The following is a 115343-nucleotide window of genomic DNA, read 5'->3' on the forward strand; positions in this document are numbered from 1 at the left end:
CGCCTATGATCTGATCCTCGGTAAAACGGCCTCGCCGCATCGCTCGTCTCCATCTGACGAGCTAACTTACCAGTGGCATGATTCCCGGGGAGCACGTCACAGTCACCGTCGCAGAAGGCCCTGGATATTGTCACGGCAGTGTTCGTCCTGCCAACAGGTGAGCAGACGAAGCCACTATGATGCCACTTGTCATTCCATAGCAGCTGGTATCTATGTCGCCCATGACCGAACCCGCACTTCCCGACCTCGGCATGATCGAGGGCCGCTTCGGCCGCCTCTGGACCCCGGACGAACGCGGCTATGTCGTCGAAACGCTCGCTGCCGCCGGTTACAGCTTCTACCATTATGGTCCAAAGGCGGATGCGGCGCTCCGCCGGTCCTGGCGCACCGCGCACGACGCGGCGCAAACCGCAGCCTTGGCGCAGCTTTCGGCACAGGTTCGCGCAGCCGGTATGCGCTTCGGCATGGCGCTGACCCCGATCGGCTCGACCCATCCCTTCGACGATGCGGTGCGCGCCGACCTCACGCGGCGCATCGCCGATCTCGATGCGATCGGCATCGACGACCTCGCCATCCTGTTCGACGACCTGCGCGGGGACCTGCCCGAACTGGCGGCGTGGCAGGCGGATGTCGTCAATTTCTGTGCCGGGATTACCCGGGCGACGCGGGTCTATATGTGCCCGACCTATTATTCCGACGATCCCGTGCTCGACCGCGTGTTCGGCGCGCGGCCGGTGGACTATCTCGGCGATCTCGGGCGGATGCTCGACCCTGCCGTGCAGGTCTACTGGACCGGGGAAGAGGTGTGTTCGAAGGAGATCGGGGTCGGCCATCTCCGCCGCGTCGCCGATGCGCTCGGGCGGCGGGTGTGTCTGTGGGACAATTATCCGGTCAACGACGGCGCGCGCATGTCGCGCCACCTCCACCTGCGCGCCTTTACCGGGCGCAGCGCGGCGATCGCGCCATGGCTGACGGGCCATGCGATCAACCCCGCGATCCAGGCGCGCCTGACCTGCATCCCCGCGCTGACCCTGCCGATGCTCTACCGCCTCGGCGAAGACTATCGCTACGCCGCCGCCTTCACCGAAGCCGCCACCACGCTGCTGGGCAGCGAACTGGCCGACCTGCTCCAGCGCGACCTGCTGAAATTTCAGGATGCGGGCCAGGACCGCTTGAATATCCCCATCCCAAACTACCCCCACACACACCGCCACCGAGGAGGTGGTGCGATGGTTGGAGGGCTGTGATTTGATGTCGGATGCCGAAGTGCTGACGCAATAGGTGGGCAGGGTGGCGCTTCTGGTCGTCAAACTCGGCGCAGGGATGGCTGAGGTAGGCGCATGTTCCTGCGCAACACCTCTATGGTCGTCGTCAATTTGCTTGGCGGATGGTTCCGGCTAATACTGGTGGTGCTTTAGATGAATTGGCTTAGTTTTCCTGTCATTCTATCGCAAATGGTTCTGTATGGTACCATTTAACGTAGGATTTTCTAGTTTTTATTGAAATTTCAGGCAGAAAGGCATTAGCGAAATACTGGGGTGGCTGGTCCCGCGTTTCCCAATGCTCGCGTTCTCAATGGCATAATTAATGTTTTAGGCAAGCGTATTTGATCGCAAAGAATGTCGCATGCTTAGGCAGCATTTGACAGGGAATTTAGTGTAGCCGTATTCGGCGTCATGTTGACGGATTTGCCAAATTTGGGCATGAAATTACTTAATATTTTCAAGTGCTCATTCGTCGCTGGTTGGTTCGAAGAATTTTGTGTAGTGCCGGTGGGCGTCGTGTGGGCACGGTTTTATACGGCGGCTGCCAAATGTCGCAGGTGATTTTGGCGCCGCAGAGTTGATCCCCGCGGGTGCGGGGGAGACTCGATCGGGCCGGTTCCCATCGGATCGCCACCGGGTTGATCCCCGCGGGTGCGGGGGAGACGCAATCCCCCTCTTCGCTCCCGGTCCGGGTGAGGGTTGATCCCCGCGGGTGCGGGGGAGACCCGGGCGCGCAGCGGGGGATTACCGTACCCGGGGGTTGATCCCCGCGGGTGCGGGGGAGACCGGTCCCATCGGCGATGGCGATCGTCACCGCGGGGTTGATCCCCGCGGGTGCGGGGGAGACTGCTCGCCGCTGAAGGTGACCTCGCACAACCCGGGTTGATCCCCGCGGGTGCGGGGGAGACTAGCAAGCGCCACCAGTCCGTCAATCCGGCCCGGGTTGATCCCCGCGGGTGCGGGGGAGACAGGCCGGGGATGTACTCCCGCTCGGCCATCAGGGGTTGATCCCCGCGGGTGCGGGGGAGACCACCGGCGCGTCGTTCGTGGGGGTCATACGGGGGGTTGATCCCCGCGGGTGCGGGGGAGACTGCCTGCTTTGCTGCTGTACGCATTTTGTCACGGGTTGATCCCCGCGGGTGCGGGGGAGACGTCGGCAAAGGTGCGGATCGCGCGGCGGTTCAGGGTTGATCCCCGCGGGTGCGGGGGAGACATCGAATGGGCGATCTTCACCGACGAAGGTGAGGGTTGATCCCCGCGGGTGCGGGGGAGACGTCCTGCTCTCGCTTCTTGGCGGCGGCATCGAGGGTTGATCCCCGCGGGTGCGGGGGAGACTCGTGAAGGGACGGTTTGCCATGTCGACCGAGGGGTTGATCCCCGCGGGTGCGGGGGAGACCAGATCACAGCCCTCGCTCCGCTGAACCGCCCGGGTTGATCCCCGCGGGTGCGGGGGAGACGTCGCGTCGGTGTCTGCCAGCAGGTAGGTGAAGGGTTGATCCCCGCGGGTGCGGGGGAGACTCTAGGCGTTAAGTTACGGAAGTTGTTTACTATGTCAAAGACTGTTGGGATGATGATGTTAAACCTGGCGGGAGGCCAGGGCGCGGCGGACCAATAATATGCCGTCGTGGGAGATTACGTCTTTCGGGGGTTCGCCCAGCACCGACAGGCCGAGGCCGCCGGCGGATGCGGGTTCGGCCCAGCACATCACGATGCTGCCGCGCCGCAGCCGGCCGTGCCATTCCTCCACCACGGTCCAGATACGGCCGCGGACGCCGGCGCTCATGCGCGGTTGGGCATAGACGCCGGGCGCCAGTTCGAGCATCGCCGAGCCGAGGAACCCGCGATAGCGGTCCTCCACGTCGCGGGTGATGACGACCGTCAGCGGCATCAGGTCGCCGCCCCCGCCGCCTCGCCGGGCATCACCAGCGCCTTGATCCGGTCGATCATGCCGGGGATCACGCTGCGCTGGCGGAACAGGAGCGCCGCGCGCTTGCGCACCAGCCGTTCGATCGGCGGCGCGCCGTGCGCCCGCGCCTCCCGCACCGCGCCGAACGCGATGTCGAGCAGCACGTCGTGGCGATAGAGGTCGGCGATATCCAGCACGAAGCTCTGCCCCGAATCCTCATGCACGAAGCCCAGTTGCGGGATCGCGCCGGTCGAGGCGACCGCGACTGCCGCTGCGGCGGTCATCGCCGATCCGGCATGGTTGATCGCCTGGTTCGCAAGGTCGCCGCCCTCCGGGTTCTCGCGGTCGTAGCGGCGGCCGTTCCATGCGATGCCGTGGCGTTCGGCGGCCATCACATAGGCGCGCTTGATCCGTGCCCCCTCCTGTCCGCGCAACACGGTGATGTCGCGGGTGCGGACGATCTCGCCAAAGCGCATCGCGTACATCGCCCGCGCGGTTTCCATGCGGAGCTTCGGATCGGCCCAGCGGCGCACCTGCGCGCGGGCCAGTGCCGAACTGTCGGGCATCAGCGGTGGCGCGGTATAGAAGCGGACCGCCCCGTCGCCGATCGCCGCCAGCGCACAGCCATGCCGCGCCAGCAGCCGGAGCGCGTCGTGCGTGACGCTGGACCCCGGCCCCAGCAGCACGATCGAGATGGCGTGATAGGGAATCTGGTAATCGCCCGCGACAAGCGCGCCGCCACCCGCCGTCACGAAGCGCAGGCACCCGTCCTCCACCTCCAGCCGCCCGCGATCCAGCCACACCAGCCCCTGCCGATCGGCATGGGGGATGCGCGCCTTTTCCAGCCCGAGGCGACCCGACAGCATCTATCCGGCCCGCCCCGGCGGTGCGAGCAGCACCATGCCATAGCCGAACCCGGCATGGCGCCCGATCCCCTTGGCCAGCAGTGCGGCAAAGGCGGTCGGATCGGCGATGGTCAGCGTACCGCCGATCAGCGCGTCCGGCCCCTCGACCCGGTGGGTGCGCCGCCCTTCGCTGCGATGGGTGTTGCGCAGGGTGCGGGTGCGGCGGAAATGGCGCAGGTCGGCATGGTCGAGCGTCGCGGCACCGCTGAGACGACCCGCCAGCCAGTCGATATAAACCGCCGCCCGGTCGACCAGATCGGGGTCGTCACCGGCGCGTTCGGCGCGTTCGCGTGCGGCGGTATGGGCGTCGATCTCGCCCGCGCCGGCCAGCCAGCCGCCGGCGCGGTCGGTGCGGGCGGCGCGGACGCTCTTGCCGAAGCGGACGACGGGACGCACCCGAACTTCGAAGCCGTAGCGCGCCCCTTCGCGCCATGCCTCCGGCATTGGCCGCAGCCGGGGGGCGTCGAACAGCGCGTCCAGCGCCGCATCGGCGGGGGGCAGCGCGGCGGCGTCGTCGAACGCGGCGCGGTCCTGGACATAGCCAAGCAGATGCGGCCCCGTTTCATGGTCGGGCAGGAAGCGGAACGGACGCGGCGCGGCATCGCCGAACCGGGCAGTGAGCGCGGCGTGGAGCGCATAGCCGAAATCGTCATCGCCCAGCCGGCGCGCGACCGCGAAGCCGGCCAGCGCGGGCACATTGACGGAGATGCGGACGAGGTGCAGCGTCATGGCGTCACCTGTGGCCAGTCGAGCCGGCCCTGCACCACCCGGCGCAAGCCCGCATGGACCCCGGCGGGCCAGTGGCGTTCGTCGGTCAGCTCCTCGACCTGCGCGTCGTGGGTCACGACGCCACCGGTCGGTTCGCCATGGGGCCATTGCGCGCGGATCGACGGGGGAAGGGGCGTATCCACAAGGGCACATCCCTGCGCCAGCGCGTCGAGGATCGTGTCGGCATCGACGACCGCCAGCAGCAGCGGGCGCGAGGGCAGGAAGGGTTTGCGACCGAGGAACAGCGGGCGTTCGGGGCGTTGCAGGGCGTGGGCCAGCGTGTCGAGGTCGGGTGCCGTGTCGGCGGGGTCCAGCCGGCAGGCGATCAGGACGCGGGCATCGGCGTCCATGTCGCGATAGCGGATATGCGGCGATTTATAGGTGTCGGCACCGCCCGCGCGCCCCTCCACCCGGCCGCGCGTGGTCCAGCCGCGATCGTTCGCGCCCAATTGCGCGGTCTGGAACTCGCGGTCGCGCTGCCCTTCGCCGACGCGCGCCGATCCGATCACCAGCCGCGCCTGCAACGCGGCATGGGCATCGACGTCATGGCGTTCCCAGCCGAGCGCGTTGGCGAACAGCCCCGCCACCATCGACTTCGCCGGAAAATCGCGCACCACGCCATAGGCATCGACCAGATCGCCGCCGAAGCTCATCAGCGGCGCGTCGCAATCGAGCAGCAGGTGTTTCACGCAGCCGCGTCCCGCACGATCGATCCGGCCCAAGCGGCGAGCTCCCGCAGGGGGCCGTTGGCGATGCCGTCAATGGTAAGGTCCGGCATTGCCGTAAGGCGACGCGCCTCGCCGGTTTCGTACAGCCTGTCATAATCGGCGAGGTGCTTTGCCATCGCCTGCGCCGTGCGATGGCCAAGCGACCCTTCGGGATCGTGATCGGTCGCGATCGCATCGCGAAAGGCGTTGGCGAGCGTGCGCGGTTGGCGGTCGCCCGCCTCCACCAGCACCAGTTCGGCACGGCTGTACGGTGCGGTCGACCCCTTCTTGGCGCCCGGCGAGATTTCGGCGACGAGGTGGACCAGATGCTCGACCACCTGCGCGGCCAGCGCGCGGTCGTGGTCGCCGGTCCAGTCCTTCCGGTCGCAACCGGTCAGGTTGGAGACGAGCAGCGGTACGTCGACCACGACATAGCCGTAGTAGAGGCCCGAGGTCAGTTCGGTGTCGAACACGCCCGCCGCGCCGGCATCGTCGCCCTGTTCGCGGTCGCTCAGGTCGTCGACGACGGTGAAATAGTCGGTCTCGGTCTGCATCGCGTGCACCGTAAAGGCATGGGCGACATGGATCGCCGCGTCGCGGTTCGCCCGGGTATCGCTGGTCACCATGCGGCCGAACAGCGCGGCCTCCAGCGAGGCGGCGAGCAAATTCTGGTCGCGCAACTGGTTCAGATTGTTCTTCTGTTCCTTCACCCAGATTTCCGCCGCCGCCTTCACGCCGGCTGCGCTGGCGCTTTCGGCGAGCAGGCGTTCGGCCTCCGACGCCAGCCATGCCAGTTCGGGGCGGCCGAACAGCAGGGCCTGTCGCTGCTGCTTGTCCTTCGCGTTCTTCCCATAGAATTTGGTGATGAAGGCTTCCTCGACCGCATCCACCATGTCCTTGTCGAACCGGGTGCGTAAGGGGCCGGTGACGTCGCGCTCGATCGCCTGTTTGGAGCGGACGCCCTCCACGCCGTTCTGCTTCGCCAGTTCGTGCAGCGCGCGGGGGTCGTCGGCCATGCGCCAGTGGCGCTTCAGGCATTGCGACGACACGCGGGTGCGGGTGGCGGTGCCGAACGGCAGGCGCTTGGCAAGGCCAGCATCGTCGCGGTTGAGCAACGCGCCGGGCCATGCCGCTAGGAAATGGATCTGGATGAATTTCGGCACGATGCGGTCGGTTGCGGTGGTCGTCATGCGAAATCCCCTCAGTTCGATTTGGCCTGCGCGGCGTAGTAATGCCGTGCCATGCGCAGCCGGGCGGCGTCGGATTTGACCGGATCGCCGCCCAGCAGATGATAGATGTCCCACAGGTTCACCGGCTGCCGTTCGCGCGACAGGATGCGGACGGCGAGTGCCAGCTGGTCGCCCAGCGCCTCCCCCCGGCTGGCGAGCAGGCGCAGCAGGCGCTTTTCGGAAAAATTCGCCTCGAACAGCGCCGCGCCGACGCCGCGCCGTTCGTCATGCGGATACAGGGCGGCGGTGCCCGACAGCAGGCCGGCGAAATGGCCGATCAGGCGCAGCCGGGTCCAGTCGTCCTTGATCCGCGCTTCGGGCACCTGCGCGCGGAGCAGCGTCTTGATCGCGACGGCATCGGCGGCGGGCGATCTGGTCAGTTCCATGCGGCGCAGCGCCGCGCGGTCGCCGCTCGACATGCCATGCACGTGGCGGGAAACCAGCGTCATCCAGTCGTCGGGCTTCGGTGCGCTCGCGGCGGCGGGGTTACTCGCCATGTTCGGCCTCCTTGACCCATTTCTTCATTTCATGGTGCAGCAGCGATCCGGCGCGGGCGCGGGCCGGGACACGGCGGACTTCGGTGCCGGGCGCGGCTTCGGCGGCGATGGCGAACTGGTCGGTCGCGAGGTCGCGCAGCGTTTCGCGCCATGCCATGCGGTGGTTCTCCTCGCTCGCGGCGACTTCCGCCCAGAAGGGGGACGCGAAGAAGATGCCGTCGACCGCTTCGTTGAAGCGGGTCATCCAGCGTTCGATCTTTTTCTTGGCGGAATCATCGTCCAGCCGGGCGCGTTCGGGGCCGCCCTGTACCAGCGAGATCAGCGCGCGGCTGAGGCGGCGGCTGGCTTCATAGCCTTCCTCGGCGCGCTGTTTCGCGACCACGCCGATCCGGTCGAGGGGCAGGCGATTGCCGTCGGCGTCGCGTAGCGCGCCGGGGGCGCGGATGGCGCGGCGGTGCAGCCCTTCGGTCTTGCCCTGTCCGCGGACCAGCGCGGCGGCGACGATCGACAGGCCGTCGCGGTCGTCGTCGGGATGGGGCTCGGCAAGGGGGGGCCGGGTGATCTTTGCCTTGTCGAGCAGGGTCGCCATCTGGCGATAACCGAAGCCCGCGCCGGTGGGGGTATGGCTGGTCGAGCCGTCGGCCTTCATCGGTGCCCAGGGGTCGCGCGTCTTGCCCTTCAGTTCCGACGCGGCGACGCGGGCGCATTTCGACCCGGCGGTGCAGGCTTCGATCGCGTCGCCGCTGCGCCGCAGCCGGATGCGGCGGCAGATTTCGACATAGAGTTCGTCGAGCTTGTTGTAGTCGAGCGAGGTCGTGCCGTCCCAGGGCAGGGTCCACAGCAGCGTCGTGCCGGTGCGGCGATCGGGGCGGGCGCGGGCGTCGGCGACGAGGCGTTCGACATCGCGGCGGAACGCTCGGCCTGCGCCACCCGCCGGGCGGATGCCGAGGCTCATGCGGCTCGCGAAGCCGCCGTTCATGCGGGAAATGCCGTAGTTGCCGGCGCCGAGAAAGCCTTCGGTCGTTTGCAGCGTGACGAGGGCGAACAGCCAGTGTTCGTCATCGGCGGCGATCATGCGCTCCTGCTTCAGGTCGTGATTCTTGGCGGTCACGAGCATGTCGAGCGCGTCGGGGGTGGGGACGCGGTTCTTGTAGGCGGCGCGGTCGGCGGGTTGTGTGGTCGGCGGCTGGAGCAGGGCGGGCTTCGACCAGTCGTCGACGACCAGTTCCCAAGCCTCGGGCTGGTCTGGGGTCAGGGCGAGGAGCAGGTCGCGCCATGCGGCTTCGGTCGTGGGCAGCGTGTCGGTGCCGGCGTGGATCAGTGCGAGGGCGGCGACCTGCACGGTGAAGGCGTGCCACGGCTCGCGCTGGTGCGGGCGGAGCGCGGGGAAGCTCCATGCCTGCCCGCTCGCCAGCGCTGCGAATGCCGCGAACAGGCTGCCGCGATGCGTGTCGCCCCGTTCGTCCTGCCAACCGATCATGCACCCCTCCGCCGGGGGCATGGGAGCCGGATCGTCGGGCGGCGTCAAGCCTTTAGGCTCAGCCATGGAACAGCGCCGTCGCATCGGTGAGGACGGTCGGGGCGGTGAGCGCGCGGTCGAGATAGAGGTTGCGGGCCTCGCACGAGGTTTCGGCGACGAGCAGACAGCTGTGGCAGGCGGCACCGCTCAGCGCGCGTTCGTCGCTGTGATGGTCGGGGTCGTGTTCGGCGCAGATCGGGTCGCCCGAACACAGCGCCAGCCGGTCGAGCGCGCGCTCGGCGATGGCGCCCAGACGGGGGAGGACGGCGACGAGGCCGCCCAACGTCCCCTGTGCGCCGGTCGAGGCGGTGTAGAGCAGCAGGCCGTAGCGCGGGCCGTCCTCCTCGAGGATCGCGTAGAGCCGTTCCTTGAGCGCGGTGGCGGGATAGCCGCAGTCGAGGGCGATCTCGTTCATCAGCGCGTGGGAAAAGCCGTGCATCGCGTAATAGGCGAGGTTGGGGAAGCGCAGCTTGTCGCCGTACGCCTGTCCCTGGCGCCAGCGTTCCCAGCCGCTCCAGAGTGCTTCGTGGCGGGCCATGACGGCGGGCTTGCCCAGCCAGTCGGCGATGGCTTCGGCGTCGAAGCGCAGAAAGATGCCTTCGCCGCGCTGTTCGACCGCGGGCAGCCAGTCGAGGTCGGTGGCGAGGGCGGCGCCTTCGACGGCGATGTGCAGTTCCTCCAGATCGCCGTCGATGGCGGTAGGGGCGGCTTCGAAGCGGGTGAAGCCGTAGAGGCAGGCGACCTCGCGCAGGCGGTGGACCGCGACGACCGAGGCGATCGGCGACAGGCGGGGGCGGTCGCCGTCCCACTGGTCGCGGGTCAGGGTGCGGGCGTGGAGGCGGGCGTCAGGGGTGTCCGCGCCGATTTCGGGCAGGCCGGAGGCGAGGAGGTCGAATTCGGCGACCTTGGGGGCCTTTGCCAGGTTCTGGTGGCCGGTGGCGCGCAGTTGCGCCACGCGGGCGACGATGTCGGCGTCGCTCCACCCCTCCAGTGCCGCCCGCAGCGACGGGTTGGCGCGGCGGGCGAGGGCCATTTCGGCTTCGGTGGTTACCCAGTCGATCGCGTCCATCTGCCCCTCCACCAGTCGCGTCAGTTCGTCTTCGGCGGCGGGCAGCGAGATGACGGTCAGCACCTGCGGGAAATAGGCGTTGGTCGCGGTGCGGGTGAGGAAGCGCAGGTTTTCGCTGCAATCGGCTTCGTCCTTGTTCAGCCAGGGGCGGCGGCCGCGGCATTTGCCGAAGCGGCCATCGGCCTGCGCATCGCGCAGCGACAGCGCCGCGCCGCAGCCGCAGGTGATGCGGGTCGAGGCGGGGTCGCCCGAGGTGCCGCGTTCCTCCAGCCACAAAGGCTGCACGCAGCGGCCGGGCTGGTCGACATGGACGGCGTAGGACCAGTCGATGTCCTGCAGATGCCCCTTGTGACAGCCCGCGACGAAGCGGATCGGGGTGACGGCCACGCGCCGGCCGTCATCGTCGATGAAGTCGGCCCGTCCCTTGGGGTTCAAATCCTGCCAGCGGACGAGGCGGCGGCGGCGGGTGTCGCCCACCGTTTCCGCATCGCGCGCGACGAACCATGCGGGGAAGATGCGCGCCTCGATCCCCGGCGGTTCGCCATTGCCGGCGCGCGCCTCGTCATCGGCGGGCGGGGTGCGCAGGGTGAGTTGCACATCGTCGGCCAGCCGCCCGGTCGCGCGCAGCAGCGTTTCGAGCACGGCGACCGCGCGCGGTTCGTGGACCGGACGCCAGCTGCCGCGTTCGCGCATGTGCCACAGGTCCAGCCCGCCGATCACGACCGACCGCGTCGGCAGGTCGACCATCGCGCCGGGCCCGAAGCCGAAGACCAGCTGCGACTGGCGGAGCGTAATGCGCTTGCCGTTCATGCCATGTCGCCCGCGCCGCTGACGCGTTCGCCATTGGGGCCGCGTGGTTTCACCAGCACGCCGGGTTCGACATCGCGCATACTATAGCCTGCCTGAAACCGCGCATGGGCGGGGGAGAGATTGGCGAGCGCCGGGTCGAGCGGCGGATGGAGCAGCCGGTGGGGCCGGTCGTCATAGCTGAACCGCCCACCGGCCATCGTGCCCTGATCGGCGAGCATCATCCAGTCGTCGAGCAGGCCGGAGATGGTCGCCGCCAGCCGGTCGCGCCCGCCGTCGATGGTTTCCGGCGCACGGTCGACCAGATGCGCGATCACCGCCGCGCGGGTGTCGGGCGCGTTGGCGAGTGCGGCGACGGCGCTGGACGGCGTGAGGCTCGGGTCGAGATGGCGGGCGATCGCCACCACCACCGCCGCCAGCGACCGGTCGAGCGCGCGCGCCGACCATGGCGTCACGCTGGTCGCCTCCACCGCGCGGTAGAAGGTGTCGTGGAAATGGCCGAATTGTTCGAAATGCATCCGATCGCGCGGGCGGTGGACGTTGAGCACGACCGCGACGAGGCCCGGGCGCGCCGGGTTGCGACCGACGCGGCTGGTCGCCTGGATATATTCCGCCGCGGTCTTGGGCTGGCCCTGCACCAGCATCAGCCCCAACCGATCGATGTCGAGGCCGACCGAGATCATGTTGGTCGCCAGCGCCACGTCGACCGGTTCGCCGGTGCCGTCGAAGCGGGTTTCCAGCCGCGCCTTGGCCGCCGCGACCTGATCGGTCGAGACGCGCGAGGTGAGTTCGACCGGTTCGCCAAGCGCGCGATTGCCGAAGGGGTGATCGACCGGTTCGACCCGGCGGCGGCGGTCGCCATAATCGGTCAGACGGGCGGCGACTTCATCCTCGACGATGCGCCGTGCACCGCCCAGTTCGCGCAATGCGTTGAAGTAGCAGAGCGCGGTGCGATAGGCGTCGGCCCCATTCCCTTCATCGGCGCCATCCGCATCGGCCAGCCCCTGCGCCGCGCCGAGCAGCGTCACCAGCGTTTGCAGGAACACCAGTTTCGGCCCGCGTCCAGCCGCCGCGATGCCGACATACCAGCGTGCCGGATCGTCGGGGCTTTCCGGCTTCGTCAGCGCGAAAAAGCTGTCGCGGCGGTCGATGCCGGGCGGGGGGAAGATGCGGGTGTCGTGGCGGTCGAACAGCGCGCGGATCTGGTCGCGGGCGCGGCGGACGGTGGCGGTCGAGGCGACGATCTTTGGCCGGATGCGCTGTCCGTCGATGGTGCGCGAGGCGAGGCGGTCGATCGCCGCTTCGTACAGGCCCGCCACCGTGCCCAGTGGGCCGGAGATCAGGTGCAGTTCGTCCTGTACCACCAAATCGGGGGGCATGAGGTTGTGGCCGTTGTCGAGCGCGCGGCCCTTGCCGGGTTCGGCCGCGCCGTAGAAGCCGCTGTCGTCGGCGCGGTCGACATGGCCGAAGAACGCGCCCGCCGCGCCATTCCATGGCAGCGCCGCGAATTTGTCGACCGTGGCGATCAGGAAGGCGGGGAGGCGGCGGTAGATCGCCTGATCGACCGTCACCACCGGCAGCGCGCGGTCGCCGGTGAAGGCGCAGGCGTGGTTGACGCAGCGCAGTTCGAGGTTCGTCGGCGCGTCGCTGTTCGGCACGCAGCGGAAACTGTGCGGGGTGAAGGGGGTGTTGCACCACGGGCAGGCCTTGATCGGGGCGGGGGCGCGGCTGTCGCGGCCGGTGGTGTAGGCGCGGACGCGCTTGACGGCGGTGCCGTCGCGCTTGTCGCCTTTGCCGCCCAGCCAGTTGGGGCTGGCGTCCGACCCGACCCACAGGCCGATTTCGATCGGCCAGTCGCCGAGCAAGGGCCGGCCGGCATCGTCGCGATAGTCCGGCCCGGTGCGCAGCAGTTCGAGCGCGCAGACCAGCCCCGCCGCCCGGCCGAGCTGGTCGAGCGTCAGCAGACGCAGGGTATAGCGCATGATGACCGCGACCCCGGCGCCGAGCAGGCCGCTGGCCCCCAGGCGTCGCAGTGCGATGGTGCAGGCGGCGAGGCCCAGATACGCCTCGGTCTTGCCGCCGCCGGTCGGAAAGAACAGCAGGTCGGCGGTATCGCGGTCGCCATGGCGCGGATCGGCCATGCCCGACAGGTTGAGGAGGATGAAGGCGAGCTGGAACGGCCGCCATGCGGGGTGCGTGTCGGTTGGGCGGCGGGCGCGGGTTGCATCGGCGACGGCGCGGTTGGCGATGGCGAAGGCGCGGCGGACGGTGGCGTCCCGCGCCAGCAGCGCGATGCCGGCGGCCATCCGGTCGCAGGCCGTCGCCTGATCGACGATCAGTTGGCTGGCGGTGCGGACGCGTTGCGGGGCGGTGGCGATGTCGGCGGCGGTCGCCGCGACATGCTGCTCGGCGGACCATGTGCGATAGGCGGTGACGAGCGGTTGCAGGGCGTCAGCAAGGGTCGCGCCGTCGCCCGTTGCCAGTGTGGCCAAATGGTCCATGCCGAACGCCACGTCGGCGACGCTGGCGGCTACGGTGCGCTCGACCGCCGCACGGGGCAGGTGGGTGGTGTGGACCCGGCGGACGATATCATCGGCATCGGCAGCATGGCCGGTCGCGCAGCCGAGGCCGACGGCATAGGCGGCGCTGTCGCGATATTGCAGGTCGGCGAGCTGGTCGTCCCAATCGTCGCGGGTGATGCGCGACAGGTCGTGCTGCGCGACGAAGCCGGTGGCGCAGTCGAGCGTCAGGCGCACCTGATAGGCATAGGCGAGGTCGCGGTAGCGCGAGGGTGGCTCCAGCCGTTTGTTGACAAGGAACACCGTCACGACCTGCACGTCGCGGGTGGTGCCATCGGCGTGGGCCAGCGCGAACGGGCGGGCGCGGATGGCGAGTTCCAGCGCGCCACCGGGCCGGGCGGTGGCGGCCGATCCGATAAGGGGCACGCGGGTGATTCCGTCCGCCTCGCGTGGGACGCGCAGCGTTTCGGTGGCGTGGCGGGGCACGCGCCGCCAGCCAATAGAGGTGCCGTGCGGCTCCGCGCCGCTTTCCAGCATGTCGGGCGGCAACGGCGGTTCGGGGGCATAGTCGCCCCAGTCGATCGTGACCGCCAGCGTATCGACGGACGCGTCGACCATGGTCGACAGGCCGATGGTGCTGGGGAGGAAGCGGCGACGTGCCGGGGGTGCCTCCGGCTCGTCATGGTCACCCGCCGCACCGCCCGCGCCGAAACCTTCGTCGGGGAGCAGCGCGTCGATTTCATCCCATTCGGCATCGGGGGTGTCGTCGGTCCCGGCGGTCAGTTCGCCCGAGGGCGCGATATAGCCCGACAGGTACCAGCGCGACGGACTTTCACCCGGCGGCAGGCGTTCGGTGACGAGATCGGCGTCATCCGCCTCGCCGGGGCCGATCAGGTTGCGCCGGAGGCGGGCGACCAGCTCGCTGCGTATTTCGGCTGCGTTCATGCCATCCGCTCCATGTTCGCGCGTTCCTCGTTCAGCCGCAGCAGCCGTGCCAGCACCGCGTCGCGCAGCGGCGCGCGCCAGAACAGGCGGCCGCGATAGCGGTGGTCGTCTTCGGTTTCGGGATCGAGGAACACCGGCGATGCCTCGACGGCGAGGTCGTCCCAGCCATAGGCGGCGAGCACCGCGCGATCCATTTGGGCGTGCAGGTCGCGCAGGGTCGCGATGTCGGCATCGGTGTCGGTCGCGCGGTGGAAGCGGTTGTAGGTGGGCGTCATGCCCTGTTCGCGGGCGATCATCAGTTGCGCGCGGTGGTCGTGATAGGCCTGGCCGGCGGCGTCGAGGGTGGGGTCGGTGGCGAAGGCCGGGGGCAGGGGGAAGGTTTCGAAACAGTCGGACGGGGTGTAGCGCAGGTCGTCCTTCATCGAGGACGCGAAGGCGCGCGCCCAGACCTCGTGCACGCGGGATTGGAGCGTGGCGAAGGCGGCCATCGTATCGAGGGCAAAGACGGCCGTCGTGTGCGAATACACTGATCCGTTTGGCAGCCGAGCAAAAGCCATATGCGGCGTCGCCCCACAATTCACGACCAGAACCACCGGCAACCCGGCGATCGCGGCATAGAGTCCAGGACGTTTCTCCGCGTACTGCCACCATCGCTGTCGGAGCGCTGGTCGATCCTGTCGGTCCCTGTCCGGCTTTACCCGCGTGCGCACGATCCCGAGCAAGTCGGGCCAGTCCGCTGCGACGGATAGCGGATAGTCGGTGGCGACAATTCCAAGGCGGAGCTGATCCTGTTGCACGATAGCGCTCAGTTCCGACCAGCGGGAATCGTCTTCTGCGCGACGCAACGGCCGGTCAAAGAAATCAACGACATAGCGATGATGCGCCAAGGTTGGAGAGTTGTTGACTTCCTCTCCGCCCAGATAGGGTTTGATGACGATGGCGTTTTTCGGATCACTGGCGATCAGCCGGTGCATTTCGTGCAGCGGCGTCGCCTTGCCCTTCGCCGCGTTCACATCGTCGAAGGTAAATCCCATGCCGAGCAGGAACGAGCCGATGAACGATTTCCCGGCATTGGCCTTGAGCGCTGCCGGCGAGCCGTCCAGATCGCCCTCCATCAGATAGGCCGAGATGCGGCGCACCGGGCGGCCGTCCAGCACCGGCATGCCATCGTCCGGCCCGCGCAGGACGAAGACCTGTGCGACGACGACGGCCGCTTCGCCTTCCCAGACGTGGCGGCTGACCGCGCGGGTGATGGTGCCGCCGTCTTCCAGGATGCGGGTCAGGCCGCTGTCGCGGGTGTCGCCCTGGCGGATGGTGTTGGTCGCGATCAGGCCGAAGGTGCCGCCGGTGCGCAACAGGCTGAAGGCGCGGCGGAAGAAATGGGCGGCGAGGTCGGCATTGCCGTGGGTGCCGTCGTGCAGCGTCTTCAGCCAGTCGGGATAGGCGGCGGCATGGCCGGCGGCGATGGTGTTCTTGCCGGCGAACGGCGGGTTGCCGATGATCGCGTCGAACCCCGGATTGGGGCGGCTGAACACATCGTCGAACGCCAGTTCCCAGTGAAAGCCCTCGATCCCGATCGGATCGGCGTGCAGTGCCTGCTGCAGCGTGGCGAGGCGGTCCCAGCCGATGTCGTCGGGGGCCAGCACCGCCTGTTGCACCTCCGCCAGCCGGGCGAGGCGGTCGCGCGCGTTGCTGCCGGAAAAGAACGACCAGAGGACCGCATCGGCGATCCGGTGTGCGCGCCGCAGTGCCTCCGTCGCGGCGAGGTTGCGGCGTTCCTGCGTCGCATAGGGGGCGATCTCCGCCTCCTGCCGCATCAGCCGGCGCAGTTCGGCGGCAGCGGCGATGCCGCCCTGCACGATCGCCTCGACGAAGCCGTGCTGGCGCGACACCTTGCCCCAGGTTACCGCGACGATGTTCGGGTTGGGCAGGCCGACCAGGCTGTCGCCCGAACGGAGCACCGCGTCGAGGAAGGTGAATTCGTGGGCACTCGCCAGCGTCTCCAGCCAGAGCGAGAGCTTGGCGAGGTCGATGGCGAGGGGGTTGCGGTCGACGCCGCGCAGGCAGTGTTGCGCCACCAGCCGTTTGGCGTGGAGCAGTTCATGTTCGTCGGCCGGGATCGTCGGGCGCTGCGCGGGCCAGCGGGTCCACGCGGCGACCAGCCGTTCGCCCAGTTGGCGGCATGCTTCGACCAGGAACGCGCCCGATCCGGCGGCGGGGTCGCAGACTTTCAGGTCGAGCACGTCGGCCGGGCCGGCGTCGGGGCCGATCCGGGCAAAGGCGGGGGCGAGCGCGTGGGCAACGATCGGGCCGGTCAGGCTGGGCGGGGTGTAATGGCTGCCGGTGCGGCGGCGTTCGTCGGTGGGTTGCAGGATCGGGGTGCCCGCCGCGACCGGCGCGCCGCCGGGTGACGCGCGGGTGTCGGCGACCGGGGCGAGCGCGGCGGCGAGGGCCGCGGTGTCGGTGCCGGTTTTCAGTGCGCGCGACACCTGGGTCGGCCATGCGCCGCGTCCGGTGGTGGTCTTCAGCCATTTCTCCCGCTCGCCGCCGGGCAGCGCGGCCAGCGCGGACAGGTCGACCCAGACCGGCACGCGGTTCGCCTTGCCCGCGCGGATCGCCAGCATCGGGGCGGGCGCGCACTGTGCGGTGAAGCCCATCACCGTTTCATAGACCGAGCCGATCTGTTCGACGCTGAGCGCGCGGTAGGCGATGCGTTCGCCCCGGTCGATCAGCAGCGCGTCGAGGATGCGCAGGACGCAGCCGTCGCCGACCGGCAGTACTGCCTCCGCATCGCCCGGCGCGTCGCGGCCGAGCAGGAAGGGGAAGGCGTCCTCGTCGAACAATTTGCCGCCGCGTGCCTGCATGAAGCCCGACGGATCGCCGCGCCCGACCAGCCGGAACAGCGCGACCAGCCGCCCCCAGCTGCCACGCCGTTCGTCCATCACGTCGGGATAGAGCGCGGCATCGTCGCGCAGCCGCAGGTGGAGTGCGCCCAGCGCATAACCCTGTTCATACAGGGTCGCCGCCGCCCCGCCGGGCTGCGAGGGCATCAGCGCGCGATCCTCGGCATAGAGGATGAAGACCAGCCGCAGCAGGACGGTCAGCAGCCCTTCGTAGAGATGCTGCGGCCGGTCCTGCGCCAAGGTCCGCACGCGCGCGGGGTCGGCGGCGTCCAGTCCGCGCAGCAGTTCGTGGAGCGACGCCAGCACCTGTCCGGCAAGGCGGGTCGACACATCGGCTTGCGCCGCGCGGCTTTCGGCGAGGAGGGCGGGGAGGCGGTGCGAGGGCGGGCCGGTGAACAGCGCGTGGCCGTCGAGCAGCAGCTTCAGCCCGCCCAGCATCCCGCGCCCGGCAACGTCGGACAAGGGGGTGAGCGGCCAGCTCATATGCCCCGACACCTCGCCGCGCGGGGTGACGACGAGACGGAGGATGGCTTCGGTGGTCGCGCCCTCCCGCCGGCCGGTTTCGCGCGCGCCGATAAGGATGCCCGCACCGATGCCGGTTTCGCGGAGCAGCCGTTCGAAACGCTGCTGCGCGGTCGCCTCCCACCCGTCGAGCGTGCCGCGCCGGTCGAGCAACAGGTCCGGTGCCTCGATCCGCACCAGCAGTTGCGGGGCCCCGTCCGCCGCCAGCACCGCCCAATGCGGTTCGAGCAAGACGTCGAGTTCGGGGAAGGTCACCCGCAGCGTGTCGGGCAACGGCGGGCCATCGGGCGCGCCCGCGACCCGCACCGCCGGCCAGCCGAGGATGTCGCGGAAGAATGGCCACGGGTCGTGGTCGAACCCGGCAAGGACGGTCGTCACGGCGGCGCCGTCGGCGGCATCCTGCGGCGTGACCCATGCGCCGATCCGGGTGAGCGCGGCGGGGGCGACGACCAGCCCGACCGGCTGGAGATAGCCGATCCAGTCGTGCGGGCCGCTGGCCGGGTTCATGCCGCCGGCCACAGATAGACCAGCCCGATCGGTTCCAGCCGGGTGGCGTGGATGCGGGCGGCGGCGCGCAGCCGTTCGGGTTCGCGGACCAGTTCGTCGTCCAGCCGGGTGGCGGCGCGATCCCACGAGCGGCGGTCGGCGGCGCGCTGCCGCGCTTCGGCGGGGTCCAGCAGCAGGTCGAGCTGGCCGCTATCGCTGCCCCGTTCGCGCAGGATGCGGGCGATGCGTTGTTTGAGCAGCGTTTCCAGCCCCTGCGCCTCGGCAGCGGCACGACGGGTGAGGTCGTGCGCGACCCGTGCCGCACGGGCCTCGGCGCGTTCGGTCAGCACCGGGCGGAGGTCGGCGACGTCGCGGGCCGCGTTGGCGGTCGCGAGACGCACCGTATCAGGGTCGGCATCGTTCGCATCGCGCAGCGCGGCGAGCAGTTCGTCCAGCACCCGCGCCTCGGCCTCGCGCCCCTCGGCCAGTGCGCGCAGGGGCGCATCGTCGCGCCAGTCGGCGGCGACGCTCAGCACCTCTTCATGTAGCCGCGCCGCCTGTTCGCCGTAGAGGGCGAGGCGGCCTAGCAGGACGACACGGGGGGAGGCGGTGGTTGCGGTGCGGATGACGCAGCACCGCTCCAGCCCCTGCCGGAACCCCGCCGACAGGAACCGGCCGAGCAGCCGGCGGACGAGGCGGTGTTCGAGGTGCAACTGCACCACATCGCCCGCATCGCGCCCGTCGTGGAGGATCGCGGGCGCGAAACTCAACCGGCGGACGGCGGCGTCGGGGCTGGCGCGCCATTCGCCGGGGCGCTCGCCGGGCCTGGCCGGGCGGGCGCGCAGTTCGTCGATCAGCGGGGTCCAGCTGGGGTCGCCGGCCAGACGCGGTTCGTCGAGCGCGAAGACCGGGGTGGTGCCGATCGCGCCGGGCATGGTCCAGTCGCCGCCCGACCGGTGGAGCGCCAGTTTGACCACCGACTGCAATTCGGCGGGGTCCACGCCGACCCGCGTCCGTGCCCTTTCCAATGCGACGGCAAGGTCGGCCTGTTCGCGCCGGAGCCGGGCGAGGCGGGCATCGGCACCGTCGTCCAGATCGCGGACGGCGGCGGCGACGCGGGCGTCGGCCTCTGCATCGCGGATGCGGGTGGCGAGGTCGCGCGCCCCGTCGCGGTCGATGCCGCTGCGGAAGCTTTCGGCGATGCGGTCGCCCAGCACCTGTCCGGCGGACCCCAGCTGGCGGCGGATCGCCTCGGTCTTGCGCACCAGCGCGTCGAGCACGACGTCCTCGGGCCGCTGGGCATAGGTGAAGTAGCGGCAGGTGACGGTATCGCTGGGTTGCAGCTTGCGGTCGATCCGGCCGTTGCGCTGTTCCAGCCGCGACGGGTTCCACGGCAGGTCGACATGGATCAGGTCGTGGCACCCCGATTGCAGGTTGATGCCTTCGCGTGCGGCATCGGTGCAGATCAGGATGCGCAAGGGGCTGGCGGGATCATTGAACGCGCGCTTGATATCCTCGCGCCGTTCGGTCGAGGTGATGCCGGTGAAGCTGTCGATCCGTGCAGCCTGATCCGGGTCGGCGGGGTTGGTCAGCACCGACAACTGGCGCTGGAGCCAGCGGCGCGTATCCTCATATTCGGTGAACAGGATCAGCCGCCGGTCACGCCAGGCGCCTGACGTGTCGAGCAGGTGATCGCGCGCCCAGTCGAGCAGCCAGCGGACGCGGGCATCGGTGCCGGTGCGGTGGGCATCGGCCAGCGCCAGCATCGCGGCGGCATGGGCGCGTTCGGCGGCGAGGGTGGCGGGCGCAGCGTCCTGCGCCCCGGCCAGCGCTTCGGCCTGGGCGCGGGCGTCTTCGCTGTTGGCGAGCAGGTCGAGCGCGGCATCCTCCTGGCCTGCGAGGTCGGGGGCGTCGGGTTCGACGTCCTCAGCCACTATCGCCGCCGCCGCGCCCGCGATGGCGCGGTCGAGGCCGTCGATATGGACCTTCAGCGTGCGGGCAAAGGCCGGGATCGAGGAGAGCAGCCGTTGTTGCAGCCCGACGAAGCTGAGGCGCGCCTGTGCCCGCCGCGCCGGGGGCAGGGTGGCGATCCGAGCCTCCCGCAGCCGGCGATAGTCGGCGAGCATGGCGGCGAGCACCAGTTCAGGGGCGTCGTCGGGCAGGCCGTCGATCACGATCGGTTCGACGATCCGTTCGGGGAAACGCTCGCCCAGCGCGCGCAGGTCGCTCTTCAACCGCCGGACCATGACGGGTTCGAGGTCGGCGGGCCGGACCTGCACACCTCGCGTGAACCGCTGCGGATCGAGCAGTTCGAGCAGGGTCGCGAAGCTGTTGGGATGGCCGTTATGCGGCGTGGCGGACAGGAACAGGCGATGTTCGAACCGGTCGGAAAGGTCGCGCAGCGAACGCGTAAACTGGCTTTCGATCGCATAGCGCCCGCCGCCGGCCGGCGCGGCGTGGTGCGCTTCGTCGAGGATCAGCAGCGATCGCGCGCGGAAATCCTCCAGCACGTCGCGCAAGGGCGCGACATAGGCTTCGTCGCCCAGCAGCCGGTGCGACAGGATGAAACGCGATCCCGCGGCCCATGGGTTCGCGCCATAGCCGCGACGGCGGCGCAGCGCCTCCAGATGGCGGGCGTCGATGATCTCGAAGGCGAGGCCGAACTTGCTTTGCAATTCGTCGCGCCACTGGGTGGTCATCGCGGCGGGCGCGAGGACGACGGTGAAGTCGACCCGGCGGCGCAGCAGCAGCTCGCGCAGGACCAACCCCGCCTCGACCGTCTTGCCGAGGCCCACATCGTCGGCGATCAGCAGGTTGACGCGCGGCAGGCGCAGCGCCTTGCGCAAGGGGAGCAGCTGATAGGGATCGAGCCGGATGCCGGCGCGGAACGGTGCCTGGAACAGATCGCGCTCCGCCGCCGTCGCGGTGCGCCAGCGGACGGTGCGCAGATAGGCCGAGAAGCTGGCGGCATCGCCGCCGCCGACGGCGCCTTCGCGCCCGAGCGAAGCCCATGCCTCTTCATCATGCAGCCGGGCGTCGACCTCCGCGCTCCACAGCACGCGGGCATCCTCGCCGCTGGCATCGTCGTCGATACAGGCGAGACGGTGGCCGTCATACGGGCCGTCGGGCTGCCCCTCGACCATCCACAACCGTCCGCGCAGCGACACGAACTGGCCGATCCCCGGCTGGACCGGGCGGATGCCGCTGTGGCTGGCCATGGTGGTTCCCCTCTCCCTGATGAGGGTGGGGGAGGGGGTGGGGGCTGCCAATTCGGGATGGGTCCGGTTTCGCGGCGATCGGGATGCCGTCGTCGATGACGATCGATGGGTCCTGCCCCGGAAACATCCATTCCGGATCATTTGCCTTGCCGCCCCTACCGCCAGCGTGGACGGTGCGGGGAGGGAGATAGGAATGACGCCGGACCTGCAGCGCCCGTGGGCGAAGACGATCACCGATGACGACGACATTGCCATCGCGGCGCTGCCGCTGGTCGATCATTGCCTCGATGTCGGCGAAGTCGCGGAAATCGTGGTGCGGGCGTGGGCGGCTCCGTTGGCGGCGGCGGCGGGGCGGGGGCTGACCGAACAGGATATTGCGCGGCTGGCGGTGCTGGCCGCGCTGCACGATCTGGGCAAGGCGAACCGGGGGTTTCAGGCGCGGATCGATCCGACGGTTCGGGCGAGGGTCGGCCATACCGGGCAGGTCGCGGCACTGCTGGAGCATTCGAAGCTGAAGCGGCATCCGGCGGCGGTGGCGATCCAGGCGATGTGCGACGAATGGGGCGCGGAACAGCATTTCGCGGCGGTAATGGCGCATCATGGCAAGCCGCTTGCCGAATTTGAGGAGGGGGCCAACTCGAACGTCTGGGGCAAGCATAACGAGCATTGGTGGCCCGGCTCTGATGGCGATCCCGCCGCCGCCGTCCTGCCGCTGATCGATGCGGTGCGGGCGCGTTGGCCGCTGGCTTGGGGAGCGGGAGCGGCGTTGCCGGCGGCGTCGCGCTTCGTGGCGCTGTTCGCGGGGCTGGCGACGCTGGCCGACTGGCTGGGGTCGGACTCGCGCTGCTTTCCGATCGAGGGGCCGCATGGGGCGGAGCGGGTCGTGTTGCGGGCGCAGGCGGCGCTGGCGGCGGCGGGGGCGCGGGGGTTGCTGTCGCTCGATACGCCGCCGGGGGATTTCTTCGACGCTTTCAAGAACCCGCCGTTCGACTTTCAGCGGGGGGCGGCGGGCGAGCTGGGGGCGGTCGCACTGATCGAGGCGGAGACGGGATCGGGCAAGACCGAGGCGGCACTGTGGCGCTGGCTGGAATTGCGAAGGCGCAAGCTTGTTGATGGGCTGTTCTTTGCCCTCCCCACCCGGTCGGCGGCGGTGCAGTTGCACGCGCGGGTCGACAAGATGCTGACGGACGTCTGGGGCGCAGATGGACCGCGCGCGGTGCTGGCGGTGCCGGGATATCTGCGGGCCGGCGACGTGGAGGGGCAGGCGCTGCCCGGTTACGCGGTGCGCTGGGACGATGGCGACAAGGGCGAGGCGCGCTGGGCGGCGGAGCGGGTGAACCGGTTCCTCGCGGCGCGGGTTGCGGTGGGGACGATCGATCAGGCATTGCTGGGGGCGTTGCCGGTCAAACATGCGCTGTTCCGCTCCAGCGTGCTGGCGCGCAGCCTGTTGGTGGTCGATGAGGTGCATGCGTCGGACGCGTATATGACCGGGCTGCTCGAGCGGCTGATCGACCAGCATGTCGCGGCGGGTGGGCAGGCGTTGCTGCTGTCGGCGACGCTGGGTGCGGCGGCGCGGGCGACGCTGTTGCGGCAACCCTGTCCGTCATCCGAGGAAGCGGAGGCGGTGCCGTATCCGGCGCTGTCGGGGCGCGGGGTGCCGCCGCGCGCGGCGGGCGGGGCGGCGGGGCGCGGGAAAGCGGTGTCGGTCGAAGTCGCGCCGATCCTCGACGATGCGCGGGCGATCGCGACGCGGGCGGTGGAAGCGGCGCGGGCCGGGGCGGCGGTGCTGGTGGTGCGCAACAGCGTGGCCGGCGCGGTGGCCGTCGCGCAGGCGGTGGCTGAAATGGCCGACGACCTTGCGTTCACGGTCGATGGGGTGGCGACGGTCCATCACGGGCGGTTCGCGGCGGCGGATCGGGAGAAGCTGGACGATGCGGTGACGCTGACGTTCGGCAAGGGGCGGGCCGGTGGTGGGCGGGTGCTGGTGGGTACGCAGACGCTGGAACAGTCGCTCGACATCGATGCCGACCTGCTCGTCACCGATCTCGCGCCGATCGACGTGCTGTTGCAGCGGATCGGGCGATTGCACCGGCATGCCGGGCGCGAGCGGGGGGCGTTCGCGCGGGCCCGCGTCGTCGTGCTGCGGCCGGCGGCGCGTGACCTGACGCCGCTGCTGCGCGGGCGGTCGTTGCATGGGCTGGGGGGCACGAAGCGGGTCGTGCCCTATCCCGACCTGCTGCCGATCGAGGCGACGTTGCGCCTGCTGGAGACCATGCAGGAGATCGTCATCCCGCGCGACAACCGGATGCTGGTCGAGCGTGCGCTGCACCCCGATCTGCTCGACGACCTGGCCGACGGGTTGGGCAGCGAGTGGCAGAATCACCGGCGGCAGCGCAATGGCGGGACGGCGGGCGATGCGCAGACGGCGCACACCGTCGCGCTGGACCTTGGCAAGCGATTTACCGAACTGCGCTTTCCGATCGGGGGCGAGGATGTCGCGACCCGGCTGGGTGCGCGCGACCTGTTGATCGACCTGCCCGCGCCGCTGGACGGGGCGTTCGGCGGGACGATCGATCGGATCGCCATCCCGGCGTGGATGGCCGAAGGCGTCGGCGCGGCCGAGGTCGAGCGGATCGACGGGCAACGGTTTGCGCTGGGCGGGCAGCGCTATCGCTATGACCAGTGGGGACTGGCGCGCGACTGAGCCGAAAAGCGTCGCGGGGTATAACCGGCGGCCATGGGCCGGTTGACGGCGGGGGCGGATCGATTGAGGTTCGCGCTTTACCCGTGCCCGGAGTAGCCATGTCCGCATCCGCCGCCGCTGCGGTCCCGCCCGCCGCCGACGCCGCCCCGCATCCGGGGCGCAGCTCGATGCTGCTCTACGGGTTGCTGGGCTTTGCCGCCGGGCTGCCGTTCTACATGTTCTCGACCGTGCTGGCGCTCAGGCTGCAGGCGCATGGCGTCGCGCTGACGGTGCTGGGGTTCTTTGCGTGGGTGCAGCTGCTGCCGACGCTGAAGTTCGTGTGGGCGCCGCTGCTCGACAAATATGACGTGCCGGGGTTCAGCCGCTTCTGGGGCAAGCGACGCGGGTGGATCATGCTGGCGCAGCTGGGCATCGTCAGCGCGATGGGGGCGATGGCGCGGACGGCGGACGATGCGTCGCTACCGGTCACCGCGCTGTTCGCGGTGCTGCTGGCGTTCTGGACCACCACGCTGGAGGTTGCGGCGGACGCGTGGCGGATCGAGTTGTTTCCGACGCAGGACCAGCAGGGGCCAATCGTCGCGGCGAACCTGTGGGGGTATCGCACCGCGATGGTCGCGGCGGGGAGCGGGGCGTTGCTGCTGGCCGACAATGGCGGCTGGACGCTTGCCTATCTGTTGGTCGCGGTGGCGGCGTTCCTGCCGTTCCCGATCCTTGCCGCCATGCGGCCGGAGGCGGGGCGCGGCGGTGGGCGGATCGTCGCGCTGCTGACCGGGATCGGTGGCGGGGCGGTGATCCTGGCCGCGGCGTGCGCGGTGACGGCGGGGGTCGGCTATGTCCTGCTGGGTGCGGCCGCCGCGATCGGGATCGATGCGAAGAGCAACGTCACGCCGTGGGTGCTGGGGCTGTGCATGGTGCCGTTCCTCGGCATGGCCGCCGCGCTGCCGTGGATCCGGAAGGCACCACCGACCGCACCGATCCGCACCTCGACCGCGATCGGGCCATATGTCGATTTCTTCTGGCGGTTTCAGTATGCCGCGATCCTGCTGATGGTCTTCGTCTCGCTGTACCGCATGGGCGATGTGCTGGCGCTGAACCTGTCCAAGCCGATGATAAAGGGGCTGGGCTATTCGCTCAGCCAGATCGGGCGGGCGGACGGCGTGGTCGCGCTGGCGGCGAGCATGATCGGGGTGGGGCTTGGCGGATGGATGGTCACGCGGCGGCCGATGCTGTGGGCGCTGGCGGTCGGCGCGGTCGTCGCAGCGATCGGCAATTTCGGGTTCGTGTGGCTGGCGCATCAGCCGGTCAGCGAGGTCACGCTGTATGTCGCGACCGCGCTCGACCAGTTCGGCAATGGCTTCGCGGGTGCGGTGTTCGTCGTCTATCTCTCGCTGCTGGTGAACCCGCGTTATCCGGGGGCGCAATATGCGTTCCTGACCGGTTTTGCGTTCCTGTTGCCGCGGATGCTGGCCGGGGCGGGCGGGTCGATGGTGGGTGTCATCGGCTATGACGGGTTCTTCCTGTTGTCGGGCGCGGTCAGCCTTGCCGCCATTCCGCTGCTGCCGGCGCTGTCGAAGATTCGGGCGCGGGAGGAGGATGCGTGATCGACCGGGCGTTCAGCGAAGCGGCGCGCTATGTCGCGGAGGGGCGGATACCGGGGGCGACGCTGGGCATCGTGACCGCCGATGGCACGCGGGAGGTGCGGGTGGCGGGGCTGGCGCAGCGGGTGCCGGAGGCGCGGCCGCTGACTCGCGAGCATTGGTTCGATCTGGCGTCGGTCAGCAAGGTCATTGCGACCACGCGGTTCGTGCTGCGACTGGCCGATGAGGGGCGGATCGATCTCGACCGGCCGCTGATCGATGCGATCCCCGATCTGCGGCAATATGACGTGGCCGGCGCGGCGGAGCGGCGGCTGACGTTTCGCGATTGCCTGGTCCATCGCACCTTCCTGCCCGCCGTCGAGCCGATCTATACCTATGGCGACGATCCGGCGCGGTTGCGGGCGTTCGTGTTGCAGCGGGAGTGGCGGCACGGGCCGGCGGTCTATTCGGACATCAACTTCATCCTGCTGGGCATCGCGGTCGAGCGGATCATCGGTGCCGGGCTGGACGCGCTGCCGCTGGGGCCAGGACTGAGTTGGGGGCCGCCGCCGGGGCCTGCCGTCGCGACCGAGCATTGCCAGTGGCGCGGGCGGGTGCTGGTCGGCGAGGTGCATGACGAGAATTGTTCGGCGATGGGCGGGCGGACGGGCCATGCCGGGCTGTTCGGGACGGTCGATGGCGTGCTGGATTTCGCGGCCGGGCTGCTCGACGGGAGCGGGGCGTCGGCGGCGGTGCTGGATGCGATCCGCACGCCGGTCGAGGGGCATCGCACGGCGGGGTGGGAAATCCGCTTTCCGGGGTGGTCCGGGGGGCAGGCGTGTTCGGCAGGGACCATCGGGCATACCGGCTTTACCGGGACCGGGCTGTGGGTCGATTTCGAGCGTGGGGTGGCGTGGACGCTGCTGACCAATCGGGTGCATCCGACGCGGCATTTCGACAGCGGGATTTTCGAGCTGCGGCCGGCGACCGGGGATGCGGTGGTGGCGGAGTTCGATGCGTTATCAGTGTGTTAGCTCTTAGGGGCGATTTCAAAGTTCACTAAGTTCACACTTGCCACGTTTTCGTGTGGCGTTTGGTTCGGAGCGGGGTGCGGCGATTTGAAAGAGCCTGCGTAGGGTAGCCGGGCGGTGGTTTGTAGGAAAGCTAGGCGCGCGTTTCCGGCTTTCGGAGACGAAGAAGCGGGACCCCGGGTCAAGCCCGGGGTGACGATGGGCGACCGTACCCCCGCGGAGGCGGGGGTCCAGAGCCGCAGGCGGTATCGTTCGTAATCCTGGACCCCCGCCTCCGCGGGGGTACGGCAATGTCAGGGGCGTTTATGGCGCTTCGATGACTTCGCGCAGGACGCCGAGGAATTCGCTGGCCAGCGCACTTGGCGGGCGGTCGAGCAGGTGCATCGCGTGGACGTCGAAGGTCAGCGAGGGTTTGAGCGGGCGCATCGCGAGGCCGTCGGCGAGCGAGGCTTCGGCGGTGAAATTGTCGACGACGCTCAGCCCCACGCCCGCGCGGACCAGCGCGGCGGCAATGTAGAAGGTGCGGGCGGAGGCGACTTCCTGAAGCTCGATGCCGAGCCGTTCCTGTTCCTGCGCGAAGAGCTGGCCGATGGGGCCGCTGGCGGCCAGCGTGATGAAGGGGTGGCCGACCAGCTGCGGCAGTTCGATGCGTTGGGCGGCGCCCGGCAGATCGGCGTCGCGGTAGAGGACGACCAGTTCGCCTTCGCCGAGCCAGACTTTGCCCAGCGGCGCGCCGCGCGGGACTTCGGCGGCGATGGCGATGTCGGTCTCGCGCTCGTACAGCTTGCGCAGCAGGTCGTCGTGATGGACGGTTTGCAGGTCGAAGCGGACGTCGGGGCGCTTCGCCATGAAGCGCGCGACGGCGGTGGGCAGCGCGCCGAGGGCGAGGCTGGGGAGGGCGGAGATGCGCAGCGTCGCGCCGCCGCCGCTGCGCAGGTTGCGACCGGCTTCGCGCAGCGCCCGGACGCGTTCCTGAATATCGGCAACGTCGCCGAACAGGGCATGGGCGTCTTCGGTCGGGACCAGGCGGCTGTTGGTACGCTGGAACAGTTCGAAGCCGAGCAATGTCTCGGCATGGCGCAGCGTTTTGGAGACCGAGGGCTGCGAGATGTTGAGCGCGCGGGCGGCGGCGCTGACCGATCCGTTGACGTAGACGGCGTGAAAAATCTCGATATGGCGCAGGTTCATGGTCTCGTGTGGCCCCGATAGCGGCCCTCGTCCAGCCCGTCTTCGGCGCGGGCGACCAGCGTCGCGACGGTCAGGTTGGCGCTGGCCGAGGCGACGGTGCGGGTCATGTCGAGCAGCCGGTCGAACGGCAGGACGAGGCCGACGACCAGCGCGGTCTGCTCCGCGCCGACCCCGACCGCGCCCAGCATCGCCGCGAGCATGAACAGCGAGGCGGACGGGACCGGCGCGGTGCCGAACGCGGCGAGCGCGCCGGTGGCGAGCATGACGCAGAGCATCCAGCCATCGGGCGCGATACCCAGCGCCTGCAACGCAAACTGGCCGAGCAGGCCGACATACATCGCCGTCCCGTCCTTGCCGATGCTGGCCCCCAAAGGCAGCACGGTCGACGCGATAGGGCGGGCGATGCCGAGATTGTCCTGCGACACACGCAGCGCCACCGGCAGCGTGGCGGAGGAGGAGGCGGTGGAGAAGGCGACGATCAGCGCATCGACGATCCCGCGAAAGAAGCGGACCACCGGGAGCCGTGCGACGAAGCGCAGCAGCCCGGCATGGAACGCCATCTGGGCCAGCGTGCCGAGGATGACGCACAGCGCCAGCCAGCCGACATGAACGAACACCGCCAGCCCGCTGCCCGCAACCGCGTTGGCGATCAGGGCGAGGACGCCGAACGGGGTCACCTCCATGACGATGCGGACGAGATGGAGCAGGACGGCGGACAGACCCTGGAGCAGCGCCACGACCGGCTTGCCGGCCTCGCCCGACACCACGCTGGCGATGCCGAGCAGGACCGCGACGAAGATGATGGCGAGCATGTCGCCCTTCGCCAGCGCGTCGATGATGTTCACGGGCACGATGCCGAGCAACTGGTCGGCGGGGGTGACCGGCGGCCCCAGCACATGCGGCGCGACGCCGGCCAGCGCGATGCCGCTGCCCGGTTGGAGGAGCAGGCCGAACCCCATGCCGACCGATACCGCGACCAGCGTGGTGAAGGCGAACAGCGCGACCGTCCGCCCGCCGATCCCGCCCAACCGGCGCGGATCGCCCAGCGACGCGATGCCGGCGGCGATGGTGATGAGAACGACCGGCACGACCAGCATCTTGATGAGCCGCACGAACAGGTCGCCGATGATTTTGATCGCCGCTGCGCCGTCCGGCCACAACAGCCCGATCGCGACGCCGAGGAACAGCGCAGCCACGACCCGCTGCCACAGGGGAATCGCGAACCAGCGGCGCATCAATTGCCCCAGAAGCCGGGGGCGGGGGGCGACAACATGCCGTTATCGTCGGTGACGCCGCCGGGGCGGTCTTCGGAAAGCCAGAGCGGGCCGTCGAGATCGACGAACTCGGCCTCGGCCCCCAGCAGCATGGCCGGTGCGATGCCCAGCGACGAACAGACCATGCACCCGACCATCAACCCGAATCCCTTTTCGCGCGCCCTGCGGGCCAGCACGAGTGCTTCGGTCAGCCCGCCGGTCTTGTCGAGCTTGATGTTCACCACGTCATAGCGGCCGGCGAGGCGGTCGAGATCGGCGGCGGTGTGGAGCGCTTCGTCGGCGGCGATGGGTACCGGGCTGTCGAACTGCACCAGCGCGCCGTCTTCGCCGGCGGGCAGTGGTTGTTCGAGCAGGTCGACGCGCCAGTCGAGGAGGTGGGGTTTCAGCGCCTGCAACGTGTCGATCGTCCAGCTTTCGTTGGGGTCGACGATCAGGCGGGGGGAGGGCGCGGCGGCGCGGACGGCGGCGATCTGCGCGGCGGGGTCGCTGCGGTCGACCTTGATCTTGAGCAGCGGGACGCTCGCTACCTTGGCCGCCGCGCAGGCCATGGCGTCGGGGATGTCGAGGCCGATGGTGATGGCGGAGGGCAGCGCGATCGGTTCGGGCAAGCCGGCGAGCGCGGCGACGCTTCGGCCGGCGAGGCGGGATTCGAGGTCCCACAGCGCGCAGTCGATGGCGTTGCGCGCGGCACCCGCCGGGAGGAGGGTCGCGAGGTCCCTGCGGCAGGCGCCATCGGCCAGCGCGGGGGCGATGGCGCGGATCGCGGCGATCGTGTCCTCGATACCCTCGCCATAGCGGGCATAGGGTACCGCCTCGCCGCGACCGATGACGTGCCCTTCCGCGATCGTCACCGTGACGACATCGGCCGCCGTCTTGACCCCCCGCGAGATGCGGAAGGGGGTGCTCAGGCCGAAACGGTCATGGGCGACGTCGAGATGTCGAAGCATGTCTGCATCCAGTCGATGATCGGGTCCGCGCCGAAGCGATAGGGATCGGTGCAGGGCAGGCCGTGCGCGTTGGCGGTTTCGGCGCACAGGCGGCGGGCCGCGTCCTCGGGCAGCTTTACCGTGTTGAGCGCGATGCCGACCGCCTGCACATCGGGGCTGGTGAGGCGTGCGACCGACAGGTTCGCGGCGAGGCATTCGGCGATGCCGGGCACGGCGTAGTGCGGCAGGCCGCGCATATGGTCGCGCGCCGGATCGTGGCACATGACGATCGCGCGGGGTTGCGCGCCGTGGAGCAGGCCGGTCGACACCCCGGCGAAGGACGGGTGGAACAGCGATCCCTGCCCCTCGATCAGGTCCCAGCCATCGTCGGTGCGCGCCGGGGTGATCGTTTCGATCGCGCCCGAGATGAAGTCGGCGACCACCGCGTCGACCGGCACGCCCGAGCCCGCGATCAGGATGCCGGTCTGTCCGGTGGCGCGGAAATCGGCCCTTATCCCGCGCGCGACCATCGTGCGGTGCAGGGCGAGGGTAGAATACATCTTGCCGACCGAACAGTCGGTGCCGACGGTCAGCAGGCGGTTGCCGGCGCGACGCTTGCCATTGCCGACGGGGAGGTTTTCCGGCGGATCGCGGACGTCGAACAGCTGGACGCCGGCTTGCTTTGCCGCTGCCGCGATCTGCGGCACGTCGCGCAGCCGCTGGTGCAGGCCGGATGCGACATGCATGCCCTGGGCGATCGCGGCGAGGGCATCGTGGATCAGTGCATCGCCCATGCGGCCGCCGGCATTGGCGATGCCGAGGATCAGGGTATTGGCCCCGGCGGCGCGGCCTTGCGCGGCATCCATGCGTGGCAGGCCCAGCGTCAGCGGGCAGTCGTCGTGCCGCCATTCGCCGACGCATTCGTCGGGGCGGAAGGTGGCGACCCCGCGCGAGGTCTTGATACCGACCGCGTCGTCGGAATGGCCGAGATAAAGGAGGAAGGGACCGGGGATCATCGCGCACCCTGCTGGCTGTATGGACCATTGGGATAGGGCGGGGTGGTCGCGCACGTCATATCGTGCTGTCGGGGGGAGGTATAGCGCTGGGTTATGGGGTGGTCTAACGGTTCGTCACCCCGGACTTGATCCGGGGTCCCGCTTCATTTTTGGCGTTGGAGGAAGGAGAAGCGGGACCCCGGGTCAAGCCCGGGGTGACGGGATGGGTCAGGTGGCCGGGCAGTTCTTCGGAGTCATGCGCAGCAGGGCGCGGCCGGGGGCGGCGCCGGTGGTGGCGCCGTCCTTGAGCGCTAGTTTGCCGTTTACGAACAGCGCCTTCACCCCGACGCTGGGCACGCGCGGGTTTACGTAAGTGGCGCGGGGCGCATAGCCGACGGGATCGAACACGACGACATCGGCATAATAGCCGGGCTTGAGGTAACCACGGTGGTCCATGCGGTACATGTCGGCGGTCGCGCCGGTCGAGCGGTGGATGAAGTCCTTGAGCGAGATCACCTTCCGTTCGCGGACATAGACCTGATATTTGCGCGGGAAGGTCGCGTATTGGCGCGGGTGGCCGTTCGATCCGTCGGAGCTGGTCACGACCCAGGGTTGTTGCATGATGAGGTCGGCATCGGCGTCGATCATGTTGAAGCTGGCGACCGAGACGCCGGCCGGTTCCTTGCCCGTCGCATCGGCGACGCGCAGGATTTTGATCGCGGCGTCGATGGGGTCGATACCCCATTGGGCGGCCATCTGGCCCAGCGTCTTGCCGGTCCATGGCATTCCGGCGCTGGTCAGCAGCAGCGATTCCTTGCCGCCGCGCCGGCGCAGATTCTCGGCCATTTCGGTCTTGATCCTGGCCAGCGTCGCGGGGTCGTCGAACCGCTGGATCAGGCGCGGATAGCCGCCGTCATTCGCCCAGCGGGGAACGAGCGAGGCATCGACGCTGGAGCCGGAGGCGAGCCACGGATATTGGTCGGCGGTGACGTTCTGCCCCGCCTTGCGTGCGGCGTCGATCGTGGCGATCAGTTCGGGGGCCTTGCCCTGTACGTCGACGCCCAGCGCCTTGAGATGGGCGATGTGGACCGGCATCTTCGCTTCCCGCCCGATCTCGATCACTTCCTTCGTCGAGTTGATGAGGCCGATCGAGTAGTTGGATTCGTCGCGCTGGTGCGTGTCGTACATGCCGCCGCGGATCGCGGCCTCGCGGGCGATGGCGACCACTTCGTCGGTCCTGGCGAAACTCTGCGGAGCGTAGAACAGGCCGGTGGAGAAGCCATAGGCGCCTTCGCACATCGCCTTGGCCACCAGCGCCTTTTCGCGGGCGAGTTCGGCCGGGGTGGGGGCGCGGTCGTCCTGTCCCAGCACGCGGCCGCGCACCGCGCCGAAGCCGACGAAGGGCGCGACATTGGTGCCGATGCCGCCGGCCATCAGCTTGCGCGCATCGTCGGCCACGTCGGGCGTGCCGTATCCGTCGACGCCGATGACGATAGTCGACACGCCCTGCGCCAGCCAGGGGAGGTTGAGGCGCGCCGTACGATCGTCGGAGCGGATATAGCTGTCGGGATGGGTGTGGGCGTCGATGAAACCGGGGGCGACGATCTGGCCCTTCGCGTTGATCACCTGCGCGGCCCGGGTCCGGCGGGTGGGGCCGACATAGACGATACGGTCGCCGGCGATTTCGACGTCGCCGGTGATGGGTTCGGCATTGGCTCCGCTGTAGACGGTGCCGCCCCGGATCACGATGTCGACCTTTGGCGCAGGCGCGGCTCCGGCCAGCGCGACGAACAGGGCGATCAGGGGCAGGCGGGTCATCGGCGAGTTCCTTGCAACGTCATGCGGCGGGCGAGCTTAGCGTCGATCGCCGTCCGGCTGAACAGCAGCGGCAAGGGTTGTCCTGCGATCCATGACGCAACCTGATCGCGGTAATGCGGTGAACGCGGGTCGTTCGACTGGCCGGGCAGGTTCAGGAACACCGAATTGTCCCATGCGCCGACGTCGATGACCTGCAGATAGCTCGCCCCGCCGCCGACGCGCCAGCCCGGACCATCGCCCAGCCAGCGGGCCATGACGGTGTAGCTGTCGCCGCCCGATCCGCTGCCCGAGCCAATACTCTCGATCGCCGGGAAGGCGGCGGCGATGGCGGGGATGCGCGACAGGGGGTGGGCGATGCGGACCTGATGCAGATTGCCCCAGCGCCATTTGGCGGGGTCGGGGCCGAGCAGCAACTGCGCGGTGGCCCATGCCGATACCAGCGCCGGGGCGAGGATCGTTTCGCGCAGCGTGGCGTGGGGATTGGTGAGCATGGTCAGCAGCACCGACGGATCGATCTCGGTAATCAGCGCCTTGCCTCGCGCCGGGACGACATCCGCCAGCACGCGTTTCGACACGTCGCGCCACAGGATTTCGAACAGCGCCGCCGCCCCGCTGTCGGCACTCAGCCGGCCGTCCCAGCGGCGCAGCATGTCGCCCGCCGGTGATGGGGTGGTGGGCAGGACGGCCAGCAACTGGCGTGCGGGGGTCGATAGCGTGTCGAACTGCAACGCCACGCTGTCGGCGACGCTGTGCTTCGGCTGGGCGGCCAACACGTCGGCGATCCGCTCGTAGCGATAGGGTGCACGGAACGAAAAGGCCGGGATGCGGTCGCGTGGCCAGTCGGCGGGCAGGTTGTTCTGATTGGCTGACGCGAACCAGCCTTTCTTCGGGTTGTACTCATTGGGCAGCGAGGCGAAGTCGCGCATGCCGGTCCAGTCGTAGCGGCCGTCGCCCGGCACCGGCAGCAGCCCGTCGCCGCGCTTGCGCACCGGCGCGAAGCCGATCACCTGCCACCCGGTATTCCCGGCCGTATCGGCATAGTGGAAGTTGGTGGGCGAGGGGTGGAGGCGGAACGCCTTGCGCAACGACGCCCAGTCGCGCGCCAGATTGATCGCGACCATCGCGAACGCGCCACCGCCACCGGGCTGCATCGCGATTGACGCCAGCACGCTGGCGCGGCGCTTCGCCGGATCGTGCGACACGACCGGCCCCTGCACCGAATAGCGTAGCGTCGCGACATAGGGGGCGGTGCCCTTCACGGGAATCGCGATGTCGATCTTCGTGAAGCGCTTCCACCCGCCATTGTGGCGGTAGCGTTCGGGATCGGCGGGGTCGAGGTCGAGGATGAACAGGTCCTGCTGGTCGATATGGAAGTTTGTGCGGCCGAAGGCGAAGCGGTCGGTATGGCCCTGCATGATGCCGGGCAGGCCGGGTGCGCCGCCGCCGATCACGTCGAGGCCGGGGGCGCTCAGGTGCGCGACATGGCGCGGGCCGAAACCGCCGATGCCGAGATGCGGGTCGTTCGCCAGGATCGGGCGGCCGGTCGCGGTGCGGTTGCCCGCGACGGTCCATGCGTTGCTACCGGCATTGGCGCGCTCCATCGGGCCTTCGGCGGGATCGCGGGTCGGGGTGTCGGGACCGAAGGGCAGGCCGCCCTGCCGCAATACGCCGAGGTCGGCGGGCGAGACGGCGGCGGTGTCGAGGCCGTCGGGCACGGTCATCTGCCAGGTCGGGCGCAAGGGCGCGACGATCGCATCGAGGTCCAGCAGGCCGATCGCCGCCAATTGGGCGCGGCGGATTTCGTCGTCGGCATTGCCGATCGCACCGCCGCGCGCGAGGACGAAATCCTCGATCGCCCATTTGATCGGCTGCACGCCCAATATCGCATATTCCTGCGGCAGCAGTGTCGGGTCGGCCAGCACTTCGTCGATGCGGGCGTTGATCCCGGCGATATAGGCGCGGGTGCAGGCCAGCACGTCGGCGGGCACCTTGCGCAGTTCGGCGTTCAGGTCGCCGCGATAGTGGAACAGGCGGGCGGCGGCGTCGTGCTTCGCGAAGTCCGGCCCGAACGCCTCGGCCAGCCGGCCCAGTTCCCGCCTGTGGCCGAGGTCGATCTGGAACAGCCGGTCGCGGGCGACGACGTATCCTTGCCCGTAAAAGGCGTCGGGGATGGTCGCGGCGCGGATATGGGGCACGCCGTACACGTCGTCGACGATCTCGATGGGTGCGGACAGCGTGTCGGGCGCGGCACCCGCAGCCATCGGCACCAGCGCGAACGCGGCGGCCGATCCCTGTAAAAAGGCGCGGCGGTTCATCATCGGCGGCATCCCTTGCTGGTCATGCGATGCGGCGCTCGACATCGCACAAAAGGTACACGTTCGTCCTGAGTAGCTGTTGAGCGTAGTCGAAACAGCGTATCGAAGGACCGCCGAGGGTGCTTCGATACGAGGCTTCGACAAGCTCAGCCTCTACTCAGCGCGAACGGGTGGGGCTGAGGTTGCCGCACTCTACGGACAGCGTGCCCGCGACAGGTATGACAACCGCGCCCCGGCCCATAGGGCGCGTTTATGGCCGGCCGCCCATAATCTGCGGCTATGGTTTGGCGAAGCGATAGAAGCCGTGGGTCGCTTGACGCTGGTCCCTCCCACCGCGCAGCTTTCGGGTTCGACACGGGCGACATTTGATCGATCCGGCGATGCCGCAGGAACCAACACGGTAACAGATGCAGCCCGACCTACGGGCGATGGGGAGCATTCCATGACGACGACCATGCCCTTCCGGCGGACCATCCCGGCACTGGCGCGCGCGACCAGCCTTGCCGCCCTGTGCATCGCGACGTGCATCGCTACCCCGGTGTTCGCGCAAGAGGCGGTGCCGCAGACCGAGCAGGCCGCCGACCCCGCGACGCAGGCGGAGGGCGAAATTCTCGTCACCGGATCGCGCGTGGTGCGCGACGGGTTCCAGTCGCCGACGCCGCTGACCGTGCTGACCGCGCAGGATATCCAGAACAGCGCGCCGACCAACAATCTGGCCGATTTCGTCAACCAGATCCCGGCGGTCGCGGGCAGCCTGCGCCCGGCCAATTCGCGCCTCGCGATCAGTTCGGGGCTGGCGGGGATCAACGCGCTGAACCTGCGCGCGCTGGGCGAGATCCGCACGCTGGTGCTGCTCGACGGGCGGCGCTCGGTCGGGTCGAGCGTCACGGGGCTGGTCGACATCAACACCTTTCCGCAGGCATTGGTGAAGAGCGTCGAGATCGTGACCGGCGGTGCATCGGCGGCATACGGGTCGGATGCGGTCGCGGGCGTGGTCAACTTTGCGCTCGACAAGACCTATGAAGGGCTGAAGGTCACCGCCGACAGCGGCATCACCGAATATGGCGACGGGTTCAATTATTCGTTCAGCGTGGCGGGCGGTGCCAGCTTTGCCGACGGACGCGGCCATGTGCTGCTGAGCGGGGAGGTCGCGCATCGCGACGGCATCTTCCAAGTCGACCGGGAATGGAACGCGCGCGGGCGGGTGGTGGTGAACAACCCGGCCTATACCAATACCAACGGGGTGCCGCAGTTCCTGACGCTGAACCAGATCGGGGTCGCCAATGCGACGCCGGGCGGGATCATCCTCAATTCGACGGGCGGGACCGCCAACCGGCTGCGCGGGATTTATTTCGGTCCCGGCGGGTCGGTGAACCAGTTCAATTACGGCAGCTTCAATTCGCCCGCACTGGGCGGCAGCACCGCGCCCAGTCGAACGCAGGGTGGCGATTGGCAGCTGAACGACCAGGGGCGCAATATCGGCCTCGACGCCGATGACGACCGGCATGGCGTGTTCGGGCGGGTCAGCTATCAGCTGGCCGACTGGATCACGGTGTTCGGCGAGGCGTCGTACAATTGGCAGAAGACGCTGTTCAATGCCGGGCCGCAGCTGACGACCAGCACGGTGCTGCGCGCCGATAACGCCTACCTCATCAACACGCTGGGCGCGGCGCGGCTGGCGGGAATCCAGACCGTCACGCTCGGCACCACCGCCGTCGACCTGCCGTATCGCAAGAACAACAGCAGCCGCGACGTGCAGCGCTATGCGATGGGCGCGGAGGGCGATTTCCAGCTGTTCGGCAACAAGGCGGTGTGGAGCGCGTACGGCCAATATGGCGAGACGAACGCGCGCGAGCAGCTGCGCGACATCATGAACGTCACGCGGATGGCGAATGCTACCGATGCGGTATTCGCGCCCGCCGGAAATGCGCTGGGCGTCGCGGCGGGTACGATCGTGTGCCGCTCCAGCCTGAGCGCGCCGACCAATGGCTGCGTGCCGATGAACCGGCTGGGCATCGGCGTGACCAGCCAGGGCGCGATCGATTATGCGCTGGGCGATCCGTATCGCGACCAGAAGCTCAAGCAGACGGTGGCGGGCATCAACCTGTCGGTCGTGCCGTTCGCCACCTGGGCCGGGGATGTCAGCGTCGCGGTGGGCGGCGAATATCGCAAGGAAGAGGTGTCGGGTGCCGTCCCGACCGAGTTCCAGACCGGATGGTCGGTCGGCAATTTCCTGCCGACCTTCGGCAGCTACAACGTCAAGGAAGCGTATCTCGAAACCGTGGTCCCGCTGGGGTCCGGGGTCGAGTTCAACGGCGCGGTGCGCGCGACCGATTATTCGACCTCGGGCTATGTCACGACGTGGAAGGTCGGCACGACCTGGGCGCCGATCGACGATATTCGGTTCCGCGTCACCCGGTCGCGCGATATCCGCGCGCCGAACCTGAACGAGCTGTTCCAGGCGGGCACGTCGCGCACCAACACGCTGACCGATCCGTTCACGAACCGCACCGGCGTCACCTTCCGTGAAACGACGACCGGCAATACCAACCTGAAGCCCGAGATCGCCGATTCGACCAGCGTCGGCGTGGTGCTGCAGCCGCGCTTCATCCCCGGCTTCTCCTTTTCGGCCGACGGGTTCCTCATCAAGCTGCAGGATGCGATCGGGCAGTTTTTCGCGCAGGATATCATCAACCGCTGCTTCGAGGGGCGGGCGGAGTTCTGCGCCGCGTACGGCCCCGATCCGTTGGGCGACCGCGAATTCTTCTTCCGCGCCAGCCCGTTCAACTTCGCGCGGCAGACGGTGCGCGGGGTCGATTTCGATGCGACCTACCGTGTGCCGCTGGCCGATGTGTTCGACAGTGCGCCGGGCAACGTCACGCTGAAGGCGCTGGCGACGCGCTATATCGACAATATCACCGACAGCGGCGTGCCGAACGTCGTGCCGGTCGACATCGTCGGGCAGCTGGGCGGGGCCAGCCTGCCGAGCTGGATATATCGCTTCAACGCGACCTACGACACCGAAAGCTTCGCGATCACCGGTACCGCGCGGGGCGTTGCCGGGGGCACCTATTCGAACAACTATGTCGTGTGCTCGACCGATTGCCCGGTCGGGCGGCCGGCGGGGATCGTGTCGCAATTCCCGACGATCGACAGCAACAAGATCGACGGCGCGACCTATTTCGACCTGAACCTGACCGGCAAGGTCGACATGGGCGCGGGGGCGAAGGCCGAGCTGTTCCTGAACGTCACCAACCTGTTCAATCGCGAACCGATCCTGTTGCCGGAGACGGGGCTGGCGGCGAACAGCACCTATTCGGATTTGCTGGGGCGGTCGTTCCGGGTGGGGATTCGGATGCAGACGCGGTAAGGGGCGGGGCGAACGCGAAGGTTGCGCTGCTCGGCGCTGGACCCCCGCCTGCGCGGGGGTACGGTGGGAGCAGGTAAAGGGCCGGAGTGGCAGGTGTGACGACGGACTCTTCGAAAACCGGGCAACTGATCGCGACCCTGCGCGCAGTGGTCGGGCGGCGGCAGGTGCTGACCGATCCGCGGCGCACCGCGCGGTTCCGGCAGGGATATCGCACCGGCGGCGGCGCGGCGATCGCGGTGGTGCGGCCGGCCACGCTGGTCGAATTGTGGCGGGTGGCGCAGGCGTGCGTCGCCGCCGATGTGTCGATCTTGATGCAGGCGTCGAATACCGGGCTGACCGGCGGGTCGACCCCGGATGGCGACGACTATCCCGGCGGGCTGGTCATCATCAGTACGACGCGGCTCGACCGCCTGCACCTGCTGGGTGGGGGCGAGCAGGTCGTGTGCCTGCCGGGGACCACGCTGTACGCCCTGGAGGCGGCGCTGAAGCCGCTGGGGCGCGAGCCGCATTCGGTGATCGGGTCGTCGTGTCTGGGCGCGTCGGTGGTCGGAGGGGTCTGCAACAATTCGGGCGGGTCGCTGATCCGGCGGGGGCCGGCCTATACCGAACTGGCGCTGTTCGGCAGCGTCGGCGCGGACGGCACGCTGCGGCTGGTCAATCATCTGGGCATTGCGCTGGGCGATGATCCCGAAGTGGTGCTGGGGCGGCTGGACCGGGGCGACTTCACGGCGGCCGATGTCGATCCGGCGGCGGACAAGCCGGCGCACGACCATCGCTATGTCACCCATGTCCGCGATATCGACAGCGACGTACCGGCGCGGTTCAACGCCGACCCGCGTTGCCTGTTCGAAGCGGCGGGGAGCGCGGGCAAGCTGATCGTGTTCGCGGTGCGGCTGGATAGTTTCGTGCGTGAGGACGATACGGTCACCTTCTATATCGGCACCGACGATCCCGACCGGCTGACCGAATTGCGCCGGACGATGCTGCATGATTTCGCCGAGCTGCCGATCGCGGGCGAATATATGCACCGCGGGGCGTTCGATATTGCCGACCGCTATGGTCGCGACACGTTCCGCGCGATCGAGCGGCTGGGCACCGACCGGTTGCCGCGGCTGTTCGCGGCGAAGGCGTGGGTCGATGGCGTGACCGGGCGGTTCATGCGCCATTTCAGCGACCGGGTGCTGCAACGGGTCGGTGCGCTGCTGGGCGATCACCTGCCGGCCCGGATGCGCGCGTTTCGCGACCGGTTCGAACATCACCTGCTGCTGAAGATGCCGGGCAAGGACCGCGCTGCGACTGCCGCGTTGCTCGACACGCTGCTGCCCGGCGGCTGGTTCGAATGTTCGGCGGAGGAAGCGGCCAAGGCGTTCCTGCACCGCTTCGTCGCGGCGGGGGCGGCGGTGCGGTACCGCGCGGTGCATGCCGACAGCGTGGAGGATATCGTCGCGCTGGACGTGGCATTGCCGCGCAACTCCCGCGACTGGGCAGAGGTGCTGCCCGACGAGCTGGGCGGGCAGGTGGTCGACACCCTCTATTACGGGCATTTCTTCTGCCACGTGTTTCACCGCGACTATATCGTGCGGAAGGGCGTCGATCCGCTGGCGTTCGAACATGCGCTGTGGGCGCGGCTGGATGCGGTCGGCGCGCAATATCCGGCCGAGCATAATGTCGGGCATCTGTACCATGCCAGGCCGGCGTTGGCGGAATTCTATCGCACGCTCGACCCGCGCAACCAGCTGAACCCGGGGATCGGCCATATGCCGCGCGAACGGGGGTGGGGCGCATGAGCCTGACGCTGGGCATCGATGCCGGCGGCAGCAACTGCCGCGCGCGGCTGGTCGATGCGGCGGGCCGGGTGATCGGCAGCGGACAGGGCGGCGCGGCCAATGCCGGGATCGGGGTAGAGGCGCTGCGCAACGTATTGCGCGACGTGATCGCGCAGGCGACCGCCGGCCTGTCGCCGGCGGAGCGTGCGCAGCTGCGGGTCGGCATGGGCATCGCCGGTATCCGCCGGCCGGGCGTTCGCGCCGCGCTGGAGACGACCAATTTCGGGGTCGCATCGGTCATGCTGGCGAGCGATGCGCAGATCGCGCATCTGGGCGCGCATGGCGGCGGTGACGGCGCGATCCTGATCCTGGGCACCGGCAGCGCGGCGTTGCTGCGGATCGACGGGCAGGAGGTCGCGCTGGGCGGTTATGGCTTTCCGGTGTCGGACGAGGGGAGCGGCGCGGCATTGGGGTTGAGCGCGGTGCGCCACGCGCTGCGCGCGCTCGACGGGCGGACGCAGTGGACACCGCTCGCCGATGCGATCTCGGCACGGTTCTTCCATGACACGATCCGGGCGGTGGCGTGGATGGCGCAGGCTGCCCCACGCGATTACGGCGCGCTGGCCCCGATCGTGATGGACCATGCCGACGCGGACGATCCGATCGCGCGGTCGATCGTCGAGGACGCGGCGGGCCATGTCGAGCGCTTCATCGAGACGATCGTGGCACGCGGCGTCACGCGCTGTACGCTGGTCGGCGGATTGGCGCCCCGGTTGCAGCCGTGGCTGCGCGTGCGGACGGTGGCGCATCTGTGCCCGGCGCTGGGCGATCCGGTGGACGGGGCGGTGCGGCTGGCGGGTGGTACCGTTCTGAATCATAACCAGCGTTAAGGCTGTTTAAACCACCTTCTGCGAGGTTTGACGCCGGAATTGGCAATGCGACGTCTGGTCCTCTTGATCCTGCTGATGGCGGGAATGCTTCCGGGCATGGCTTCGGCATCGGCGATGCCCGATGCATGGGCGGCATGGCGCACGCCGTGGTTCCAGACGCTGGACAGCGATGCCGGGCTGAACCACGCGACGACGACGGCGATCGTCCAGAGCAGCGACGGGCTGATGTGGATCGGCACGCGCGGCGGGCTGGCGCGCTATGACGGACAGCGGTTGCGGGTGTTCCGCCAGACCATCGGCACGCCGGGCGGGTTGCCCGACAATTACATCCGGTCGCTGCTGGAACTGTCGCGCGGCGGGGTGCTGGTCGGGACCAATGTCGGCGGACTGGTGCGGTTCGATCCGTCGTCCAACCGCTTTGTCAGCGTACCCGGTGCCAAAGGGGTGGGGCCGGGTACGCGCATCATGGCGCTGGAGAGCGACGGGCAGGGCGGGGCGTATATCGCGTCGGACCAGGGGGTGTTCCGCTATGACGCGGCGCGCGACCGGGCGGTGCCGGTGGCCGGGCCGGGCAATGCGCTGTCCGAGGGGGCGTTCGCGGTGCATCGCGATGCCGACGGGACGCTGTATGCCGGCGGCGACAACGGCCTGTTCGTTCTGCGCCGGGGGGCGCGGGATTTCGCCGCCATCGCGACACCCGATATCGGCGATGTGTGGGCGATCACCCGCGACACGGCGGGACGATTATGGGTCGGGACCGGATCGCACGGCATCTTCGTGCAGTTGCGCAACGGCCGCTTTGTCCAGCCCGCGGCACTGGCGGGGGCCGCGCCGCAGATCGCGCATCGCACGATCCGCGCCTTTGCGGTCGGGCCGGACGGCGTGGTGTGGGTCGGCACGGACGGGGTGGGCGTGCTGCGCATCGCGACGCACGGCACCTTTTCGGTACGACCGATCCGCAACATCCAGGCCAATCCCGGTTCGCTGGCCGGCGATACCGTGCGCGACGTGACGATCGACCGCACCGGCCGGCTATGGGCCGCGACCGAGGTCGGCGCGTCGCACACCGACCCGTCGTTGCCGGCGATCTTCACCATCGGCAACGCGATGCCCGATCCGCGCCATTCGCTGGCCGATCGCAATGTGCGTGGGCTGATGGTCGACCGACGCGACCGGATATGGGTCGGCATGGGCAACGGGCTGATCGACCGGATCGACCGGACGGACGGGGTGGTCCGGCACCTGCGGCTGGATGGCAACCACGCCGGACAGGATATCAAGGCATTTGCGCAAGACGCCGACGGCAGGATCCTGGCCGGAGGGCGCGGCGTGGTGGTGATCGACCCCGACACGCTTGGCGAACGGACGCTGCCGCTGCCCGAACTGGGCGACCTGCCAGTCATTTCGCTGCTCTATCTGGACGGGCGGCTGCTGATCGGCACCTATAAGGGGCTGTTCGTGCGGGACGATCGCACCGGGCGGCTGCAACGCTATCGCCATGTGCCGGGCGATGACGCGTCGCTGGCCAATAACGAGGTTATCAACATCGTCGCGGCACCCGGCGGCGGCGCGTGGATCGCCACGCCGCGCGGGATCGACCGGTTCGATCCGGCGACCGGCCGTTTCGTCAATTATCGCAACAGCCCGTCCGATCCGGCCAGCCTGCCGCAGAATTATGTCGGGTCGATCGTCCCGGCGGGCGACGCGCTGTGGGTCGGCACCTATGGCGGGATCGCGCGCGGGCGGCAGGTTGCGGGGCAGTGGCGCTTCCATGCGATCACCGAGGCCCGGGGCCTCGCCAACGACAATGTGGCGGCGGTGCAGATGGACCGCGCCGGGCGCATCTGGACGACCGGGGCCAGTGGTATTTCGATGATCGATCCGCGCGGGGAAATGGTCCACGCGGTCAGCCGGCGCGACGGGCTGACCGCCGATTCCTTCAACCAGCGGGTGTCGGCGATCACGCAGGGCGGCGACCTGTTGTTCGGGGGTACCGGCGGGTTGCTGGTCCTGCGGCCCGAACGGATGCTGGCGCTGCGCCCGACGGTCCAACCCGTCCTGGCGCCGAGCGAGGTGGAGGAGAACGGGCAGGTCGTCCCCTATGATTCGGACAGCGGATACCGGACGATCCGATCGGACGGCCATGGCATCCGCATCGCCTTTTCGCTCAGGGAATATGCCGCGCCGGACGAGATTCGTTATCGCTATCGCCTGCGCGGGTTCGACCAGGATTGGGTGGCGATCCCGCCTGCCAGCCCGGCGACCGCGATCTACACCAACCTGCCCGGTGGCAGCTATGTCCTCGAACTGCAGGCGCAGATTCCGGGGGTCCATCCGCGCACAGTCACCAGCGCGATCGACCTGATCGTCGCACAGGCATGGCATGAACGGTGGTTCGTCCGCCTGGCGCTGGCGCTGCTCGCGCTGCTGGCGATCGTCGGCATCGTGCAACTGCGGACGATCGTGCTGCGCCGGCGCACCCGCGCGCTGGAAACCGTGATCGGACAGCGGACGCAGGAGCTGCGCGCGGCCAATGCCCGGCTGGAACGGCTGGCCAGTACCGATCCGCTGACCGGCCTTGCCAACCGGCGGACGATGATCGCCATGCTGGATGCCGCGCGCGAGGCGGCGCTGCGCGGCGGCGGCAGCTATGTCGTCGCAATGCTCGACATCGACCTGTTCAAACGGATCAACGACGCGCACGGCCACCAGATCGGCGACCTGGTGATCGAAGCGGTTGCGGGGCGGATCGCCGGATCGGTGCGCGCGGCGGATTCGGTGGCGCGCTATGGCGGGGAAGAGATCGCGATCCTGTTCGCCGAGGTATCACCGCAGGAGGCGATGCGCACCGCCGAGCGGGTCCGCGCCGCCGTCGCCGACCGTCCGATCGTGGCCAATGGGGTGGAGGTGCGCGTAACCGTCAGCGGCGGGGTCGCGGCGGCGACGGGGAATACGTCGCCTGCCGAACTGCTGCACCGGGCCGATCTGGCGCTGTACCGGGCCAAGCGCGACGGGCGCAACCGCGTGGTCCTCGACGAAGCGGTCGATGCCGTGGGATCAGTCGCGCGCTGACCCCGTACCGGCCCGCGTGAACCGCAGCACCCCGTCGGCAAGGCCCCCGAACCGCAACGTCGCATAATCGAGGAAATAGTTCTGGCGCAGCCGCCACGGCGCGCGCGACCCCTGCGCCGGGGAGATGGCAGCGGCGCGGGTGACATAGCCCGAGCTGAAGTCGAGCAGCGGGCGGCGCTCCACATCGGGGCCGGGCGGGGTGGGCAGGCAGATGTCATGGCCGTGCCGCCGCATATGGTTCAGCATACGGCACATGCGGCGCGAGACCAGGTCGATCTTCAGCGTCCACGACGCGTTGGTATAGCCGAGCGCTAGCACGAGGTTGGGCACGCCCGACGCCATCATGCCGCGATAGATCAGGTGATCGGCGGGGATGAAGTGGTTGCCGTCGATGGTCAGCCCGATGCCGCCGAGCAGATGCAGCCGCAGCCCCGTCGCGGTCACGATGATGTCGGCATCGACCCGTGCCCCCGATCCCAGTTCGATACCGTTCGGGGTGAAGCGGCGGATGGTGTCGATGGCGATGGTCGCCGACCCGTCGCGCAGTGCGGCGAACAGGTCGGCATCGGGCACCAGGCACAGCCGCTGGTCCCACGGATCGTAGCGCGGGGTGAAGTGGCGGTCGACATCGGCCATGCCGGGCAGCTCGGCACGCACGCCCTTCAGGATCAGCGCCTCCATCCGCCGTGGCCAGCGCCGTGCGAACTGATAGGCAGCGAGGCCCAGCGCTGCGCTCTTCCACCGCGCCAGTCGCCCGGCGAGGCGTTCGGGGAACAGGCGATAGAGCAGCTGCGCAACGCGATCGCGCGCGGGTTGCGCGACGATGTGGCTGGGCGAGCGCTGGACCATCGTGACCTGCGCACCGCGTGCGGCCAGCGCCGGGACCAACGTCACCGCGGTCGCACCGCTGCCGATCACCGCGACGCGCTTGCCCGCGACGTCCAACTCCTGTGGCCAGTGCTGGGGATGGACGATCGGCCCGGCGAAATCGCCCTGTCCAGCGAAGTCGGGGGCATGGCCGCGGGCATAGTCGTAATAGCCGCAGCCCATGAACAGGAACCGGCAGCGGAGCGTCGACACGATGCCGTCGACGTCGCAGGTCAGCGTCCAGCGCGCGGTGTCGGACGACCAGTCGGCAGCGACGATGCGATGGCGAAAGCGGATGTGCCGGTCGATGCCGAAGGCGCGCGCCGTATCCTCGATATAGTCGCGAATGTCGCTGCCATCGGCGATCGCCTTGTCCCCGCGCCATGGGCGGAAGGGAAAGCCGAGCGTGTGCATGTCGGAGTCCGAGCGGACACCGGGATAGCGGAACAGGTCCCATGTCCCGCCGATCGCGTCGCGCGCCTCGAAGATCGCATAGGTGCGGTCGGGGCAGCGATGCTGGAGGTGCCACGCGGCATCGATGCCGGACAGCCCGGCACCGATGATCGCGACGTCGAGTTCGGGTGCGGGCGGGGCGGGGGTCGGCATGGCCGGCTTATCCGCCCGGCCGGCCCCGTTGCCAAGCCCGAGCGTATCAGCGGCCCGTGCCGAGCAACAGCGCGGTCAGCACCGGATCGCCGGTGCGGCGCGGATCGGCGCGGATCGCCGTTTCCTCCCGCCCGATCGCGCGGAAGATCGCATTGCCCGCCTGATCGGCGGCGCTCCGCGCAATGGCGGTATAGTCGATACCGGTCTGCGCAGTGACGATCGCCGACAGGATTTCGGTCGCGTCCGATCGCAGGCCGCTGGAAAATTCGGGGAACATTGCCTCGATCACCGCGCCGCGTGCCGATTGTGCCAGCAGGTCGGTGGCGGCGGTCGGCCCGCCGCGCAGCACCGCGACCGCATCGGCCAGCGTCAGGCCGCGGATCGAATCGAGCACGACCGGCGTCGCGCGGTCGGCGGCATCGACTGCGATATCGTTCAGCGCCATGGCGATCCGCCCGCGCACCGCATTGGTGCGCAGGACGGCGGCCAGCACGTTGTTCTGCCCACCGGTGTCCGGCAGGGTCAGGCGGGTCAACTGGTCCTCGTAAAAGCCACCCGGACGGATCAGCCGTTCGAACGCGCGCTGGCTGGACAGGGTAAGCAGGCGGCGCACGCCTTCCTCGACACTGTAGCTGCCGAGCGGGGTAGCGCAGCCGCCGAGCACGGCGACGGGGAGGACGAGGGCGGCGGCACCGAGGATATGGCGACGCGACAGCGGGGTATGGATCATGACGGGATTCTCCGGATGCGCTTTGCGCTGCCAACGCAGGCGATGCCCTCCGGTGCCGTCTCCGCCGTGAACCGACGTTGAACCGGACATCGTTTTGCATCCGTTTCGTGGCGGGGGGCATTGCCGCCGGAGGCTATGCGCCCTAGCTACCGGGGCATGGCTGATCCCTATGCAACCCTGGGCGTCGCGCGCGGCGCGACCGAAGCAGACATCAAGAAGGCGTATCGCAAGCTCGCCAAGGAGCTGCACCCCGACCGCAACAAGGACAACAAGGCTGCGTCCGACCGCTTTTCCAAGGTCACGCAGGCCTATGACCTGCTGACGGACAAGGACAAGCGCGCGCGGTTCGACCGGGGGGAGATCGATGGCGACGGCAATCCGGCATCGCCGTTCGGGTTCGGCGCCGGGGGCGGTGCCGGCGGCTTTCGCCCTGGTCCGGGCGGACGCGGCGGGTTCGACATGGGGCCCGAGGGTCAGGGCGGCGACTTTTCGGATATTTTCGAAGGGCTGTTCGGCGGACGCGGCGGTGCGGGTGCGGGTGCCGGTGGCGGCGGCTTTGCCAGCGGCTTCGGTCGGCGGCCGCAGCCCAAGGGCGGCAATGTCGCGTACCGGCTGAAGGTGCCGTTCGAGGATGCGGCGACGCTCAGCCCGCAACGGATCACGCTGGCGGACGGCAAGACCATCGACCTGAAACTGCCCGCGGGCGTCGATACCGGCACGCAGATGCGCCTGACCGGCAAGGGCGATGCGGGGCCGGGCGGTGCGGGCGACGCGATCGTCACGGTCGAGGTGCAGCCGCACCGTTTCTATACCCGCGACGGCGACGATGTGCGGATCGACCTGCCGATCAACCTCGCCGAAGCGGTGCTGGGCGGAAAAGTGCGCGTGCCGACCGTCGAGGGCGCGGTGATGCTGAGCGTGCCCAAGGGCGCGACGTCGGGCAAGACGCTGCGGCTTAAGGGGCGGGGATTCCACCGGAAAGACGGCACGCGCGGCGATCAGCTGGTCACGCTGATGATCGACCTTCCCGCCGACGACGCCGAACTGACGGCGTTTGTCGAAGGTTGGAGCGCCGCGGACACGGACCCGAGGGCGAAGCTGGGCGTTTGATCCGCCTGCGAAACCAATCGAAACGAAGCTGATGACCGAGCCGTCCCCGACCACCCCCGAGGCCCGGCAGCGTGAAGGGCGTCCTGCGCTCGCGCGGCTGCGCCCGTCCGCGCGCGCGATCGAGGTTATCAAACGTGTCGCGATCGGCACGTTCAACGATGGTTTCACCCATGCCGGCAACCTCGCCTATCTCTCGCTGCTGACGCTGTTTCCGTTCTTCATCGTCGCAGCGGCGATCGCGCGCGCCGTGGGCCGCAGCGGTGACAGCATCCATGCGGTGACCGCGTTCCTCGACACCGTGCCGCGCGATGTGGCGGTGGTGCTGCAGCAACCGATCCTCGATGTGTTGCAGGCGCGGTCGGGGTCGTTGCTGTGGCTGGGTGCGCTGGTGGGGTTGTGGACCACGACCGGCTTCATCGAAACGGTGCGCTCGATCCTGCGTCAGGCGTACGGCATCCCGTTTTCGCGGCCGTTCTGGGAATATCGGCTGGGGTCGATCGGGTTGATCGTCGGGTCGGTGGTGATGCTGATGCTGGCGTTCAGCCTTCAGGTCGTGCTGGTCGGCGTGGAGCAGGTCATCTATCGCCTGCTGCCGTTCCTGCAGCCCTACGCCGCCTATCTGTCGATCGCGAAGCTGTTCCCAGCGCTGGCGCTGTTCATCGCGCTCTACACGTTGTTCTACACGCTCAGCCCCAAGAAATATCGCACGTCGAACTGCCCGAAATGGCCGGGCGCGGTGGCGACGGCGAGCGTGTGGATCGGCACGACCCAGCTGTTGCCGCTCGCGATCGATGCACTGGGGGGATATGACCGGACCTATGGCAGCCTGGCCGGCGTGATGATCGCGCTGTTCTTCTTCTACATCGTCGGGCTGGGCGTGGTGATCGGCGGCGAATTGAACGCGGCGCTGGCGGAAACACCCGACCCTGCGCTAGAGGGTGCGGCTACAGACGAAAGAGGGACAGTCGCGTGAACGGTTTGATGCAGGGCAAGCGGGGGGTCATCATGGGCCTCGCCAACGATCGGTCGCTGGCCTGGGGCATCGCCAAGCAGCTCGCCGCACAGGGGGCGGAGCTGGCCTTCACTTATCAGGGCGAGGCGCTGGAGCGCCGCGTGCGGCCGCTGGCGACCGAACTGGGTGCCGACTTCCTGATCGAATGCGACGTGTCGGACATGGGCGCGCTGGATACCGCGTTTGACACCATCGCGGCGCGTTGGCCGACGATCGATTTCGTGGTCCATGCCATCGGCTTTTCGGACAAGAACGAGCTGCGCGGCCATTATTACGACACCAGCCTCGACAATTTCCTGATGACGATGAACATCAGCGTCTATTCGTTCACGGCGGTTGCCAAGCGGGCGCGGGCGCTGATGCCGAACGGCGGATCGCTGGTCACGCTGACCTATTACGGGTCGGAAAAGGTCGTGCCGCATTACAACGTGATGGGTGTGGCCAAGGCCGCGCTCGACATGTCGGTCAAGTATCTGGCGATGGACATGGGGCCGGAAAATATCCGGGTGAACGCCATTTCGGCGGGTCCGATCAAGACGCTGGCCGCCAGCGGCATCGGTGATTTCCGCTACATCCTGAAGTGGAACGAACTGAACTCGCCGCTGCGCCGCAACGTCACGATCGACGATGTGGGCGGGGCGGGGCTGTACCTGCTGAGCGACCTGTCGAGCGGCGTCACCGGCGAAATCCATCATGTTGATGCCGGCTATAACGTCATCGGCATGAAGGCCGAGGACGCGCCCGACATCGCGCTGTCGTAACGTCGTGAGCGTCATCCGGGCGGCGACCGGTGCGGATGCGCCGGCGGTGGATGCGTTGCTGCGCGCCTGTTTCCCGCGTGACGCAGAGGCGCGGCTGGTCCAGCAGCTGGCGATCGACGGCGATCTCGTGCTGGTGCTGGTCGCCGAGGATGCGGGCGCGGTGGTCGGCATGATCGCCGCCAGCCGGATGCAGGTCACCGCCGACACGCGCGAAATTGCCGGTGTCGCGCTTGCGCCGCTGGCGGTGGCACGAGACGCACGTGGGCAGGGTGTGGGCGAGGCGCTGGTCGCCGCCGCCATCGCGCATTTGCGCAGTGCGCGGGTCGAGCTGGGCTTCGTGCTGGGCGATCCGGATTATTATGGCCGCTTCGGGTTCGAGGCGGCGACGGCGCGCGGGTTCGACAGCCCTTATGCCGGTGAGAACTTGCTGGGCATCCGCCTGAACGATGGACCCTGCGTCCACACACCCGGCGCGGCGGTCCATGCCCGCGCCTTTGCGGCTTTGGGGGAGGACGCATGAGCCACAACAGCTTCGGGCATCTGTTCCGCTTCACGACCTGGGGCGAGAGCCATGGGCCGGCGCTGGGCGCGGTGGTCGACGGGTGTCCGCCGGGACTGGCGTTGAGCGAGGGCGATATCCAGCCGTATCTTGACGCGCGGCGACCGGGGACCAGCCGCTTCACGACACAGCGGCGCGAGCCGGATGCGGTGCGCATCCTCTCGGGGGTGTTCGACGGTCGCACGACCGGCACGCCGATCAGCCTGATGATCGAGAATGTCGACCAGCGGTCGAAGGATTATTCGGACGTCGCCAAGGCCTATCGCCCCGGCCATGCCGATTACGCCTATGACGCGAAGTACGGCTTTCGCGACTATCGCGGCGGCGGGCGGTCGTCGGCGCGCGAGACGGCGGCACGGGTCGCGGCAGGGGCCGTGGCGCGGCTGGTGATCCCGGAAGTGACGATCACCGCCTGGGTCGAATCGATCGGCGGCGATGCGATCGATCCGGCGAACTTCGATGCGGCGGAGATCGGTGGCAATCCGTTCTTCTGTCCCGATGCCGCCGCCGCGCAGCGCTGGGAAGCGCTGGTCGATGGCGCGCGCAAGGCCGGGTCGTCGCTGGGCGCGGTCGTGGCGTGTCGCGCCGAGGGCGTGCCGGCGGGCTGGGGCGCGCCGCTCTATGCCAAGCTGGATGCCGAGCTGGCGAGTGCCGCGATGTCGATCAATGCGGTCAAGGGCGTGGAGATCGGCGACGGCTTTGCGGCGGCTTCGCTGTCGGGCGAGGCCAATGCCGATCCGATGCGGCCGGGTGCTGAGGGTGTCGAGTTCCTCGCCAACCATGCCGGTGGCATTGCCGGCGGGATTTCGACCGGGCAGCCGGTGACGTTGCGGGTGGCGTTCAAGCCGACCAGCTCGATCCTGACGCCCGTCGAGACGATCGGGCCGGACGGGCAGGCGACCACGATTGCGACCAAGGGGCGGCATGACCCGTGTGTCGGCATTCGCGGGGTGCCGGTGGTCGAGGCGATGGTCGCGCTGGTGCTGGCCGACCAGAAGCTGCGCCATCGCGGGCAGGTCGGTTAAGCAAGCGTAGCAAACCGCCGGCCGTTGTCCCGCCACGGCCGGTCCCTGATCCGGTCCTGTCGTGGGATGAGCCGTGGGGAACCGCCGGACCTATCGCTCTGGTAACGCATTGAAAGTCCTGCTTGATGCAAGGAGATTTTCGATGCGCAAGACCATTGTCACGAGCCTGCTGATCCTGTGCGGTTCGACCGCGGCCGTCGCGCAGGTGACGCCGACCCAGACCAGTCCGACCGCGCCGACGACGACGCAGGGGCCGATCGACCCCAGCCGTCCGACCCAACCGGCACCACAGACGACTGGCCCGACCAACCCGGTCGACGCCCCGACCGATCCGACGCGTCCGGGCGAGTCGAAGGCCGATACCACGACGACCGACGACACCACGACGACGGCCCCCACGGGCGATACGCCGACGGCCAAGCCGGCGCCCGGTACGCCGCGATAAGCGGTGGCATGAAAAAAGGCCCGTCCGGATTGATCCGGGCGGGCCCTTTCTTGTTCACGCGCTACCCGTTCGGTTCGAGCAGCTTCGAGCTTGTCGAGAAGCGTCCGTCGAGAATGTCCCGTTTGGGGAAACCCCTTCTCGACTACGGTTCTCGACAGGCTCGAACCTGCGCTCGAAGCAAACGGGTAGGTGGAGTTGGCAGATCAATCCGCGAAGGGGTCGCGCACCAGAATCGTATCGTCGCGTTCCGGGCTGGTGGATACCAGCGTCACCGGGCACTGGATCAGTTCCTCGATGCGGCGGATATACTTGATCGCCTGCGCCGGCAGTTCGGCCCAGCTGCGCGCACCGGCGGTCGATTCCGACCAGCCAGGCATGGTTTCGTAGATCGGTTCCACCTTCGCCTGTTCGGCGGCATGGGCGGGGAAGTAATCCAGCACCTGATCGCCCAAGCGATAGCCGGTGCAGATCGCCACTTCCTCGAACCCGTCGAGCACGTCGATCTTGGTGAGGGCAATGCCGGTGATGCCGCCGACTGCCGCCGCCTGCCGCACCAGCACGCTGTCGAACCAGCCGCAGCGGCGCTTGCGCCCGGTCACGGTGCCGAATTCATGGCCGCGCACGCCGAGACGCTCGCCGGTGTCATTCTCCAGCTCGGTCGGGAACGGGCCGGAGCCGACGCGGGTGGTGTACGCCTTGGCAATGCCCAGCACGAAGCCGACCGCGCCCGGACCCATGCCTGAACCGCCCGCTGCCGTACCGGCGATGGTGTTGGACGAGGTGACGAACGGATAGGTGCCGTGGTCGATGTCGAGCAGCACGCCCTGCGCCCCTTCGAACAGGATGCGCTTGCCGTTCGCCTTCGCCTGCGCCAGCACACGCCACACCGGCTGGGCATAGGGCAGGACGAAATCGGCGATCTCGCGCATGTCGGCGATCAGCTGTTCGCGGTCGATGGCGGGTTCGTTGAAGCCGGCGCGCAGCGCGTCGTGATGCGCGGTCAGGCGGTCGAGCTGCGGTTCCAGCTGGTCGAGATGGGCGAGGTCGCACACGCGGATCGCGCGGCGGCCGACCTTGTCCTCATACGCCGGGCCGATGCCGCGCCGGGTGGTGCCGATCTTGCCGGCGCCGCTGGCGTCCTCGCGCAGACCGTCGAGGTCGCGGTGGAACGGGAGGATCAGCGCGCAGGTCTCGGCGATCATCAGCGTGTCCGGCGTGACCGAGACACCCTGTTCGCGCAGCCGTTCGACTTCCGCCTTCAGTGCCCAGGGGTCGAGCACGACGCCGTTGCCGACGATCGACGGCGTGCCGCGCACGATGCCCGAGGGGAGCAGCGACAATTTATAGGTGGTGCCGCCGACGACCAGCGTGTGGCCGGCATTGTGCCCACCCTGAAACCGGACGACCATGTCGGCGCGTTCCGCCAGCCAGTCGACGATCTTGCCCTTGCCCTCGTCACCCCATTGGGCGCCGATCACCGCTACGTTCGCCACGTCCATACCCTCATGCAATGCGCGTTTCCGCGCTGCACTAGGGCGCTACGCGCCCCGCGTCCACCGTGCGCGCAGGGGGCTGGGCGGGAATGTGACGATAGAGTTGCGTTTCCTCGCGCCGGATGCGGTCGGCCAGCGCCGCCGCCAGCGCCCGCGACGCCGCTTCGAAAGCGGCGGGGTCCGCCTCGATCCGCCGGGCGTCCCAATCCTGCATATAGGCTTTGAAAGCGTCGGACAGCCCGCCCATCTCCGCCTCGAATTGTTGCGAGAGGCGGACGGCGGCCGGGTCGCCGCTGCGCTGGAGCAGCGGGTGGAGCAGCCGGTCCTCCTTGGCGAGATGGGCAAGCAGCAAGCGGCTCATCCGCCAGCGGACCTGCGCGATATCGGCGATGGGCGGCGGACGCTGCGCGGCGTGGCGCAGCAGGTCGCCGAGCATCGCGCCCAGTTCGGCGTGTTCCGCGATCAGCGCGTGGCGTTCGAGTTGCATGGGCGACGCTCCCTTCGGCATTCGACCCTGCATCGGCACATCCTAACGAAGCGTGTAGACGGCGGCTCGACATTACGCGCGACGGCGCGCAAACCGGGGGCAGAACAGTAAAGGAGAGTGTGCCGCATGAAACTCGCGAGCCTCAAGCACGGCCGGGATGGCCGGTTGGTCGTCGTGTCGAGCGACCTTGCCTGGTATGCCGATGCGAGCGGGATCGTGCCGACGTTGCAGGCGGCGCTGGACGATTGGGATGCCTTTGAAGGCGACCTGCGCAATCTGGCGACCGACCTCGACCATGACGTGATCCCCAAGGAACGCTTCCATGAACGCGACGCCGCGTCGCCATTGCCCCGCGCCTATCAATGGGCGGACGGGTCGGCGTACGTGAACCATGTCGCGCTCGTCCGGCAGGCACGCGGGGCGGAGATGCCCGAGACGTTCTGGCACGATCCGCTGATGTATCAGGGCGGGTCGGACGGCTTTCTGTCCCCGCGCGATCCGATCCCGCTCGGCGATGCGGCGTGGGGCTGCGATTTCGAAGCCGAGGTGGTCGTCGTGACCGGCGACGTGGCGCTGGGCGCGTCGCGCGAGGAGGCGCTGGCGGCGGTGCGGCTGGTCGGGCTGACCAACGACGTATCGTTGCGCGGGCTGATTCCGGGCGAGCTGGCCAAGGGGTTCGGTTTCTTCCAGTCGAAGCCGGCTTCGGCCTTTTCGCCGGTGTTCGTCACGCCCGACGCGCTGGGCGATTGGTGGCAGGACGGCAAGCTGCACCGGCGGATGTGCGTCGACCTGAACGGCAAGCCATTCGGGCGGGCGCAGGCGGGCGAGGACATGACGTTCGATTTCGGCACGCTGATCGCGCATGCCGCCAAGACGCGCGCGCTGGGCGCGGGCACGATCATCGGGTCGGGCACGGTGTCGAACCGCGACGGGGATGGTGGTCCGGGCAAGCCGGTGGCGGACGGCGGCGTCGGCTATTCCTGCCTGGCGGAACTCCGCACGGTCGAGACGATCCGCGGTGGCGAGGCGCAGACGCCGTTCCTGCAGAGCGGCGACACGGTGCGCATCTGGGCCGAGGATGACCGGCATCACCCGATCTTCGGCGTGATCGAGCAGACGGTGGCGTAAGGGGCGCGACGTCCAAGCAAGAAGGAACACCCCCGGCGGTTGCGGATTGAACCGGTATCGCAACTATCCGGGGGTGCCATGTCCATCGTTCGAACCTGTCGCTGGCTGATGCCGGCCCTGCTGGCGGGCTGCACCATGGCGGACGGGCCGCGCCCGGCGACCGGTGGCCAGGCGATGCGCTCCGCCGCCGTGCCCACGCCCGCCGACCGGTTCGGGCCGCTGTTCGAAGCGGTGCAGATGCGGCGCATCTTTCCCGACGGAAAGACCTTTGTCGATGCGGTGCCCAGGCGGCCCGATGCCGCGATCCTGGCCGATTTCCGCAAGGGTAATTTCGATGACGCCGCGCTGAAGGCGTTCGTGCTGGCCAATTTCGACGTGCCCGGCCTGACACCGATGCCCGAGTCCGACCATGGCCCGCGCCTGCCGATCGAGCGGCATATCGCCGGACTATGGCCGCAACTGACGCGGGAGCCGGTGACGCCACCGACCGGGTCGAGCGCGCTGGCGGTCGGCGACCGGTTCGTCGTGCCGGGCGGGCGGTTTCGCGAACTATATTACTGGGACAGCTATTTCACGATGCTGGGCCTCGTCGCCGACGGGCGGCAGGATCTGGTCGAATCGATGCTCGACGGCTTTGTCGATCTGGTCGAGCGGTACGGCCATGTGCCCAACGGCACCCGCAGCTATTATCTCAGCCGGTCGCAGCCGCCGTTCCTGTACCTGATGATGGGGTTGTCGCAGAACCGCGATCCGAAGGTCGCCGCCCGGCGGCTGGCGGCGCTGAAGCGCGAACATGCGTTCTTCACTTCGCCCGAACGGTCGGTGACCCTGCCCGGCGGGGCGGTGCTGCAACATTATTGGGACGCGCGGACCACCCCCCGCGACGAATCGTGGCGCGAGGATGTCGAGACGGCGAACGTCGCCGGGCGACCGGCTGGCGACACCTATCGCGAGCTGCGCGCCGGGGCGGAAAGCGGCTGGGACTTTTCGTCGCGCTGGCTGGCCGATGGCAGGACGCTGGCGACGATCGATACGACCAGCATATTGCCCGCCGATCTCAACAGCCTGTTGTGGGGCATGGAGCGGGCGATTGCCGAGGGCGCGGCAAAGGCGGGCGATGCCGCCACGGCGCGGGACTTTAGCGACCGGGCGGCGAAGCGGGGCGCGGCGATCGATCGCTGGCTGTGGAGCGAGGCGGAAGGGCGTTATGGCGACTATGACGTCAAGCGGCTGCTGCTGCGCGACGGGGTGACGGCGGCGACGGCCTATCCGCTGTTCGTCGGGCTGACGACGGGGCCGCGCGCGGCGCGGGTGGCGAGCACGATCGAGCGGCAGCTGCTGGCACCGGGGGGCTTGCGGACCACCACGGTCGATACCGGGCAGCAATGGGACAAGCCCAATGGCTGGGCACCGCTGCAATGGATCGCGGTCGCCGGGCTGGACCGCACCGGCAACCGCGCGCTGGCCGACAAGATCGCGCAACGCTTCCTGGCGAGCGTCGCGCGCGAATATGCCGCGTCGGGCAAGCTGGTCGAGAAATATGACGTCGAGGAGGTGAAGCCGGGCGGTGGCGGGGAGTATCCGCTGCAGGACGGGTTCGGGTGGACCAACGGCGTCACGCGGGCGCTGATGGTGCGGGGGGCAGTGACGAATGGGGCCAAAGTTCACTAAGTTCACACTCGTGCGCGTTTCGCGCGGTGTCGGAGCCTTGGCGAAATTGCAGCTTTTATGCCCCCGCGCAGGCGGGGGCCCAGGGCGTCAAACGCGACCATTGTTCTGCTGGGCTCTGGGCCCCCGCCTGCGCGGGAGCACGGCTGTTCATAAGGCGACGTGGTTCAAACTAACGGTTCAAAGAGCGATGCCGAGTTTGCCATCCCGACGGCGTGTAGGAAAGCTCACGCCGTCCAGGCCGCGACGTCCTCCTGCTGGCCGATCAGCGCGAGACCGTGGGCGACCGAGGTCAGTTCGTTGCCCGACGCCAGCCGGCCTTCCCCGAACCGGTCGGCAAAGGCGCGGCGGATGGCGGGGGTGAGCGAGGTGCCGCCGGTCAGGAACACGCGGTCGATCGCGTCCGGCTCCAGCCCCGCCACGTCCAGCGCGCGGTCGACGGTCGCCATGATCCGGGCGAGATCGTCGGCGATCCATTGTTCGAACTGGTCGCGCGTCACCTGCGCCTTGATCGCGATGCCGCCGCCTTCGAACGCGAAGGTCGCTTCGTCGCCGCGTGACAGGGCGCGCTTTACCTGTCCGACCGCGTCGTAGAGCGGATAGCCCTGTTCGCCCTCGATCACCGCGATCATCCGTTCGATCGCGGCGGGATCGGTCGCGGCGCGGCGCAGTTTGTCGAGTTCGGCCATCGTCTTGCGATTGCGCATCAGCGCCAAGCGCGACCAGTCGGTGAAGTCGGTGAAATGGCCCGCCGGAATCTCCAGCACCTTGTCGAACGAGCGATAGGTGCCGCCCTTGCCCAAGAGCGGCAGGACCAGCTTGTCGAGGATTCGGCGGTCGAACTGGTCGCCGGCGATGCCGATGCCGGCATGGCCGAGCGGCCGGGCGCGGCGCTCGCTGCCGGGGGCTTCGAGGCGGACGACCGAAAAGTCGCTGGTGCCGCCGCCGAAATCGGCGACGAGGATGGTCGCGGCCTCCTCCAGCGTCGCGGCATGGCTGAACGCCGCGCCCAGCGGTTCGTAGACATAGGCGACTTCGGCACCCAGCGCGGCGAACATCGCATCGTAGCGCGTCCTGGCGAGCGCTTCGTCGGGGCGGTGGCCGGCATAGGTGATCGGGCGGCCGACGACGATCCGCCTGGCCCCGTTCAGCACGCCATGCGCGCGGGCGGCGAGCCGGTCGAGAAAGGCGCGGCCGAGGTCTTCGAACCGGTAGCGTTTGGTGAAGATCGGTGCGGTGTCGAAGCTGGGGCTGGCGGCGACCGACTTGAACGATTGCAGGAACCGGCAGCCTTCGGGGAATTGCAGATATTCGTCGATCGCCCATGGACCCGCCTCCACCGCGATGCCGCCGGGCACATCGTCCTGCCAGAAGCACAGCGCCGAGCGGAACACGGCGTCGGCGCCATCGGGACCGTCGAGCGCCACGAGGGTCGCGCCATCGGCATCGGCGCGGGCGAGGACGGAATTGGTGGTGCCGAAATCTAGGCCGAGGGACATGGGGGAGGGCTCCGGGCAGCGGCGGGTCGCCCTACACGGGTTGGTTCGGTTTGTCTTGGGGGTGTTGGCGTATCGCTGCGAAGGCGGTTGCCGGGGGGTACCGGCCGGTGGACCGCGCATGGGCGTATCCCCGCGCAGGCGGGGATCCAGGGCCACGCAAACAAGCGCCTGCGTATGTGGCCCTGGACCCCCGCCTGCGCGGGGGTACGGCAGTTGATTGGTGGGGGCTGTTCTTCCCCGACGTACCTCGGCGGAGGCCGAGGCACGATTGGGGTTGGGTTAGCGGGTTGCCCGGACTGGTGCCGGTGCCGGCGCATTGGCTACCGGCGGGGTTCCTGCCGGAGCGGCGCCAACCGGCGGGGGCGGCGGGAGCTGGCCGTTCGCCGGCGGGGGCGGCGGGGCGGCACCGTCAGCGGGCGGCGGCGGTGGCATCGCGCCGGGGGCGCAACCCGGACCACCGGGACCGCCGGGGCCACCGGGACCGCGTGCGTCGGGACCACCCGGACCACCCGGGCCACCCGAACCATGCGGGCCGGGGCCGCGACCTTCGGGGCCGTGGCCGGGGCGCGGCGGCGGCGGTCCGACCGGCGTCACCTTGCCCGCCGCATCGACGACATAGGACGCACGCAGCTGTCCATCGTCATAGCGGCCCTGCACCTGCACCGGTGCGCCCTTCGTCACGTTCGCGTCGCGGGCACCGTCGACCATCGCCTTGCCGCTGCCGTCCTGCACCACGAAGCGGTCGCCATAGACCTCCGCCACGCGGCCCTTGACCGTCACCACGCCGCTGCTGCTGGCGAGGCGCGCGACCGGGGTCGCGATGGTCGGGGCCATTTCGACGCCGGGCCGGGTCAGCGACACCGCGCTCGCCCCGCCCGCCGCGCCGATGGCAAGGCCGATCGCGACGCCGAGGCCGAGCTTGCCGGTGTTGCCCAAAGAGAATTTCGCCATGTGCTTTCACTCCTTCGTTGTTCGATGAAGCCGTTGTAGCGATTCGCCCCCTCGCCACGCTGAACCCGGCGGTTCAGTTTCGGTTTAAGCGGCGTTGGCATTGGCACTGCCGTTCGTCCTGCGTAGCCATTGAGCAACGTCGAAAGGGCGTATCGAAGGACCTCGATGAGGGAATGCTTTGATACGGGCCTTCGACAAGCTCCGTCCCTACTCAGCACGAACGGGGAGGCGTGGCGGAAAGCGATAAGAAACATGCGCATCTTGTTAGTCGAGGACGATCCCGATCTGGGCCCCGCCATCGCGCGGGCATTGCGCGCCGAACAATGCGCGGTCGACCTGTGCGCCAGCGGGATCGACGCACAGCATCTGGGCAAGACCGAGCGCTATGACGTGGCGGTGCTCGACTTGGGTCTGCCCGACCGCGAGGGGACGGCGGTGCTGAAAGGCTGGCGCGAGGGTGGGCGCGACCTGCCGGTGCTGGTGCTGACCGCGCGCGACGGGTGGTCGGACAAGGTGGCGGGGTTCAAGGCCGGGGCCGACGATTTCCTGACCAAACCGTTCCGGATCGAGGAACTGATGATGCGGCTGCGCGCGCTGGTGCGGCGGTCGGCCGGGCATGGCGCGACGCGGATCGCGTGCGGGCCGCTGGCGTACGAGACGCAGACCGGGGTGTTCGAGCTGGACGGGCTGCCGATCAAGCTGACTGCACTGGAACACCGGGTACTGGCCGCGCTGATGCTGGCGAAGGAGGCGGTGATCGAGCGGCTGGACCTGATGGAGCGGGTCTATGAGGGCGATGCCGATGTCGATTCCAACAGCCTGGAGGTGATTATCGGGCGGCTGCGCAAGAAGATCGGCGCGTCGCTGATCGAGACGGTGCGCGGGCGGGGGTATCGGCTGACGGCGGGGGAGGCGTGATGGTGCCGCGGTCGATCCACGCCCGGATGCTGGCGCTGTCGGTCGTGACGACGCTGGTCGCGCTGCCGGTGGCGGGAGTGGCGATCGGCGGGGTGCTGGAGCGGTTCGTGACGCATGGTGTCGACGAACGGCTGGCCGACCGGTTGCAGTTGCTGGGTGCGGTGGTGCGTGCCGATGGCAGCATCGACCGCGCGCTGCTGGCGCGGCCGGGGGTGGAGGACGGCTTTGCACGGGGCGGGGTTTGGACGATCGACGCGCCGGGCGGAGCGCTGGGCAGTGCGATGCTGCCGATCGCGGTGCCGCCGCCGCGCGGGCCGCGTCCGCCGCTCGCCCGGGCGGAGGGAACACCGTTCGATACCGAACTGGCCGATGGCTCGCGGATGCACGGGCTGATCCAGCTGCGCGAGACGCCGGCGGGGCCGGTGCGGCTGGGCGTCGCGGTGCCGCGCGCGGCGATCGAGCAGCCGTTGCGGGGGGCGATGCTGCCGCTGCTGGCGACGCTGGCGATCGTAGCGCTGCTGCTGGCGGTGGCGACCCTCGTGCAGCTGCGGCTGGGGCTTCGGCCGCTCAGGACCCTGCGCGAACGGGTGGCGGCGGTGCGGACTGGCGTGGCGGGCGATGTGCCGGAGGACCAGCCCGACGAACTGCGGCCGCTGGCAGTCGAGCTGAACGCGCTGGTGCGGGAGAATGCGGCGGCGCTGGAGACGGCGCGGGCGTCGGCGGCCAATCTGGCGCATGCGCTGAAGACGCCGGTGGCGACGCTGGCGCTCGATCTGGGCGACGATCCCAGGGCGGGCCAGGTGGCGCGGATCGATGCGACCATCCGCCACCATTTGTCGCGGGCGCGCGGCGGGGTGGTCGACCGGCGGGCGGCGACGGCGCTCAGGCCCGCAGTCGAGGCGCTGGTGGACGTGGTGCGTGCGCTGCATCGAGGCGGCGGGGTGACGGTCACGGCGGATATCGTCGCGGTGACGGTCGCGGTCGATGCGGCCGATCTGGACGAATTGGCCGGCAATCTGATCGACAATGCGGCCCGCCACGCCCGGTCGAGCGTCGTCGTGCAGGCGGTGCGCGCCGGGGCGATGGTCCGCCTGTCGGTCACCGATGACGGCCCCGGCATCCCCGCCGCCGACCGTGCGCGGGCGACCGATCCGGGGGTACGGCTGGACGAGCGGGGCGACGGGCATGGTTTCGGCCTCGCCATCGTCCGCGATCTGGCGGCGCTCTATGGCGGGCGGCTGGAACTGGAGGCGGCGGACGGCGGCGGGCTGGTCGCCGCCGTCACGCTGCCGGTCAGCGCGGCAGCTGGAACATGAAGCGCTGCGTATTCCCGGTGCAGGCGGTGTTGTTGTCGGGGCGATAGCTGCTGCGGAAGCGGGTGGCGGTCACCATTTCCTGCGCGGCATCGCCGAACACGAACGGCGGATAGGCGGCGATGGTGCGCGGGGTCAGGGTATGGCCGTCGGCGGCAATGTCGAATTCGACCTTTGCCCAGCCTTCGAACCCCATTTCCAGCGCGGCCCGGGGATAACCGCCGCTGGTCGCGCCCGATTTGGCGACGACGGGGGTCGGGGCGATCAGCGCGCACTGGTCGCTGCTGAGGCCGGTGCGGCGGAACGCGGCCTGCGCGGCGGCGGTGTCGCCGCCCTGTGCCGACAGGTCGGCGCGGTTGAGCAGCGCGGCGACCTTCAGCGGATGGGTATCGGGCAGCGGCGAGGCCAGCACCGCATCGACCAGTTGCGTGCGTTCGGCACCGCGCACGTCGTTCGAACTGTTGGCGAGCATCATCCGCACCGTCGCGGCCGACAGCGGATCGGCGGCGACTTCCGGCCGGCGGAGTACCGCGCGGAAGCCGTCGACGACCTGCGCATAGCTTTTCGCGGCGACATAGGCGTCGCTCAGGCGGAAGCGGGTGGTGACGGCGACCGGCGCACCGGTTGCCTGCGCCAGCGACAGTGCCTCGGCGATCAGCGGGCGCGAGTCCTCGGCATTGACCAGCTGCGAATTGAACAGCCAGCCGAGCGCGCGCAATTCGGCGATACGGTCGCCGGCGGCACGCGCGCGCTGCACCTCGGCCTGCGCCAGCGGCAGCGCGCGGGCGGCGGGCAGGTTGGCCCAGGCGAAGGGGGCCGACCCCTTCGATGCCAGCCACGCCTCGAACGCGTCGTCCAGCGGCTGGGTGATCGACGGGCGTTCGGCGGCGGTCGAACAGCGCAGCTCGACCCGCGCCGATTGCCGCCAGAAGGCGGGGATCGCGGTGGCGTCGGCCGGCAGCCACGACCAGTCGCCGACGGCGCGGGCAAAGGCAAGCGCGACCGCGCGGTTGCCGGTGGTGTAGACCGGCGTCACGTTGCGGACGATGCCATCGTCGCCCAGCGAGAATTCGATGACCGCGACATCGGCGGGCTTCAGGCCGGTGGCGGCGCCGCACGGCGGCAGGTCCATCTGCCGCGCGCCGGCGAAAGGCGCCTTTTCCAGCCGGCCCGCGCCGGTATAGGCAAGATAGGTGCGCGCGCGCTGGCGGTCGCCGGTCAGCAGCGCGGCCTGCGCCAGATCGGCACGGGTGGCGATTTCGGACAGGGTTACCCGGTCGTCCAGCCCGCCCTGTTTCTTCAGCGAATCCTTCAGCACGGTATAGGCATCGGCGGTGCGCCCGTCGTTCAGCAGGACGCGGGCATAGCGGGTCTGCACCGCCGCCAGCGTGGTCTTGTCGATCGTCGGCTCGGCCTCGGCCAGCCGCTTCGCCTCCTCGGCATAGGCGAGTGCGCGCCCGTCATGGTCGAACGCCAGCGTGCGGGCGAGGGCGAGCAGCGGGATGACGCGCTCGACCCCTTTCGACAGGTCCAGCGCGGTCTTGTACGCGGTGGTCGCCGCGTCATAGTCGAAGGCGTCGAACGCCGCATCGCCGAGCGCGATGTTCGCCGCACCGATATCGGCGGTGAATTCCTCCGGCTTGGCGGACAGGGCGGGCAGGCCGCGCCGGATCGCGGCGATCCCGCCCTCGCGGTCGCCGATGCGGATGCGGCATATGCCGCCGCGCACCGCGATCGCGCCGGTCAGCAACGCATTCCTGCTGGTCGTGGTACGCCGTTCGAGCGCCTCGTACAGCTTCACCGCCTCCGCACAGTTGCGGGTGCCGTAGGCGGCGTTGGCGGCGTCGAATTGCGCCTGCAATGGCAATGGCTTGGCCGGAGCGGCGGGCGTCGTCGCCTGGGCGATGGCCATCAGGCCGTGCAGAATCGGTTCGAGCATGTTCCCCCCTGTTCGACGCGAACAAAGCACGGCATCATTACAGCGTCGATGGGGGATGCGATGAAGCGTGGGGCGGGGTTTGGCGGCTGGGCGGTCGCGCTGATGCTGGCGGCGATGCCGGCGGGGGCGGCGACGCCGGCCTATCCCCCGCGTGCGATCCTGCTGTTCGTCGCGTCGTGGTGCGCGCCATGCCATGGCGAGATCGCCGGCCTGCCCGCGCTGCGCGACGCAGCGGGGCCGTGGCGGATGCTGGTCGTGCCGGTCGATCGCGGGCGGGCGACGGTGGCGATGATGGCCGGGGTGCCGGTCGCCGAACGCTGGATGCCCGACGCGGCGACGATGGCGGTGATCCGCGAGGATGTGTTCGGCGGGACGGCGGGGTTGCCGTTCAGCGTCGCGATCGGTGGCGATGGGCGACCGTGCGGCGCGCATCGCGGGGTGCTGAGCGCCGCGCGGGTGGCGGCGTTGCGGGCGGGGTGCGCGCGGTGATTCGTCGCCCCGGACTTGATCCGGGGTCGCGGTTGTTGGCTAGGCTGCAGCAGCAGAAGAAGCGGGACCCCGGGTCAAGCCCGGGGTGACGGGCGTAGTGGAGGTTACAGCGTCACGCTGCCGCCGGTACCGCCGCGCAGGGTGAGGGATTTCACCACATTGCCCTGGCGGACATTCACCTGGTTGACCTGCGCGCGGTACACGTCGGTCAACACGGTCGAGCGCACCGCGACCGTCTTCGGCTTGCGGGGGGCCTTCCCCACATAATCGATGCGGACCTGCGAATGGGTGAGGTCGGTCGTGACATGGGTCAGCGCGACCGGCTTGCCATCGATCGTCAGCGCGAAGTGGCTGAGGACATAGGCCTGCAGCGCGGCGACGGCCTGGGGATCGTCGAGGCTGACCTGTGCGTCCGGCGCGATCTTCGACAGGGCCGGTTCGATGTCGTGCGCCTCGAACCGGTGTGACACGGTGACCTTGCCATCGGCCAGGGTCACGACGGCGAGCGAATCATGCCCACGATGCGCCTGTGCCGGGGCGATCACCGCCACGGCGGCGAGGAGGGCGAGCGGCGCCCTCACTTCGACACCGGCGCGGCATAGGTCTGGAGCGAGCCGGGTTTCACCTGCACGTCGAAATCCTTCATCCGGTTTTCCAGTTCCTCGATATCCTCGATCTCCAGCACGACCGGGCGGATGCTCCCGCGATAGACGTTGTTCGACCGGTCGGCATCGGCGATTTCCAGCAGCGGATCGACCTCCGCACCGGTGATCGTCTTGCCCGTGACATACTGCCACGTCACCGCCTTCGGATTGTAGCGCCACACTTCGGCGGGGATGCGGACGATCTCGGTGCTGTTGTCGCTGAAGGTCAGCTTCAGCGGGATCGGCATGACGAGGCCGCCGATGTTGCGGAACGAGAAGCGGTAGAACTTGTCCTTCACCTGGAACGCGGCGCGTTCCTCCGGCGTCAGCTTTTCGAGCTTTTCGGCCAGGTCGCGGCGCTGTTGCGGGCTGACGGCGAAACGGTCCTGCCGGTCGTAGAAGTCGCGGGTCGCCGGATCGCGTTCGGTCACCGTCTTTTGCCCGGCATTGTTGCGCACCGTCAGCGAGGTGTTGTCGGCGGCGTCGAGCGCACGGCGTTCGCGGGCATTCGCCTCCAGATCGCCGCCGGCGATGCGGCCCTCTACCACCTTGTCCAATGCGATATCGACATGATCGGTCGAATAGAACCAGCCGCGCCAGAACCAGTCGAGATCGACGCCGGAGCTTTCCTCCATCGTGCGGAAGAAGTCGTAGGGCGTCGGCCGCTTGAAGCGCCAGCGGGTGGCATATTCGCGGAAGGCGCGGTCGAACAGCTCGCGCCCCAGCACCGTCTCGCGCAGGATGGTGAGCGCGGTGGCCGGCTTGCCGTAGCCGTTGGCACCGAACTGCAGCACCGAATCCGACTGCGTCATCAGGGGAACCTGATTGTCGGACAGCATATACTCGGCAATGTCCTTCGGCTCGCCCCGCCGCGAGGGGAAGTTCTTGTCCCACAGCTTTTCGGCCTGGAACTGGAGGAAGGTGTTCAGCCCTTCGTCCATCCACGTCCACTGGCGTTCGTCGGAATTGACGATCATCGGGAACCAGTCATGCCCGACCTCGTGGATCACCACGCCGATCAGCCCGGTCTTGGCGCGTTCGGTATAGGTCAGCTGGCCGGTCTTGGCGTCCTTCACCGGGCGCGGCCCGTTGAAGGTAATCATCGGATATTCCATGCCGCCGACGGGTCCGTTGACCGACTGCGCCACCGGATAGGGGTAGGGGAAGGCGAACTTGCCATACACGTCGATGGTGTGGGCGATCGCCTTGGTCGAGAAGGCGTCCCACAGCGGGCGGGCTTCCTTCGGGAAGAAGGACATCGCCATCACGTTGGGGTTGGCGGCATAGTCCTGCCGCACGTTCATCGCGTCCCACGCGAACTTGCGCGACGATGCCCAGCCGAAGTCGCGGACATTCTGCGCGGCGAAGGTCCACGTTTTCGTGCCCGACGCACGGCCGCGTTCGGCGGCGAGTGCTTCGTCGGGGGTGACGATGTACATCGGCGTGGTCGCCGACCTGGCCTGCTCCAGCCGCTGGCGCTGGGTCGCGGTCAGCACCTGATCGGGGTTCTGGAGGACGCCGGTTGCCGAGACGACGTGATCCGACGGCACGGTCAGCGCGACCTTGTAGTCGCCGAATTCGAGCGTGAATTCGCCGGCATCGAGGAACGCCTTGTTATGCCAGCCCTCATAGTCCGAATAGACGGCGAGGCGCGGGAACCACTGTGCCCCTTCGAAGATGCAGTTGCCGTCCTCGCCGCGTCCGGTGAAGCATTCATAGCCCGATCGGCCGTCGACGACCTTCTGCTCGGCCATCGGGAACGACCAGTCGATCGACAGCGTGACCTCGCCGCCACCCCCCGCCACCGGCTGCGGCAGTTCGATGCGCAGCAGCGTGTCGGTGACGCGGTGGCCGAGCGGCTGGCCATCGGGGCCGCGCACGGCGGAAATGGTGAAGCCGCCTTCCCAATCCTTCAGCTTTTCGAGGCGACGGATTTCGGAAATGCTGATCGATTTGGAATCGGGCACGGTCGCGCTGAGCGAGGCGATCGAGTTGCGCTTGTAATGGTTCTGGTCGAGCAGCAGCCAGAGATAGGGCAGCGCGTCGGGCGAGTTGTTGCGGTAGCGGATCGTTTCCGTGCCGGTCACGACCTTTGTCGTTTCATTGAGCGCGACCTTGACGTCGTAATCGACCTTTTGCTGCCAGTAGCGATAGCCGGGCGCCCCCGATGCGTTGCGATAATCGGTCGGGGTCGGCCAGTCCTCGCCCTCCAGCTGGCGGAACTTGTCCTGCCAGTCGCCCTTGGTCTGGCGGATCGGGTCGGCGAGGGCGGGCGTGGTGCCAAGCAGCAGCGCGATCAGCGCGAGGCGGGGGGCAGCGGACAAGCGGGCGGGCCTTTCGGACGAATGCATGGCGTTGATCGTCGCGCGGGATACGATGCGCGTCAACCATAAGCGTCGGCGGTCGAGGCGGCGAAATCGGTTCCCGTGCGTTTGCGGCGGCGACCATCTTCAAGGAAATTGCGATGACCCGACCGACCGGCACCGAAGGCTTTACCCTGAACCAGACGATGCTGCGCGTGCGCGATCCCAGTGCCAGCCTGGCCTTCTATCAGGACGTGCTGGGCATGACGTTGTTGCAGAAGCTGGATTTCGAGGAGGCGGCGTTCTCGCTCTATTTCCTCGGCTTCCTGCGCGATGACGAGCGCGTGCCCAGCGACCCGAAGGAGCGGGCGCGGTTCGTATTCACGCGCGAGACCACGCTGGAGCTGACGCATAACTGGGGGACCGAGGACGATCCCGACTTCGCCGGCTATCACAGCGGCAACGACGACCCGCGCGGGTTCGGGCATATCGGCATCAGCGTGCCCGACGTGGCCAAGGCGTGTGCGCGGTTCGAGGAACTGGGCGTGACGTTCCGCAAGCGGCCGGATGAGGGGCGGATGAAGGATATCGCGTTCATCACCGATCCCGATGGCTATTGGATCGAAATCCTGTCGCCGGGTGGCATGACGCAGGCGGTGACCGACGCGGGAGACGCGGCATGAAGGCGGTAGCACTGTGCGCGCCCGGCGGGCTGGACCGGCTGGAGGTCGTCGAGCGTGCCGATCCGGGGCAGCCGGGGGCGGGCGAGATCCGCGTCGCGCTGCATGGCAGTTCGCTCAACTTCCACGACTATATCGTGGCGAGCGGCAAGTCGCCCACCGACGATGGGCGGGTGCCGATGGCCGATGGCGCGGGTATCGTCGAAGCGGTGGGCGAGGGTGTCACCGACTTCGCGGTCGGGGACAGCGTGGTGTCGTGCTTCTTTCCCGACTGGCAGGATGGCGGCCCGACCGTCGGCGATTTCAGCCGCACGCCGGGCGACGGGATCGACGGCTTTGCGCAGGAAATCGTCGTGCTGCCGGCAACCGCCTTTACGCTGGCGCCCAGGGGCTGGGACGCGGTGGAGGCGGCGACGATCACCACCGCCGGGCTGACCGCGTGGCGCGCGCTGGTGGTCGATGGCGGGTTGAAGGCGGGCGACCGGGTGCTGTTGCTCGGCACCGGCGGCGTCTCGATCTGGGCATCGCAGATTGCCAAGGCGATGGGGGCGATGGTCGCGATCACCTCGTCCAGCGACGAAAAACTGGCGCGGGCCAAGGCGTTGGGTGCGGACTTTACCGTGAATTATCGCAGCGATGCCGACTGGGGCGCTACGGTAGCGAACTGGGCCGAAGGGCGCGGCGTCGATCATGTGGTCGAGGTCGGCGGGCCGGCGACGCTGGCGCAGTCGATCGCGGCGGTGCGGGTCGGCGGGCACATCTCGCTGATCGGCGTGCTGACCGGCATGGGCGGCGAGGTGCCGACGGCGGCGCTGATGGCGAAGCAGGCGCGGTTGCAGGGACTAATCGTCGGCAGCCGGCGCGAGCAGCAGGAATTCGTGGCGGCCTTGGACGCTACGGGTATCCGGCCGGTGGTGGATCGGCGGTTTGCGCTGGAGGAATTGGCCGAGGCTTTCCGGTTTCAGGAAGGCGGCGACCATTTCGGGAAGATCGGGGTGGAATGGTGAGGGTATCGTCTAGCCCCCACCCATAATCGCAGTACCCCCGCGCAGGCGGGGGTCCAGGGTCGCAAACGCAGCGGTTGTGCTGCTTGGCTCTGGACCCCCGCCTGCGCGGGGGTACGATTACTCTATTGGGACACGTTCACTCCCCGCTGGGCGTCTTCGCCTTCACCGTTTCCGGCGGGGTGATCGGCGAGAGCGTCTGCTTCTGCGTCGCCGTATTGATCCGGCGGCGGCGTTCGAAGGGGGGCAGGTCGACGCGGCGGCCGGTCTTCAGCGCCTCGACGATCCCCTCGATCACGCGCAGGTCGGCAATGCCTTCCTCCGCATCGGGTTCGGGATCGTCGCCGTTCAGGATGCAGTCGGAGAAATACTTCATCTCGCCGCCGAACTGGTCGGTCGGCTTGAACTTTTCCTCGCGCTTGTTGGTGCCGATCGTGATCGTCTGATGCTGGGTATCGCCATAGCCGAAGGCGGGGTCGATATGGATGCTGCCCTTGGTCCCGGCGATGGTCAGGTGATCGACATTGCCGGCATAATAGCTGACGGTGAAGCTCGCCAGCCGGTCACCGGGCAATCGCAGCACGACCGCGAAGGTATCGTCGAGGTCGCCGAAGCCCGCGCTCGCCTGCCGCGTCGCGACCGCCGATTCCACCGCGACCGGTTCCTCGCCGAACAGGTAGCGGATGGCGTTGATCGGGTACGGCCCCATGTCGAACAGCGGGCCGGCAACGATGCCGTGCTTGGCACGGTGGTTGTCGGGGTCGAGCGACTGGCTGAACGTAGCGGAAAAGGTGACCAGATCGCCGAGCTTCCCGTCACGCACCATCTCGATCGCCGACAGCGTGCCGGGTTCGAAATGCAGGCGGTACGCGGTCATCAGCTTCGCCGACGATGCCGCCTGCGCCGCAGCGATCGCGCGCCCCTGCTCAACCGAGATTTCCAGCGGCTTTTCGCACAGGACATGGATGCCGGCGGCCAGCGCCGGGATGGCGAACTCGGCATGGCGCCAGTTGGGCGTGCCGAGATAGATCGCGTCGATCGTGCCCGACGCCAGCAGTTCGTGGAACTGGTCGTAGTTGTAGGTCGCGTCGACGCCGTACATTTCGGCCAATGCCGCCGCCTTCTCCGCATCGCCGGTGACGATCGCGACCAGCTTCGAATTGCCGGTATGCTTGATACCCGGCAGCATCGACCGCTGGGTGATGTCGCCCGCGCCGACGACGGCGTAACGGACCTTCTTGCCTAGCCCGAAGGCGGACGCGATGCTCATGAAGCTCTTCTCCGTGGGGATGGGAATGGAGCGCCAACGCACGTTGCCGCGACAATCTCCCGCCAATCCGGACATTTGGCCCTTATCATGGGTTATCGCGTCCATGTTCTCCCGTCCCCGCGCCGCCGATCCCGCCCTGCTTCGTGACGCGGAGGGCTATCTGCCGCTCGCCCGCTATGGCGCGCTGGGCGACGGGCGGGCGGTGGTGTTGTCGGGGGCGGACGGGTCGATCGACTGGTGGTGCGTGCCGAACATGGATTCGCCCGCGCTGTTCGACCGGCTGCTCGACGGGACGCTGGGCGGCTATTTCGCGATCACCCCGGTGGACGCGTTCACCAGCGAGCAGCGCTACCGCGACGACAGCAACGTGCTGGAGACGATCTTCACCACTGCCACCGGCCGGGCGAAGCTGACCGAAAGCCTCAACAGCGGGACGGCGGGGCGGTTGCCCTGGGCCGAACTGGCGCGGCGGGTCGAGGGGCTGGACGGGCACGTCGCCTTTACCGTCACGCTGCGGTTCGGGCGGCGGGCGGATACGGTCAGCCCCTATTTCGCACGTGCGGGCGGGCATGACGTGTTCCATGTCGGCGCGGTGCTGGGGCTGGTCCGGTGCAGCGATACCGTGGAGATCTACCGGCAGGGTGATGACGGCATCGACGGGCGGATCGCCGTTGCGCAGGGCGAGCGGGCGACGATCGCCATCGTCGCGGGCGCTGACGAGCCGCTGGTGGTGCCGCCGATCGAGGCAATCGACGCGCGGATCGACCTGTCCGACAAGGAATGGCGCGACTGGACGCAGGCGCTGGACTGGTCGGGGCAATTGCACTGCGATGGGGCGCGGCGGGCACTGGCGATCCGCAGCGCATTGGCGCTCAAGCTGCTGCTCTATTCGCCGACCGGGGCGATCGTCGCCGCCGCCACGACGTCGCTGCCCGAGAAGATCGGTGGCGGCAAGAACTGGGACTATCGCTATGCCTGGATCCGCGACGCGGGCTACACGATCAAGGCGTTCCTGCGGATCGGCGCCCATGCCGAGGCGAAGGCGGGCTTCACCTGGCTGCTGAAACGGCTGGGGCAGGGCGTACCGAAGGTCTGCTACACGCTGGGCGGTGATCCGGTGCCGGAGGTGCGCGAGATCGACATTCCCGGCTATCGCGGGTCGAAGCCGGTGGTGACCGGGAACTTGGCGACCGACCAGCACCAACACGGCATTTACGGCGATATCTTCGAGACCGCTGAGCGGTTCGTGGCGTGCGGCAACATCCTCGATGGTCAGAGTGCCGCCACGCTGTCGCATTTGGCCGACCTGTGCGCCGATCGCTGGCGACAAAAGGACGCCGGCATCTGGGAACTGGAGCAGGTGCAGCATTACACCATGTCCAAGATCAGTTGCTGGCAGGCGCTGCAACGCGCGGTCGAACTGGCCGATGCCGGGCAGATTCCGACGACCTGCCGCGACCGCTGGGCGCGCGAGCGCGACCGGATCATGGACTGGATCAGCGAACATTGCTGGGACGAGGGGCGCGGGGCGTATCTCTGCTATCCGGGTGCCAAGGGGCTGGATGCGTCGCTGGCGCTGGCGGTGCGGTTCCGCTTCGACGGGCAGGACCGGCTGGCGCGGACGCTGGACGCGATCGACCGCGAGCTGGGCGCAGGCGCGTTTCATTATCGCTACACGGGCATGAAGCGCGAGGAAGGGTGTTTCCTCGCCTGCACCTTCTGGATGGTCGAGGCGCGCGCGATATTGGGGCAGCACGATCGGGCCGAGGCGGCGCTGGCAGCGGCGATGGACGCGCTGGCGCATGGCACCGGAATCCTGCCGGAGATGATCGATCCGCAGAACGGGGAGTATCTGGGCAATCTGCCGCAGGGGCTGAGCCATCTGGCGCTGATCCAGGCGATTGCGACCCTGGGCGGGGCCGAGCTGTAAGGGTGACGGCGAAGTGGCTGGACCACCTTCGGGCAGGGAACCGCTTGGGCTTTCAATAGCTTGGTCTGCTTCCTGACAGGAGAGAGCCATGGATTACGGACTGGGCGGCGCGCTGGCGCTGGTGACGGGCGCGGATGGCGGCATGGGGCGCGAGGTGGCGCGGATGCTGTTGCAGGAAGGCGCGAAGGTCGCGATCAGCGACAGGGATGCGGAGTCACTCGAAACGGTGCGTGCCGAGCTGGCCGAATATGGCGAGGTGGTGGCGATTGCCGCCGATGTGACCAATCTGTCGAGCGTGAAGGCCCTGTTCGAACAGGTGCGCGGCAAATTGGGCGATCCGACAATCCTGGTCCACACTGCGGGCGTGACCGGGGCGACTGGTGATTTTCTGGAGGTGGACGATGCCGGATGGCAATCGACGCTCGACATCAACCTGATGGGCGCGGTGCGGGTGACGCGCGAGGCGATCCCGGCAATGCGCAAGGGTGGCGGCGGCCGGATCGTGCTGATCGCTTCCGAGGACGCGGTGCAGCCCTATGTCGATGAACTGGCCTATTGCGCGTCGAAGGCCGGGGTACTGAACTTGGCCAAGGGGCTGTCGAAAGCCTATGGTTGCGACAATGTGCTGGTGAACAGCGTGTCGCCCGCGTTCATCGCGACGCCGATGACCGATGCGATGATGGACAAGCGCGCCGAGGAACAGGGCACCGATCGCGACGGCGCGATCCAGAGTTTCCTGAAGGAAGAGCGCCCCGGCATGACGCTGGGCCGGCGTGGCAAGGCCGAGGAGGTCGCGGCGGCGATCCTGTTCCTGGTGTCGAAGCCGGCGAGCTTCGTGAACGGCGCGAATTTGCGGGTGGATTCGGGGTCGGTGATGACGATGGCAGGGTGATACGCCGACTGACGTGAAGGGCGTATCCCCGCCCGCGCGGGGGTACGGTTGGTTTGGTGTGCGGGCCGCTCCCCTTACACGTCACCCCGGACTTGATCCGGGGTCCCGCTTCTTTTTCTACGTTCGAAGGAAAGCGGGACCCCGGGTCAAGCCCGGGGTGACGTTTGTAGCAGGGATAAGGTCAGACCAGCACCTTCTCCGGCTTCGCCACTTCCTCCAGCGGCGTCGTTGCGTCGATTTCCATCAACGGTTTGAGCAACCCGTCGCGCAGGTCGTAGACCCAGCCATGGAGCTCCAGCGGCTGGCCGGCAGCAAAGGCCCGCTGCACGATGTCGGTACGCGCCAGCTGGACCAGCTGGTCATGCACGTTCAGTTCGACGAGGCGGTTCGCGCGCTGATCCTCGGGCAGGACGTCCAGTTCGTCGCGGTGGTTGTCGACGACGGTGCGCGCATTGGCGAGCCAGTCATGGACATGGCCATCGACCCCACCCTGCAACGCCGCCTGGATGCCGCCACAGGCATAATGGCCGCACAGGATGATGTGGCCGACCTTCAGCACCTCGACCGCGAACTGCACGACCGACATCAGGTTCTGGTCGTTCGGATCGACCAGATTGGCGATGTTGCGGTGGATGAACATGCCGCCCGGTTCGGTATTGGTCAGCTGGTCCGGCGCGACGCGGCTGTCGGAACAGCCGATCCACAGGAATTCGGGCTGCTGGCCGGCGGTCTGCCGCGCGAAATAATCGGGATTGTCCTCCAGCCGCTCGGCGGCCCATGCCTTGTTGGCGAGGAGCAGGTGCTTGTATTCCCTCATGCGTAGGCGACCTCCTTGCGCGGCGCCTTGATCTGCGGGGCGGTGCGGTCGGCGATGTCGCCGCGGACCAGCACGTTGATGCCGCGATATTGCGCGTTCTTGATGAAGCCGTTGATGATGTCGATGTTGTCCAGGTCGACATAGCTGGTCGCCGACAGGTCGATCACCACGGTGCAGTCGTCCGGCACCTTTTCCAGTTCCCGGGTCAGTTCGACCTTGTGGATGAAATACAGGTTGCGCTTGGCCCGGACCATGCAGCTGGCACCGGGGCCTTCGCCGTCCTGCACGAACGTCACCGCCGGGCGGAAATTGCGGGCGATGACGAACACGAACCCGACGACCAGCCCGACGACGATGCCCTTCAGCAGATCGGTGAACAGGATCGCGGCGATGGTGACGACGAACGGCACGAACTGGGTCATGCCCTGCTTCCACCGCTTGGTGAACAATTCGGGCTTGGTCAGCTTGTAGCCGGTCTGGATCAGCACCGCGGCCAGCGCCGACAGCGGGATCAGGTTGAGCAGGAACGGGATCAGCAGGACGCTGAGCAGCAGCCAGGTGCCGTGCAGGATCGTCGACATCTTCGACGCGGCGTTCGAATCGACGTTCGCCGACGACCGCACGATGACCGAGGTGACCGGCAGGCCGCCGATCAGCCCCGAGATGATGTTACCGCCGCCCTGCGCCAGCAGTTCGTGGTTCTTGTTGGTCACCCGGCGCTTGGGGTCGAGTTCGTCGACGGCCTTCACCGACAGCAGCGATTCCAGGCTGGCGACGATGGCGAGGGTCACCGCCACGGTCCACACGGTCGCATTGCCGATCTGGCCGAAGTCGGGGAGGCTGAACAGCTTCACGAAGCCGCCCAGGCCATCGGCGATCGGCACGCTGACCAGATGGGTCGGCTTCACCTGGATCGACGGGGCGATCGCCCCGAACAGCGCGTTCATCGCGACCGATCCGGCAACGACGACCAGCGGGCCGGGGACGAAGCGTAAGGGGCCGTCCTTGGGCTTGTTCTTGTCCCACCAGAACAGGAACGCGATGCTGATCGCCGCGATGATCGCCGCCCCCCACACGACCTGTTCGCGCAGCACGAACAGGATGGTGTTGAAGGTGTTCAGGCCATCGCCCTGATTGAACTGGAAATCGCCCGCCGGATCGCCGTCATAGCCGATGGCGTGCGGCACCTGCTTCAGGATCAGGATCAGGCCGATCGCCGCCAGCATGCCGGTGATGACCGACGAGGGCACGAATTCGCCCAGCACGCCCGAGCGCGAGAACGACAGCAGGATCTGCATGCAGCCGGCAAGGAATACGGCGAGCAGGAACGCCTCGAAGCTCGGCAGCTTGGTGATCGCATCGAGCACGATCACGGTCAGGCCGGCGGCAGGGCCGCTGACCGACAGCGGTGATTTGCTCAAGGAACCGACGACGATGCCGCCGACGATCCCGGCGATCAGCCCGGAAAAGAGCGGGGCGCCCGATGCCAGCGCGACGCCGAGGCACAGCGGCAGGGCGACCAGCGCGACCACGATCGAGGCGGGAAGATCCTGTCGCAGATTGGCGATCAGGGAAGGTTGCGACGACATACGGTCGATAGCCTTTGAAAAGGGTGCGCCGGACGTGCTTGGGGGAAGCACGCCCGGCGCGGAACCCACGGTCGGCGAGACGGGGGAGGGAAGAATCGCCCCGCCAACCCGCAGGAACTGGTTATTCGGCGGCCTCGGCCGTCACGAAATCCGCGGCAAGGCGCTTGGCAGCGGGTAGCGCCACCGGCAGCGGACGATCCGAATTGATCGGCGCGAACCGGCCGGTCGTGCCGTCCAGCGCCAGGATGGTGCCGGCATGGATGTCGACGAACCAGCCGTGCAGCGTCAGCTCGCCCTTGGCGATGCGCGACGCGACCGCCGGATGGGTGCGCAGGTGCGAAATCTGGACCACGACGTTTTCCAGGCTGGCGGCACGCACCGCCGCGGCATCGTCGAGATCGGGATAGCTGTTTTCGACCACCGAGTGCGCAGCATGGCTGTGGCGCAGCCACGCGGCGACGCTGGGCAGGCCGTCGAGGGTTTCCGGCTTCATCAGCGCGCCCATCGCGCCGCAGCCCGAATGGCCCGACACGATGATGTCGCTGACGCCCAGCACGGCGACGGCATATTCGACCGTCGAGGTCGTGCCGCCATTCTGCTGGGTGAAGGGGGGAACGATGTTGCCGGCGTTGCGGATGACGAACACGTCGCCCGGCTTCGCCTGCAGGATATGTTCGGGGACGACGCGCGAATCCGAGCAGGAGATCATCAGGACCTTCGGGCTTTGCCCGTCGGTCGCCAGCTTCGAATACAGGTCGGCATCGCTGCCGAACACATCCTTTTCAAAGCCGAATACCCGGCCGATCACGTCGTTCATCGTCTTCCCTCCAAACCGTGACGGCGGCGCTGAGGCCACCGGTTCGTAGGAATGATATAGACGACGCAATCTTGCTGCGTTCGACGGCCGTGTAACGAATTATTGCCGCGCTGCAAAAGGCGCGGGCAGGATGATCGCGGCGCACAACCCGCCGGCATCGCGGTTGCGCAGCTCCAACCGGCCGCCCTCCGCCTCCACCGCGCGCTGCACGATCGACAGGCCGAGGCCGAAGCCCACCGTGTCGCGTTTGCGGGCGGTGTCGAGCCGGACGAACGGTTCGAGCACGTCGCCCAGCGATTCGTCGGGAATGCCGGGACCGTCATCCTCGATCCGGATCACGGTCGCGCCCTGTTCGATGGCAAGGGTCAGCGTGGCGCCGCCACCATAATGGATCGCGTTCTCGACCAGATTGGTGACGGCGCGGCGAAAGCTGGAGCGGCGCACGGCACGTTCGAAATGGTCGGCCCCGACATAGGTCGCGGCATGGCCGTGGTCGGCGGCATCGTCGACGATGCTGGCGCACAGCACCGCGATATCGACCAGCACCGCACGCTCCGGCTCGCTCTCGCCGCCGAGGAAGGCGAGGAGCGAGGTCACCATCGCCTCCATTTCGGCAAGGTCGTTCTGCACGGTGTCGCGCAGGTCGCGGTCGGGGATGGCGTCGGTGCGCAGGCGTAGCCGGGCGAGCGGGGTGCGCAGGTCGTGGCCGACCGCGGCCAGCGCACGGGTGCGTTCGTCGATCAGCCGGTGGATACGCGCCTGCAACCCGTTGAACGCGACGACGAGGCGGCGGACCTCGCTGGGGCCTGCTTCCTCAATCGTCGGCAGGGTCGATCCGCCGCCCGGCCCAAAGCGATCGACCGCATCGGCCAGCTGGCGCATCGGCCGGAGCGTGCGACGAACCAGCAACCCGCCGACCACCATCAGCGCGATGGCGGGGATCAGCGCCAGCAGGATGCGCCCGATCGCGAGGTCGAACGCGCGCAGCGGTTCAAGCGTCCGGAAATACAGCCAGCTGCCATCCTCCAGCTGCAATGCGCCGCTGACCACCGATCGCCGCCCCTGACCGATCAGCGTCAGGTGCAGGCCGGTGGGGGCAAGGCTCGGCTCCCACGCGAGGATCTGCTGTTCCATCTCGCGCAGTTCGGTGCCGCTGGCGGGCAGTTCGGGCGCGGAGCTGCGCCATTGCACGGCATAGCGTTCGGTGGTCAGCTCGGTCGCCATGCCGGCGCGCTGGTCGACCGGGCGCTCCTCGACGATGCGGGTCGCGATGACGAGATGTTCGGCGAGGCGGCGGGCTTCGTCGTCGCGAACCGAAAACTGGCTGGCGCGTTCGTAGAGCAGCACCGACACGCCGAATTCGAGGACGATCGTCAGCAGCAGGATCGCAACGATCCGCCCGATCAGCCCGACCGGGAGCGCCCGGAACCGCTTCAACGGCGTTCGACCGGCACGTTCAGCATATAGCCGACGCCGCGCACGGTGACGATCGGCGGGGTGCCGCCGGCGGTCGACAGCTTGCGGCGCAACCGGCTGATGAGCACGTCGATGCTGCGATCCGAACTGTCGCCCAGTCGCGTGCGCGACAATTCGATCAACCGTTCGCGCGCGATCACCCGCTGTGCATGGTCGAGCAGCACGACCAGCAGGTCGAACTCGGCGCCGGTCAGGTCGACCTGCGCACCGGTGGGCGAGGTCAGCTCGCGCCGGGGCACGTTCGCGGTCCAGCCTTCGAAGCTGTAGATGCCCTCTTCGCGCTGCGCTGCCTGTGCGTTCAGTTCGCCCCGGCGCAGCACGGCGCGGACACGGGCGATCAGCTCGCGCGTGCCGAACGGCTTGGGCAGATAATCGTCGGCACCGAGTTCGAGGCCTATGACGCGATCGACCTCGCTCCCCTTGGCCGACACGAAGATGATCGGCACGGCGCTGTTCTGGCGAATCTGGCGGCACAGGTCGATGCCGCTGGTGCCCGGCAGCATGATGTCGAGCAGGATCAGGTCGACCGGCCCCTGTTCCAGCGCCAGCCACATTTCGGGGGCGGCCGAACAGGTGCGGACGTGATAGCCGTTTTCCTGCAACGCGCGCGCGGTCAGCGTGCGCAGCGCGGGATCGTCCTCGACGACGATGATCGAAGGGGCGGTCATGGGGTCAGGCTCTCCATCACATTCTTCTGGGGCATCGAACACGTCGTGTCCGACAGGCCCGGTTCGTCATTCCCGCGCAGGCGGGAATCCATATGCGCGACCGCTTCGGCTCTTTTCGCGATCGTTGCGTCTATGGATCCCCGCCTGCGCGGGGATGACGATGGTTGGCGCACAGGGTTCGTTCAATTTGGCCGGAATGTCCACCGCACCCGGCATCCGGTCAATTCACCTCGCGCCCCACCGGGTACAGCAGGTAGCGTTGGTCGTAATAGGGCGTGCGGGCATAGAACCACTGCAGCCGCGCGGTCGGATCGGCGGCGAAGGCCGGGTCGGCGGCGACCTTCGCATCGAATGCCGCCTTCAGCTGCGGATCGCTCGCCAGCATGCGGTCGGCGAGCGGGGCGATCGCATAGCCCTCGATATATTCGGTTCGCTGGAGCATTTCGGGCGCCATGTTCCACGCCAGCACGCCGTCCTCGCTCTCGGGTTCGAGCAGGAAGGCGGCGAGCAGGCCCAGCGGCTGGTCGGCGGGCACGCGAACCGATCCGGCGGGCATGGTTTCGCGGCGGCGTTCGTGGATGATCGTCGCGTCCAGCGGGATATGGCCTTCGTTCGCATTGCCGAGCTTCGGATCGGTCGCGCGCGCCATGTCGAGGTCGAGCGTGCGCGGGACGGCGATCGGTTCGACCGTCACACCGTGCAGCTTCAGCAGGTCGATGACATGGGGCAGGGTGGCGGGCACCCACCATGCTTTGGGCAGGGTAACGGCCTTGTCGGGATTGCTGCCATAGACCGGCATCCTGAACGTCACCGGTTTGGACAGCCAGCGCAGTTCGTCGCGGCCCGAGGCGGGGGAGCGATAGGTGTCGTGCGCCAGCCCCAGGAAATCGACACGGTAGATCGGCTCCGGCGTCTGTTTCCACGATGTGACGACGCTGGTCGGACGAGATGCGCGGTCGGCGTCGATCGCGGCGCGCAGTTCGGCGGCACGCTCGCCCGCCAGCCGCAGCGATTCCTCGACGAAGACATAGGTGCCCAGCACCCGCTGGCGATAGGGTTTCAGCGAATGGGTTTCGACCAGCACGGTCGGGATATGCGCGATATCGCCATAGCCGGTCGAGAACCGCGGCGTGTCGACGTCCTGCGTCATGCCCTTTTCCGGCGCGCGGTTGTCGAGCGTGCTGACATAATAGCCGGGGATGTGCCCGTTCCGCTTCAGCGCAGCGTCCATCGCCGGCCGCAGTCGCGTGTCGAGGAACCGGCCGATCGCCGCCGAGCGTGCATAATAGCCCCGCCAGCCGGAAAAGGCGTAGGTGACGTCGTAGCGATGGTCGATGCCGTCGGTGACGTGCAGGTCGAGATAGAGGATCGGATCGAGGCGGCGGATCAGACCGATCATCGCCTGCGTCTCCGGCGCGTCGGCTTTCAGATAATCGCGGTTGAGGTTCAGATTCTGTGCGGTGGTGCGCCAGCCCATGTCCTTCGGGCCCCGCTGGTTCGGGCGGTTGAACGGCGACGACCGCTCATGCCCGTCGACATTGTAGATCGGCACGAACACCAGGTCGACCCGATCGAGCAGCCGGTCCTTGCCGTGTAGCGCGATGTCGCGCAGCAGCATCAGCCCGGCATCCTTGCCCTCGATCTCGCCCGAATGGATGCCGGCCTGGACCAGCAGGACGGGCTTCGGCGTCGTGCCCTTATGCGCGCGGACGGCATAGAGGTCGCGACCCTGCGGGCTTTTGCCGAACGTCTCGATCGACAGCAGCGGCGATGCGGCGACCAGCCGGTCGATCCACGCGCGGGTCGCGGCATAATCGGGGGTGGTGACAAACCCGCTCGCCTCCGCCGGGGTGATCCACGGGTCGTTCGGTTTCGCGACCAGCTTCTCGCTGGCACCATGCCACGGCCGAACCGGGGGCAGCGGGGCTTCGAGCGGCGTCTGGGCGGTGGCGGTGGCGGTCGAGGCGAGAAGCGCGGCGGCGAGGATCAGGATACGCATGGGCGCGATGGTAGCGGATGTTACCGGGGACGCCAGCGGAAGCGTTGCAGCGGCGCTTGTGGCGCGACGGCAACTATCCCGGCATATCCATTCCTCACCCGGAACGATCCGCTTCGTAACAAGTTATTGCTGGACCAATATCCCCATATGGAGCCACGGCGATCGCCCCGGCGTATGAATTCAAGCCGCATGAGCGGCCGTTCCTGCCCGGATCCCCCGCGACGCCCGACCATCCGTTCGGGCGGCGGGTCGGCTATTTCGCGATCGGCATCCTGCTGGGCGTAACCGGCGGGTTCAACAACGGCCTGCTGATCGCGAACCTGCCGCAGATTCAGGGGTCGCTGGGGCTGACGCCGGTCGAGGGCGGATGGCTGACCGCGATCTATTCGATGACCAGCGTGTGCATGTCGATGCTGCTCATCAAGTTCCGTCAGCAATTCGGGATGCAGCGTTTTACCCGCGTCTTCCTGGTTGCGTTCCTGATCCTGAACGTGCTGCAGCTGGTCGTGCACAGCTATGGCGTGCAGCTGATGGTGCGCGGGGCATCGGGTGTCGTCGCCAGCGCGCTGACGACGTTGTGCTTCCTGTATATCATGCAGGCGCTGCCCGCCGCCGCGCGATTGTCGGGGATGATTATCGGGTTCGGCGCATCGCAGGTCGCGTTGCCGCTGGCGCGTACGCTGTCGCCGCTGCTGCTGGCCGATGGCCGGATCGAGGCGCTGTTCTGGTTCGAGCTGGGGCTGACGCTGATGTGCCTCGGCTCGGTCGCGCTGCTGCGCCTGCCGCCGTCGGAGCGTACTCCGGCGTTCGAGAAGATCGATTTTCTGACCTTCGCGCTGCTGGCACCCGGCGTCGCGCTCCTGTGCGCGGTGCTGGTGCAGGGGCGGATTCAATGGTGGTCAACGCCGTGGCTCGGATACGCGCTGGCCGCCGCCGTTCCGCTGATCGGCGGGGCGCTGCTGATCGAGCATAACCGTGCCAACCCGCTGCTCAACACGCGCTGGATGCTGGGGCGCAACATCATCCGGTTCGCGATCGTCGCGGCCAGCCTGCGCATCCTGTTGTCCGAACAGACGTTCGGCACGGTCGGGCTGCTGACCGTGGTTGGCATGGGCAACGACCAGCTGGTGACGCTCAGCCTCGTCATGACGCTGGCGTCGATCGTCGGGGTCGTCGTCAGCCTCAAGACGCTGAACATGCAGGACCTGTACAAGCCCGTGGTGATCGCCGTCGCGCTGATCGGGATCGGTGCGTGGATGGATTCGGATTCGACCAACCTGACCCGGCCGTCGAGCCTGTATCTCAGCCAGGGCATCATCGCCTTTGCCGCGCTCTATTTCCTGGGGCCGATGATCATGATCGGCATTTTCCGCGCACTGGCGCGCGGGCCGAGCCATATCATCAGCTTCTCGGCGATCTTCAGCATTTCGCAGACGATGGGCGGCCTTGCCGGCACGGCGCTGCTGGGGTCGTTCCAGATCGTGCGCGAGAAATATCACGCGTTCGAACTGACCCAGAGCCTGACCGCCACCGACCCGCAGGTGGTGCAGCGTATCCAGCAGCTGGGCGGCGCCTATGCCCGCGTGCTGGGCGATGCCACGCTGCGACAGGCGTCGGGCGCGGGGCTGCTGGGGCAGCAGGTGACGCGCGAGGCCAATATCCTTGCCTATAACGATGTGTTCCTTGGCGTCGCCGTGCTGTCGGCGGCGATGGTGGTGTGGCTGGGCGCGCTGTGGCTGCGCTACCGCCTGAAGGGCGTGAACCCGCTGGCCGGCGATCTCGCCGCCGTGCAGCAGATGCGACAGAAGCAGATGTCATGACCGATACCCAACTTTCCCGAGACGAAGCAGAACGGCTGGCCGATCCGGTCGAGGTGCCGCAGGAGCCGACCCGCGCACGGGGCTGGGCACCGCCGCGCGGCGGGTTGAAATCGACGATCGGCTTCGTCGCGCTGCTGCTGGGCGGCGTTGCGCTGGCGCTGTACGCCTGGGGGCTGTGGCCGTTCGGCAGCGCGATCCAGGCGACCGACAATGCTTATGTCCGCGGACAGACGACGATCATCGCGCCGCAGGTCAACGGCTATGTCACCGAGGTGCTGGTCCGCGATTTTCAGGATGTGAAGGGCGGGCAGGTGCTGGCCCGGATCGACGACCGCATCTACCGCCAGCGGGTCGAACAGGCGCGCGCCCAGCTGGCGGCGCAACAGGCGAACCTCGCCAATTCGCAGCAGAGCCAGCGCTCCAGCGAGGCGAGTTTGGGCGGGCAGGACGCGGCGGTGCAGAATGCGCGCGCGCAGCTGGCCCGCGCGCAGGCGGACATGGCGCGCGTCAACGATCTGGTCCGCGAAGGATCGGTGTCGCTGCGCGAGCGCGACCAGACCTTGGCGGCGTTGCGCGCAGCAGAGGCCGGCGTGGCACAGGCACAGGCGCAGCGCAGCGTCGCGCAGGAACAGGTGCGCACGGTGACGGTCGGGCGCGGCGGGCTGAACGCGGCGGTCGAGAATGCGAAGGCCGCGGTACGGCTGGCCGAGATCGACCTGGCCAACACGGTCATCCGCGCGCCGCAGGACGGGCGGCTGGGCGAGGTCGGGGTGCGGCTGGGCCAATATGTGACGGCCGGCACGCAGATGATGTTCCTGGTGCCGCCGACCGTCTGGGTCACCGCCAATTTCAAGGAAGCGCAGACCGCGCGGATGGCGCAGGGACAGCCCGCGACGATCCGCGTCGACGCGCTCGACCGTGCCGAACTGCACGGGCGGGTCGAGCGGATCGCACCCGCCGCCGCCAACGAGTTCGCCGTGATCCGCGCCGACAATGCGACGGGCAATTTCGTGAAGGTCGCGCAGCGCATCCCGGTGCGCATCGCGATCGACCGTAACGAACCGCTGTTCCAGCGGTTGCGGCCGGGCATGTCGGTCGAGGCGCGGGTCGACACGCGGGGCGGCGCTTCGCCGGCGGCGCGATGAAGCGGGTCCTCCTCCTGTCGGTCGCGGTGCTGGGGGCCTGTACCCCGGCGAAGCGGCCGCGCCCCGAGGCGGCGAGCGTCACCCCGCCGACGGCATGGCGCACGACGTTGCCCGGCACCGCGCCTGTCGCGGCAAGCTGGTGGGAAGCGTTCGGCGATCCCGAACTCACGCGGCTGGTCACGGCGGCGCTGGCCAACAATCCCGATATCGCCGTCGCGGTCGCGCGGGTGGCGGAGGCACGGGCGGCGGAGCGGGTCGCGCGGGCGGCGCGCTTCCCCACGCTCGATGCCGGGGTCGGGCTGATCGAGCAGCGCGCGCTCAACGCATTCGGCACGGCCAGCACCGGTACCTCGCTGCAACCGGTGTTCCAGTCGGCCTATGAAGTCGACCTGTTCGGGCGGGTCGGCAACACGATCGATGCCGCGCGGCTGACCGGCGATGCCGCCGCCGCCGCCGCCGATACGGCGCGACTGTCGGTCGCCGCCGCCACCGCCAGCGGTTACGTCACGCTGCGTGGCCTCGACGCGCGGATCGAGACGGTGCGCGCCACCATCGCCTCGCGCGGGGAGGCATTGCGCATCGCGCGGTCGCGCGCCGAGGCGGGCTATACCTCGCAGCTCGAATTGCGGCAGGCGGAGGCGGAATATGCCGCCGTGACCCAGACGCTGCCCCAGCTGGAGTTGCTGGCGCGGCGGCAGGAGAACGCGCTGTCGCTGCTGACCGGTACGCCGCCGCGTGCCATCGCGCGCGGGCGGGCGCTGGCGGCACTGGTGCCGCCGCCGATCCCGGCGGGCTTGCCGAGCGACCTGCTGCGCCGCCGCCCCGATATCGCGCAGGCCGAGGCGACATTGGCGGCAAGCGATGCGTCGCTGGCAGCCGCACGCGCGCAGTTCCTGCCGCAGCTGCGCCTGACCGGATCGACCGGCGAGGTATTGTCGAGCGCCTTGCCCAATCCCGTCGGCATCTGGTCGATCGGGGCGAGCGTACTGGCGCCGCTGTTCCGGGGCGGGCAGCTACGCGGCAATTATGACGGCGCGACCGCGCGGCGCGATCAGGCGGCGTTCGCCTATCAACGCAGCGTGCTGACCGCGTTCCGCGAGGTCGAGGATGCGCTGGCCGGGGTCGACCGGCTGGCGGCGCAGCGGCGCGCGCTGGAGACGCAGCGGACGGCGACCGCCGAGGCGCTGCGCCACGCAACCAACCGCTATCGTGCCGGCTACAGCCCCTATCTGGAGCAGCTGGATGCGCAGCGAGCATTGTTCAGCGCCGAATTGTCGCTGGAACAGACCCGCGCCGACCAGCTGAACGCGCTGGTCGCGCTGTATCAGGCGATGGGCGGGGGCTGGGGCCGGTGATCCGGCCCGCGACCCCCGCGGATATCCCCGCGCTGCACGCGCTGGTCGAATCGGCGTTTCGCGGCGACAGCGCACGGGGCGGGTGGACGCATGAGGCGGACCTGCTGGGCGGGCAGCGCATCGACCCGGCGGCACTGGCCGATGCGATGGCCGACCCCGACCATGCGATCCTGATCGCGTTCGATGGGGTTATGGCGATCGGCTGTGTCGAGGTAAAGCGTGCCGGAACGGGACGGTCGGCCTTGGGCCTGTTGTCGGTACGGCCCGATCGACAGGCGGAAGGGCTGGGGCGGCGACTCGTTGCGGCGGCGGAGGACCATGCGCGGGCGCATCACGGCGCAACTCGGATGGAGATGACGGTCATCGCCGCGCGTGCCGAACTGATCGCATGGTATGAGCGCCAGGGTTATCGCCGCACCGGAGAAACCCGGCCTTTTCCGATGGATGATCCCCGATTCGGCCTGCCGCGCGTGCCGTTGTCGTTCATTGTGCTGGATCGGAGCGTCGCGTGATCGCCGCCGATGCGACAAGCCCCGCCCGAGGGTTCGGACGGGGCCTGCGACGACCGCGCAAGGGAGTGCGCGAGGTAACTCTATCGCGGCGTCACAAATCCGCAACGGTTGTTTTCGAAGATCGGGTCCGGTCCCGGTGCGATCAGCGCATCGACATGCGCGTCGAGAACGGCGATCAGGCGGCGAAAGGTCGCGGCCTCTTCGAAATCCGGGTCGCCGATCCGGCGATACAATACGCCGGCGCCCATCGTCAGGATCATGTCGCACAGCCGCGACCGCTCTTCCGCCTGCGAGTCGTCCGGCGCGAGCGCGACCAGCACCCGCATCAGTGCGCCCGACACGCTGCGATTGATGGAGTGCGCGATGACCCGGATGCGATCGTTGCGCGCGGCCTCCGCCATGATCTCGGCGAACAGCGGATCGGGTTCGCCGTCGCTGCCGCAGCGCAGGAACTCGCGCAGCCATTCGCGCAGCACGGGAATGTCGCGGGTCTGGATCGCGCGGGTCATGTCCTGGTCGTTCAGAAAGATGGCGAGGTCGCTTTCGACGATCGCGGCGACGATCGCCTCCTTGTCGGCGAAATCGCGATAGATTTGCCCGACCTTGATCCCCGACTCGGCAGCAAGCTGCGCGACTCCGGTGCCGTGGAAACCCTGTTCGGCGAACAGCCGCCGGGCCACGCTGACCAGTTGTTCGCGCCGGGCCGCCGCCCGGCCGGCCCGACCTGCCTCTCCGCACTGCAACAAATTCACTTCCAGTTCACCTATACCCTCTTGCCACGTCTGCCTTGGCAGCGTACCCGCCCCAAAGTGTGAGTGATCGATCACTCACGTTTAGCACATCCGTCGAGGACGTTCATGAAAAATCGCATGGCCCCACTGGCACTGGCGCTCCTTCTCCCGGCTTGCGGGGGCGGCGGCGAGTCGCAACAGCAGCAGCAGGCGCCGCAGGGACCACCGCAGGTCGGTTTCGTGACCGTCCAGCCGCAGCCGGTGACGCTGACCACCGAACTGCCCGGCCGCACCGCCGCCTATGAGACGTCGGACGTCCGGCCGCAGGTCAACGGGCTGATCCTTGCGCGGCTGTTCCAAGAAGGCGACTATGTGCGGCAGGGCCAGCCGCTCTATCGCATCGATCCCTCGCCCTATCAGGCGACGGTCGCCAGCGCGCGTGCGGCATTGGCCCGCGCGCAGGCGTCGATCACCTCGACCCGCAACCTTGCGCGCCGTTATGGCGAACTGGTCAAGATCAACGCGATCAGCCGGCAGGAATATGAAAATGCGGTGACCACCGCGCAGCAGGCCGAGGCGGATATTGCCGCCCAGCGCGCTGCATTGCGGCAGGCGCAGATCGACCTGTCGCGCACGACGATCACCGCGCCCATTTCGGGCCGGATCGGCCGGTCGGTGTTCACCACCGGCGCACTGGTATCGGCGGCGCAGACGAATGCGCTGGTCACGATCCAGCGGCTCGACCCGATCTATGTCGATATCCAGCAGTCGAGCGCCGACCTGCTCAAGCTGCGTCAGCAGATCATGGACGGCGACCTGTCGCGTGGCGGCAATGCCGCGCGCGTCCGGCTGAAGCTGGAGGATGGCAGCACCTATCCGATGGAAGGTACGCTGAAGTTCACCGACGTGACCGTCGATCCGGCGACCGGCACGCAGGTGATCCGCGCCGTCTTCTCCAACCCGCGCGGGCTGTTGCTACCGGGCATGTATGTCCGTGCCGAGCTGGTCGAGGGTACCAAGTCCAACGGCATCCTGGTGCCGCAGCGCGCGGTGACGCGCGATCCGAAGGGGGCGGCGACCGTCCTCGTCATCGGTGCCGATGGCAAGCTGGCCCCGCGTCCGCTCCAGACGCAGCGCACCGTGGGCGATGCGTGGCTGGTGACCGGCGGGCTGAACCCCGGCGACAAGATCGTCGTGGAGGGCGCGCAGATGTTGCAGCCCGGCACCCCGGTCAAGGGCTATCCGTGGAAGCCGCAGGCGGCCGGGCAGGCAGGGGGGCAGGCACCGCAGGGTGCCGCCCCGGCCGGTGCCGGCGGCCCGCAGGCACAGGCAAAGTAACCGCCCATGTCCCGCTATTTCATCGACCGGCCCATCTTTGCATGGGTCATCGCCATCGTGATGATGCTGGCCGGCGCCATCGCGATCCGCAGCCTGCCGATTGCGCAGTTCCCCGAAATCGCGCCGCCGGCCGTCGCGATCACCGCCATCTATCCGGGTGCCGATGCCGAGACGCTGGAGCGCACGACGACCCAGATCATCGAGCAGCAGCTCAAGGGCATCGATAACCTGCGCTATTTCTCGTCCTCGTCCTCCTCGGCGGGAACGGTGACGATCACGCTCACCTTCGAACAGGGCACCGACCCCGACATCGCGCAGGTGCAGGTCCAGAACAAGCTGCAGGCGGCGACCCCGCTGTTGCCGCAGGAGGTCCAGCGCCAGGGGATTCAGGTCACCAAGTCCGCCGCCAGCTTCCTGCTGGTCGTCGGCCTCGTGTCGACCGACGGATCGCACAGCAACAACGACCTGTCCGACATGGTCGTGTCGCAGTTCCAGGACCCGATCAGCCGCGTATCGGGCGTGGGCGAACTGCAGGTATTCGGCGCGCAATATGCGATGCGCATCTGGGTCGATCCGATCAAGCTCAACAGCTACCAGCTGACCGTCGGTGACGTGACGTCGGCCGTGCAGGCGCAGAACGCGCAGGTATCGGCCGGGCAGATCGGCGCATTGCCGGCACCCAAGGAGCAGATGCTGAACGCCACGGTCAGCGTCCAGTCACGCCTGCAGACCCCTGAACAATTCGCCAATATCCGCCTGAAGACCAATGCCGATGGCGCGGTCGTCCGGCTGGGCGATGTCGCGCGGGTTGAGCTGGGCGCGGAGAATTACGGCTTCGACGTGCAGTATAACGGCAAGCCTGCGTCGGGCTTCGGCGTGCGCCTTGCCGCCGGTGCCAACGCGCTCGACACGGTGAAGCTGGTCAAGCAGCGCGCCGAGGAGATCGGCCGCGGCCTGCCTGGCGACGTGAAGGTCATCTACCCGTACGACACCACGCCGTTCGTCCGCCTGTCGGTCGAACAGGTCATCCACACGCTGATCGAGGCGGTCGTCCTCGTCTTCCTCGTCATGTTCCTGTTCCTCCAGAACTGGCGCGCGACGATCATCCCGACCATCGCGGTGCCGGTGGTGCTGCTCGGCACCTTCGCGGTCATGGCGGTCGCCGGGTTCACCATCAACACGCTGACGTTGTTCGGCATGGTGCTGGCGATCGGGTTGCTGGTCGACGACGCGATCGTCGTGGTCGAAAACGTCGAACGCCTGATCCAGACCGAGGGGCTGAGCCCGAAGGAAGCCGCGCGCAAGTCGATGGACGAGATCACCAGCGCGCTGGTGGGTATCGGCCTCGTCCTGTCGGCGGTGTTCCTGCCGATGGCGTTCTTCGGCGGGTCGACCGGGGTCATCTATCGCCAGTTCTCGATCACGATCGTCTCGGCGATGGTGTTGTCGGTGCTGGTCGCGCTGATCCTGACGCCGGCGCTGTGCGCCACGATCCTGAAGCCGCACGATCCGCACAAGCATGAGCAGGGCAACGGCCCGCTCGCGCGCTTCTTCCGCTGGTTCAACGACCGGTTCGAACGCGGCCAGGAAAAATATGAAGGCGGCGTCCGGCGCACCACGCGCAGCTGGAAACGGTCGATGCTGGTCTATCTGCTGATCGTGCTGGGCATGGTGTTCGTCTTCACGCGTCTCCCGTCGGGCTTCCTGCCCGACGAGGATCAGGGCACGGTGCTGGCGCTGGTGCAGGGTCCGGCGGGTGCGACGAGCAGCCGTACCGACAAGGGCCTGACGCTGGTCCGCGACCATTTCCTCAAGCAGGAATCGGCCAATGTCGCCGGGGTCTTCACCATCAACGGCTTCAGCTTCGCGGGGCAGGGGCAGAATGCCGGTCTGGTCTTCGTCAACCTGAAGCCGTGGGAAGAGCGCAGCGGTGCCGACAACAAGGCGCAGGCGATCGTCGGCCGGGCGATGGGCGCGTTCAGCCAGTATAAGGATGGGCTGATCTTCGCACTGGTCCCGCCCGCCGTGCAGGAACTGGGCAATGCGACCGGCTTCGACGTGCAGCTGGTCGATACCGGCGGCATCGGCCACGAACGGCTGGTGCAGGCGCGCAACATGATGCTGGGCATGGCGGCGCAGGACCCGCGCGTGGCGCAGGTCCGTCCGCTCAGCCTGGAGGATGCGCCGCAGCTGAAGGTCAAGATCGACGAGGACAAGGCGCGTGCCCTCGGGCTCGACCTGGCCGACGTCAACTCGACGATCGCGACCGCATGGGGTGGCGGCTACATCAACGACTTCATCGATCGCGGTCGGGTGAAGCGCGTGTATGTGCAGGCCGACGCGCCCTATCGCCTTGCGCCGGAGGATGTCGGCGACCTGTATGTCCGTAACGCCACCGGACAGATGGTGCCCTTCACCGCCTTCTCGACCCTCGAATGGGCCAACGCCCCCGTTTCGCTGACCCGCTATAACGGGCAGTCGGCGATGCAGCTGCAGGGGTCGCCGGGACCGGGGCTCAGCACGGGCGCGGCGATGCAGGCGATGGAGGAAATCCATGCCAAGCTGCCGCCGGGCACCGCGCTCGAATGGACCGGGCTGTCGTTCGAGGAACGGCTATCGGGCGGGCAGGCGCCGGCGCTGTACGGGCTGTCGCTGCTAATCGTGTTCCTGTGCCTTGCCGCGCTGTACGAAAGCTGGTCGGTGCCGATTTCGGTGCTGCTGGTCGTGCCGCTGGGCATTCTGGGCGCGCTGCTGGCGGCGTGGCTGACCGGGCTGAACAACGACATCTACCTGCAGGTCGGCCTCATCACGACCATCGGCGTGTCGGCGAAGAACGCGATCCTGATCGTGGAGTTCGCCGAGGAACGGATGGCCGATGGGATGAACGCGGTCGATGCGGCGGTGGAGGCGGCGCGGTTGCGGTTGCGCCCGATCCTGATGACGTCGCTCGCCTTCGTCTTCGGCGTGCTGCCGCTGGCGATCAGCACCGGGGCCGGTGCCGGCGGTCAGAACGCGATCGGCCGGGCGGTGGTCGGCGGCATGTTGTCGGCGACGATCCTCGCGATCTTCTTCGTACCGATGTTCTTCGTCGTCGTGCTCCGCCTGTTCGGGCACGGCGGCAAGGACACCCCTGCCGACACGCGGGACCATGACCGCCAAGACGGCAACCGCTCCACCCACGGCGACGAACCCGCGCCGCAGGGAGCATGACCATGAGCAAGAACGCCATGACGCTGCGTAACCTGACCCTCCTGATCGCCACCACCGCGCTGGCAGGGTGCAATCTCGCGCCCAAGAATGTGCGGCCGGAGGGGGCGATCCCGCTCACCCTGCCGCAAGGCGGGCCCTATCCGGTGCTGGGGGCCGAACAGGCCGATGTGACCCGGATCGGCTATCGCGATTTCTTCGTCGATCCGCGATTGCAGACGGTGATCGCGACCGCGCTGGAGAATAATCGCGATTACCGGGTCACGGCGGCCAATGTGCTGGCCGCCCGCGCGCAATACCGCGTGACCCGCGCCAACCAGGTGCCGACGACGTCCGCCAATGGCGGCGTCACCTACACCAACAACCCGTTCGGCGCGCTGGGTGGTGCCGGCGGGGCAGGGGGTGCCGGCGGCGCGGGCGGTGTGCCCGCGCAAACCGGCAACCTCGAAATTTATCAGGCCTCCGTCGGGTTCTCGGCGTTCGAGCTCGACCTGTTCGGGCGGGTGCGCAATCTCAGCCAGGCCGCGCTCCAGGAATATTTCGCGACCGAGGAGGCCCAGCGCGCCGCGCGGATTTCCCTGGTCGGCGAAGTGGCCACCGCATGGCTGACGATGGCGGCGGATCAGGACCAGCTGCGCCTGTCGCGCGAGACGCTGACCAGTTTCGGCCGTACGCTGGAGCTGACTCGTGCACAATTCCGGGTCGGCGTTATTTCCGAACTGGAAGTGCAGCAGGCGGAAACCAGTTATCAGCAGGCGCGCAACGACATCGCCGCGCTGACCGCGCAGATCGCGCAGGATCAGAATGCGATCAACCTGCTGGCGGGTACGACCGTCCCGCTCGACCAGCTGCCGACCGAATTGGGCGATCGCGACCCGATCCTGTCGAACCTGCCGACCGGGGTGTCGTCGACGGTGCTGCTGCGCAGGCCGGACGTGCTGCAGGCCGAACGTCGCCTCTATGCCGCCAACGCCAATATCGGTGTGGCGCGGGCAGCGCTGTTCCCGACCATCTCGCTGACCGCGACGTTGGGGACGATCAGCACCGCGCTGGGCGGACTGTTCGGATCGGGCACGCAGCAATTCTCGATCGCGCCCGCCGCCACCCTGCCGCTGTTCGACGGCGGCCAGCGGCGCGGCAATGTCGAGGTCGCGCGCGCGCAGCAGTTGGCGGCGGTCGCCACTTATGAAGGCACGCTGCAGACCGCGTTCAAGGAAGTGGCCGATGCGCTGGCGACGCGCGGCACCATCGACGAACAGCTGTCGGCACAGACGGCCAAGGCGCGCTCGGCGGCTACGGCACAGCGCCTGTCTGACGCGCGCTATCGTGCGGGCATCGATTCCTTCCTCAACACGCTTGACGCCCAGCGGACCAGCTACACCGCGCGACAGGCGCTGGTGCAGACCCGGCTGGCCCGTGCGTCCAACCTGGTGACGCTGTACCGGACGCTGGGCGGCGGGCTGAACTAGCCGCCGTCAGCCGATCCTGTCCGAACGCGGCCCTTGCGTCTGGACAGGATCGGCATATGCTCTCCTGCATAACCATAAGGAGAGGGACGATGAATCCGATCGAACCGTGCGATGCCGCCGGCGAGAAGAGCATGGTGATCCTGCAGAGCCTGTTGTGCCTCCTGCGTGAGAAAAACCTGCTGTCGCGAGCGGATATCGAGGAACTGGCGGCCAAGGTCGCCAGCCGCGCTGCCGATCGCGAGCGTGATCCGCTGCCGTGCCAGAGCGAGGTAGCAGTGGCCGCCGCCAGCGAGATGAATCGGCTGGGTGCCTATATCGGTGGGCGCTATGGCGGAAAACACCGTCGTATGTAATTGATTGGACACCGTTTGTCCGGCTATGCGATGCGGCGGGCGGTGTCATCACGGCGTCAGAATTTGCGGCCACACGCATCCCCGGCAATCGTCGTGCGTTAGATGCATGTCCGGTTCGGCCGGACGAGTATCAAAAACGGACGGCGTAACGTCCTTGAGAGGTTGTCGTGTCTTCGATTGGTCCGGACGAAATGTCCTACTTCGTACGTCGTGCCGAACAGCAGCTGGAGCTCGCGCAGCGGGCCGACCACGAACAGGTCGTCAGCGCGCATTACGAGCTGGCGAACCTGTATCTCGACCGCGCCTATGCGCCGACCGTGCCGACGGAGAGTGCCGCGCAGGCGGCATGAGTTCTGTAGGGCGGTTATTGGCGTGACGACGGGGCATCGACGGGCCTTTCCCGAAGCGGTGGGGTGCTACCAAACTTCTCGATGGTGTCCCACGCCTGCTGCGGGTTGGCGGATTGGAACGCGCAGGCCGGCATTCGATGTAACAGTGCCTGTTTTCGTCCCTCCGCGACGATCGTGCGAGTAGGTTCTCCGACGGCGCACGCAGAATATCTCCCATTGAGCCGCAGCCGGGGGTAGCGAGAAAACCCAGATCATCGAGTCGTGCAACAACCGGATGGCATAGGCGAGCGCCTCGTCCGGATTGCTCAAGTGGCAAGACAGGATATCGCCGATCGCCGCGTACCAATGGTCGGGCCAATCCGCCAGGCTGCGCCGATGACACTCGGCATAGATTTCCAGATTCTGGACAGCAGCGCGGCGTCGCGCCGTTAGGGAAGCGCGTTGCAGTTCGTCGGAATAGAGCTGCCTTTCCTTAGTACTACTATGGCGTTTCGCGAGAGCAGGACGAGCGGCTGCCGGTCGAGGCCAGGCCTGTGCTGACGCAGTGATGTCTGTTGGGAGAATCGGACCTCAGGCCCGATCGATGTGCAGCTCTAGACCGAGCAGGCGTGGCCTAGGCCTTGGTTTAATTGAAACCTGCCCGTTCGTGCTCGGCAGGTACTAAGCTTGTCAAAGACCCGTATCGAAGCACTTGCAACGGTCCATCGATACGCCCCTTCGGCAATCTCGATGAATAGTCAGGACAAGCGAGCAAGCGACAACAGCACGGCTCTTCCGACTTTGTTGCCCCCCGCTTGGATGGGGCGAAAAAGCATGACCCCGCCGGATCGCACCCGGCGTGACCACATGCGGTCGGCGTCAGCCGTTGGGCGCATCCGCCTCTTGCTGGTTCGACATGGTATCGTCGACCGGCGCATCGTCATCGCTGCTGCTCTGCCCGCGCGTCGAGCGGGAGGTCATGCCGGTGGCCGATGCGTCGTCCAGTACCTGCTGGTCGGGTTCGACCGGCGGGGGCGGGGGCAGGACTTCGGCCGGGGCAACCGCCGAAAGATTCTCGGTCACCAGCGGCGGCGCGGTCTCGATATTCTCTTCGGGCAGCGGCGTGGGCGGCGGTGCGCCCTCGTCGAACGCGCTGTTTTCGATCGGGGCATCCTCGGGCGCCTTGTCCGAACATCCCGCCATGCCGGTCGCCAGCAACAGGCCGCTGCCGGCCAGCAGCGCCACGCGCCATCCGTTCTTCATCGTCATCCCCTTTATCGTGCCGCCATCTGGCTGGCTTCGGCGCGAGCGGCGATCTTGTTCGCCAGCACGCCGTCCCATTTATACGGATCCTCGCGGAAGCTCATCGTACCGTTCGGCGTGGCGAAGGCGGTCCAATAGAGCAGGTACACCTTCACCGGATCGGCGACCTTGGCGCGCACCGTCTTACCCGACGCCAGCGTGGCGTCGATCTGCGTATCCGACCATTCGGGCGTGGTCCGCAGCAACAGGCGCGCAAGGTCTTCCGGCTTTTCGAGGCGGACGCAGCCATGGCTGGCCAGTCGGTCGAACTTGGCGAAACCCGCCTGCGCCGGCGTATCGTGCAGATAGACCGCGAACGGATTGTCGAAATCGAACTTGAACCGGCCGAGCGCGCTGTTCTCCGACGCCTGCTGCAGCCGGCGTCCGCCGCCCTCCATCTCGATCACGCGGAAGCCGTTGCGCTTCAGATAGCCGGGGTTCGCCCGCTCCTTCGGCCACAATTCCTTGTCGGCGATCGACGACGGCACGTTCCACGGCGGATTGAGCACGATCGAATGGATCGTCGAGGTTAGCATCGGCGTCTCGTCGCCCGGCCGCCCCGTCACCGCCTTCATCGACGTGACCGGCTGGTCGCCGTCGAACACGGTCAACACCGCCGCGGCGATGTTCACCTGGATACGGTTCTTTTCCAACTCGGTCGGCAGCCAGCGCCACCGTTCCATATTGGCCTTGATCTGCTTTACGCGCTCGCTCACCGGCACGTTCAGCGAGGCAACGGTCTGCGCCCCCATCTGCCCGGCGGGATTAAGGCCATAGCGGCGCTGGGCGCGGCGCACCGCGTCTAGCATCGACTGGTCGAACGTGTCGCCGCTGGCCGACAGCTCGGGGTCCTCGATCGCCAGCCGCTTGCGCAGCGCCGCGACCTGCGGCCCGCGCCCGCCCAGCCGCATCTCGGAGCCGGCGCCGATCGTCGGCCAGCCGCCGTTCGCGGCGATCTTGCGATAACGGGCCAGTCCGGCGACCAGCGTGTCATAGCCGGCATAGGGCGGCGGGAGCGAGGCGACCCATGCCGACAGCTTGTTCGTCGCCACGGCATCGCGGAACGAGGGCAGCGGGTCGAACGCCTGCGGGCGCATCGCCCAATCCTTCTGGAAATCGGCATTGTCCAACCGCCCGGCGCGCACCGCATGGGCATGGTCGAGCGCGGCCCGGACCAGCGCGGGGCCGGTCAGCCCGGCCAGCGACGGCTCCCGATCCTTCAGCCCCTGCGCCACCGCATCGCGCGCCAGCAACCGTGCCAGCTCACTCTCCTGCGCCGCGGTCAGCGTCGGCAGCGGTGCGGCGACCGGGACGGCCTGCACCAGCGGCGGGGTGGTCGGCAGCGTCGGCACGACCGGCGGCGGCGTCACCTGCGCCATGGCACCGGTCGCGCCGGTCAGGGCGATGCCGGCGAGCAGCGTACGGCGCGCGAGGCGGTCGAAACGATGGCGGTGGTCGGTAATGCTCTTCATCCTATACTCTTCCGGTGCGGCACGCAGGCTGTATCGCATTCGAACCTGCCGCACGATGAACCGTTCCCCTTGCGCGCCTGTTACCACAAGGACGTAGTAGTTTCGAACCCCCGCCGTCAGGAAAGATGCCGCTTGTCGAGCTTGCGCGCCAGCGTGCGGCGATGCATCCCCAGGCGGCGCGCCGCTTCCGAAATGTTGAACCCAGTATCGGCCAGCGTCTGGTGGATATGCTCCCACTCCAGCGTCTTGATCGAGGTCGGCGCGGCGGTCAGGTCGGCCTGCGGATTGCCCTCTACCCGCGCGAAGGCGGCCTCGATTTCATCGGTATTGGCGGGCTTCGTCAGATAGTTGGTCGCGCCCAGCTTGATCGCCTCGACTGCCGTCGCGATGCTGGCGAAGCCGGTCAGCACCACGATCCGCATCGCCGGATCGATCGCCGACAGCGCGGAGACGCAGGCAAGGCCCGACGCGCCGCCCAGCCGCAGGTCGACCACGGCATGGTCGGGGGCAAAGGCGCGGGCCAGTTCCTCCAGCCCGTCGGGGCCGCCGGTCACCTTCGCCACATAGCCGCGCCGTTCGAACGACCGGCACAGCGTGCGGGCAAAGGTCGCGTCGTCCTCAACGATCAGCAAACGGCGCTCGGTCATCGCGTCTTCTCCAGCGCCAGCGAATCGATCGGCAGGATCAGCGTCGTCTCCGCCCCGCCGCCGTCGCGGTTCAGCGCCTCGATCGTGCCGCCCAGCGGCCGCAGGACGTTGGTGGCGAGATAGAGGCCGAGCCCGGCACCCTGTCGGTCCTTGCTGGTATTATAGGGTTTGCCGAGCTGCGAGAGAATACGGTCGGAGAAACCGTTGCCATCGTCGCGCACCGTCAGGCGCAGCATCGCCCCGTCGCGCAGCGCGAGGAGCGCGATATCCCGGCCGCCCGCCTCCACGGCATTGTCGAGCAGGTTGGTCAGCGCCTGCGCCAGTGCCCGGTCGGCGACGATCGGCACGTCGGGGCCGAGGCGATCCTCGAACGTGGCCCGAGCGGGATCATTGCCGCGCCAGCGGTCGAGCGTGTGGGTCAGGAAGGTGCGCAGCGTCGTGCGGGTCGGTGCCTCGCCAGTGACTTCGCCGGCGGCAAACAGGATGCCCGACACGATCTCCTTGCAGCGCATGACCTCTGCCCGCATGTCGTCGACTTCGGCGACGAAGCGGGGATCGCGGCGGATGGCGGGTTCGTTCTTCCAGTCGCCGAGCAGCACCGCGATCGATGACAGCGGCGTGCCCAGTTCATGCGCCGCACCGCTGGCGAGCAGCCCCATGCGGACGATATGTTCCTCCTCCACCGCGCGCTGGTGCAGGCGGGCGACCTTCGTATCGCGGTCGCGCAGGTTCGCGGCGATGCGCGTGACGAACGCGACGAGCAATGTCGCGGCGAGCACGAAATTGATCCAATTGCCGATCAGATAGGCTTCGGACAGGCTACTGGCATAGGCGGGCGGCAGGTCGAGCGGTCGGTGGAAGGGGCCGAGCAGTGCGAACGCGCCGCTGGTGATCGCGACCAAGGCCCAGCTCGACCAGACCTTCAGCAAGATCGCGCCGATCACGACCTGCAACAGATAGAGCGAGACGAACGGGTTGCCCGCCCCGCCCGACAGATAGAGCTGCGCGGTCAGCGCCGCGACATCGAGCACGAGGGCGGCGAACAGCGGCAGATTGGTATCGCTCCACCGCGACCGGCGGGCGAGGGTGACGAGGTTGAGCAACACCAGCGCCGCCAGCACGCTCGCCATCGGGATCAACGGCAGGCGGATGCCGAGCAGCCCGTCGACCACCAGGATCGTACCCAATTGCCCGCCGACCGCCAGCCAGCGCAGCTGGACCAGCAGCAGCATGTTGCGACCGACGCCCTCGGCCGGTGGCGGCTGCGGAGTCGGGGCGGGGGCGGTGGGTTGCATCGGACGCATGTTACGCCCGCGGTTCGCGCCGGGCGACCCACCATGTCATGCCGCCCAGCAGCAGCGCGAGGCCGAACCACGTGAAGGCATAGACGAGATGGTTGTTGCGAAAGGTGACGACGGTCAGCCCGCCGCGCGGCCACGCGACCTTTGGGTCGGCGACGGCGTCGATGAAATAGGGGGCGACGTCGGCCAGTCCGCGCTTGGCCGCGATCGCCGCGACGTCGCGCGAATACCAGCGGTCTTCAGCAGGCACGTTGCTGCGCAGGAAACCGCCGTCCGGCTCGGTCACGCGGAGCAGCCCGCGTACGGTGATCGTGTTGGTGGGGGCGGGAACCTTGCCGCGCTTGTCCGGCAGCACGAACCCGCGATTGACGAGAAGGGTGAAGCGTCCGGTATCGAGCGGGGTCAGGACCCAGAAACCGCCGCCCAGCGCGGTCGCGGCCTGCGTATAGGTATCTGCGTCGGCACGATAGCGCCCGGTGGCGACGACGGGACGATAGGCGTCGTCCTTCTTGATCGCGCCCCAGCCGGGAGGCGGTGGGGCGGGGACGGGCGGGGAGCGCAGCATGGCTTCGGTGCGCTGGATCAGGTCCAGCTTCCACGCCCGCCGCTGCAACTGCCACACGCCCAGCCCGATCAGGCCGGCGATGACGCATCCGATCAGGGTCCCGATCAGGATGCGTCGGATCGACCGGCCGGGGGTCACATCGCCCCCATGTCCCCGGACATCTGGGGCATCATGTTCAGGTTCATATGGTACATGACCCACAGGGAACCGGAGAGGACGATCACCACCAGGACGACGGTGAAGATCAGCGCCATCAGCGTCCAGCCGCTTTCCGACTTGGTGTTCATGTGCAGGAAGTAGATCATGTGGACGACGATCTGCACGACCGCGCAGATCATCACGATGCCGGCGGTAATCCGCGTATCGGCAAAGGCGTTGGTCATGACGAGTGCGAAGGGGATCGCGGTCAGCAGCACCGACAGCAGGAACCCGATGACATAGTCCTTGCGCGAGCCGTGCGCAGGCGCGTCGCCATGACCGCCATGGCCGTGGCCGTGTGCATGATCGTGGCCATGCGCGTCGTGATGGGCGTGGCCGGCCATTAGAGGACTCCCAACAGATAGACGAAGGTGAAGACGCCGATCCAGATGACGTCGAGGAAGTGCCAGAACAGCGACAGGCACATCAGCCGGCGCATGTTCGCGGCACCGAGGCCGTATTTGGCGACTTGCACCATCAGCGTCACCAGCCAGATCGAGCCGAAGGTGACGTGCAGCCCGTGGGTGCCGACCAGCGTGAAGAAGCTGGACAGGAACGCGCTACGCTGCGGCCCGGCGCCTTCATGGATCAGGTGGCTGAATTCATAGAGTTCGATGCCGAGGAAGCACAGGCCGAACACGCCGGTGATGGCGAGCCAGCGAAGCGTCGCGGCCTTCTTGCCCTGCTCGGCAGCGATCATCGCGAAGCCATAGGTGATCGACGAGAACAGCAGCATCGCGGTGTTGAGCGCGACGAGCGGCAGGTCGAACAGTTCCTTGGCGTCCGGGCCACCCGCGGTGCTGCCCGAATAGACGCCGTACGCGGCGAAGAGCATGGCGAAGATGAGACAGTCGCTCATCAGGTAGAGCCAGAAGCCGAGCATGGTGCTCGACCCGGCTTCATGCTCATGCTCCTCCGCGAGGTGATAGGCGCGTCCCGACGCGCCTGCGGGGATTTGTACCGACGAACCCATGTTTTACGCCCCCGCGGCCTGGAGGTCGGCAGTGCGCTGCCGCTCCGTCTCGATGACTTCCTCGACCGGAATGTGGAAGTCGCGATTGTAGTTGAAGGTGTGGAAGATCGCGACGCCGATCACCGCGACGAACGACAGTGCCGCCAGCCACCAGATGTACCAGACCATCGCCAGACCGAAGACGGTCGAGAGACCGGCCAGCACGATCCCCGCCCAGGTGTTGCTGGGCATGTGGATGGCAGTGAAGCCGTCCACGGGGCGCGCATACTTGTGGCTCTTCATGTCGTACCACGCGTCCATGTCGTGGACGACCGGCGTGAAGGCGAAGTTATAGTCCGGCGGCGGCGACGAGGTGGCCCATTCGAGGCTGCGGCCGTTCCACGGATCGCCGGTGAAGTCGCGCAGCTTGTCGCGGTTCATGATGCTGACGGCGATCTGCACCAGGAAGGCGGCAATGCCGACCGCGATGATCGCAGCACCGACAGCGGCGATGACGAACCAGATCTGTAAGGAAGGATCGTCGAAGTGGCGCAGGCGACGGGTGATGCCCATCAGGCCCAGCACATAGAGCGGGGTGAAGGCGACCCAGAAGCCGACGAACCAGCACCAGAAGCTGACCAGGCCCCACTTGCGGTCCAGCTTGAAGCCGAACGCCTTCGGGAACCAGTAGTTGATGCCGGCGAACATCCCGAACACCACGCCGCCGATGATGACATTGTGGAAGTGGGCGACAAGGAACAGCGAGTTGTGCAGCACGAAGTCGGCAGGCGGCACGGCGAGCAGCACCCCGGTCATGCCACCGACCGTGAAGGTCAGCATGAACGCGATCGCCCACATCATCGGCAGTTCGTAGCGGATGCGGCCACGATACATGGTGAACAGCCAGTTGAAGATCTTCGCGCCCGTCGGGATCGAGATGATCATCGTGGTGATGCCGAAGAACGAGTTGACGCTCGCCCCCGACCCCATGGTGAAGAAGTGGTGCAGCCAGACGAGGTACGACAGGATGGTGATGACCAGCAGCGCGTAGACCATCGACGTATAGCCGAACAGCCGCTTGCCCGAGAAGGTCGACACGATTTCCGAGAACACGCCGAACGCCGGCAGGATCAGGATGTACACCTCCGGGTGACCCCAGATCCAGATCATGTTCACGTACATCATCGGGTTGCCGCCCAGCGTGTTCGTGAAGAAGTTGGTGCCGACATAACGGTCGAGCGACAGCAGCGCGAGCACGGCGGTCAGCACCGGGAAGGCGGCAACGATCAGGATGTTGGTGACGAGCGCCGACCAGGTGAAGATCGGCATCTTCATCAGGCCCATGCCCGGCGCGCGCATCTTCACGATGGTCGCGATCAGGTTGACGCCCGACAACAATGTCCCGACGCCCGCCAGCTGCAACGCCCAGATATAATAGTCGACCCCGACGTCGGGCGAATAATCCAGCCCCGACAGCGGCGCGAACGCCAGCCAGCCGGTACGCGCGAATTCGCCGACGAACAGGCTGGCCATGACCAGCACGACACCCGAGGCCGTCATCCAGAAGCTGAAATTGTTCAGGAACGGGAACGACACGTCGCGTGCACCGATCTGGAGCGGAACGATGTAGTTCATCAGGCCCGTGACCAGCGGCATCGCCACGAAGAAGATCATGATGACGCCGTGCGCGGTGAACACCTGGTCATAGTGATGGGCGTTCAGGAACCCCTCATTCTGGCCGAAGGCAATTGCCTGCTGGCTGCGCATCATCACCGCGTCGGCAAAGCCGCGCAGCAGCATGACGATGCCGAGGATCATGTACATGATCCCGATCCGCTTGTGATCGACCGTGGTGAACCACTCTTTCCAGAGATAGCTCCACAGTTTGAAATAGGTCAGCGCCGCCAGCACCGCCGCGCCGCCGACGGCGACCGCGAGGAACGTCATGACGATGATCGGTTCGTGGATCGGGAAGCTCTCGATCGTCAGGCGACCGAAGATCAGCTTGGTAAGGGTTTCGGACATGATCTCTTGTCTCAGCCAAGTGCCGGAGCGGTACGGCCCGGCATCGCGGGCGGCGCGATGCGGGTCATGTTGCGATTGGCGTCACTGCCCGGATCGGCGGCGCCGGGGGCGGCGGACGATCCTTGCGGCGCGTCGCCGCTGCTATGTGGGCTGACGCCATATTCCGATGGTGCCTTTTCCAGCGCGCCCTTGGTACGCTCCCCTTCGGGCAGTCGGCTGTTGACCGCCGAGCCGTGGCCGCCATGGCCCATGCTCTCGGTCATGCACGGCGTGCCGGGCTGGACGCACATCTGGACGATACGGGTGAACAGGCCCTGCTCGACGCCGCCAAAGCCCATCGGCGGTACCTTTTCGCTGGGCTTTTCCAGTTCGAGGTAACGCTGGGTATTCAGGCGGTTCGGCATCGCCCGCACGCCCGCGACGAACTTGTCGAAGCCGGCGGCATCGGTGCTGGTGGTCTTGAAGTTCATGTAGGAGAAGCCGGCGCCGCTATAGTGCGCCGACATGCCCTCGAACGTGCCGGGCTTGTTCAGCACGGCATGCAGCTTCGTTTCCATGCCCGGCATCGTATAGATCATGCCGGCCATCGCAGGAACGTAGAAGGTGTTCATCACCGACGACGACGACAGGCGGAACCGCACCTGGCGGTCGACTGGCACGACGAGGCGGTTGACCGTCGCGATCCCCTGTTCGGGATAGATAAACAGCCACTTCCAGTCGAGCGAGACGACCTGGATCTCCAGCGGCTTCTGATCCTCGGGCACCGGCTTGCCCGCCGAAATCTGCCCGATCGGGCGATACGGGTCGAGCAGGTGGGTGCTGATCCAGGTCAGCGCGCCGAGCGCGATGACGATCAGCAGCGGGCCGGACCAGATGACCAGTTCGAGCGCGGTCGAATGGTCCCAATCGGGCTTGTACGTCGCCTCCTCGTTGCTCGCGCGGTATTTCCACGCGAACCAGACGGTCAGTGCCATCACAGGAATGATGATGAGCAGCATAAGGCCGGTCGAGATGAGCACGACGTCGGCCTGTTGGCGCGCGACGTCGCCGGCGGGATTGAGCACGACCAGGTTACAACCGCCCAGCAGCGGCAGGGCCGCCAGCGGGAGGAGCGAACGCAGTGGCCGGTGCCACGGGAGCGAGCGGGGCAGGATCATGGGCGCGACCTATGCCGTGCGATGCTGCACTGCGATAGGACATTTTGTCCTATCCCCGCGTTTGGTGCATTGCGATAACGGGCGCATATTCTGCCTATCCGCGCGTGCAGCGCGCCATGTTTGGAGTCCCTATGGCCGAGGCCTTCGTCCATTCCCACGAACTCGAGGCCGACGCCCGCGCCGTCAACGCCTCGGGCGAGGTGAACGTTCAGTCCGAAGAGATCGCCATCGGCGTCATCATCGGGCGCACGTCGGAATTCTTCGACTTCTTCGTGTACGCGATCGCGTCGGTGATCGTGTTCCCGCAGTTGATGTTCCCCTATGTCGACCGGCTGACCGGCACGCTCTATTCGTTTGCACTCTTCCCGTTGGCGTTCTTCGCGCGGCCGCTGGGCACGCTGCTGTTCATGTGGATCGACCGTCGTCATGGGCGGGGCACCAAGCTGACCATCGCGCTGTTCATGCTGGGTACCGCGACGGTGGCGATGGGCTTCCTGCCCGGATACGCGCAGGTCGGGGCGTGGTCGGCGATCCTGCTGGCGGGCCTTCGCATCCTGCAGGGGATTGCGCTCGGCGGTGCGTGGGACGGTCTCGCCTCGCTGTTGGCGCTCAACGTGCCGCAGGACCGGCGTGGCTGGTATGCGATGATCCCGCAGCTCGGCGCGCCGCTGGGCCTGATGGTGGCAAGCGCGCTGTTCGCCTTCTTCACCGCCTATATGAGTGCCGAGGATTTCATCAGCTGGGGCTGGCGCTATCCGTTCTTCGTCGCGTTTGCGCTGAACGTCGTGGCGTTGTTCGCGCGGCTGCGCATCGTCGTGACGCCGGAATATACTGCGCTGTTCGAGAATCGTGAACTGAAGGCATCGCCGGTGCTGCCGACGGTCAAGCGCGAGTGGAAGACGGTCGTGATCGGCGCGCTGGTGCCGCTGGCCAGCTTCGCGCTGTTCCACATGGTCACCGTGTTCCCGCTGTCGTGGATTCTGCTGAAGACCGAACAGCCGATCGAACGCTTCCTATGGATCGAGACCGCCTGCGCGCTGTTCTTCATCTTCGCGATCATCATCTCGGGGGTGCTGGCCGATCATGTCGGGCGGCGCACGCTGCTGGGCATCGGCGCGATCGCCATCGCGCTGTTTTCCGGCCTGGCGCCGCTGCTGCTGAACGGCGGCGATGCGGGCGAGATCGCGTTCATGATTACCGGCTTCATCCTGCTCGGGCTGTCGTTTGGCCAGTCGTCGGGCACGGTGGCGGCGAACTTCGCCAAGGATTCGCGCTACACCGGTGCGGCGCTGACGTCGGATCTTGCCTGGCTGTTCGGGGCAGGGTTCGCGCCGTTCGTCGCGCTGGCGCTGGCCGACAAGCTGGGGCTGTTCGCATCGGGCCTGTATCTGGCATCGGGTGCGATTGGCACACTGGCGGCGCTGGCGCTGAACAAGGAACTGGCACGCCGACTCGATTGATCCGGTCGATGCTGCGCGTGTTGACGGCGGCGCTTGCGCTGGCGGTGGGGCAACCCGCCGCCGCGCAGGACGCCGCCGTCGTCGTTTCTGCCGATACTGCGCTGGCGCAGGACGCCGCAGAGGTCGCGCGGCTGCGCGGCATCGATCCGGCCGAGGCGCTGACGCTGCTACGCAAGCAAGCGGCGAGCATTGCGGTCACCGAATGGATCGAGGGGGAATATCGCGATCGCGTCGCCGGTACGGCGATCGAGCGCGATGGCGCGGTCAGCGTCCTGCTGACCGGTACGCGCCCGGTTGCCGATGGACAGATCGCGATCGACGGGCTGGCGATCCCGATCCGTTTTCGTACCGGAGCGACCGCCACCCGCGCGCAATTACTAGACGCGATCACCCGGCACCAGGCCGCGATCCGGGCGATGGTGCAGCGCCCGCCGGCGCTGGGCATCGATGCCCGGCGCGGTGAACTGGTCGTCCTGATCGGCGGGAGCGATGCGGCGGGCGATGTCGCCGCACTCAAACGGCGGATTGAGGCGCTGACCGGCGTGCCCATCCGCATCGCAACCAGCGGGCGACCCGAACTGGACCTGTCGGGCGAGGTCGTTGGCGGATCGCGGCTAATCGGTCCCGATCCGGTGAGCGGGCGGCGTTTCTATTGCACCACCGGCTTCGTCGTTACCGATGGCGTGCAGACCGGCATCGCCACCGCCGCGCATTGTCCCGATACGCTGGAGCATGTCGCGAAAGACGGCACGCGCACGCCGTTGACCTTCATCGGCCAATGGGGCTGGGGGTTTCAGGACGTGCAGGTCAACGCCAGCCCAGAAGCGGTGCAGCCGCGTTTCTTTTCCGACGCCGCGCGCACCATGTCGCGTCCGGTCGAGGGACAGCGCAGCCGGGCGGGCACGCGGGTCGGCGATATCGTCTGCCACCGGGGCGAGCATAGCGGCTATAGCTGTGCCGAGGTCGAGATGGTCGACTTCGCGCCGTCGGGCGACCTGTGCGGCGGTCCTTGCCTGCCGACATGGGTCGCGGTGGCGGGGCCGGGGTGCAAGGGCGGCGACAGCGGCGGGCCGGTGTTCATCGGCACTACCGCGATCGGGCTGCTGAAGGGTGCAAGCTATCGTACCGACGGCAGCTGCGTCTCCTATTATTACATGTCGCTCGACTATCTGCCCGATGGCTGGCGACTGGTTCGCGCGCCGGGCGGCTTCACAATGCCGGGGGCGCTTCCCAACTCTCCCCGATGACGCAAGCCATTCCTGCCGCCACGCTGATCGTGCTGCGCGACCGCCCGGGGGGGGCGCCCGAAATCCTGATGGTCGAACGGTCGGCGGCAATGGCCTTTGCTGGCGGGGCGCTGGTCTTCCCCGGGGGGCGGATCGACCCCGGCGACCGGGCGTTGGCGGTGGCGATGGGCGATGGCGATCTTGCACCGCGACTGGCCGCAATCCGCGAGACGATCGAGGAGGCGGGAATCGCGATCGGCGTCGATGGCGATGTGGCGGCGATGCGCGCGGCATTGGCACGGGGCGCGACGATCGGCGATCTGGCGCCGGTCGATCCGGGCGCGCTCGTCCCCTATGCCCGGTGGCGACCGGATCATATGCCGGTGCGGGTGTTCGATACCTGCTTCTATGTCGCGCGGCTGCCCGGCGACGCGCCGCCCGCGCGGGTCGATGCGACCGAGAATGTCCGCACGCTGTGGATCACCGCCGCCGATGCGTTGCGCGCGGCGGATCGGGGAGAGGCGACCTTGCTGTTCCCCACGCGCTGCGTGCTCGCCCGGCTTGCGGCGCAGGGGGACGTCGCCGGGGTCCTGGCCGATGCCCGGCGCTGGCCGGTGCGAACGATCACGCCGTGGATCGAGCAGCGGGCCGAGGGCAGCTTCGTCTGCATCCCCGACGATCTGGGCTATCCGGTCACCGCCCAGCCGACCGATCGCGCGGTGCGCGGGTGAGGGCGCTGTCGGCCGGTATCCGTACCCTCGTCTGGCTGGCCTTTCTCGCCGCGATTGCTTTTGCATTATACGCCTTCACCCGCAGCCGGCCGCAGGACGTGCCGTGGACGCCGCTCGACCTGTCGCAGCCAGTCGGCATGTTTACCCGCGCCAAGATCGGCGATCTGGCGGGGGATTTCGCCGGCTGCCGGACATTGCTGGATGCGGCGGGGGTGCGCTTTACTACCTTGCCGCCGCGCGAGGGCGGCGGGCAATGCGGCTATGACGATGCGGTGCGGATGCGCAGCGGCGGATCGCGGACGATTGCCATCACGCCCGATGTCGGCGTGTCGTGCCGGGTGGCGACGGCGATGGCGCTGTGGGAATGGCAGGTCGTGCAGCCCGCCGCAGAGCGGCATTTCGGCATGCCCGTCAGCCGGATCGAGAATTTTGGCAGCTATAATTGCCGCCGGCTATATGGCCGCGACACCGGCGCGTTCAGCGAGCATGCGACCGCCAATGCCCTTGATATCGCTGCATTCGTCCTGCGCGATGGGCGACGGGTGAGCGTCGTTGGCGACTGGACGGCGGGGAAGGGGCGCGACGATGCCAAAAAGGCGGCGTTCCTGCGCGAGGTGCGCGATGGCGCGTGCGGCGTCTTCTCGACCGTCCTGTCGCCCGACTACAACGCCGCGCACCGCGACCATTTCCATTTTGACCAGGCGCGGCGCGGGTATGGCGGGGCCTGTCGCTGACCCCGCCAATCCCGTGCCCGATCAGTGCATCGGCGCGCCGGCTTCGACCTTTTCGACCCACGCCGGATAGAAGGCAGGCTGGCGCATCGACCAGCCCGATGCGGTCGCCGCTGCTTCGCTGAGCGACTGGAGCAGCTTACGGCGCAGTTCGGGATGGAGGTGCGGTAGCGCCGCCGAAGCGCAGAAGGCGGCGGGCAGCCATGGCCGCGCCTCCGGCCCGACCAGCCGCTCGTAGAGGAAGCGATAGGCGCCAAAGGTCGTCAGCCGCCCCTGGCCCAGATCGAACGCGGTGACGGTCAGCAGCGGCGTCATGAATGGTTCAACCGAATCCAGTCCGCTGTCTTCGGGAATGCAGGCGCGAATGTCGGGCAGGCGATCGTAGATGCGGGCCTGTGCACGGATGCTCGCGGCCTCCACCACATCGCGCGACCAGCGGCGCATCGCGTCGTCGCGGTCCAGCCCGATATCGAGCGAGCGGCGGATATAACGCTGCGTCGCGGAGGAAAACGTCGCGAACTCCTTCATCTCCGCCAGCGTCATCGCGCCTTCGGCCGGCCTGCGTGCAATCGCCATCTCTGAACTCCCCGCCCAAGATTACAACCGACCGGATATTGCCCGATAATAGTTAACGGCTTGCTGAACGAAACACGGCAATCCCGATCGACGACACATCCGAACAGGTTTTGTGCTGCGTTGCAATATTGCTGTAACGCGGTTCGTCGCATTCGCGGGGATGGGCGATCGTCGGAAACAGGGGGAGCAACGAACGGCGATACTCGGTTCATCCGCCGGTCATCGCCGCGCAAACACGCTTCGTCGGAATTGGTTCCCTTTTGGGCAGGGGTGGGGTTTCCGCCGCCGGCAAACCCTGCTCAATGCCGCTCAAGACATTCGTGGGGCCTGGGGGTCAGATGAGTTTTGGTGCTGTGGCAGCGCGTTTCGCGCTGGTGGTTTCGTGCGCTCTGGCGATGGTGGCTCCGGCCCAGGCTCGGTTCTGGCAATGCGCCCCCTATGCCCGCGAAATCTCGGGCGTCGAAATTTTTGGCAACGCCCATACGTGGTGGGGCCAGGCTGCCGGCAAGTATGAGCGTGGCCATGCGCCCAAGGAAGGCGCCGTCCTGTCGTTCGCTGCTACTTCGAAGATGCGCCTCGGCCACGTCGCGATGGTCTCGAAGGTTGTCAGCGACCGCGAAGTGCTGCTGACCCACGCCAACTGGTCGCGCCGTGGCGGGATCGAGCGCGACGTTCGCGCGATCGACGTGTCGGCCGCCGGCGACTGGAGCGAAGTGAAGGTGTGGTTCGGCCCGCTGGGTGGCCTCGGTACCTCGGCCTACCATGCGAACGGCTTCATCTATGCCAAGCACGCGCCGCGCGGCAGCGAACTGGATGCGCCGCTGGTCATCGTGAAGACCGATCCGCCGGCCCCCGCACCGGGCGGCGCCAGCGGTCAGCCGGTTCAGGCGCGGATGGTCGTCGCGCTCAACAACTGATCGATCCCCGCCGATCTGCCAAAAGGCCCGCCGCATGAAGCATGCGGCGGGCCTTTTCGCGTTCAGCCCGGGCGGAAGGTCATCGCAACGCCGTTCATGCAATAGCGCTTGCCGGTTGGCGGCGGCCCATCGTCGAACACATGGCCGAGATGCCCGCCGCAGCGGCTGCACAATACTTCGGTGCGGCTCATCATCAGCGACCGGTCGGTGCGGGTCGTGACCGCGCCCTTGCGCGGCGCGTAGAAGCTGGGCCAGCCCGTGCCGCTCTCGAACTTCGTCGATGACAGGAACAGCGGCTGTCCGCAGCCGGCGCAGCCGAACAGGCCCTTGCGCTTTTCGTCGTTGAGCGGGCTGCTGTACGGGCGTTCGGTCCCTTCCTGCCGCAGTACATTATATTGGGCGGGGGTCAGGCGGGCCTTCCACTGGGCATCGCTCAGCTTGAACGGGAAGGTCGATGCCGCCTCGCTGGCGTCCGGCGCACAGCCGATCAGCGCGGCAAGCGCCGACATTCCAGTCAGTTCGAGCAGGCGGCGGCGATCGATCGACATGGCGCGAATCCTTTCGAACCGGATGTGGGAAAGGCGTGGGCTGGCGGCAATATCGGGGTACGGAACGCGACAAACGAAAATCTTTTGCCAAATTCCCGTATCGGTTGCATGGTAAACGATACGCGCGGCCTTGCCGTGGCCGCAATTTGGGGCCATTTGGCACCCCATGCCTTTTTCGACGTTACCCGAACCGCTCGCCGCGGCGCTCTCCGCGCGTGGTTATGAAGCCCCGACCGCCGTCCAGGCGGCCGTTCTCACGCCCGAAGCCGAAGGGCGCGACCTGCTGGTGTCCGCGCAGACCGGTTCGGGCAAGACCGTCGCCTTTGGCCTTGCGATGGCGCGCGACCTGCTCGACGCCGAGGACAAGATGCCGCGCGCCGGCACGCCGCTGGCCCTCGCCATCGCGCCGACCCGCGAACTGGCGCTGCAGGTCGCGCGCGAACTGCAATGGCTGTACGGCGAGAACGGCGCGCGCATCGTGTCGTGCGTCGGCGGAATGGACGCGGCGCGCGAACGCCGCAACCTGAGCCATGGCGCGCATATCGTCGTTGGCACGCCCGGCCGTCTGCGCGACCATATCGAGCGTGGCGCGCTCGACCTGTCGGGCCTGAAGGTCGCGATCCTCGACGAAGCCGACGAGATGCTCGACATGGGCTTTCGCGAGGATCTCGAAGGGATTCTCGACCGCACGCCCGCCGAACGTCGCACGATGCTGTTCTCGGCGACGCTGGCCAAGCCGATCGTCGCGCTGGCCAAACGGTACCAGAAGGACGCGTTCCGCATCGACACGCGCGAGGCCGAGCGTGGTCATGGCGACATCAGCTATCAGGCGATGACCGTCGCGCCGAACGATATCGAGAATGCGGTCGTCAACCTGCTGCGACTGCACGAGCCGGATACCGCGTTCCTGTTCTGCGCCACGCGCGAAGCGGTGCGGCACCTGCACGCCAACCTGGTCGAGCGCGGCTTCGATGCTGTTGCGCTGTCGGGCGAGCATTCGCAGTCGGAGCGCAACCATGCGCTGCAGGCACTGCGCGACCGCCGCGCCCGCGTCTGCGTCGCGACCGACGTCGCCGCGCGCGGCATCGATCTGCCGTCGCTCAGCCTTGTCGTGCACGTCGAGCTGCCGCGCGATGCCGAAGCGCTCCAGCACCGCTCGGGCCGTACCGGTCGCGCGGGCAAGAAGGGTATCGCCGCGCTGATCGTGCCGTTCCAGCGCCGTCGCCGGGTCGAGGGGCTGCTGCGCGACGCGAAGATCAACGCCGAGTGGATCGGCGTGCCGACGCCCGAGGAAATCCATGCGGCCGACCGCGAGCGCCTGCTCGCCAAGCTCGCCGAGCCGGTCGAATTCGACGAGGCCGATGTCGAGCTGGGCGCACGCCTGCTGACCGAAAAGACGCCGGAAGATATCGCTGCGCTGCTGGTGCGTGCCTATCGCGCCAAGCTCCCGGCTCCCGAGGAACTGTCGGCCGGTGGCGCGCCCGAGCGTCGCGAGCGTGCGGAGGGGCCGCGTCCGGGGTTCGAGGATACGGTGTGGTTCCGCATGAATGTCGGCCGTCGTCACAATGCCGACCCGCGCTGGCTGTTGCCGCTGCTGTGCCGTCGCGGGCACATCACCAAGGGTGAGATCGGTGCGATCCGCATCGCCAATGACGAATCGGCCTTCGAAATCCCCAAGGCAATCGCGGGCAAGTTCATCGCATCGGTCAAGCGAACGGCGACGCCCGACGACGACCTGATGTTCGAGCAGATGGCGGGTCCGCCGGCTGCACCGCAGCGTCGCACGAACGGCGCCCCGCCGCGCCATTCGGCCAAGCCGTACCGCCCGCAGCGCCGCGGGTGATCTTCCGCCTGGCGTGAAGGGGGTCTTTCACGTCCAGGTATCGAGCGGGTGAGGGCCGGACAGCGAATGCTGGTCCGGCCCAAATCGCTGTCCGTGATGACGATCGTTGGTTCGGCGAGCGGCTGCCAATGACGCAGCCTGTTTGCGCCTGCCCACCCTTGTGCGAAGCTCGGCTGATCCGGCCTCTACCGTTGCGCGCCAACCCGAAAACGCGTATGGCGCGCCGGTTCGACGAGCACAGACTCGCGAAGGCCGGGCGTGCGCGCCCATTCCGCATAGCCGGGGCAAGCCTTTCGTGACGACGGGTTCGACGGATGCCGCGCGTCGTATTCGGCGCGCGCGGCAATCCCGGTCAAAGACCGCCGGAGACAACCGGCCGGCCGGAAACAAGTACGTTTAGGAACCAAGAGTTATATGGCCAGCATGGCAAATCCCACCCGTGACGATTTCGCGTCGATGCTCGACGACATGTTCGGTGCTTCGGAAAGCTTCGAAGGCCGCGTCGTCATCGGCACCGTCACCGGGATCGAAAACGACCTGGCGGTCATCGACGTCGGTCTGAAGTCGGAAGGCCGCGTGCCGCTGCGCGAATTCGCAGCGCCGGGCCAGAAGGCCGATCTGAAGGTCGGTGACGAAGTCGAAGTCTATGTCGACCGCGTCGAGAATGCGAACGGCGAAGCGATGCTGAGCCGCGACCGCGCCCGCCGCGAAGCCGCATGGGATAAGCTGGAAACCGAATTCGCCAAGACCGCGCGCGTCGAAGGCGTTATCTTCGGTCGCGTCAAGGGCGGCTTCACCGTCGATCTGTCGGGCGCCGTCGCGTTCCTGCCGGGTTCGCAGGTCGATATCCGTCCGGTGCGTGACGTCACCCCGCTGATGGACATCCCGCAGCCGTTCCAGATCCTGAAGATGGACCGCAAGCGCGGTAACATCGTCGTGTCGCGTCGCGCCGTGCTGGAAGAAACCCGCGCCGAGCAGCGTTCGGGCCTGATCCAGTCGCTGGCCGAAGGCCAGGTGATCGACGGCGTGGTCAAGAACATCACCGACTACGGTGCGTTCGTGGACCTGGGCGGCATCGACGGCCTGCTGCACGTCACCGACCTGTCGTACAAGCGCGTCGGTCATCCGTCGGAAGTGCTGAACATCGGCGACACCGTCCGCGTTCAGATCATCCGCATCAACCGCGACACGCAGCGCATCTCGCTCGGCATGAAGCAGCTTGAGAGCGATCCGTGGGATGGCGCCGGTGCCAAATATCCGGTCGGCGCGAAGCTGTCGGGCCGCGTCACGAACATCACCGAATATGGTGCGTTCGTCGAACTGGAGCCGGGCATCGAAGGCCTGGTTCACGTTTCGGAAATGAGCTGGACCAAGAAGAACGTCCATCCGGGCAAGATCGTCTCGACCTCGCAGGAAGTCGACGTGATCGTTCTGGAAGTCGATCAGGACAAGCGCCGCATCTCGCTGGGCCTCAAGCAGGCACAGGCGAATCCGTGGGAGAAGTTCGCGGAAGATCACCCCGTCGGTTCGACCGTTGAGGGCGAAGTCAAGAACGCCACCGAATTCGGCCTGTTCATCGGTCTGGACGGCGACGTCGACGGCATGGTCCACATGTCGGACATCGCATGGGGCATTTCGGGCGAAGACGCGCTCAACCTGCACCGCAAGGGCGAGACGGTTCAGGCCGTCGTGCTGGCGGTCGAGCCGGACAAGGAGCGTATCTCGCTCGGCATGAAGCAGCTGGAGCGTGGTGGCCCGGTCACCGCACAGGCGGGTGATCGCCTGAACAAGAACGCGATCGTGACCGTGACCGTGCTCGAAGTCCGCGATGCGGGCCTCGAAGTGCAGCAGGGCGACGATGGCGCGACCGGCTTCATCAAGCGCACCGATCTCGGCCGCGACCGTGACGAGCAGCGTCCGGAGCGTTTCCAGGTCGGCCAGAAGTTCGACGCGATGGTCACCGGCTTCGATCGTTCGAAGAAGCCGACCTTCTCGATCAAGGCGATGCAGATCGCCGAAGAGAAGCAGGCCGTTGCGCAGTACGGTTCGTCCGACTCGGGCGCGTCGCTGGGCGACATTCTGGGCGAGGCGCTGAAGGCGCGCGGCGAACAGAAGTAAGCCTTAGTCGCCGTCCAGGCGGAAGCAGGAACGGGGTGCTCCCTATCGGAGCGCCCCGTTTTTGCGTTCATTCTAAAGGCGGATTGTTCCGTCTGATAAATATAGGTTAGGGCAACCGAGCGTCCCGATCGCACCGTTGCGGGATATGCGTTTGAATTGCCGGGGGAAAAGATGATCCGATCCGAACTGGTTCAGCAGGTGGCACAGGAAAATCCCGAATTGCCGCTGCGGGATGTCGAGCGGATCGTCGCGACGTTCTTCGACGCGATCACCGAACAGTTGCGCAGCGGCGGGCGCGTCGAACTGCGCGGTTTTGGTGCATTTTCGACCCGTGCGCGCGATGCCCGCACCGGCCGCAACCCGCGCACCGGCGAAGCGGTCGACGTCGATGCCAAGCGCGTTCCCTATTTCAAGCCGGGCAAGGAAATGCGCGCGCGTCTGAACGTCTGACGGCGTACCGCGCCGGGACGGATTTGCCCCCTTTCGCGCGCGGTGCCGCTGGCGCATGTCAGGGCCGGAACCGACAAAGGACCGGCCGATGACCGCCCGTTTACTGCTGCCATTCGCACTGGTGCTGCTGGCCGCACCGCTCCCCGCGCAACAGCGCAGCGCCCCGTTCGTGATCGAACAGACCGGCGAGGGCTTTGCGACGATCGACGCGGCGGTGACGGCGGTGCGCGACGGGACGGCGACGATCCTGATCGCGCCGGGCACCTATCGCGATTGCACGGTGCAGACCGGCGGCGACATCACCTATCGCGCCCGCACGCCCGGCACGGTGATCTTCGACGGCGGCGCGTGCGAGGAAAAGGCGACGTTCGTCCTGCGCGGGCGGCGTTCCACGGTCGACGGCATCGTGTTCCGCCGCATCCGCGTACCCGATGGCAATGGCGCGGGTATCCGAACCGAGATCGGCGACCTGACCGTCACCAATTCGACCTTCCTCGACAGCCAGGAAGGTATCCTCGGCGGCAATCCGGAAGGGCAGCAGCGCATCGTCATCGACCGTTCGACCTTTGCCGGGCTGGGGCAGTGCGACGAGACGACCGATTGCTCGCATTCGGTATATCTCGGCAATAACGGGTCGATCACCATTACCCGCTCGCGGTTCGAACGCGGCACCGGCGGTCATTATGTGAAGATCCGCGCGCCACGAATCGAAATCGCCGATTCCAGCTTCGACGACAGCCGGGGCAGCAAGACCAATTACATGATCGACCTGCCCGAAGGGGCCACCGGGCTGATTGCGCGCAATACCTTTGTCCAGGGCAAGGCGAAGGAGAACTGGACCGGCTTCATCGTCGTCGGCGCGGAAAAGCACACCTTCCCGGCGCGGGGTCTGAAGGTCGAGGACAACGACGCACGGCTGGCCCCCGGCATGGACAAGAGCCCGGCGTTCGTCGCCGACTATACCGGCGATGGCGTCGCGGTCGGCGCGAACCGGTTGGGGCCGGGGGTCAGAAAGTTCGAAACGCGCTGATCGCTTTCCGCTTCGGGTGTCGCCCGATCCGCGATAGTCGTGCATCCATGCATCATCGTTTCGCCCTTGCGCCGCTCGTGATCCTGCTTGCCACGCCGGCGGTGCCCGCACCGCGGCAGTCGCCGCCTGTGAAAGTCCTGAACGCACTGTCCCAATGGACGATGCAGCCCGATGCCGTGCGGTGGAGCGATGCGCCGGTCCTGCGCCGATCCTTGTCAAAGGCAGAGGCGGACGCCGCTGTCGACCTGCTGGCTGCCGCGCGTGCGCGCAGCGTTGCGACCGACGGCCGCCAAGCGATGGCGGCAAAGGCGATCACGCTCGGCGACAAGACGCTCCGGTGGGAAAGCAGGACGTTCGGCAATGCCCCGTTCGGCAAGCGCAGCCTGTGGATTTCCATGCATGGCGGCGGCAATGCCGCGCCGGCGGTCAACGACCAGCAATGGCGCAACCAGATCGGGCTCTATCAGCCGGCAGAGGGCATCTACCTTGCGCCCCGCGCACCGACGGATACGTGGAATTTGTGGCACGAGGCGCATATCGACCCGCTGTTCCAGCGGCTGATCGATGCGCAGGTCGCGATCAACGGCGTCGATCCCAATCGCGTTTACCTGCTCGGCTATTCGGCCGGGGGTGACGGCGTGTGGCAGCTGGCGCCGCGCATGGCGGACCGGTTTGCGGCGGCGGCGATGATGGCGGGCCATCCGAACGAGGCCGGCGTCGCGGGCCTTCGCAACCTGCCGTTCGCGATCTTCATGGGCGGGGCGGACGCCGCCTATGATCGCAACCGGATCGCGGCGGAAAAGGGGGCGGAGCTGGACAAGCTGCATGCGGCCGATCCGGGTGGCTATGTGTCGATGACGCGTATCTATCCGGGCCTGCCGCACTGGATGAACCGCAAGGATGCCGAAGCCTTGCCATGGATGGCGCAGTTTACCCGCAATCCGTGGCCGAAGCGGATCGTGTGGGTGCAGGACGACGTGACCCATGACCGCTTCTATTGGCTGCAACTCCCCGATGGGAGCCAGGCCAAGGCGGGCGACCGGATCGACGCGCGGGTCGAGGGGCAGGCGATCACGATCGAGGGCGCGGTGCCCGCCGGGCTGACGCTGCGCCTGTCGGACAAACTGGTCGATCTCGATCGGCCGGTGCGGGTGACCGTCAACGGCCGGGCGGCGTTTGCCGGCAAGGTCCCGCGCACCGCCGCCGCGATCCGCCGTTCGCTGGAGGAGCGGATGGATGCGGCGTCGGCGGCGACGGCGGAGTTGGTGCTGCGATAAGGCGGGGTTACTTGCAGGTTGATCCCGTACCCGGATTGAGGTCGAGGCAGCGGCCGTCGATCTCGTTCTTCGGCACGTTCAGCCCGATCGTCGCGGCCAGCGTCGGCAGGATGTCGACCGTCTCCACGCCGAACGGCTCCTCGAACCCGCCGGCCCCCTTGCGCCAGAACAGGATCGGCACGCGCCGGTCATAGTCCCAGAAGCTGCCATGCGTCGCGACCGCACTGCCGACCACCGGATGCGGCAGCGTCAGCACGCGCGGCTTCATCGCCACCAGCAGGTCGCCGGAGCGCGGCGGGTAATAGGAGGCGCGGGCGCGCTCGATCAGCGTCCAGGTTTCGGGCGGGGTGTTCGGCACGGTCGTCGCGAGGATCTGCGCACGGGTGAAGACCGCCTGCGTCTGCGGATGCGCGGCGAACATCGCGATCGCCTCGCGCTCGACCGCAGCCTTCTGCGCCGGGGTCAGCTTGATATCGTACCAGACATCGCCATTGACCGCGCCGAACAGCACCGGGCCGGGGATGCCGAGCTTCTCGCCGATCGCTGCACCGATCCCCTCGACGGTCAGTTCGCCGTCCTGTCGCACCGCCTGCGGAATCGCGTGTTCCGCATGGCGTTCGCTGGCATCGCTGCCGCCATGGTCGGCGGTCAGCACGACCTGATAATCGACGCCGGTCGCGTCCAGCACCTTGAAGAATTCGCCAAGGCTCTGGTCGAGCGAGGTCAGCTGCAGGCACATCTCGCTGCCTTCGGTGCCATAGCCGTGGCCGACATAATCGGTGGCCGACGCGCCGATCGAGATGATGTCGGTCTGCGGTCCCCGGCCCAGCTTCATGTCCTGGATAAGCCCGGCGGCGAGCGCGAGGACGGCAGCGTCATATTCGGGCGAGCGGCGGAAATTGTTCACGTCGCCCGCGTCGCGCGCGAAGCGGCCGGTGCCGATCGTCTTGCCGGCGACCGATACGGCGCGGGCGAGCGGCTGGCAAAAGGTTGGCAGCGTCATTGGCGGCTGCGCGGTCGCGATCTGCTTTGTCACTGCGGCGTTGGCGCGGGCGACCACCGGCGGCATTTTGCGCCCGGCATAGCTGGTGAAGCCGTCCTTGCCGAACCACCACAGCTCGTCGACCTTGTGCCCGCCCATCATCACCGCCGCGCGGTCTTTTCCGGCGACCGATACGACGCGGGTGCGCGGGTCGGCGGCTTTCATCCGTTCGCCCAGCGTTGGCACCATCAGGTGCGTGTCGGACACGGTATAGTCCTTGAAGGTCGAACCCGCGA

General features: G+C 68.0%; 88 protein-coding genes and 1 CRISPR repeat array (1 of these 89 running past the window's edge). Of the genes, 42 read left to right on the top strand and 46 right to left on the bottom strand.

Annotated elements, in window-relative coordinates; genetic code table 11:
• Window positions 1-221 precede the first annotated feature (221 nt).
• Window positions 222-1247, top strand: coding sequence for a beta-N-acetylglucosaminidase domain-containing protein (locus tag ASE67_RS14530; protein WP_082457165.1), 1026 nt, complete (start codon window positions 222-224; stop codon window positions 1245-1247).
• 592 nt (window positions 1248-1839) lie between these two features.
• Window positions 1840-2783: a CRISPR direct-repeat array (repeat unit 29 nt; unit sequence GGGTTGATCCCCGCGGGTGCGGGGGAGAC).
• Between the two features lie 58 nt (window positions 2784-2841).
• Here ASE67_RS14530 and cas2e read toward each other — a convergent pair.
• From cas2e to drmD, 11 genes are read right to left on the bottom strand one after another with little or no spacing between them, the layout of a single operon-like run.
• The gene (cas2e, locus tag ASE67_RS14535; RefSeq protein ID WP_055762995.1) at window positions 2842-3153 is read right to left on the bottom strand and encodes a type I-E CRISPR-associated endoribonuclease Cas2e; all 312 of its coding nucleotides are present in this window, start codon (window positions 3151-3153) and stop codon (window positions 2842-2844) included.
• The gene (gene cas1e, locus ASE67_RS14540; RefSeq protein WP_055762998.1) at window positions 3153-4037 is read right to left on the bottom strand and encodes a type I-E CRISPR-associated endonuclease Cas1e; all 885 of its coding nucleotides are present in this window, start codon (window positions 4035-4037) and stop codon (window positions 3153-3155) included. Before cas1e ends, cas2e begins: the two co-directional genes overlap by 1 nt.
• Window positions 4038-4805, bottom strand: a complete 768-nt coding sequence (locus tag ASE67_RS14545; protein WP_082457166.1) for a type I-E CRISPR-associated protein Cas6/Cse3/CasE — start codon at window positions 4803-4805, stop codon at window positions 4038-4040.
• Entirely contained in the window at window positions 4802-5533 is a 732-nt protein-coding gene (gene cas5e / locus ASE67_RS14550) for a type I-E CRISPR-associated protein Cas5/CasD (RefSeq protein WP_200922238.1), read from the bottom strand. Before cas5e ends, ASE67_RS14545 begins: the two co-directional genes overlap by 4 nt.
• The gene (cas7e, locus tag ASE67_RS14555; protein WP_055763004.1) at window positions 5530-6741 is read right to left on the bottom strand and encodes a type I-E CRISPR-associated protein Cas7/Cse4/CasC; all 1212 of its coding nucleotides are present in this window, start codon (window positions 6739-6741) and stop codon (window positions 5530-5532) included. Before cas7e ends, cas5e begins: the two co-directional genes overlap by 4 nt.
• An 11-nt stretch (window positions 6742-6752) precedes the next feature.
• Window positions 6753-7277: a type I-E CRISPR-associated protein Cse2/CasB gene (locus ASE67_RS14560; protein WP_055763007.1), complete on the bottom strand. Its 525-nt coding sequence runs from the start codon at window positions 7275-7277 to the stop codon at window positions 6753-6755.
• Complete coding sequence (locus tag ASE67_RS14565; RefSeq protein WP_055763011.1) at window positions 7267-8757, bottom strand: hypothetical protein; 1491 nt, start codon at window positions 8755-8757, stop codon at window positions 7267-7269. Before ASE67_RS14565 ends, ASE67_RS14560 begins: the two co-directional genes overlap by 11 nt.
• A gap of 58 nt (window positions 8758-8815) precedes the next feature.
• Window positions 8816-10675 carry a DUF1998 domain-containing protein gene (gene drmB / locus ASE67_RS14570; protein ID WP_055763014.1) on the bottom strand — a complete coding sequence of 620 codons (1860 nt, stop codon included), beginning with the start codon at window positions 10673-10675 and terminating at the stop codon, window positions 8816-8818.
• Window positions 10672-14136: a DISARM system helicase DrmA gene (gene drmA, locus ASE67_RS14575; RefSeq protein WP_055763016.1), complete on the bottom strand. Its 3465-nt coding sequence runs from the start codon at window positions 14134-14136 to the stop codon at window positions 10672-10674. Before drmA ends, drmB begins: the two co-directional genes overlap by 4 nt.
• On the bottom strand, window positions 14133-18068 hold the full coding sequence (locus ASE67_RS14580; RefSeq protein ID WP_235511927.1) for an Eco57I restriction-modification methylase domain-containing protein: 3936 nt from the start codon (window positions 18066-18068) through the stop codon (window positions 14133-14135). Before ASE67_RS14580 ends, drmA begins: the two co-directional genes overlap by 4 nt.
• The gene (gene drmD / locus ASE67_RS14585; protein ID WP_055763020.1) at window positions 18065-21265 is read right to left on the bottom strand and encodes a DISARM system SNF2-like helicase DrmD; all 3201 of its coding nucleotides are present in this window, start codon (window positions 21263-21265) and stop codon (window positions 18065-18067) included. The genes ASE67_RS14580 and drmD overlap by 4 nt, the downstream gene beginning before the upstream one ends.
• 193 nt (window positions 21266-21458) lie before the next feature.
• Between drmD and ASE67_RS18255 the strand changes: the two genes are divergently transcribed.
• The 3 genes from ASE67_RS18255 to ASE67_RS14600 all read left to right on the top strand — a co-directional run bounded on the left by ASE67_RS18255 (window position 21459) and on the right by ASE67_RS14600 (window position 26580).
• The gene (locus ASE67_RS18255) at window positions 21459-23969 is read left to right on the top strand and encodes a CRISPR-associated helicase/endonuclease Cas3 (RefSeq protein WP_055763023.1); all 2511 of its coding nucleotides are present in this window, start codon (window positions 21459-21461) and stop codon (window positions 23967-23969) included.
• A 98-nt stretch (window positions 23970-24067) separates the two neighbouring features.
• A complete protein-coding gene (locus ASE67_RS14595) occupies window positions 24068-25570 on the top strand; it encodes a hypothetical protein (protein WP_055763026.1) in 1503 nt (500 codons plus the stop codon).
• Window positions 25567-26580 carry a serine hydrolase domain-containing protein gene (locus tag ASE67_RS14600; protein WP_055763029.1) on the top strand — a complete coding sequence of 338 codons (1014 nt, stop codon included), beginning with the start codon at window positions 25567-25569 and terminating at the stop codon, window positions 26578-26580. The genes ASE67_RS14595 and ASE67_RS14600 overlap by 4 nt, the downstream gene beginning before the upstream one ends.
• Before the next feature lie 300 nt (window positions 26581-26880).
• On the opposite strand, the gene ASE67_RS14605 is transcribed toward ASE67_RS14600, so the two are convergent.
• From ASE67_RS14605 to ASE67_RS14630, 6 genes are all read right to left on the bottom strand, one after another.
• Entirely contained in the window at window positions 26881-27765 is an 885-nt protein-coding gene (locus tag ASE67_RS14605; protein ID WP_055763032.1) for a LysR family transcriptional regulator, read from the bottom strand.
• On the bottom strand, window positions 27762-29000 hold the full coding sequence (locus ASE67_RS14610) for a dicarboxylate/amino acid:cation symporter (RefSeq protein ID WP_055763035.1): 1239 nt from the start codon (window positions 28998-29000) through the stop codon (window positions 27762-27764). The genes ASE67_RS14605 and ASE67_RS14610 overlap by 4 nt, the downstream gene beginning before the upstream one ends.
• A complete protein-coding gene (gene dgcA, locus ASE67_RS14615; RefSeq protein WP_055763038.1) occupies window positions 29000-29986 on the bottom strand; it encodes an N-acetyl-D-Glu racemase DgcA in 987 nt (328 codons plus the stop codon). The genes ASE67_RS14610 and dgcA overlap by 1 nt, the downstream gene beginning before the upstream one ends.
• Window positions 29944-30981: an N-acetyltransferase DgcN gene (gene dgcN, locus ASE67_RS14620; RefSeq protein ID WP_055763041.1), complete on the bottom strand. Its 1038-nt coding sequence runs from the start codon at window positions 30979-30981 to the stop codon at window positions 29944-29946. The genes dgcA and dgcN overlap by 43 nt, the downstream gene beginning before the upstream one ends.
• A 207-nt stretch (window positions 30982-31188) precedes the next feature.
• Window positions 31189-32778 carry an N-acyl-D-amino-acid deacylase family protein gene (locus tag ASE67_RS14625; protein ID WP_055763044.1) on the bottom strand — a complete coding sequence of 530 codons (1590 nt, stop codon included), beginning with the start codon at window positions 32776-32778 and terminating at the stop codon, window positions 31189-31191.
• Entirely contained in the window at window positions 32775-35096 is a 2322-nt protein-coding gene (locus ASE67_RS14630; protein WP_055763625.1) for a penicillin acylase family protein, read from the bottom strand. The genes ASE67_RS14625 and ASE67_RS14630 overlap by 4 nt, the downstream gene beginning before the upstream one ends.
• Before the next feature lie 439 nt (window positions 35097-35535).
• Here ASE67_RS14630 and ASE67_RS14635 point away from each other — a divergent pair, with 439 nt between their 5' ends.
• From ASE67_RS14635 to ASE67_RS14650, 4 genes are all read left to right on the top strand, one after another.
• Entirely contained in the window at window positions 35536-38463 is a 2928-nt protein-coding gene (locus ASE67_RS14635; RefSeq protein ID WP_235511928.1) for a TonB-dependent receptor plug domain-containing protein, read from the top strand.
• Between the two features lie 86 nt (window positions 38464-38549).
• Entirely contained in the window at window positions 38550-40250 is a 1701-nt protein-coding gene (dld, locus tag ASE67_RS14640; protein ID WP_443025592.1) for a D-lactate dehydrogenase, read from the top strand.
• Complete coding sequence (locus ASE67_RS14645; protein ID WP_055763052.1) at window positions 40247-41119, top strand: BadF/BadG/BcrA/BcrD ATPase family protein; 873 nt, start codon at window positions 40247-40249, stop codon at window positions 41117-41119. The genes dld and ASE67_RS14645 overlap by 4 nt, the downstream gene beginning before the upstream one ends.
• Window positions 41120-41164: 45 nt before the next feature.
• The gene (locus ASE67_RS14650; RefSeq protein ID WP_055763054.1) at window positions 41165-44191 is read left to right on the top strand and encodes a ligand-binding sensor domain-containing diguanylate cyclase; all 3027 of its coding nucleotides are present in this window, start codon (window positions 41165-41167) and stop codon (window positions 44189-44191) included.
• Here ASE67_RS14650 and ASE67_RS14655 read toward each other — a convergent pair.
• Together ASE67_RS14655 and ASE67_RS14660 are read right to left on the bottom strand one after the other, a co-directional pair.
• The gene (locus ASE67_RS14655) at window positions 44177-45664 is read right to left on the bottom strand and encodes a flavin-containing monooxygenase (protein WP_055763057.1); all 1488 of its coding nucleotides are present in this window, start codon (window positions 45662-45664) and stop codon (window positions 44177-44179) included. The two genes, ASE67_RS14650 and ASE67_RS14655, sit on opposite strands and share 15 nt — an antisense overlap.
• A 46-nt stretch (window positions 45665-45710) precedes the next feature.
• Window positions 45711-46394: a DUF4197 domain-containing protein gene (locus ASE67_RS14660; protein ID WP_055763060.1), complete on the bottom strand. Its 684-nt coding sequence runs from the start codon at window positions 46392-46394 to the stop codon at window positions 45711-45713.
• A gap of 156 nt (window positions 46395-46550) precedes the next feature.
• Here ASE67_RS14660 and ASE67_RS14665 point away from each other — a divergent pair, with 156 nt between their 5' ends.
• The 6 genes from ASE67_RS14665 to ASE67_RS14690 all read left to right on the top strand — a co-directional run bounded on the left by ASE67_RS14665 (window position 46551) and on the right by ASE67_RS14690 (window position 51306).
• Complete coding sequence (locus ASE67_RS14665) at window positions 46551-47504, top strand: DnaJ C-terminal domain-containing protein (protein WP_055763063.1); 954 nt, start codon at window positions 46551-46553, stop codon at window positions 47502-47504.
• 31 nt (window positions 47505-47535) lie between these two features.
• Complete coding sequence (locus tag ASE67_RS14670) at window positions 47536-48477, top strand: YihY/virulence factor BrkB family protein (protein WP_055763066.1); 942 nt, start codon at window positions 47536-47538, stop codon at window positions 48475-48477.
• Entirely contained in the window at window positions 48474-49277 is an 804-nt protein-coding gene (fabI, locus tag ASE67_RS14675; protein ID WP_055763069.1) for an enoyl-ACP reductase FabI, read from the top strand. The genes ASE67_RS14670 and fabI overlap by 4 nt, the downstream gene beginning before the upstream one ends.
• Window positions 49278-49281: 4 nt before the next feature.
• Window positions 49282-49797 (top strand): GNAT family N-acetyltransferase, encoded by a 516-nt coding sequence (locus ASE67_RS14680; RefSeq protein ID WP_055763072.1) that lies wholly within the window; start codon window positions 49282-49284, stop codon window positions 49795-49797.
• Window positions 49794-50861, top strand: a complete 1068-nt coding sequence (aroC, locus tag ASE67_RS14685) for a chorismate synthase (RefSeq protein ID WP_055763073.1) — start codon at window positions 49794-49796, stop codon at window positions 50859-50861. The genes ASE67_RS14680 and aroC overlap by 4 nt, the downstream gene beginning before the upstream one ends.
• Before the next feature lie 142 nt (window positions 50862-51003).
• Window positions 51004-51306 (top strand): hypothetical protein, encoded by a 303-nt coding sequence (locus ASE67_RS14690; protein WP_055763077.1) that lies wholly within the window; start codon window positions 51004-51006, stop codon window positions 51304-51306.
• Window positions 51307-51509: 203 nt separating this feature from the next.
• Here the strand turns inward: ASE67_RS14690 and ASE67_RS14695 are convergent, their stop codons facing one another.
• A complete protein-coding gene (locus ASE67_RS14695) occupies window positions 51510-52799 on the bottom strand; it encodes an adenylosuccinate synthase (RefSeq protein WP_055763629.1) in 1290 nt (429 codons plus the stop codon).
• A gap of 37 nt (window positions 52800-52836) precedes the next feature.
• The gene (locus ASE67_RS14700; RefSeq protein WP_055763079.1) at window positions 52837-53286 is read right to left on the bottom strand and encodes a hemerythrin domain-containing protein; all 450 of its coding nucleotides are present in this window, start codon (window positions 53284-53286) and stop codon (window positions 52837-52839) included.
• 126 nt (window positions 53287-53412) lie between these two features.
• Here ASE67_RS14700 and ASE67_RS14705 point away from each other — a divergent pair, with 126 nt between their 5' ends.
• Together ASE67_RS14705 and treF are read left to right on the top strand one after the other, a co-directional pair.
• Complete coding sequence (locus ASE67_RS14705) at window positions 53413-54414, top strand: fumarylacetoacetate hydrolase family protein (protein WP_055763082.1); 1002 nt, start codon at window positions 53413-53415, stop codon at window positions 54412-54414.
• 78 nt (window positions 54415-54492) lie between these two features.
• Window positions 54493-56085 (top strand): alpha,alpha-trehalase TreF, encoded by a 1593-nt coding sequence (treF, locus tag ASE67_RS14710; RefSeq protein WP_235511929.1) that lies wholly within the window; start codon window positions 54493-54495, stop codon window positions 56083-56085.
• A gap of 224 nt (window positions 56086-56309) precedes the next feature.
• On the opposite strand, the gene ASE67_RS14715 is transcribed toward treF, so the two are convergent.
• Both ASE67_RS14715 and ASE67_RS18260 read right to left on the bottom strand, forming a co-directional pair.
• Window positions 56310-57581, bottom strand: a complete 1272-nt coding sequence (locus ASE67_RS14715; RefSeq protein ID WP_055763085.1) for an Hsp70 family protein — start codon at window positions 57579-57581, stop codon at window positions 56310-56312.
• Between the two features lie 279 nt (window positions 57582-57860).
• On the bottom strand, window positions 57861-58532 hold the full coding sequence (locus ASE67_RS18260) for a hypothetical protein (RefSeq protein ID WP_156348640.1): 672 nt from the start codon (window positions 58530-58532) through the stop codon (window positions 57861-57863).
• A 252-nt stretch (window positions 58533-58784) separates the two neighbouring features.
• Here ASE67_RS18260 and ASE67_RS14725 point away from each other — a divergent pair, with 252 nt between their 5' ends.
• Both ASE67_RS14725 and ASE67_RS14730 read left to right on the top strand, forming a co-directional pair.
• Window positions 58785-59450 (top strand): response regulator transcription factor, encoded by a 666-nt coding sequence (locus tag ASE67_RS14725; protein WP_055763091.1) that lies wholly within the window; start codon window positions 58785-58787, stop codon window positions 59448-59450.
• Window positions 59450-60766 carry a sensor histidine kinase gene (locus ASE67_RS14730; RefSeq protein WP_235511930.1) on the top strand — a complete coding sequence of 439 codons (1317 nt, stop codon included), beginning with the start codon at window positions 59450-59452 and terminating at the stop codon, window positions 60764-60766. The genes ASE67_RS14725 and ASE67_RS14730 overlap by 1 nt, the downstream gene beginning before the upstream one ends.
• On the opposite strand, the gene ASE67_RS14735 is transcribed toward ASE67_RS14730, so the two are convergent.
• The gene (locus ASE67_RS14735; protein ID WP_055763095.1) at window positions 60744-62702 is read right to left on the bottom strand and encodes an energy transducer TonB; all 1959 of its coding nucleotides are present in this window, start codon (window positions 62700-62702) and stop codon (window positions 60744-60746) included. The genes ASE67_RS14730 and ASE67_RS14735 overlap by 23 nt on opposite strands.
• A gap of 60 nt (window positions 62703-62762) precedes the next feature.
• Between ASE67_RS14735 and ASE67_RS18265 the strand changes: the two genes are divergently transcribed.
• The gene (locus ASE67_RS18265; RefSeq protein WP_156348641.1) at window positions 62763-63191 is read left to right on the top strand and encodes a TlpA family protein disulfide reductase; all 429 of its coding nucleotides are present in this window, start codon (window positions 62763-62765) and stop codon (window positions 63189-63191) included.
• Between the two features lie 104 nt (window positions 63192-63295).
• Here the strand turns inward: ASE67_RS18265 and ASE67_RS14745 are convergent, their stop codons facing one another.
• Together ASE67_RS14745 and ASE67_RS14750 are read right to left on the bottom strand one after the other, a co-directional pair.
• Entirely contained in the window at window positions 63296-63772 is a 477-nt protein-coding gene (locus ASE67_RS14745; RefSeq protein ID WP_055763102.1) for a DUF6702 family protein, read from the bottom strand.
• On the bottom strand, window positions 63769-66159 hold the full coding sequence (locus tag ASE67_RS14750; protein WP_235511931.1) for a M1 family metallopeptidase: 2391 nt from the start codon (window positions 66157-66159) through the stop codon (window positions 63769-63771). The genes ASE67_RS14745 and ASE67_RS14750 overlap by 4 nt, the downstream gene beginning before the upstream one ends.
• A 140-nt stretch (window positions 66160-66299) precedes the next feature.
• Here ASE67_RS14750 and gloA point away from each other — a divergent pair, with 140 nt between their 5' ends.
• A complete protein-coding gene (gene gloA, locus ASE67_RS14755) occupies window positions 66300-66821 on the top strand; it encodes a lactoylglutathione lyase (protein WP_055763104.1) in 522 nt (173 codons plus the stop codon).
• Window positions 66818-67825: a zinc-dependent alcohol dehydrogenase family protein gene (locus ASE67_RS14760; protein WP_055763107.1), complete on the top strand. Its 1008-nt coding sequence runs from the start codon at window positions 66818-66820 to the stop codon at window positions 67823-67825. Before gloA ends, ASE67_RS14760 begins: the two co-directional genes overlap by 4 nt.
• Window positions 67826-67961: 136 nt before the next feature.
• Here the strand turns inward: ASE67_RS14760 and ASE67_RS14765 are convergent, their stop codons facing one another.
• Window positions 67962-69092: a Gfo/Idh/MocA family protein gene (locus tag ASE67_RS14765; protein ID WP_055763110.1), complete on the bottom strand. Its 1131-nt coding sequence runs from the start codon at window positions 69090-69092 to the stop codon at window positions 67962-67964.
• A 103-nt stretch (window positions 69093-69195) separates the two neighbouring features.
• Here ASE67_RS14765 and ASE67_RS14770 point away from each other — a divergent pair, with 103 nt between their 5' ends.
• Together ASE67_RS14770 and ASE67_RS14775 are read left to right on the top strand one after the other, a co-directional pair.
• Window positions 69196-71022 carry a glycoside hydrolase family 15 protein gene (locus ASE67_RS14770; protein ID WP_055763114.1) on the top strand — a complete coding sequence of 609 codons (1827 nt, stop codon included), beginning with the start codon at window positions 69196-69198 and terminating at the stop codon, window positions 71020-71022.
• Between the two features lie 88 nt (window positions 71023-71110).
• Window positions 71111-71914, top strand: a complete 804-nt coding sequence (locus tag ASE67_RS14775) for an SDR family NAD(P)-dependent oxidoreductase (RefSeq protein ID WP_055763117.1) — start codon at window positions 71111-71113, stop codon at window positions 71912-71914.
• Between the two features lie 181 nt (window positions 71915-72095).
• Here ASE67_RS14775 and ASE67_RS14780 read toward each other — a convergent pair whose 3' ends face one another.
• The 6 genes from ASE67_RS14780 to ASE67_RS14805 form a co-directional block, all read right to left on the bottom strand.
• The gene (locus tag ASE67_RS14780; RefSeq protein WP_055763120.1) at window positions 72096-72731 is read right to left on the bottom strand and encodes a carbonic anhydrase; all 636 of its coding nucleotides are present in this window, start codon (window positions 72729-72731) and stop codon (window positions 72096-72098) included.
• Window positions 72728-74320, bottom strand: coding sequence for a SulP family inorganic anion transporter (locus ASE67_RS14785; protein WP_055763123.1), 1593 nt, complete (start codon window positions 74318-74320; stop codon window positions 72728-72730). The genes ASE67_RS14780 and ASE67_RS14785 overlap by 4 nt, the downstream gene beginning before the upstream one ends.
• 121 nt (window positions 74321-74441) lie before the next feature.
• Window positions 74442-75137, bottom strand: coding sequence for a carbonic anhydrase (locus ASE67_RS14790; protein WP_055763126.1), 696 nt, complete (start codon window positions 75135-75137; stop codon window positions 74442-74444).
• Window positions 75138-75236: 99 nt separating this feature from the next.
• Entirely contained in the window at window positions 75237-76574 is a 1338-nt protein-coding gene (locus ASE67_RS14795) for an ATP-binding protein (RefSeq protein ID WP_055763127.1), read from the bottom strand.
• On the bottom strand, window positions 76571-77281 hold the full coding sequence (locus ASE67_RS14800) for a response regulator (RefSeq protein WP_055763130.1): 711 nt from the start codon (window positions 77279-77281) through the stop codon (window positions 76571-76573). The genes ASE67_RS14795 and ASE67_RS14800 overlap by 4 nt, the downstream gene beginning before the upstream one ends.
• Before the next feature lie 220 nt (window positions 77282-77501).
• The gene (locus ASE67_RS14805; RefSeq protein WP_055763134.1) at window positions 77502-79280 is read right to left on the bottom strand and encodes a M14 family metallopeptidase; all 1779 of its coding nucleotides are present in this window, start codon (window positions 79278-79280) and stop codon (window positions 77502-77504) included.
• Window positions 79281-79483: 203 nt separating this feature from the next.
• Here ASE67_RS14805 and ASE67_RS14810 point away from each other — a divergent pair, with 203 nt between their 5' ends.
• From ASE67_RS14810 to ASE67_RS14825, 4 genes are read left to right on the top strand one after another with little or no spacing between them, the layout of a single operon-like run.
• Complete coding sequence (locus ASE67_RS14810; RefSeq protein WP_443025602.1) at window positions 79484-81100, top strand: MFS transporter; 1617 nt, start codon at window positions 79484-79486, stop codon at window positions 81098-81100.
• A complete protein-coding gene (locus ASE67_RS14815; protein WP_055763139.1) occupies window positions 81097-82245 on the top strand; it encodes an HlyD family secretion protein in 1149 nt (382 codons plus the stop codon). The genes ASE67_RS14810 and ASE67_RS14815 overlap by 4 nt, the downstream gene beginning before the upstream one ends.
• On the top strand, window positions 82242-83600 hold the full coding sequence (locus tag ASE67_RS14820) for an efflux transporter outer membrane subunit (RefSeq protein ID WP_055763142.1): 1359 nt from the start codon (window positions 82242-82244) through the stop codon (window positions 83598-83600). The genes ASE67_RS14815 and ASE67_RS14820 overlap by 4 nt, the downstream gene beginning before the upstream one ends.
• Window positions 83597-84112: a GNAT family N-acetyltransferase gene (locus ASE67_RS14825; RefSeq protein WP_235511932.1), complete on the top strand. Its 516-nt coding sequence runs from the start codon at window positions 83597-83599 to the stop codon at window positions 84110-84112. Before ASE67_RS14820 ends, ASE67_RS14825 begins: the two co-directional genes overlap by 4 nt.
• An 80-nt stretch (window positions 84113-84192) precedes the next feature.
• On the opposite strand, the gene ASE67_RS14830 is transcribed toward ASE67_RS14825, so the two are convergent.
• On the bottom strand, window positions 84193-84864 hold the full coding sequence (locus ASE67_RS14830) for a TetR/AcrR family transcriptional regulator (protein WP_162233511.1): 672 nt from the start codon (window positions 84862-84864) through the stop codon (window positions 84193-84195).
• 105 nt (window positions 84865-84969) lie between these two features.
• On the opposite strand from ASE67_RS14830, the gene ASE67_RS14835 reads away from it, so the two are divergent.
• From ASE67_RS14835 to ASE67_RS18485, 5 genes are all read left to right on the top strand, one after another.
• Window positions 84970-86181, top strand: a complete 1212-nt coding sequence (locus ASE67_RS14835; RefSeq protein ID WP_055763151.1) for an efflux RND transporter periplasmic adaptor subunit — start codon at window positions 84970-84972, stop codon at window positions 86179-86181.
• 6 nt (window positions 86182-86187) lie between these two features.
• Window positions 86188-89391, top strand: a complete 3204-nt coding sequence (locus ASE67_RS14840) for an efflux RND transporter permease subunit (RefSeq protein WP_055763154.1) — start codon at window positions 86188-86190, stop codon at window positions 89389-89391.
• A gap of 2 nt (window positions 89392-89393) precedes the next feature.
• The gene (locus ASE67_RS14845; protein WP_443025596.1) at window positions 89394-90857 is read left to right on the top strand and encodes an efflux transporter outer membrane subunit; all 1464 of its coding nucleotides are present in this window, start codon (window positions 89394-89396) and stop codon (window positions 90855-90857) included.
• Between the two features lie 89 nt (window positions 90858-90946).
• On the top strand, window positions 90947-91210 hold the full coding sequence (locus ASE67_RS14850) for a hypothetical protein (protein ID WP_055763162.1): 264 nt from the start codon (window positions 90947-90949) through the stop codon (window positions 91208-91210).
• Window positions 91211-91401: 191 nt separating this feature from the next.
• Window positions 91402-91560 (top strand): hypothetical protein, encoded by a 159-nt coding sequence (locus ASE67_RS18485; RefSeq protein ID WP_200909304.1) that lies wholly within the window; start codon window positions 91402-91404, stop codon window positions 91558-91560.
• 858 nt (window positions 91561-92418) lie between these two features.
• Here ASE67_RS18485 and ASE67_RS14855 read toward each other — a convergent pair.
• From ASE67_RS14855 to cyoA, 9 genes are all read right to left on the bottom strand, one after another.
• Entirely contained in the window at window positions 92419-92802 is a 384-nt protein-coding gene (locus ASE67_RS14855; protein ID WP_156347645.1) for a hypothetical protein, read from the bottom strand.
• Between the two features lie 11 nt (window positions 92803-92813).
• Window positions 92814-94313: a L,D-transpeptidase family protein gene (locus tag ASE67_RS14860; protein ID WP_082457172.1), complete on the bottom strand. Its 1500-nt coding sequence runs from the start codon at window positions 94311-94313 to the stop codon at window positions 92814-92816.
• A gap of 116 nt (window positions 94314-94429) precedes the next feature.
• Window positions 94430-94960: a response regulator transcription factor gene (locus tag ASE67_RS14865; RefSeq protein WP_055763166.1), complete on the bottom strand. Its 531-nt coding sequence runs from the start codon at window positions 94958-94960 to the stop codon at window positions 94430-94432.
• On the bottom strand, window positions 94957-96255 hold the full coding sequence (locus tag ASE67_RS14870) for an ATP-binding protein (RefSeq protein WP_055763638.1): 1299 nt from the start codon (window positions 96253-96255) through the stop codon (window positions 94957-94959). The genes ASE67_RS14865 and ASE67_RS14870 overlap by 4 nt, the downstream gene beginning before the upstream one ends.
• 10 nt (window positions 96256-96265) lie before the next feature.
• The gene (locus tag ASE67_RS14875) at window positions 96266-96964 is read right to left on the bottom strand and encodes an SURF1 family protein (protein ID WP_235511933.1); all 699 of its coding nucleotides are present in this window, start codon (window positions 96962-96964) and stop codon (window positions 96266-96268) included.
• Window positions 96961-97368 carry a cytochrome o ubiquinol oxidase subunit IV gene (cyoD, locus tag ASE67_RS14880; protein WP_055763169.1) on the bottom strand — a complete coding sequence of 136 codons (408 nt, stop codon included), beginning with the start codon at window positions 97366-97368 and terminating at the stop codon, window positions 96961-96963. The genes ASE67_RS14875 and cyoD overlap by 4 nt, the downstream gene beginning before the upstream one ends.
• Complete coding sequence (gene cyoC / locus ASE67_RS14885) at window positions 97368-97997, bottom strand: cytochrome o ubiquinol oxidase subunit III (RefSeq protein ID WP_055763172.1); 630 nt, start codon at window positions 97995-97997, stop codon at window positions 97368-97370. The genes cyoD and cyoC overlap by 1 nt, the downstream gene beginning before the upstream one ends.
• 3 nt (window positions 97998-98000) lie before the next feature.
• Entirely contained in the window at window positions 98001-100001 is a 2001-nt protein-coding gene (gene cyoB / locus ASE67_RS14890) for a cytochrome o ubiquinol oxidase subunit I (protein ID WP_200922239.1), read from the bottom strand.
• Window positions 100002-100012: 11 nt separating this feature from the next.
• Window positions 100013-101158: a ubiquinol oxidase subunit II gene (gene cyoA, locus ASE67_RS14895; protein WP_200922240.1), complete on the bottom strand. Its 1146-nt coding sequence runs from the start codon at window positions 101156-101158 to the stop codon at window positions 100013-100015.
• 131 nt (window positions 101159-101289) lie between these two features.
• Between cyoA and ASE67_RS14900 the strand changes: the two genes are divergently transcribed.
• The 4 genes from ASE67_RS14900 to ASE67_RS18275 are packed head-to-tail and all read left to right on the top strand — an operon-like array spanning window position 101290 to window position 105309.
• Window positions 101290-102618, top strand: coding sequence for an MFS transporter (locus ASE67_RS14900; RefSeq protein ID WP_055763177.1), 1329 nt, complete (start codon window positions 101290-101292; stop codon window positions 102616-102618).
• A gap of 8 nt (window positions 102619-102626) precedes the next feature.
• Window positions 102627-103865: a hypothetical protein gene (locus tag ASE67_RS14905; RefSeq protein WP_055763645.1), complete on the top strand. Its 1239-nt coding sequence runs from the start codon at window positions 102627-102629 to the stop codon at window positions 103863-103865.
• Window positions 103862-104575, top strand: coding sequence for an NUDIX hydrolase (locus ASE67_RS18270; protein ID WP_055763180.1), 714 nt, complete (start codon window positions 103862-103864; stop codon window positions 104573-104575). The genes ASE67_RS14905 and ASE67_RS18270 overlap by 4 nt, the downstream gene beginning before the upstream one ends.
• Window positions 104572-105309, top strand: coding sequence for an extensin-like domain-containing protein (locus ASE67_RS18275; RefSeq protein WP_055763182.1), 738 nt, complete (start codon window positions 104572-104574; stop codon window positions 105307-105309). The genes ASE67_RS18270 and ASE67_RS18275 overlap by 4 nt, the downstream gene beginning before the upstream one ends.
• A 21-nt stretch (window positions 105310-105330) precedes the next feature.
• On the opposite strand, the gene ASE67_RS14920 is transcribed toward ASE67_RS18275, so the two are convergent.
• Window positions 105331-105882 carry a hypothetical protein gene (locus ASE67_RS14920; RefSeq protein WP_055763185.1) on the bottom strand — a complete coding sequence of 184 codons (552 nt, stop codon included), beginning with the start codon at window positions 105880-105882 and terminating at the stop codon, window positions 105331-105333.
• A gap of 338 nt (window positions 105883-106220) precedes the next feature.
• Between ASE67_RS14920 and ASE67_RS14925 the strand changes: the two genes are divergently transcribed.
• Window positions 106221-106799 carry a CHAP domain-containing protein gene (locus ASE67_RS14925; RefSeq protein ID WP_082457173.1) on the top strand — a complete coding sequence of 193 codons (579 nt, stop codon included), beginning with the start codon at window positions 106221-106223 and terminating at the stop codon, window positions 106797-106799.
• Window positions 106800-106861: 62 nt separating this feature from the next.
• Here ASE67_RS14925 and msrB read toward each other — a convergent pair whose 3' ends face one another.
• On the bottom strand, window positions 106862-107347 hold the full coding sequence (msrB, locus tag ASE67_RS14930) for a peptide-methionine (R)-S-oxide reductase MsrB (RefSeq protein ID WP_055763188.1): 486 nt from the start codon (window positions 107345-107347) through the stop codon (window positions 106862-106864).
• A 166-nt stretch (window positions 107348-107513) separates the two neighbouring features.
• On the opposite strand from msrB, the gene ASE67_RS14935 reads away from it, so the two are divergent.
• The 5 genes from ASE67_RS14935 to ASE67_RS14955 all read left to right on the top strand — a co-directional run bounded on the left by ASE67_RS14935 (window position 107514) and on the right by ASE67_RS14955 (window position 114065).
• A complete protein-coding gene (locus tag ASE67_RS14935) occupies window positions 107514-109190 on the top strand; it encodes a DEAD/DEAH box helicase (RefSeq protein ID WP_055763192.1) in 1677 nt (558 codons plus the stop codon).
• Between the two features lie 414 nt (window positions 109191-109604).
• Window positions 109605-111308 (top strand): 30S ribosomal protein S1, encoded by a 1704-nt coding sequence (gene rpsA, locus ASE67_RS14940; RefSeq protein ID WP_055763195.1) that lies wholly within the window; start codon window positions 109605-109607, stop codon window positions 111306-111308.
• A gap of 171 nt (window positions 111309-111479) precedes the next feature.
• The gene (locus ASE67_RS14945; protein ID WP_055763647.1) at window positions 111480-111758 is read left to right on the top strand and encodes an integration host factor subunit beta; all 279 of its coding nucleotides are present in this window, start codon (window positions 111480-111482) and stop codon (window positions 111756-111758) included.
• 88 nt (window positions 111759-111846) lie between these two features.
• Window positions 111847-112788, top strand: a complete 942-nt coding sequence (locus tag ASE67_RS14950; RefSeq protein WP_055763198.1) for a hypothetical protein — start codon at window positions 111847-111849, stop codon at window positions 112786-112788.
• 47 nt (window positions 112789-112835) lie between these two features.
• Window positions 112836-114065 (top strand): hypothetical protein, encoded by a 1230-nt coding sequence (locus tag ASE67_RS14955; protein WP_055763203.1) that lies wholly within the window; start codon window positions 112836-112838, stop codon window positions 114063-114065.
• Between the two features lie 7 nt (window positions 114066-114072).
• Here ASE67_RS14955 and ASE67_RS14960 read toward each other — a convergent pair whose 3' ends face one another.
• On the bottom strand, window positions 114073-115343 hold the 3' portion of the coding sequence (locus ASE67_RS14960) for an alkaline phosphatase family protein (protein ID WP_055763206.1). It continues 400 nt past the right edge of the window; only the last 1271 of its 1671 coding nucleotides appear in the window; its start codon lies beyond the right edge, outside the window; the stop codon is at window positions 114073-114075.

The organism is Sphingomonas sp. Leaf23 (genome assembly GCF_001421585.1).
Classification (GTDB): domain Bacteria; phylum Pseudomonadota; class Alphaproteobacteria; order Sphingomonadales; family Sphingomonadaceae; genus Sphingomonas.

Excerpts from the sequence above, each read along its gene's own strand:
- ASE67_RS14530 (WP_082457165.1), top strand. The coding sequence starts at position 222 with ATGACCGAACCCGCACTTCCCGACCTCGGCATGATCGAGGGCCGCTTC.
- cas2e (WP_055762995.1), bottom strand. The coding sequence starts at position 3,153 with ATGCCGCTGACGGTCGTCATCACCCGCGACGTGGAGGACCGCTATCGC.
- cas1e (WP_055762998.1), bottom strand. The coding sequence starts at position 4,037 with ATGCTGTCGGGTCGCCTCGGGCTGGAAAAGGCGCGCATCCCCCATGCC.
- ASE67_RS14545 (WP_082457166.1), bottom strand. The coding sequence starts at position 4,805 with ATGACGCTGCACCTCGTCCGCATCTCCGTCAATGTGCCCGCGCTGGCC.
- cas7e (WP_055763004.1), bottom strand. The coding sequence starts at position 6,741 with ATGACGACCACCGCAACCGACCGCATCGTGCCGAAATTCATCCAGATC.
- ASE67_RS14560 (WP_055763007.1), bottom strand. The coding sequence starts at position 7,277 with ATGGCGAGTAACCCCGCCGCCGCGAGCGCACCGAAGCCCGACGACTGG.
- ASE67_RS14565 (WP_055763011.1), bottom strand. The coding sequence starts at position 8,757 with ATGATCGGTTGGCAGGACGAACGGGGCGACACGCATCGCGGCAGCCTG.
- drmB (WP_055763014.1), bottom strand. The coding sequence starts at position 10,675 with ATGAACGGCAAGCGCATTACGCTCCGCCAGTCGCAGCTGGTCTTCGGC.
- drmA (WP_055763016.1), bottom strand. The coding sequence starts at position 14,136 with ATGAACGCAGCCGAAATACGCAGCGAGCTGGTCGCCCGCCTCCGGCGC.
- ASE67_RS14580 (WP_235511927.1), bottom strand. The coding sequence starts at position 18,068 with ATGAACCCGGCCAGCGGCCCGCACGACTGGATCGGCTATCTCCAGCCG.
- drmD (WP_055763020.1), bottom strand. The coding sequence starts at position 21,265 with ATGGCCAGCCACAGCGGCATCCGCCCGGTCCAGCCGGGGATCGGCCAG.
- ASE67_RS18255 (WP_055763023.1), top strand. The coding sequence starts at position 21,459 with ATGACGCCGGACCTGCAGCGCCCGTGGGCGAAGACGATCACCGATGAC.
- ASE67_RS14595 (WP_055763026.1), top strand. The coding sequence starts at position 24,068 with ATGTCCGCATCCGCCGCCGCTGCGGTCCCGCCCGCCGCCGACGCCGCC.
- ASE67_RS14605 (WP_055763032.1), bottom strand. The coding sequence starts at position 27,765 with ATGAACCTGCGCCATATCGAGATTTTTCACGCCGTCTACGTCAACGGA.
- ASE67_RS14610 (WP_055763035.1), bottom strand. The coding sequence starts at position 29,000 with ATGCGCCGCTGGTTCGCGATTCCCCTGTGGCAGCGGGTCGTGGCTGCG.
- dgcA (WP_055763038.1), bottom strand. The coding sequence starts at position 29,986 with ATGCTTCGACATCTCGACGTCGCCCATGACCGTTTCGGCCTGAGCACC.
- dgcN (WP_055763041.1), bottom strand. The coding sequence starts at position 30,981 with ATGATCCCCGGTCCCTTCCTCCTTTATCTCGGCCATTCCGACGACGCG.
- ASE67_RS14625 (WP_055763044.1), bottom strand. The coding sequence starts at position 32,778 with ATGACCCGCCTGCCCCTGATCGCCCTGTTCGTCGCGCTGGCCGGAGCC.
- ASE67_RS14630 (WP_055763625.1), bottom strand. The coding sequence starts at position 35,096 with ATGATGAACCGCCGCGCCTTTTTACAGGGATCGGCCGCCGCGTTCGCG.
- ASE67_RS14635 (WP_235511928.1), top strand. The coding sequence starts at position 35,536 with ATGACGACGACCATGCCCTTCCGGCGGACCATCCCGGCACTGGCGCGC.
- ASE67_RS14645 (WP_055763052.1), top strand. The coding sequence starts at position 40,247 with ATGAGCCTGACGCTGGGCATCGATGCCGGCGGCAGCAACTGCCGCGCG.
- ASE67_RS14650 (WP_055763054.1), top strand. The coding sequence starts at position 41,165 with ATGCGACGTCTGGTCCTCTTGATCCTGCTGATGGCGGGAATGCTTCCG.
- ASE67_RS14655 (WP_055763057.1), bottom strand. The coding sequence starts at position 45,664 with ATGCCGACCCCCGCCCCGCCCGCACCCGAACTCGACGTCGCGATCATC.
- ASE67_RS14660 (WP_055763060.1), bottom strand. The coding sequence starts at position 46,394 with ATGATCCATACCCCGCTGTCGCGTCGCCATATCCTCGGTGCCGCCGCC.
- ASE67_RS14665 (WP_055763063.1), top strand. The coding sequence starts at position 46,551 with ATGGCTGATCCCTATGCAACCCTGGGCGTCGCGCGCGGCGCGACCGAA.
- ASE67_RS14670 (WP_055763066.1), top strand. The coding sequence starts at position 47,536 with ATGACCGAGCCGTCCCCGACCACCCCCGAGGCCCGGCAGCGTGAAGGG.
- aroC (WP_055763073.1), top strand. The coding sequence starts at position 49,794 with ATGAGCCACAACAGCTTCGGGCATCTGTTCCGCTTCACGACCTGGGGC.
- ASE67_RS14690 (WP_055763077.1), top strand. The coding sequence starts at position 51,004 with ATGCGCAAGACCATTGTCACGAGCCTGCTGATCCTGTGCGGTTCGACC.
- ASE67_RS14700 (WP_055763079.1), bottom strand. The coding sequence starts at position 53,286 with ATGCAACTCGAACGCCACGCGCTGATCGCGGAACACGCCGAACTGGGC.
- ASE67_RS14705 (WP_055763082.1), top strand. The coding sequence starts at position 53,413 with ATGAAACTCGCGAGCCTCAAGCACGGCCGGGATGGCCGGTTGGTCGTC.
- treF (WP_235511929.1), top strand. The coding sequence starts at position 54,493 with ATGTCCATCGTTCGAACCTGTCGCTGGCTGATGCCGGCCCTGCTGGCG.
- ASE67_RS14715 (WP_055763085.1), bottom strand. The coding sequence starts at position 57,581 with ATGTCCCTCGGCCTAGATTTCGGCACCACCAATTCCGTCCTCGCCCGC.
- ASE67_RS18260 (WP_156348640.1), bottom strand. The coding sequence starts at position 58,532 with ATGGCGAAATTCTCTTTGGGCAACACCGGCAAGCTCGGCCTCGGCGTC.
- ASE67_RS14725 (WP_055763091.1), top strand. The coding sequence starts at position 58,785 with ATGCGCATCTTGTTAGTCGAGGACGATCCCGATCTGGGCCCCGCCATC.
- ASE67_RS14730 (WP_235511930.1), top strand. The coding sequence starts at position 59,450 with ATGGTGCCGCGGTCGATCCACGCCCGGATGCTGGCGCTGTCGGTCGTG.
- ASE67_RS14735 (WP_055763095.1), bottom strand. The coding sequence starts at position 62,702 with ATGCTCGAACCGATTCTGCACGGCCTGATGGCCATCGCCCAGGCGACG.
- ASE67_RS18265 (WP_156348641.1), top strand. The coding sequence starts at position 62,763 with ATGAAGCGTGGGGCGGGGTTTGGCGGCTGGGCGGTCGCGCTGATGCTG.
- gloA (WP_055763104.1), top strand. The coding sequence starts at position 66,300 with ATGACCCGACCGACCGGCACCGAAGGCTTTACCCTGAACCAGACGATG.
- ASE67_RS14760 (WP_055763107.1), top strand. The coding sequence starts at position 66,818 with ATGAAGGCGGTAGCACTGTGCGCGCCCGGCGGGCTGGACCGGCTGGAG.
- ASE67_RS14765 (WP_055763110.1), bottom strand. The coding sequence starts at position 69,092 with ATGAGCATCGCGTCCGCCTTCGGGCTAGGCAAGAAGGTCCGTTACGCC.
- ASE67_RS14770 (WP_055763114.1), top strand. The coding sequence starts at position 69,196 with ATGTTCTCCCGTCCCCGCGCCGCCGATCCCGCCCTGCTTCGTGACGCG.
- ASE67_RS14775 (WP_055763117.1), top strand. The coding sequence starts at position 71,111 with ATGGATTACGGACTGGGCGGCGCGCTGGCGCTGGTGACGGGCGCGGAT.
- ASE67_RS14780 (WP_055763120.1), bottom strand. The coding sequence starts at position 72,731 with ATGAGGGAATACAAGCACCTGCTCCTCGCCAACAAGGCATGGGCCGCC.
- ASE67_RS14785 (WP_055763123.1), bottom strand. The coding sequence starts at position 74,320 with ATGTCGTCGCAACCTTCCCTGATCGCCAATCTGCGACAGGATCTTCCC.
- ASE67_RS14790 (WP_055763126.1), bottom strand. The coding sequence starts at position 75,137 with ATGAACGACGTGATCGGCCGGGTATTCGGCTTTGAAAAGGATGTGTTC.
- ASE67_RS14800 (WP_055763130.1), bottom strand. The coding sequence starts at position 77,281 with ATGACCGCCCCTTCGATCATCGTCGTCGAGGACGATCCCGCGCTGCGC.
- ASE67_RS14805 (WP_055763134.1), bottom strand. The coding sequence starts at position 79,280 with ATGCGTATCCTGATCCTCGCCGCCGCGCTTCTCGCCTCGACCGCCACC.
- ASE67_RS14815 (WP_055763139.1), top strand. The coding sequence starts at position 81,097 with ATGACCGATACCCAACTTTCCCGAGACGAAGCAGAACGGCTGGCCGAT.
- ASE67_RS14820 (WP_055763142.1), top strand. The coding sequence starts at position 82,242 with ATGAAGCGGGTCCTCCTCCTGTCGGTCGCGGTGCTGGGGGCCTGTACC.
- ASE67_RS14835 (WP_055763151.1), top strand. The coding sequence starts at position 84,970 with ATGAAAAATCGCATGGCCCCACTGGCACTGGCGCTCCTTCTCCCGGCT.
- ASE67_RS14840 (WP_055763154.1), top strand. The coding sequence starts at position 86,188 with ATGTCCCGCTATTTCATCGACCGGCCCATCTTTGCATGGGTCATCGCC.
- ASE67_RS14845 (WP_443025596.1), top strand. The coding sequence starts at position 89,394 with ATGAGCAAGAACGCCATGACGCTGCGTAACCTGACCCTCCTGATCGCC.
- ASE67_RS14850 (WP_055763162.1), top strand. The coding sequence starts at position 90,947 with ATGAATCCGATCGAACCGTGCGATGCCGCCGGCGAGAAGAGCATGGTG.
- ASE67_RS18485 (WP_200909304.1), top strand. The coding sequence starts at position 91,402 with ATGTCCTACTTCGTACGTCGTGCCGAACAGCAGCTGGAGCTCGCGCAG.
- ASE67_RS14855 (WP_156347645.1), bottom strand. The coding sequence starts at position 92,802 with ATGAAGAACGGATGGCGCGTGGCGCTGCTGGCCGGCAGCGGCCTGTTG.
- ASE67_RS14860 (WP_082457172.1), bottom strand. The coding sequence starts at position 94,313 with ATGAAGAGCATTACCGACCACCGCCATCGTTTCGACCGCCTCGCGCGC.
- ASE67_RS14865 (WP_055763166.1), bottom strand. The coding sequence starts at position 94,960 with ATGACCGAGCGCCGTTTGCTGATCGTTGAGGACGACGCGACCTTTGCC.
- ASE67_RS14870 (WP_055763638.1), bottom strand. The coding sequence starts at position 96,255 with ATGCAACCCACCGCCCCCGCCCCGACTCCGCAGCCGCCACCGGCCGAG.
- cyoD (WP_055763169.1), bottom strand. The coding sequence starts at position 97,368 with ATGGCCGGCCACGCCCATCACGACGCGCATGGCCACGATCATGCACAC.
- cyoC (WP_055763172.1), bottom strand. The coding sequence starts at position 97,997 with ATGGGTTCGTCGGTACAAATCCCCGCAGGCGCGTCGGGACGCGCCTAT.
- cyoB (WP_200922239.1), bottom strand. The coding sequence starts at position 100,001 with ATGTCCGAAACCCTTACCAAGCTGATCTTCGGTCGCCTGACGATCGAG.
- cyoA (WP_200922240.1), bottom strand. The coding sequence starts at position 101,158 with ATGATCCTGCCCCGCTCGCTCCCGTGGCACCGGCCACTGCGTTCGCTC.
- ASE67_RS14900 (WP_055763177.1), top strand. The coding sequence starts at position 101,290 with ATGGCCGAGGCCTTCGTCCATTCCCACGAACTCGAGGCCGACGCCCGC.
- ASE67_RS14905 (WP_055763645.1), top strand. The coding sequence starts at position 102,627 with ATGCTGCGCGTGTTGACGGCGGCGCTTGCGCTGGCGGTGGGGCAACCC.
- ASE67_RS18270 (WP_055763180.1), top strand. The coding sequence starts at position 103,862 with ATGACGCAAGCCATTCCTGCCGCCACGCTGATCGTGCTGCGCGACCGC.
- ASE67_RS14920 (WP_055763185.1), bottom strand. The coding sequence starts at position 105,882 with ATGGCGATTGCACGCAGGCCGGCCGAAGGCGCGATGACGCTGGCGGAG.
- ASE67_RS14925 (WP_082457173.1), top strand. The coding sequence starts at position 106,221 with ATGAGTTTTGGTGCTGTGGCAGCGCGTTTCGCGCTGGTGGTTTCGTGC.
- msrB (WP_055763188.1), bottom strand. The coding sequence starts at position 107,347 with ATGTCGATCGATCGCCGCCGCCTGCTCGAACTGACTGGAATGTCGGCG.
- ASE67_RS14935 (WP_055763192.1), top strand. The coding sequence starts at position 107,514 with ATGCCTTTTTCGACGTTACCCGAACCGCTCGCCGCGGCGCTCTCCGCG.
- rpsA (WP_055763195.1), top strand. The coding sequence starts at position 109,605 with ATGGCCAGCATGGCAAATCCCACCCGTGACGATTTCGCGTCGATGCTC.
- ASE67_RS14945 (WP_055763647.1), top strand. The coding sequence starts at position 111,480 with ATGATCCGATCCGAACTGGTTCAGCAGGTGGCACAGGAAAATCCCGAA.
- ASE67_RS14950 (WP_055763198.1), top strand. The coding sequence starts at position 111,847 with ATGACCGCCCGTTTACTGCTGCCATTCGCACTGGTGCTGCTGGCCGCA.
- ASE67_RS14955 (WP_055763203.1), top strand. The coding sequence starts at position 112,836 with ATGCATCATCGTTTCGCCCTTGCGCCGCTCGTGATCCTGCTTGCCACG.